The sequence below is a fragment of the Pedococcus sp. P1_H8 genome (assembly GCF_056405175.1).
Genome location: NZ_JBFUCP010000008.1, coordinates 1 through 115343, shown reverse-complemented (window position 1 = coordinate 115343; position 115343 = coordinate 1). Strand labels below are relative to the sequence as shown.

Sequence of the window (115343 nt, the reverse complement as noted above, 5' to 3'; positions counted from 1 at the left end):
CAACAGCCTGGCCGTCGTGCGCAAGCTCGGCTTGCGCGACGAAGGGGTGCGGGCGGCATACCTGCACATCGACGGGGCCTGGCGCGACCACCGGACCTTCGCCGTGACGACCGAGGATCTGGGTGGACAAACCCTGCTCGAGCGATTGCACACCAACCACACCAGTCACATTGGCGACACACCGCCCCACGTCCCCGGTGCGCCCACGCAAGAGACCTAGCCTCGTATCCGTGCAGCCCAGCAGTCTCGTCTTCCTCGTCATCATCGCGGTTTGGGCTGCCTATTTCGTGCAGTACTGGGTCCGTCGCCGCGAGCACCTCGCCACCGCGCGCTCGGTCGACCAGTTCTCCGAGTCGATGCGCGTCCTCGAACGCCGCAGCCCCCTGCCCGCGTCCAACCTCTCGACACCGCAACCGCGGTCGTATGCCGTGACTCCCGCGCGTGCCGCGCGTCCCCAGGTGCTCGTGAAGCGTGCCGAGAACGCCCAGGCCGAGGTGTCGACGCCACGGGAGACCGAGTCGACGGTTCCCCGGAGCAACCCCGCAGTGGCCCGCCGCAACCGGGCCATGATCATGGTGGGCGCCCTGTCGACGGTCGTCGTGGCCGTGCCGCTCGTGGCGCTCTCACTGCTCCCGCTGCTCACCCTCCTCGTGCCCGTGGTCTCCGTCGGTGGTGCCGTTGCCTGGGCACGTGCCGCGGCCCAGGCCGAACGTCGCTCCCGTCTCGCGTCCCGTCCCGCCCGTTCGGAGCGCTCCGAGCGGCTCGTTCAGTCGCGACCGACCGCTTCCGAGGTGACGGCCCAGGCAGCTGCCGAGGTCGAGCCGGTCGCCGAGGTCGAGGCAGTCGTCGACGTCCAGCCAGAGGTCGCCGCGCAGCCGGCCAGGCCGGAGCTGTTCGACTTCCAGGCGGGAGCCGCGGGCGTGGCTGTGCCTGCAGCGGTCACGCCCGAAGCCGTGCAGATCCCTGCGCGTCCACTCGTGGACGAGGACGACATCCCCCTCACCTGGGACCCCGTGCCCGTGCCGCGGCCGACCTACACGATGAAGTCCCGCGTGACCCGTCCCGCCCCGACCTCCGCCGACCTGGTGGGCGACGCGGACACGGAGTACGCGGCATACGAGGAGCTCCCCGAGCGTCGGGTCGCCGGCGCCTGACCCTCGCGTCGTGGGTCTTCGGGGTGCTGCAGGCTTCCCGCGGTCGTCGACCTAGCGGTTGCCCCACACCGCCTGGGCGCCCGAGTCGCCCGTGAGCACCACCAGGGTCCCGGTGCCGATGGCGCTGGCGGCGACGAGCAGCCCCAGCACGACTCGCGGAAGCGTGGCCGTGCCGCGCCGCAGGTAGAGCCACTGGGCGAGCGTCGTCACGGCGAGGGCCACGGCCCAGGGGAGCACCTTGTCGCCGTAGTTCTCGTGATCCTTGAGGAAGGGCGGGTTGCCGAGCTTGGCGGCGAGCTCGTTGCCGGCCCGGGTCGTGATGGGCACGGCAATCGCGCCGATCACCGCGCCGAGGGGGACCAGGAAGGTCAGCTTCCGCTGGGCGGCAGGCCAGGCACTCACGAGCACTGCGGCCGCGGAGGTCAACGGCAGCAGCACGACGACGAGATGCACCAGCAGGACGTGGGCCGGAAGTCCGTTGATCTCCATGACGGAGGAACGTAGCCGAGCTCCCTGGGGTTCACCGGGTGAACCCCAGGCGTCGGTGTTTCGTCCTTTACGGCGAGTCCCCGGTGCGGGGAGGATCGGTCGTGTCGAGTGGCGGGACGTCGACTGGGCGGGAGGAAGCCGGACGTGGCGACGAGCCAGCGGGAAGTGGCCCTGCAGAGTCTCCACGACCGCCATGCCTCGGAGCTCTGGAGGTTTGCGCTGCGGCTGACCCGGGACCCGCAGGTCGCCGAGGACGTCGTGCAGGAGGCGTTGCTGCGGGCCTGGCGCGACCCCGGACTGGGGACCCGCTCCGAACAACAGGCACGAGCCTGGCTGTTCACCGTGGTGCGCAACCTGGTGGTGGACCGCTGGCGCAGTGCGGCGCAGAGACACGAGGTTGCGGGAATCGACTTCGTCGAGCCCGGTGTGGGGGACCGGTCCGGCGAGGTCCTGGACCGCTGGCTGCTGACCGATGCGCTCGGCTCCGTCTCGCGAGAACACCGGCAGGTCATCGCGGCCGCCTACTACGAAGGGAGAACCGTGGCCGAGATCGCGGCCGAGCTGAGGGTGCCGGAGGGGACCGTGAAGTCGCGGCTCCACTACGGACTGCGCAGCCTGCGACTGGTCCTGCAGGAGAAGGGGGTGACCGGCCGATGAGCACCCACGACGACTACGCCGACTGGGACGCGGCCTACGTGCTGGGTGCCCTCGCCGTTGGCGAGCGGCGCGAGTACGAAGAGCATCTCTCGGGGTGTCCGGCGTGCCGTGCCGCGGTGGCCGAGCTGGCCGGCCTGCCGGGGCTGCTCGCGCAGCTGCCGCCGGGTGAGGTCCTCGCCATGGACCTTGGGGGCACGGGCGTCATTGGAGGTGCGGGCGGTGCGGGCGGTGCGGGCGGCGCAGACGGGGAGGGTGACGTCCTCAGCCTCGAGCCCCCAGCCTCGCTGATGCCCGCGCTCCCGACCCGACCGAGCGGGCTGCCACGCAGCACCTGGTTGGCTCCCGTGGCCGCCGCAGCGGCCGCCCTCCTCATCGGAGGCGTCGGCGGGTATGCCGCCTCGAACGCCTGGCGCGACGGCACACCTTCCGGCGGCACCGGTTCGACGACAGGATCGACGCGGCCAGGGGGCGTCGTCGGCGCGGAGCGGTTGGCCTTCACGGCGGTCGAACCGTCCCTGATGACGGCGGTCGTCGACGTCGTGCCCACGGCGAACGGGACCGAGCTGCGCGTGGAGTGCCAGTACGCGCGCCAGACCGGCAGTGTGGGCAGCACGACCGGCACCGGCACTGGGGGCTCGAGCGGGACTGGGGGCTCGAGCGGCACTGGGCACGGGGCCGGTGGCGACTACCGCATCGACTACGCGATCTGGGTCGTGGACCGTGCCGGGCGGGCCACCGAGCTGCGTGACTGGACGGCACGGCCGGACCGGATCATGCATCCGGTCGGGGTGTCGACCCTTCCGGTCGCTCAGATCGCGGCCGTGGAGATCCGCCAGGTCGACACCGGCCACACAGTGATGCGAGCCAGCCTGACCTGAGCTGCCTATGCCGTGCCCCACTGGGGGGCACGGCATAGTGCGGGGCGCACCACCGTTTTCCGTCGCACCCCGTGCTGGTGTTATTGTTTCGTCCGCATCAGGGGCTGTGGCGCAGTTGGTAGCGCGTCTCGTTCGCAATGAGAAGGCCAGGGGTTCGAATCCCCTCAGCTCCACAACGCAGAGAAGGACCCACACACTTTTTCGTGGGTCCTTCTCTGCGTTATCGAACGGAGTGATTCGAGGAGCCGCCGACCCGAGCCGATTCGGCTCGGGTCCCTTCGTGAGTCATCGCGTCCATGTCGGGGGACGCGACGCGACGTCTCGTCGTTACGGGTTGATCGTGCGGCCAGCGTTCGGGCCATCGGCCCACACGTTGCCCGACCACTGGTTGCCCGTGGCCACCCAGTCGGTGCAGACGCCCCAGTAGCCGCAGTCGGGGTAGTACTCGGTGCTGAACTTGTTGTTGAGCACCCGGACGCCCGCGCCCTTACCCGGCCCTGCGTACAGCGAGTACCCGCTGCCCGCGAGCCAGTTGTCCTCGAACAACACCTCATAGGCGCCCACTCGGGCGTCGCCGACCCAGCACAGGGTCGTCTGCGTCAGGTGCAGCTTCAACGTGTTGTGCTTGATGATGACGCCGACCGGGGGGGTCTGCGTGGACAACATCTGGTCACAGTGAGCACCGGACTTGTACACGATGTCGTGCAGGTAGGAGTCGTAGATCTCGCAGTAGTTGTCGAAGTAGAGACCCTGCATGGTTCCCGACAGGTCACAGCGGCGCATCACGTACTGGCCCGCACCCTGGATCCCCACGCAGGCGAGCCCGGCAGTGGGGTGCCCAATGAGCGTGAGGTCTTCCAGACGCGTCCCCGAGGCCCTGACGGACACGGCGTAGAGGCCGGTGGCCTGGATGCGGCAGTTCCGGATCGTCACGTTCGAGTGCAGGACGGTGATGTCGCCCGTGATGTCGAGACCCTCGATGACCTGACCGTTGGCCGTCGTGGCGAAACCTGACCTCGGGGTCAGGGACGTCCTCGGGGTGGTGTGGCCGGTGTTGGCCGCGCTGGGATAACCCACCATCGGGGCCGTCGTCGTCGCAGTCGTCGGAGCCGTAGTCGTAGGCGAAGCCGTCGTAGTGGCCGTCGACGTTGGGGTAGTCGTAGCAGTGGCCGTAGAGGTCGAGGACACCGGCTTCGGCTTCCGCTTCGGTCCGTGCCACAGTCGGGTGCCGTCAAGGGGAAGAGCCCACGCTCCGAAGAGGGCAGCGGCGCCAGCCACGACCGCTCGTCGATCAACGGTCCCGGTGATGACTCGTTCGGTAGCAGGGGTATGTCGCATGCGCATATAAAAACTCCAGCAGTCTGGGCGCGGCCCGATTTGGACCAGCGGCTGTTCGATGGAAGGAGATTGCAAACAACTCCATGCAACAGCTGGGGCCTTGGCCGCAGTGCGCACCCTGCGCGGTGCTATCAGCATCACGGGCCACCGAGTCGACCAGGTCGACTGTGGTGCCCGAGCTCGCTAGCAGTCTGGCCAGCGTCTCCATCGCTCCTCGGCAGAATCGCGAGCGACTCCACCAAAGTGACGCTTGAGACTCCACCAAAGTGACTAGTCCGTTTGGACTAGTCATGGGCGTAAATTTATAGCGGCATCGAGCATGAAGTGCAAGTTCCAGGCGTGGCGCGACCCGCGAGAGCCCCTTGGCCGCGCGGTCGCTCCCCGGTCCCCGTCCATGTGTTGCCCTCGGCGGCCTGGCCGTTCTAAAGTAGAGCAAGATATTCTTTAGAAGGGTTGCCATGACTGCACAGACGCACCTCGCCAGCGGACTCCGTTCGGCTCCTGACCGGTCGGCGCGAAACGAGGTGCAGTCGCCTCGTGCGCGGGAGTTGCACGTCGTCCATGGCCGGCCCGAGATCGACGTCGCCGCCGCGGAGCGCGCGGTCGCCGACCTGCTGACCGCCCTGGGCAAGGACCCCTCCACGGTGCACCTCGCCGACACTCCGCGTCGCGTGGCAGCGTCCTATGCCGAGCTGCTCACCCCCCGCGAGTTCGAGCTCACCACCTTTCCCAACGACGAGGGCTACGACGAGCTGGTGCTGGCCAGGGGCATCCCGATCCAGTCCCTCTGCGAGCACCACATGTTGCCCTTCCACGGGACTGCCACGGTGGGCTACCTGCCGGGCGACCGGATTCTCGGGCTCTCGAAGCTGGCCCGCGTGGTCGAGCTCTTCGCCCGCGACCTGCAGGTCCAGGAGCGGCTCACCAAGCAGGTCGCGGTCTGGTTGCAGGAGCACCTGTCGCCCCGTGGGGTCGGGGTGGTCATCGAGGCGGAGCACCTGTGCATGTCACTTCGTGGGGTCCGAGCCTCCGGCTCACGCACGGTGACCTCGGCCCTGCACGGCCAGCTGCGCGACGACCCCGGATCCCGGCACGAGTTCTTCGCGCTGGCGGGAATCGGTGCCTGAGCAGTTAGGCCACCCGGTGAACTAACTCTTGCTAGCCTTCTCCGGAACGGGGCGCGCAGACCCCGGTCAGGTCAGGAGGGTGTGCGTTGCAGGATGCCGAAGGCCGCACCGACCCCGCCTCGATGCGCCGCGCGAACATGGGGCTGATCCTGCGGCACCTGCGTGACCGAGGCGGCAGGTCGAGGGCCCGACTGGCCGCCGAGACGGGCCTGTCCAAGGCCACGATGTCGACGCTCATCGCCGACCTCGTCGACCGCGGCCTGGTCCTGGAGGGTGAGCCCGACAGGGCCGGTGCCGTGGGCCGCCCGGGACTCACCGTCCGCCTCGACGGACGACGGGTGTGCGGGCTCGGGCTCGAGATCAACGTCGACTACCTCAGCCTGATCGCCGTGGACCTCTCGGGCACCGTCATCCGCGAGTCGACGCGTCCCATCGACGCCGCCCACCTCGCCGCAGGCGACACCATCGCCCGTGCCTGCGAACTCCTCGACGACGCGCTGGCCTCCCTGGGCGCAGCAGGAGTCCAGTGTGTCGGCATCACCGTCGCCGCCCCCGGGTTCATCGACAGCGACGGCGGGCGCGTTCGGCTCGCGCCCAATCTGGGATGGCGTGACGTCGCCCTGGTCGATGACGTCGCACGCATTCTCGGACTGGTGCCTTCGCCGATCTCGGTCCAGCACGACGCCACGCTGGCAGCCGTGGCCGAACACGCCCTGCGCGCGGGCCACGGCGTCACCGACCTGCTGTACATCTCCGGCGACGTGGGTGTCGGCGGAGGCATCATCGCCGGCGGCCGCATCCTGCGAGGCGCCCAGGGCTTTGCCGGCGAGATCGGCCACCTGCCCCTCGACCCGGCCCGACGCCGCTGCGCCTGCGGACGTCGGGGCTGCTGGGAGACCATGGTCGGACTCGCTGCCTTCCTGAGGCTCGCGGCGGACGAGTCGGATGTCGTGCACAACCCCGGGCGGCCCCTCGACGACCGCCTGCGGGAGCTCCGTCGACGTGCCCTGGACGGCGACGCCCGCACCCTGGCCGCGCTGGCGACGATCTCCGAGGGCCTGGGCACAGGCGTGTCGATCCTCGTCGACGTGCTCGACCCCGGTCTGGTCGTCCTCGGCGGCTACTTCGCCTGGTTCGAGGAGCAGCTGGTCGCCCCCGTCGCCGAAGTCGTGGTCCAGCGCCGACTCAACCCCACCGCCGAGGTATGCCGCGTGGTCGGGTCCACGCTCGGCCTCACCTCGGCGGCCCGGGGCGGAGCGCACTACTCGCTCGACGCGGTCTTCCACGATCCGGGCGTGGTCGCACCGTGACAACCGGTCGCACCTTGACAACCGACAGTCCGCTGACGAGATAATTCGAGCACCGAATGAATCGATGAACACGAGGTCCAGCATGGCCGCGATCGCAGGGACGGCTGATCCCTCCGAGCTGCTCCCGGCTGCCTCTGCGGTGGTTGCCGCCGTCGACATCGGTGGCACCCGGATCAAGGCCGCCCTCGTGGACCGCGACTACCGGGTCCTCGTGCAGACGACGGCGCCGACACCCAGTGACATCGGGGCCGATCTCGGGAGCGTGGTCGCCGCCACCGTGAAGGAGCTCCTGGCCGCCCTGCCTGCTGACCGGGCGGTACGCCTCGTGGGGTGCGGCGTGGTCGTGCCCGGTCTGGTGGACGAGGCGCGCGGGATCGGCGTCTACTCCGCCAACCTCGGCTGGCGGGACCTCGACATCCGCGGCGGCGTCGCGTCCCTCCTGCGGTTGCCCGTCGCCGTCGGGCACGACGTGCGGGCGGGCCTGCTGGCCGAGTCGCGACTGGGCGGCGCGCGGGGCCGCCGGCAGGCCCTGTTCATGCCGCTCGGCACCGGCATCGCCGGTGCCCTCCTGCTCGACGGCGCCGTGGTCTCCGGCGACGGCTGGGCGGGCGAGCTGGGCCACGTCGTCGTCGACCCGACGGGTCCCAGGTGTCGCTGTGGCCAGCGAGGCTGCCTCGAGGTGCTGGCCTCCGCCGGCGCCATCGAGCGGACCTACGCCCAGCAGTCTCGGGAGCAGTCCCAGGAGCAGCCTCAGGAGCAGTCGCCCGAGCAGTCCCCGGGACGCCCCGGGGCGCTCTCGGCCGAGGTCATCGCCGCCCGCGCCGCCGCGGGGGAGCCCCTGGCTTCGTCGGTGTGGGCAGCCGCGGTCAGCGCGCTCGGCCGGGCGGTCGTCATGACGGTCACCCTCACCGGCATCGACCTCGTCCTCGTGGGAGGCGGGCTGTCCCAGAGTGGCGAGGTGCTGCTCGCTCCGCTGCGCGAGGACGTCGCTGCCCGCCTCACCTTCCAACGGCCGCCCACCATCGAGCGCGCGGCCCTCGGTGACCGCGCCGGGTCGCTCGGGGCCGCCTGCCTCATCTGGGACGCCCTGTGATCATCACCGTCACCCCCAACGCCGCCCTCGACGTGACCTATGAGGTCGACGCGCTCACGCGGCATACCAGTCACCGCGTGCGGGCCGTCACCGAGCGCGCGGGGGGCAAGGGAGTCAACGTCGCCTCGGTTCTGACCGCCCGCGGCCACGACGTCCTGGTCACCGGGGGCGCCGGCGGGGCCACCGGCGCGCTGATCCGGGCGGACCTGGACGCCCGCGGCCTGCGCCACTCGTTCGCCGCATCCGACGGCGAGGCGCGCCGCACCCTCACCGTGGTCTCGACGTCCGAGGGCGACGCGACCGTGTTCAACGAGCCCGGACCGGAGCAGTCGCCCGAGTCCTGGCGCCGGTTGCTCGACCACGTTGGCGACCTGGTCGCCGAGACCGGTGCGTCCGTCGTGGTGCTGGCCGGCAGCCTGCCGCCGGGCGTCCCGGTCGACGGATATGCGGCCCTCGTGCGCCTGTGTCGCGACGCCGGAACCGCTGTCATCCTGGACGCCGACGGCGAGCCGTTGCGCCGCGCCCTCGCGGCCGGGCCCGACATCGTCAAGCCCAACCGCGTCGAGCTCGCGGAGGCCACCGTGGCCGACGACGTGACCGCGGGCGTCGAGGCGCTGCGCGCCCTGGGTGCCCGCGACGTGGTCGTCTCGGCCGGCCCCGACGGGTTGACCTGGTATGCCGCGGACGGCACCGCGATACATGCCCGGCTGGACGCCCCGCTGGCCGGAAACCCCACCGGAGCCGGCGACGCGGTGGTCGCGGCGCTGGCGGCCGGCCTCGCTGGAGGTCGCCCGCACGACCTGGTCCTGCGCGACGCCGTGGCGTGGTCGAGCGCAGCGGTGCTCCAGCCGGTGGCCGGTGTGGTGGATCCGACGGACGTCTCCCGACTGGAGACGCAGACCCTCGTGGAGGACTCTCGATGACCCTGGTGAACCTCGCCGACGTGCTGAGCGAGGCGTCGACGCGCGCCCGCGGTGTCGGGGCCTTCAACGTGATCCAGGTCGAGCACGCCGAGGCCCTGGTGGGCGCTGCCGAGGAGACCGGCTTGCCCGTGGTGCTACAGATCAGTGAGAACGCCGCGCGCTATCACGGGGCTCTGGCGCCGATCGCCTTGGCCACCAAGGCGATTGCCGAGGCATCGTCGGCCCGGTGCGTGCTGCACCTCGACCACGCCGAGAGCGTGGCGCTGGTCGACGAGGCCATCGGGCTGGGCTTCACGTCGGTGATGTTCGACGGTTCGAAGCTCAACGACGCGAGCAATCGGTCGACGACGCACGAGGTCGTGGTGCGGTGCCACGACGCCGGGGTCTCGGTCGAGGCCGAGCTCGGCGAGATCGGTGGCAAGGACGGCGTGCACGCGCCGGGGGTCCGCACCGACCCGGCCCAGGCCGCAGCCTTCGCCGCTGACACAGGAGTGGATGCCCTGGCGGTCGCGGTGGGTTCGTCCCACGCCATGACGAGCCGCACGGCGACGCTCGACCTCGAGCTGATCGCCCGCATCCGCGCCGCCGTGCCGGTCCCGTTGGTGCTGCACGGTTCCTCGGGTGTCGCGGACGAGTCCCTGGTTGCCGCCGTCGCCCACGGCATGACGAAGGTCAACATCGCGACGCACCTCAACTCCGCGTTCACGGCGGCTGTGCGGGACTATCTCGCCGACAACCCGTCCGTCGTCGACACCCGCCGCTACCTCGGCGCCGGTCGGTCAGCGGTTCACGTCGAGGCGGCGCGGCTGTTGCGCCTGCTCGCCGGGGAGTGACCGGCTGAGTCGCCCGCCCTGTCTGCCAGGCCGATCCACTACACCCAGCTGGGGAACCACATCCGCAGCGACCACTGGCTCTGCGGGATCACCTGCGCGGTGTAGATCGGCCAGAAGAACGCGAAGATCGCCAGCGTCAGCACGCAGTAGGCGCCCACGGCATACAGACCGATCTCCCGACGCCGCCACGAGTCGGTGGGCGTCCCCAGGGCCAAGCCCAGCACGAACACGACCGCGAAGATGATCCACGGCTCGAAGGCCACCGTGTAGAACGAGTAGATGGTGCGCTCCTCGAGCCCGAACCAGGGCAGGTAGCCACCGGCCAGCCCGGCGAGGATGCCGCCCGCACGCCAGTCACGCTTGAACAGCCAGTAGAAGGCCAGCACGAAGATGGCGGCCGCGCCGAGCCACCAGATCGAGACCGTGCCGATCGAGGTGATCGCCTTGGAGCACTGGGCGACCAGGCAGCCGTCCACGCCACGCTTCGGGCCCTCGTAGAAGAACGACGTCGGCCGTCCCTGGATGACCCACGACCACGGGTTGGTCCGGTACGGGTGGTTGTCGTGCAGGTTGACGTGGAACTTGTAGATCTCCTGGTGGTAGCGCCACAGCGAGCGCAAGGCGTCAGGCACCCACGGGGTGTCGTGCGACGGGTGGATCCGACCCCACTGCCGGTCGTAGCCGGTGCTGGACGCGAACCAGCCCACCCACGACGCGAGGTAGGCCGCAGCGGCCGTCGTGCACATGACGAGGGCAGCCCACAGCCCGTCCCGGACGACCATTCCCGAGAACCAGTGCCGCACGCCCACGGCACGACGGGCGCCCATGTCCCACAGGACCGTCATGAGCCCGAAGGCCACGAGGAAGAACAGCCCCGACCACTTCGTCCCCGCGCAGAGGCCCAGGCAGATGCCGGCCACCCAGCGCCACGGGCGGGCCCCGAGCCACGGCCCCAGACCGGAGGCGAGCGCGTGGTTCGACAACCCGGCCGCGCGCTCGGCGAGCAGGGCTCGGGAGCGATCGCGGTCGATCAGCAGTGCGCAGAACGCCGCCAGTGCCCAGAACATCACGATGAGGTCGAGCAGTCCGGTGCGTGACTGGACGAAGTGGTGGCCCTCGAAGGCGACCAGGAACGCCGCGATCGTGCCCAGCATCGTCGACCCGAACATCCGTCGCGCCGCACGCCCGATCATCAGGATCGACAACGTCCCCAGCACGCACACCGAGAATCGCCAGCCGAACGACGACGTCTGCCCGAACAGGTGCTCCCCGGCCGCGATGATCCACTTGCCCACCGGGGGGTGGACGACCAGGTCCCCTTCTGTCCCGAAGACATCCGGCGTGCCGCGCGTGAAGAGCTCGTCCGGCTTCTTGATGGTGCCAGGCACCCGCATCTCGACGCCGTACTCGAGCATCGAGACGCCCTGCTTGACGTAGTAGGTCTCGTCGAAGACCAGCTGGTGCGGACGGGCCAGTGACCAGAACCGCATGCCACCGCCCACGACCGCGAAGAAGAGCGGGCCGAGCCATCCCCACAGGGTGTCCGATGGCCTGTATCCGAGCAGCCGAGATCGCAGCAGCTCGATGCGGGTCATGCGCGCCATCGTATGCACTGGAACTGCGGCGCCCCTGACAGGATGGCGAGGTGACTTCCGACGCGACTTCCCACCCGGGCGTCCTCGTCCTCGCGGCCACCCCGATCGGTGACCCCCGCGACGCAGCCCCGCGTCTCGCGGCGGAGATCGCCACGGCCGACATCGTCGCGGCGGAGGACACGCGCCGGTTGCGCCGGCTGTGCGCCGACCTCGGCATCTCCCCGGCCGGCTCGGTGCTCAGCTACCACGAGCACAACGAGGCCTCGCGCACGCCCGACCTGGTCGAGCGCCTTCGCTCGGGCGCGCGGGTGGTCGTCGTGACCGATGCCGGTATGCCGTCCGTGTCCGATCCCGGGTACCGGCTCGTCGACGCCGCGGTCACCGCCGGGATCCGCGTCACCTGCGTGCCCGGCCCCAGTGCGGTGCTCATGGCGCTCGCCGTCTCGGGCCTGCCCGTGGACCGGTTCTGCTTCGAGGGCTTCCTGCCACGCAAGGCGGGGGAGAAGGCGCGTGGCCTCGCAGCCCTCGCCGACGAACGGCGGACGATGGTCTTCTTCGAGGCTCCGCACCGCATCGACGCGACGCTGGTCGCCATGGCCGAGGCCTTCGGGGCCGATCGTCGGGCAGCCGTCTGCCGCGAGCTCACGAAGACCTACGAGGAGGTCCGTCGCGGGGGCCTGGCCGAGCTGGCGGTCTGGGCGGCCGACGGGGTCCGGGGAGAGATCACCGTCGTGGTGGCGGGGGCGACGCCGACGGTGACGACCGTCGAGGAGGCCCTGCCCGGCAAAACGGGGGCTAGAAGCCCCGTTTTGCCGCGCAACCGCCGTATTGCGAAGGGGTCGTCGCGCACGTGGCGGGGAGAAGCGGGGATCAGCTGAGCCAGGCGAGGTGGTCCTTGAGCAGGGCGTAGCCGACGAAGGCGACGATGTCGAGCAGGGTGTGGGCCACGACGAGGGGGCCGACCCGTCGGGTGCGGGTGTAGACCCAGCCGAACAGCAGCCCCATGGCGAGGTTGCCGACGAAGCCGCCGAACCCCTGGTAGAGGTGGTAGGACCCGCGGATCAGCGCCGAGGTCACCATGACGACGGGCAGCGACCAACCGGCCCGGAGCCATCGCGTGTAGAGGTAGCCGACCATCACGACCTCCTCCAGCACGGCGTTCTGCACAGCGGCGAGGACCAGCACCGGGATGGTCCACCACTGGTCGGCGAGGTTCGCCGCGGCGATCGTGGTGTTGAGCCCGAGCGCGCGCGCCGCGGCGTAGAGGCCGAGTCCCGGCAGTCCCACCGCAGCTGCGAGCAGCGCCCCGCGGAGCAGGTCGCGCCCCGGTTGGCGCAGGTCCGCGCCGATCGCGTGCCGGGCGTCGGGGCGCTCACGGGACAACAGGTGCAGGGCGAGGGCGACGGGCACGAGGGCGAGGACGATGCCCACGAGCTGGTAGGCCAGGTCGAGCCAGGGCCGGTCGGGGGTGACGGAGGAGTTCATCGCCGTCGTCTGCCGGTTGAGCGCGACCGGTTGGGTCAGCTTGTTGACCAGCGACAGCAGTGCCCAGACGCCGCTCGCACCCAGGCTGACCCCCAGCACGAGGACCGTCTCGGAGACGAGGGAGCGGCGCGTGGGGGCTGCGTCGGCGACGGTCATGCGCCCAGTCTGGTGGTGCAGGCTGGGCGAACCCTGACGGTTGGGCTCATGCCAGCGCGGCGCGCCGGTCGCGTCGCTTGCGCCATCGCCGGACCTTGAGCCACAACCAGATGAGCAGCCACGCCAGCAGGACGAGGAACAGGATCACCAGCACCGGGATGAACACGGCCACGAGGCTCAGTCCGATCGATGCCCCGTCCTCCACGGTCGACGCCACCGGCGCCCCGAACCCGAGCGTGCCGGCGTTGATGGCCGGTCTGGCCACGGTCTTCCCGCCGTGCACCAGCCCAGAGGTGATGACGCCCAGGATCACGCCGACCCACGGGTTGTTGGTCATCCAGGACGAGTGGTCCAGACCCTCGGCGGCAGACGTGGCGGCAAAGATCAGACCACCCATGCTCGGCCGGATGAACGTCTGGACCGCGTCGTTGACGGTGTCGATCGCGGGGATCTTGTCGAGCACCACCTCGGTGAGCAGGAGGACCGCACCGATGCCGATGGCCCACCACGACTCGATCCACGCGTACGACTGCGGCAGCGTGATGAAGTCCGTGAACCGGGCGACCAGGGCGACGACGAGGAACGGGATGTAGGCGTTGAGACCCGCTGCCGCGGACAGCCCCATGCCGGTCAGTGCGGCGATCATCGGCCACCTCCTGTGCGGGTGCGGTGCACCTGTGAAAGACATGTCTACTCGACGCCGGTGCGAAATGCGCGGTTCCGTCGCCGTCCCCGACCACGAGAGGCAGGTATGCCGCGCGCGGAGTCCGCGCGCGGCATACCCGGGTGTCGTCCCCCTGACTGCTGGGTGGCTCAGCGGTCGTCCGCCTCCTTGCGCGCCACGATCTGGCCGAGGACGGCGTAGCCGACGAGCAGGTGCGCCGCGCCGACCCACCGCGCCGCGCCCTCGCCGAAGATCCCCATGGTCGGGACGGTGACGACGGCCCAGCTCTCGGCCACGATCGGCCAGAAGCGGGACAGGCCCTGCCAGCGGCCGGCGACGGCGATCCGGACACCGATGAGGAACATGCCGAGCATCGAGATCGGCCAGAACATGTCGAGCGCGAGCGAGGCCGGGTTGTCCAGGTCGGTGAGGCCGAAGAAGTCCGAGGCGGTCGAGGCCATCGCCAGCGCGAGGGCACCGATCTCGATGCGCAGCACCGTGCGGGCCACCTTGCCGGCGCCGATCGCCTTGGTGCGCCACAGCACCCGCACCAGGGCGAGCACGCCAACCTGGAAGAGGAACGAGCTGGCGTTGTGGGCGTACCGGTAGGCGGTGGTTTCGGCGTTGAGGCCGAAGACGACGATCATGCTCGACCACGCGACGGCGCCGACGGTCAGCATCCTGCCGTGCTTGAAGTACGGACGGTCGACGAGCCGCGTCGACGGGTCGGTCGATGGGGTGGTGGCCAGGTCGGACCGGGCCGGGGCGGGCGTCTGGGTGACGGACATCGTGGTTCTCCTTGATCCGGGGTGCCGACTGTTCGGCACTCGTCCGTGGTGGGTCGGCACCCGGTCGGTGCCGTTGCCGAGAACTCTGCGGTGGCCGGTGACCCGCCCGGCAGGGAGCGGTGTCCCCTCTCTAGTCCCGGGAAATGTCCCGCTCGCTCGGGACACCAAACCCGTGACGACGGGACGGCGCCGTTGGCACACTGACGAGGTGACCGCCGTTCCCGCCCTGCGCGCATCCGCGACCGCGGAGTCGGCCGTGCCCGGGCCGGTGTTGCCCGAGCTGGGTCGCCGCCCGCGCGCGGTCCTGGTGCCCGCGGTGCTGGTGCTGGTCCTCGTGGGGATCGTCGTCGGGTGCGTCGTGCTCGATGCGCAGGCCACTGACGCCCAGCGCGCGGTCTACGTGAGCGAACGTGGCGTCGTCAGTGGGCTCATCGGCGCGCTCGTGGGTCTGTGCGGGGCCGTGATCCTGGCCTACCGCAGGTGGCACGTGATCGGGCTCCTGCTGGCGGGCACCGGTGTGTTCTGGGCGGTCGACGGTCTGAGTGAGTCGTATGCCGTGGTCGGCCTGCACGCACAACCCGTCCTCCCGCTGAGCGGGTTCGCCTACTGGTTCTTCGCCGAGGTCGGGTCCTTCCTGCTGGTCGCGCTGCCCCTGTTGCTCGTGCTCTACCCGACCGGGCGCCCGCTCGCCGGTCGCTGGCGGGTGGTCGCCGTCCTGGCCGTCGTCATGTCGGTGACACTGCCCATCGCGCTGCTGCTCGCGCCCGACCGGATCATCTACGGCGAGGAGCTGCCGGCGGAGGTGGTGCGGCTGTTCCCGCAGGTGGCCCTGCCGCTCACCGACTCCGTCGCGACCGGCCTCGTCCATGTCGCCCAGGTGGTGACGATGCTCGCGCTGCCCCTCGCTGCGGCGGTGGTCTTCGCGCGGCACGCCCGCGCCGAGGGCGTCGAGCGGACCCAGCTGCGGTGGCTGCTGTGGGCCGCGATCGTCTGCCTGCTCGCGGGCGGGGTGATGCTGCTGGACCTCGGCGGCCCGCTGGGGCTCGCCGCCCTCGTCACGGCGCTCGCGGTCACGAGTGTCTCGCTCGTCATCGGCGTGGTCAGGCCCCAGACCGGCGACATCGACGCGCTGGTCGGCGGCACCCTGGTCTATGGGGGGATCGCGGCGGGCGTCGTGGCGCTCGACCTCGTCGTGCTCGCCACGGCCAGCCGGCTGCTCGGAGACCGGTTCGAGGAGCGCCAGGTGACGCTGGTCGTCCTCGTCCTGGCCGTCGCGGCCTACGGCCCGCTGCGGAGCTGGCTCACGACGCTGGTGCGCCGCCGGCTCATGGGTCGCCGGGGCGAACGCTACGAAGTGGTCTCGGCGCTGGCCGCGCGCCTCGAGGAGTCCGGCGGCCTCGAACAGCAGCTGCCGGCGCTCGCCTCCACGGTCGCCGAGGCCTTCCGGGTGTCGTACGTGCGCGTGGAGGTCCTCAGCACCGCGGGTCAGGGTCTGTCCGCGACCCACGGCACGGCACCCGGGACGACACGGTCGTTTCCGATCGGGTACCGCGGCCAGCGGATCGGCTCCATCGAGCTGCCCGAGGGCGGGATCCGCGCCATCTTGTCGAGGCGCGACCAGGCCCTGTTGATCGACGTGGTCAGGCAGGCTGCCATCGCCGTGCGGAGCAGCCTGCTGGCGCGGGAGCTCCAGGAGTCCCGTGAGCAGCTCGTGCTCGCGCGCGAGGAGGACCGCCGCCGGATCCGTCGCGACCTGCACGACGGCCTCGGGCCGGTGCTCGGCGGGGTGGCCATGCGACTCGATGCCGCGGGCAACGCCGTCGCGACCGACCCGCAGACGGCGCACCGCCTGGTCGTGCAGTCCCGCGCCGAGATCACCGAGGCGCTCGCTGACGTGCGCCGATTGGTCCACGGGTTGCGGCCACCGGCGCTCGACGACCTCGGCCTGCTCGCCGCGGTGGAGCAACAGGCCGACCGCAGCCGCTCGGCCGGGCTCGAGGTCATCGTGGAGGCGGACGCCGTGGCGGGCCTGCCCGCGGCGGTGGAGGTCGCGGCATACCGGATCGTGTCGGAGGCGCTCACCAACGTGACCCGGCATGCGCGAGCGCGCACGTGCACCGTGTCGCTCGTGACCGGACCGACCGATCTCGAGGTCGAGGTGCGCGACGACGGCCGCGGCATCGCGGCCGACGTCGTCGCGGGGGTGGGTCTGCGATCGTTGCGTGAGCGGGTGGAGGAGCTGGGGGGCCGGTACGAAGTGCTGTGCCCGCCGTGCGGTGGCACGACCGTCCGCGCGTGGTTGCCGACGGGTGGAGGCGCATGAGCGAGGATCGTGACACCAGTGACCGCCCCGTCCGGGTGCTGATCGCCGACGACCACCCGATCTTCCGGGACGGCCTCGCGACGCTCCTCGAACCACACCCCGGCATCGAGGTCGTGGCCCGGGCGGCCGACGGGGCCGAGGCCGTGGCGCTGGCCGCCGAACACCGTCCGGACGTCATCGTCATGGACATCCAGATGCCCCACGTCAACGGCATCGAGGCGACCCGTCAGGTGCTGGCTGCGCAACCGTCGGTCGGCGTCCTCGTCTTCACGATGGGCGAGGACGACGGGACCCTGCTCTCGGCGATGCGGGCCGGAGCGCGTGGCTATCTCGTCAAGGGCGCGGCGCAGGACGAGGTGGTGCGCGCCATCACCGCGGTCGCCGGGGGAGGCGTGGTGTTCGGCGCCTCGCTGGCAGCACGGATCGGTGAGCTGCTGTCGCCGTCGTCGTCGCGCCGGGCCACCGAGTTCCCGATGCTCACCGACCGCGAGCGGGAGGTGCTCGACCTGATCGCCGCAGGGCGCAGCAACGGCCAGATCGCCGCCGAGCTCTACCTCGCGCCCAAGACGGTCCGCAACAACGTCTCGGCGATCCTGTCCAAGCTCCAGGCCACCGATCGCGCGGAGGTCATCATCCGGGCCCGCGACGCCGGAATGGGCCAGCGCGACTGACCGGAATGGGCCAGCGCGACTGACCCGGTGGAGCCCGCGCGACTGACCGGTCGGCGGTCACTCGCGTGCTCGGTGACGACCGCTCACCGATTGACGCGGCGGTATCTCCCCGGATCGGCGCTGCCTCTGGCAGGGTTCCCCAATCCGGATGTAACCGCTTACATCGGGACAATCCACCACACCGAAGGAGTTGTGGACCCATGAAGGGAACGCACAGAATCGCCATCGTGCTGGCGGCATCCGCCACAGTGCTGGGACTGGCACCCGCGACGGCCACCGCAGCCGACTCGCCCGACGACACCAAGGTCGCCGTGATCGCCCACCGTGGCTCGGGTGCCATGGCGCCAGAGAACACCCTGGCCTCGGTCGAGCTCGCCCTCAAGCAGGGCGCGGACTACATCGAGAACGACATCATGCGCACCAGTGACGGCGCGCTGGTGATCATGCACGACCTCACCCTGGCCCGGACCACGAACGTCGAGCAGGTCTTCCCCGACCGCTCGCCCTGGAATGTCTCCACCTTCACCCTTGCGGAGATCAAGCAGCTCGACGCCGGTTCGTGGTTCAGTGCCAAGTACGCCGGCCAGAAGGTGCCGACGCTGCGCGAGTGGGTCGAGGCGGTCGGCTCCCGAGCCGGCATGCTGCTCGAGGCCAAGGACCCGTGGGCCTTCCCGGGCATCGAACGTGACATCGACAAGGAACTGCGCTCGATCCCGGCCTTCACCAAGGCACTCGCTGCCGACCGGGTCATCATGCAGGCCGGTGACGAAGGGTGGCTGCGGGCCTACCACGACCTGGCGCCGGACGTGCCGGTCGGGCTGCTCTACTACACCCGCCCCACGGACGAGCAGCTCGTCGCGGCCAGCACCTGGCTCGACTCGGTGCACCCGGCCCTCGGCAACATCGACCAGGCCATCGTCGTCCGGGCCCACGAGCTCGGCCTGGACATCCACGTGTGGACGGTCAACTTCGGTGGCGACATGAGCCGAGGGATCGCCTGGGGAGTCGACGGCATCATCACCGACTACCCCTCCGTGCTCAGGGAGATCCTCCGCAAGAGCTGACCCGGCCCACACCTGCCGACCCCGCCCCGGTATGCCGCCCACGCGGCATACCGGGGCACGGTGCGCCAGCGCTATGGCGCCGCCGACGCAACAACTTGTTGCTCTCCGGTGGTCACGAGGGCCACTAATCCGGGGTGTTGTGACGATCAGCGGGCAACAAGTCGGGAAGGCGGCGTACCGGCGCGGGCGAGACCGGTTTGGCGACCACCCCTAGGATTCGAGGGTGAGCACCGAGCCTGTCTTCTCATCCTCCTCCGCCTTCCGGGCCTCGCTCCTTCGTCGCTCGTGTCCTCAGGCTGTCGTCGTATGAGAGTCCTGTCTGCTGTCGCCTGGCCGTACGCCAATGGCCCGCGGCACCTCGGCCACGTGGCCGGGTTCGCCGTGCCCTCCGACGTGTTCAGCCGCTACATGCGGATGGCGGGCCACGACGTGCTCATGGTCAGCGGGTCGGACGAGCACGGCACCCCGATCCTCGTCCTCGCCGATCAGCAGGGCGTGACCGCCCGCGAGCTCGTCGACCGCAACCACGCCATCATCGCGGCAGAGCTGGCTGACCTCGGCTGCTCCTACGACCTCTACACGCGCACCACCACCGCCAACCACTACTCGGTCGCGCAGGAGCTCTTCACCCAGGTCTGGAAGAACGGCTACATGGTCGAACAGACGACCAGCGGCGCGATCAGCCCCTCGACCGGCCGCACGCTCCCGGACCGCTACATCGAGGGCACCTGCCCGATCTGCTCCTACCCCGAGGCCCGCGGCGACCAGTGCGACAACTGCGGCAACCAGCTCGAGCCCACCGACCTGATCGACCCGAAGTCCAAGATCAACGGCGAGACGCCCGAGTTCATCGAGACCCAGCACTTCTTCCTCGACCTGCCGGCCCTGGCCGATGCGCTGCGTGAGTGGCTCGAGGGCCGCGAGGCGAGCGGTACGTGGCGGCCGAACGTGATCAAGTTCAGCCTCAACATCCTCGACGACATCCGCCCGCGCGCGATGACCCGCGACATCGACTGGGGCATCCCGGTGCCGCTCGAGGGGTGGCGCGACAACCCGGCCAAGAAGCTGTACGTCTGGTTCGACGCCGTCGTCGGCTACCTGTCCGCGTCCATCGAGTGGGCCCGCCGCCAGGGCGAGCCCGATCGGTGGCGCGAGTGGTGGAACGACAGCGAGGCGCTGTCGTACTACTTCATGGGCAAGGACAACATCACCTTCCACTCCCAGATCTGGCCGGCCGAGCTCCTCGGGTATGCCGGTCGCGGGGCTCGCGGGGGCGAGCCCGGTGAGTTCGGGGTGCTCAACCTGCCGACCGAGGTCGTGTCGAGCGAGTACCTCACGATGGAGGGCAAGCAGTTCTCGACCTCGCGCGGCTACGTCATCTACATCCGCGACGTCCTCGACCGCTACGGCCCGGACGCGATCCGCTACTACATCTGTGCGGCCGGCCCGGAGAACCAGGACGCCAACTTCACCTGGGCCGAGTTCGTGCAGCGCAACAACTCCGAGCTCGTCGCCGGGTGGGGAAACCTCGTCAACCGCACGGCCGCCATGGTCGCCAAGAACTTCGGCGAGATCCCGCAGCCCGGCGCGCTCGAACCCGTCGACGAGACGGTGCGGGCCAAGGTGCTGGCCGCCTTCGACGCCGTGGGTGGCCTGCTGGCCAAGCAGCGGATCAAGGCTGCGGTGGCCGAGGCCATGCGGACCGTCGGCGAGGTGAACAAGTACGTCACCGACACCGAACCCTTCAAGCTCAAGGGCGAGGACCAGCGCGAGCGGCTGGCCACGGTGCTGCACACGCTGACCCAGTGCGTGGCCGACCTCAACCGCATCCTGGCGCCGTTCCTCCCGTCGTCGTCCAACGCGGTGCACGCGGCGTTCGGCGGCGAGGGCACCTTCATGCCGATGCCGGTGTTGGAGGACGTCTCGGGGCTCGACGTCGAGGACGCCGACCGGAGCTACCCGGTGGTGACGGGCGAGTACACCCAGACGCCCCGCTGGGAGTCGGTCCCCGTGCGGATCGGATCCCCTGTGGTCAAGCCCACACCGATCTTCACCAAGCTCGACGAGGCGGTCGTGGACGAGGAGCTGGACCGACTCCGCAAGGATGCGCCGGGCCCTGATGACGGGTCCGACGGCACGGGTGATGGCGACGCCTGACCCGGGTCCGCGCGCCGGCCACAGCAGGGTGCCCGACGCCCCGGACCCGCTCCCGATCCCGGTCGTCGACAACCACACGCACCTCGACATCGCGCGGGACGGCGAGGAGGCTGCCGATGTCGGCGCGGTCATCGCCGCAGCGACGGCCGTCGGTGTCGATCGGCTGGTCCAGATCGGGTGCGACCTGCCCGGGGCCCGGTTCACCGTGGAGATGGTCGACCGCCACCCGGCGATGCTCGGTGGCGTTGCCCTTCACCCCAACGAGGTGCCCAGGCTGGACGAGGCTGGAAGTCTCGACGCGGCATACGCGGAGATCGAGGTGCTGGCCGCGCACCCGAGGGTGCGCGTGATCGGCGAGACGGGACTCGACTACTTCCGCACGGGCCCTGAAGGCGTTGGGGTGCAACAGGATTCGTTCCGTTGGCACATCGACCTGGCCAAACGCACCGGCAAGGCGCTGCAGATCCACGACCGGGACGCCCACGACGACGTCCTGCGCATCCTCGATGAGGAGGGCGCGCCACCCAAGACGGTGATGCACTGCTTCTCCGGCGACATGGCGATGGCCAGGACGTGCGCTGAGCGTGGCTACTACCTCTCGTTCGCCGGGACCGTCACCTTCAAGAACGCCAAGGGCCTGCGCGACGCCCTGTCGGTGACCCCGATCGAGAGGGTCCTGGTCGAGACCGACGCCCCCTACCTGACGCCGGCGCCCTGGCGCGGGGCGCCCAACGCCCCCTACCTCGTGCCGCACACGATCCGCGCCATGGCCGGGGTCCTCGGCGTCGCCGTCCCCACGTTGTGCCAGGCCGTCAGCGACACGTCCGAGGCGGTCTACGGCCCCTGGTGAGCCGGCCTGTTCGGGGCTGGCAAGGCCTGTATCAGGCCGCGCAAATGCCACGTCTGTGACTTGGCCAAATGCTGACGGTACCGTTATCAAAATTTGACCTTTGCCGAAAAGCCGGTCATGGTTGATGACTGTTGGCCGGGGTCGGACCCTCCGGCGACGCGATCAGGGGTTGTTCAAAACCGCCACGACGGCGGCTCAGAGCGACCCCTCATTCTTTGCCCTTGCACCTGGAGGGCGGGACGCGACGCCGAACCGATGCCCGGGGAGTACGAACTCTGGAGCATCGTGATCACCCGTCCCGTTCGTCGCATCGCCCAAGCCGCGGTCGTGACCAGCCTCATCGCTGGCGCCGTCGGCGTCTCGCACTTTGACAAGGCCGTCACCCTCTCGGTGGACGGCAAGGCCTCGACCGTGCACGCCTTCGGCAGCACCGTCGGTGACGTCCTCAAGAAGCAGGACATCGCGATTCGTGAGCACGACGTGGTCGTCCCGGCGCCCGGCACCCAGCTCGCCGACGGCCAGAAGATCGTCGTCCGGTACGGCCGCAAGCTGACCGTCACCATCGACGGTCGCACGCAGGACTACTGGACCACCGCCACCACCGTGGCTGCCGCGCTGCAGGAGCTCGGCATCCGTGCCGACTCGGCCAAGCTGTCGGCCTCCCGCTCGATGTCGCTCGGCCGTCAGGGCCTGGCCCTGTCCGTCACCACGCCCAAGGACGTCGTCGTCCGCGCTGACGGCCAGAACCGCACGGTCACCAGCACCGGCGCCACCGTCGCCGACGTGCTCTCCGAGCTCAACATCACCAAGGACGCGGATGACCGCGTGAACCCGGCCCCCACCACGGCCGTCACCGCTGGTCTCAAGATCGCCGTCCTGCGCGTCTCGGCGACTCAGGTCAAGGCGACCGAGGCCGTCGCGCCCCCTGTCACCAGGAAGAGTGACTCCACGCTCTACCAGGGTCAGACCAAGACGCTCAAGGCCGGCTCCGCTGGCGCCAAGATCGTCACCTACAAGATCGTCAAGGTCGACGGCAAGGTCGAGAGCAAGAAGGCCATCGCCACTCAGATCACCCAGGCGCCCGTCGCGGCCCTGGTCGCCGTGGGCACCAAGGTGCGGGCGAGCACGCCTGCTCCCAGCGCGGGCAACACCTCCGGCGCGGGCATCAACCTGTCCAACGCGGCCATGTGGGACCGCATCGCCCAGTGTGAGTCCGGCGGCAACTGGTCGATCAACACCGGCAACGGCTACTACGGCGGCCTGCAGTTCGACATCCGCACCTGGCTCGGTGCTGGTGGTGGCGACTCTCCACCCGACTTCCGTTGTCGGGTGGAGCGCAACTTTGTCCCTAGACCCGATAAAGGTGCGGCAGGGGGCGGTCGCCTAGAGTCGGCGCCATGGTCGAGCAGAGCGGGTTCCTCGGAGCCGCCCAGATCCGGGAGATCGCCGCCGAGCTGGGTCTGCGCCCGACCAAGCAGTGGGGCCAGAACTTCGTCATCGACGCCAACACCGTCAAGCGGATCGTGCGGCTGGCCGGGGTGACCGCGGCCGACTCCGTGGTCGAGGTGGGCCCGGGCCTCGGTTCGCTCACCCTCGCGCTGCTCCCCGAGGTCGGACACGTCACCGCCGTCGAGGTGGACCCGAACCTCGCCCGGGCGCTGCCGGGCACCGTGAGCCGGCTCGCACCGGCATACGCCGACCGGCTGACGCTGGTGCAGGCGGACGCGATGCAGGTGCGTGAGCTGCCCGACCCCCAACCCACGGCCCTCGTCGCCAACCTGCCCTACAACGTCTCGGTGCCCGTCGTCCTGAACTTCCTCGAAGCCTTCCCGACCCTCGAGCGGGTGCTCGTGATGGTGCAGCTCGAGGTGGCCGAACGGCTCGCCGCCACACCGGGCTCCAAGGCCTACGGCGTCCCGAGTGTCAAAGCCTCCTGGTATGCCGCGGTGCGGCTGGCGGGGACGGTGCCCCGCAGCGTCTTCTGGCCGGTGCCGAACGTCGACTCCGGTCTCGTGGCGCTCGAGCGCCGGCCCGCCCCGACCACCACCGCCACCAAGCGCGACACCTTCACCTGCATCGACGCGGCGTTCGCCCAGCGCCGCAAGACCCTGCGGGCCGCACTGGCGGGGTGGGCCGGCTCGGCGCCCCGTGCGGAGGAGTGCCTGCGCGCGGCCGGCATCGACCACCGGACCAGGGGAGAGCAGCTCGGGATCGACGAGTTCGCAGCGATCGCCGCCGCCCGCTCCGCCCTCCCCGCGCCCTAAGCCCTCCCGGCGCCCTAACGTCTGCTAGCAGAACTTGGCTCTCTCAGCAGAGGTTGCAACATGTGCTGAGAGAGCCAACCTCTGCTGAGCAGGGCGTCCGACCAGGTCCGGCGACCGGCTCAGCGCAGGAGGCAGCCGGCGATCCCGGGGCTGGGGTGCGTGGCCAGCAGCGCGCGGGCCTTGGACCGCGAGATGTTCCACGACAACCAGTCGTCCGTCTTCAGGTCTCCTCCCGGATCGCAGCTGGCGAAGGGGGCCCGCAGGTCGATCAGCGCCGGCGCGGCATCGGTCGAGAGCTCGGCCAGGTAGGCGTAGTCGATCGGCGACTTCGCGTGGGTGCGGGAGAGGTTGTGCTCGGCGATGTAGAGGTCCGGGTTGAGCACGGCGAGCCCGAGCAGGCCCACCGCTCCGAACCGCACGGCCAGCGGCACCAGCCAGCCACGTGCCCCGACCAGTCCCGACGCCATCACCAGCAAGACCACGACGCCGAGCCAGCCCTCGAAGACCGAGACGAGCAGCCGGAGCCGGGTGAAGCCGTAGGCCTCTTCGTAGAGGTGCATCCGGTAGAGCGCCGACACCACCACGACGATCGTCATCACGCAGAGCACGCCGAGCGCCAGGTCGCGGACGCGTCCAGGGATGGCCTTGCGCGCAGCCCAGCCGACGACCGTGAGGGTGAGGATCGTGGCCACGGTCAGCTGGCCGAAGCCTTCGTGGACGTAGTCGGCGTAGGTCAGTCCGGTGGTCCGCTGGAGGTAGTCGTGGCCACCGAACATGGCCGTCGCCTGCGCGACCAGGAAGAGGGCGAAGACGGCGTTGACGGCCATCACCGGCGCGAGCCACTCGAACTGCCGGCGGCTGGGTCGCAGGGGCAGCCGCAGCCGGTCGACGGCTGGGGGAGCAAGGCTCACGTATGCCGCGGCGAGGGTGCCGGCCGCGATGAACACCGCCAGGACGATGCGGGCGGGCAGGTCGTTCCAGGTGATGTCGGGCGTGATGGCGTCGACCCAGGACGCGAACAAGGCGTCAGCCGAGGCGAACAGGGCACCGAAGACGAGCAGCAGGACCACCGAGACGATGGTGGCGCGGGCTGCGGGGATCCAGGCCTGCACGCTGGTCCGGGGCTTCAGCGTGCGGCCCAACCATGGCAGGCCGCGGATGGAGGCAAGGGGAACGGCCGCAGCGGTGCCCAGCAGGGCCAGGACCGAGGACGCCCGCGTCGAGTTCACGGCCACCAGCGCCAACCCGGCCAGCAGGCACAGGATGGTGATCCACGCGGCATCCCTGACGAACAGGGTCGCCACCAGCAGGGCCACGAGGGCCGCGTCGAGGTTGTCGAGCCTGCCCCACCGACGAGCCCCGGGGTGCAGGGCGCGCGCCCCGAGCGCCGTGGCGGCGACAGCGCCGAAGACGAGGGTGGTGCCGATGCCGAGGTTGCGGTCGGGCACCACGATGGCAGCCAGGACCCCGGCAGCCACGGCGCCAGCCACGATGCCGGGTCCCCGCCGGGGGGCGTCGGGCCAGTAGGACGCGAGGCCCTCGTGCGGCGGCGCGGACGGGGGGTTCGGTGCAGGGGCCGGTGGGGTGAGTGTGCTCATGATGGGCTCCTTCGTCGTGATCGGACGGGTCACGTCCGCGGGCAGGGTCACCTCGATGCGGCAGCCGTGGTCGCTGTCGGCGACGGCGATGGTCCCGCCGTGCAGCTGGGCGACCCAGCGGGAGATGGCGAGGCCGAGACCGGTGCCGCTGTTCTGGGCGGCACTGGTCGTGAACCGCTCGAACACCGCGCGCCGGTCGGACGCGGCGATCCCGGGCCCGTCGTCCGCGACGGCAACCAGTACGTCGCCGTCGGCCACCTCGGCGCTCACCCGGACCAGGCCCCCCGCCGGACTGTGGCGGGACGCGTTGTCGAGGAGGTTGGCGAGCAGCTGGTGCACCCGGTCGGGGTCCGCGGGGACAGTGAGGGACTCCGGCCGGACCACCACCGCGTAGCGCAGTCCGTCCACGCGCGCCTGGGCGACAGCCTCCTCGAGCAGGTCGGCGAGCCGCACGTCCTTGAACCGCAACGGCGTCACGCCTTCCTCCACCCGCGAGAGGTCGAGCAGGTCGTTCACCAGGCGGCCCAGACGCTCGGTCTGGGCAAGGGCCCGACGCAGCTCCTCGGGGCTGGGCTGGGACACGCCGTCGACGAGGTTCTCCAGCACCGCCTGCAGTGCCGAGATCGGTGTGCGCAGCTCGTGCGAGACGTTGGCGACGAGGTCGCGCCGGTGCCGGTCGACCATCTCGAGGGTGGCCGACATCCGGTTGAAGGCCCGGGCCAGCTCGCCCACCTCGTCGCCGGACGTGGCGCGCACGCGCTGGGAGTAGTCTCCCTGCGCCATCTGCTGGGCCGCGTGCGTCATCTCGCGCAGCGGCGAGGTCATCCCTCGTGCCAGGAGCTGGGTGATCCCGAGTGCCGCCAGGACCGCGACCGGCACCGTGGCCCACGGCGAGAGGCCCGCGCGGGTGCCCACCACGGCGAGCACCGACGCGACGGTGATGGTGGCCGCCACGAGCAGGCCCAGCTTCACCTTGATGGAGCGGACAGTGTCGAGTGGGCGCAGGTCGTACTTCACGCGCCCACCTCCAGCGCATAGCCGACACCGTGGACAGTGCGCAGGAGGTCGGCCCCGAGCTTGCGGCGCAACGACTTCACGTGGCTGTCGACCGTGCGGGTGCCCGATGCGTCCGCCCAACCCCACACCTCGGCCAGCAGGGCCTCACGGGTGAGGACCGTGCCAGGTCGGGCGGCGAGGCAGGCCAGCAGGTCGAACTCCGTCGGCGTGAGGTGCACCTCGTCCTCCCGGGACCACACCCGCCGCTGGGCGCCGTCGATGCGCAACCCGTTGACCCGCACCGTGGGGGCCGGGGACTCCCTCGCCGCTGCGGCCCGCTCCACCCGTCGCAACAGCGCCCGGATCCGCGCCACCAGCTCACGCATCGAGAACGGCTTGGTCATGTAGTCGTCGGCCCCGATCCCCAGACCGACCAACAGGTCGGTCTCGTCGTCCCGCGCGGTGAGCATCAGCACAGGCACCGGCCGGGCGGCCTGGAGCCGCCGGCATACCTCGTGGCCGTCGAGGCCGGGGAGCATCACGTCGAGCACCACGACCTCCGGGTCCCAGGCCGCGGCGCGGTCCAGGGCGACGAGGCCGTCGTGCACCTGCTCGACGGCGAAACCCTCGGCGGTCAGGCGCGCGGCGATCGCGTCGGCGATGGTGGGTTCGTCCTCGACGACGAGGACGCGGGGCTTGGTGCTCACCTTCTCGAGACTAGGAGAGTGACCCGGTGGGGGAGGGGTAGATGGTGTGAAGGTTCTGTGCAGATGTGCTGGTCCGCGCCGGACCCAGTCACCCCGTTAGGGTGGCGGCCATGACCTCAGCCGCCCTGCCGCCGTCCTCGGTGACGGTGCGCGTCCCGGCAAAGGTCAACCTCGAGCTGCTCGTCGGCCCGCCGCGCGAGGACGGGTACCACCCGCTGTCCACGATCTTCCACGCGGTCAACCTGTTCGACGAGGTGACCGTGATGAGCGCCCCCCGGTGGGGGCTGGCCGTGTCCGGGCCGCAGTCCTTCGGAGTGCCCGTCGACGGCACCAACCTCGCCGCCCGCGCCGCCCAGCGGCTGGCCGAGGTGGCAGGCATCGACGAACCCGTGCACATCACCATCCGCAAGGACATCCCCGTGGCGGGTGGCATGGCCGGCGGCTCGGCGGATGCAGCGGCGACGTTGGTCGCCTGCGACCTGCTGTGGGGGACCGGCCTGTCCCGCCCCGAGCTCGAGGAGATCGCCGCGGGGTTGGGCAGCGACGTGCCCTTCCTGCTCGGCGGGGGCACCGCGATGGGTTCGGGGCGCGGCGAGCGGCTGGCGCCGGTGTTGGCCCGCGGCAGCTACCACTGGGTCTTCGCCCTCAGCGAGGACGGCCTCTCGACCCCGGCCGTGTATGCCGAGTGCGACCGTCTGAGGGGCGACCGCACCGTGCCCGACCCCTCGCCGAGCGCCGAGATGATGACGGCGCTGCGTTCGGGCGATGCCCGCGCGCTGGGTGCCGCCCTGTCGAACGACCTCCAGGCAGCAGCGATCTCGCTCCGGCCGGCCCTGGGTGACGTGCTCGACGCGGGGCTGGAGTTCGGTGCGCTCGGAGGCGTCGTCTCCGGGTCAGGCCCGACGGTCGCCTTCATCGCCGAGTCCAACGAGGCCGCCCTCGACCTCGCGGTCTCCCTGACGGCCTCGGGTGCGGTCCAGGACGTCCGCCGTGCGACCGGTCCGGCGCACGGAGCCCACGTCATCAGCGCTCCACGGCCGGGCTGAGCAGCAGATGGCCAACCTGATCAGCGTCGAGCGCGCCTCCCTCGCCCTCGGCACCGCCCACGTGCTCGACGAGGTCTCTCTCGGGGTGCTCGGCGGCGACCGGATCGGCGTGGTCGGGCGCAACGGTGGGGGCAAGACCACCCTGCTGCGCGTCCTCGCCGGCCACCTCGAGGTGGACTCGGGACGGGTGACCCACGCAGGGGTGTCGCGGGTCGGAGTGCTCGCCCAGGACGACGTCCTCGACCCCGGTCACACCGTCCACGAAGCGGTCCTCGGCGACCTGGCGGAGCACGTGTGGGCCGGTGACCCGCGCATCCGCGACGTCCTCACGGGGCTGCTCGGCGGGATCGGCGCCGAAGCAGTCGGTGGTTTCGACGCGCTCGTGGGGCCCTTGTCCGGTGGGGAGCGCCGGCGCCTCGCGCTGGCTGCGCTGCTGGTGCAGGACCCGACCGTGCTGTTCCTCGACGAGCCGACCAACCACCTCGACGTCGAGGGTGTGGCCTGGCTCGCCGAACACCTGGTGCGGCACCGCGCCCGCCCGGACAACGCAGTCGTGGCGATCACCCACGACCGGTGGTTCCTCGACGAGATCGCCACCACCACCTGGGAGGTCGTGGAGGGCAAGGTCAACGCCTTCGACGGCGGCTACGCGGCCTACGTCCTGGCGAAGGCCGAACGAGAGCGGATGGCGGCGGTGACCGCCGAGCGGCGCGACAACCTGCTCCGCAAGGAGCTCGCCTGGCTTCGCCGCGGTCCGCCGGCGCGCACCACCAAACCGAAGTTCCGCATCGACGCGGCCAACTCCCTCATCGCCGACGAACCACCCGCGCGCGACGACGTCGAGCTGATGCGGTTCGCCACGACCCGGCTGGGCAAGGACGTCGTCGACCTGGTGGACGCGTCGGTGAGCCTCGGTGACCGGCTGCTCCTCGACCGGGTCACCTGGCACCTCGCGCCCGGCGAGCGGGTCGGCATCGTCGGGGTCAACGGGTCCGGCAAGTCGACGTTGCTGCGCGCCATCGCCGGCCAGATCGCGTTGTCCTCGGGCAAGCGCAAGGAGGGGGTGACCGTCCGCCTCGCCTATCTCACCCAGGAGGTGCGCGAGCTCGAGCGGTATGCCGACTGGCGCGTCATCGAGGCGATCGAGGACGTCCGCAAGTACATCCGTCTGGGCCGCAAGGAGGTCAGCGCGTCGCAGCTCGCGCAGCGGCTCGGCTTCACGGGTGGTCGGCAGCAGACGCGGGTCTCGGACCTGTCCGGTGGCGAGCGCCGTCGGCTCCAGCTGACCCGGCTGCTGATGGACGAGCCGAACGTCCTGCTGCTCGACGAACCGACGAACGACCTCGACATCGAGACGCTGACCTCCCTGGAGGACGTCCTCGACGGGTGGGCGGGCACGCTGCTCGTCGTGTCGCACGACCGCTACCTGCTTGAACGTGCCTGCGACAAGCAGATCGCGCTGCTCGGCGACGGCCGGATCCGCGAGCTCCCCGGCGGCGTCGAGCAGTACCTCGAGCTGCGACGGGCCGCCGCCGCGCCGACGCTCCCCGCCGCCGCGCCGACCTCGCCTCCCGCCACGGCCTCGCCGTCCTCGAGTGCGCCCCAGACGATGCGTTCGCCGGCCGACCTGCGGGAGGCCCGCAAGGACATGGCGCGGGTGGAGAAGCAGCTGGCCCGCCTCGGTGAGCGCGAAGAACGGATCCACGCCGAGATGGCACAGTCGGCCACCGACCACGCCAAGGTGCTCACCCTCAACGGCCAGCTGCGCGCGATCGTCGACGAGCGCGAGACGCTCGAGCTCGAGTGGCTGGCCGCGGCGGAGATCGTCGGCTGAGTCGACGCCCGGGCGTAGGGCCCCGAGCTCGGCATGGCGGCCGGTCAGGCCAGCTCTTCGGCCATCCAGTCACACCACTCCAGGGCCGCGCGCCTGGTCCGAACGCCGCCCTCAAGGGTGAGTCGGCTGGCGAACAAGGGATGGCTGCGGTCGCGCGCGTCGGGCTGGCCTTCCAGCCCGGCGAGCTCGGACTCGTAGGCACCCAGTGCGGCCGCGTGCCGGGCACGGGACTGGGCCACCAGGCTCCGCGCCCGGTCTGCGTCGACGGCCCAGATCGACCAGAGCCGCAGCGTCTCGAGGTCCCGGACGGGCTGGGGCTCCAGCTCGCCGGCCACCCAGTGCCTCAGCGCCTCGAGGCCGGCGTGGGTCACGGCATACCGCTTGGTGGGCAGCGGGCCGGCTCCGTCGACCACCTCGTGCTCGACCAGGTGGGCTGCCTCGAGGCGGGCGAGTTCGGGGTAGATCTGGCTGTGGCCGGCGGTCCAGAAGTAGCCCACGGGGCGCTCCATGCGACGCGCCAGGTCATAGCCCGTGAGTGGCGAGCGGGCCAGCAGGCCCAAGATCGCGCAGCCGAGGTTGGAGGGGGTGGACCGAGCACTCCGCATATGTCAATGTTGACATATGCGGCGGACCTGGGCGGGGATGGTGGCCATCGTGGTGCTGGCGGGTTGTGGTGGGGGCGGCTCGGACGGGCCCGCTTCGACACCCACCCGCACGCCGACCCCCTTGCCGATCGTCACCCCGACCTCGATCGAGGACCGCTGCAAGGTCCCCCACGAAGGCGGCGAGCTCATCGAGCTGACCGCCGCGGACGGTAGCGTGATGAGCGGCGCTGTCGAGGGCGACGGTGAGCGTGCCGCCGTGTTCCTGCACCAAACCAGCCCCAGCGGCTTCTGCGGTTGGGTCGCGTATGCCGCGTGGGCAGCGGACCGGGGGGTCAGTGCGGTGCTGCTCGACCTCTGTGGATGGGGCCGGTCGAGGTGCCGCCCAGAGCTGGCCGCGGACCCGATGGCCCAGGTCCGGCTGGCCGTCGACGAGGCGCGTCAGCGCGGCGCCAGGTCGGTGACGGTCGTCGGTGCCTCGCTCGGCGGGGCGACTGCGCTCGCGGTCGGCCAGCAAGCGGGCGCGGACGCGATCGTCGACCTTTCGGGCCCCTTCTCGTATCCCGGGCTGGCCTCCGCAGAGGTCGCAGCGATAGGAGTCAGCGTGCCGCTGCTGGTCGCCATGGCCCCCAACGACACGCAGATGCAACCGACCAAGCTCGAGGCGGCCGTCGGGACCGGGCCCGCCCAGGTCAAGCGCTTCATCAAGCCCGGTGACGGCCACGGCTGGGGCCTGCTCAACGACGGCACCGATGCCGCGCCCGAGTGGACGCCGTTGGCGACGACGGTCCTGCGGTGGGTGCAGGGCAGGTACGACGGGTGAGGAGCTCAGGTCTCGAAGGGTGACAGCAGCCGTCGGAGCATCGCCGCGAGCTCGTCGCGGTCGCCGGAGGAGAGCTCCGCGAGGAGGTCGCGCTCGCGGTCGAGCAGGTCGGCCATGGCGTCGTCGACGGTGCGCTGGCCCGTGGGCGTGAGGCGCACGATGACGCCGCGGCGGTCGGACGGGTCAGGGCTGCGACCGACCAGGCCTCGGCGCTCGAGCCGGTCGACGCGGTTGGTCATCGTGCCGCTCGTGACGAGGGTCTGTCGGATGAGCTGGCCCGGCGACAGCTGATAGGGGTCGCCGGCCCGGCGCAGGGCCGAGAGCACGTCGAACTCCCACCCCTCGAGCTGGTGCCGGGCGAAGGCCTGGACCCGGTCGAGGTCGAGCCGGCGGGCCAGCCGGGAGACGCGGGACAGGATCTGCAGCGGCGCCACGTCGAGGTCTGGCCGCTCGCGCCGCCACGCCTCGACGATGCGGTCGACGTCGTCGGGCGGGGGAGTCGACATGGTGACAACTGTACCTTCCGTCAAGTATCTTGATATCAAGATAACCACTCCAGAGGTCGTCGGGAGGCTGCCGTCATGAGCACCACGTGGGATCCCCAGCAGTACGCCAAGTTCTCCGACCACCGGTCCCGGCCGTTCGGCGACCTGATGGCGCGAGTGGGTGCGAGCGCTCCGCGCCTGGTCGTCGACCTCGGCTGCGGCAACGGCCCCCTGACGCTCTCGCTCGCCGAGCGCTGGCCAGCCGCGCGGATCGTGGGGGTGGACCACTCGCCGCCGATGCTCGAGGCCGCCCGGTCCTCGGATCGCGATGGTCGTGTCGAGTGGGTGGAATCCGATGTGGCCCAATGGGATCCGACCAGTTTGGGCGCAGCTCCAGACGTCATCGTCACGAACGCCACCCTTCAGTGGGTGCCTGGCCACGTGCAGCTCCTGACGCGCTGGGCATCGGCCCTGGCGCCCGACGGATGGCTCGCCATGCAGGTGCCGGGCAACCTCGAAGCGCCATCCCACGCCCTCATGCGCGAGGTGGCGCAGGACCATCCCGCGGCAGACCGTCTGCGACCAGCCCTCGAGCGCCTGGCCGTCGAGGATCCTGCGGTCTACGTCGAACTTCTCGGGAGTGTCGGACTCGAGGTCGATGGGTGGGAGACGACCTACCAGCACATCCTCGATCCCCAAGCGCAGCAGGCCAATCCGGTGCTCGAATGGGTGCGAGGCACGGGGCTCAGACCGGTCCTCGAAGCCCTGGCCGACGAGGACGAGCGCGACGCCTTCCTGGCCGACTACGACGCGCGGCTCCGCGCGGCATACCCCCGGACGCCGATAGGCGTGATCTTCCCGTTCCGGCGCATCTTCGTCGTGGCCCACCGACCCGCAGGCTCAGTCCGGTGACTGTCGTCGGCCTCCATCACGTCCAGATCGCCTGCCCTGACCGCACTCGTCCCGTGCAGTGGCCTCCGCATCTGCATGATGCGACCTACGGTGGTGTATGGCCTCTTACGTGAAATCCGTGACCTTCGATTGTTCCAGCGCGCTCCGGCTTGCAGCGTTCTGGGCCGCAGCCCTCGGGTCCAATGTCGACGAAGACAGTTCTGACGACCGTGCGTGGGTGGAGCCGGCGGGGTGGGGTGGTCCCAACCTGTGGTTTCAGCGCGTCCCTGAAGGCAAGACCGCGAAGAACCGTCAGCACTTCGACCTCCGCGCCATGGGGTCAGTCAGTGCCGAGGTCGAACGACTGGTGGCTCTGGGCGGCTCGGTGATCGGCGGGGACGGCGACCTCGTGGTCATGGCTGATCCTGAGGGCAACGAGTTCTGCGTCGAGTCCTGACACCAGTACCCGCTCACTGGGACCGGTCAGAGCTTGCGGGCGATGGTCAGCCCATCGAAGGCGGTGAGCACGACCGTCTCGACCCGGTCGTCCTCGACCACCAGGTCGTTGAAGGCGCGCAGCGCGTCGAGGTTGTCGCCGGAGGCGGTGTCGTCGGCCACCTCACCACTCCACAGCACGTTGTCGGCCAGCAACAGTCCGCCCGGCCGGACCCGGGGCACCAGCTCGTTCCAGTAGTCCACGTAGCCGCCCTTGTCGGCGTCGATGAAGACCAGGTCGACGGTCGCTGCCGCGGGCAGGGCGCGCAGGGTGTCGAGCGCTGGCGCGATCCGCAGGTCGATGCGATCCGCGACGCCGGCCTCCTGCCAGGCCTGTCTGCCGATCGCGGTCCACTCCTCGCTGATGTCGCAGCAGACCAGGGTGCCCCCGTCGGCCAGTCCGCGGGCGATGCAGAGGCTCGAGTAGCCCGTGAACGTCCCGACCTCGACGGCCGACCGCGCTCCGACGAGACGGGCGAGCATGGTCAGGAGCTGGCCCTGGTCGTCGCCGACCTGCATGCCGGCGGGGCTGCCGAGGGCTTGGGTCCGCTCCTGAAGTCGGCGCACCACGGGGTCGGGCCGCCACGAGCTGTGCGCGGCGGCATAGTCGCGAACGGCGTCTGTGACCAGGAACGAGCGCATGCCGGTCAGGCTAGTCCGGCGAGTCCGCCCAGGTCAGGCAGCGCGGTCAGTCCGCGGTGAGCAGCGACGGCTTCTTTTCGAGACCTGCGAGGCCGTTCCAGGCGAGGTTGACCAGATGAGCCGCGACATCGGCCTTCTTCATCTTGCGCGAGTCCAGCCACCACTGGCCCGTGAGGGCGACCATGCCGACGAGCATCTGGGCATACAGGGGAGCCGTCTTGGGGTCGAGTCTGCGGCGCTTGAACTCGGCGGCAAGGATGTGCTCGACCTGGCTCGCGACGTCCGAGATGAGGCTGGCGAACGACCCCGTCGACTGTCCGGCGGGGCTGTCCCGCACCAGGATCCGGAAGCCGTCGGTGTTGCTCTCGATGTAGTCCAGGAGGGCGCCCGCGGCGCGCTCGAGGGTCTCGCGGCTGTTGAGCTCGGCGCTCAGCGCGCCGGTGATGCCCCCGAGCAGTGCCGCGATCTCGCGGTCGACGACGACGGCGTAGAGCCCCTCCTTGCCGCCGAAGTGCTCGTAGACGACCGGCTTGGACACGCTGGCCTTCGCGGCGATCTCCTCGACCGTCGTGCCCTCGAATCCCTTGTCCGCGAACAGTTTCCGACCGACCTGAATGAGCTGCTCGCGGCGCTGCTTGCCGGTCATGCGGGCGCGGGAGCCAGAGGTGGTGATCTTGTCGTGGGCGTCGGTCACACGGTCCATCATGCCGCCTGCGTAGCGTGGTGGTCGTGAAGGGCAATGCCCGGTATGCCGGGGGCGCGCGGCGGTGGGCGATGTCGGCTGCCGCCGTGGTCGCGTTGCTGCCGCTCGGCGTGGCCCTCGACCACGGGCTCCTGGGGCGTGCCGAGTCCGCCCCCACCCCGGTCGCGTCCCCGCCTGTCGCGTCCCCCTCGTCGCCGGTCCTGCCGGTCCCGCCGGTGGCCACGGCCGTGCCCGGCCTCGACATCCCCACGGCCCCACGGGTGGTCGCCGACCACCTGACCTTCGGTGCCGCGCGCAAGGCCGAGACCGCGGCATACGCCCAGCGCCACTATGGGACCCGCACGTGGCGGCTGGCGCCGACCACGATCGTCCTGCACTACACGGAGAGTGACACCTATGCCTCGGCTCGCTCGCTCTTCGAGGCGGACCTGCCCAACCGCGGTGAGCGCCCGGGAACCTGCGCCCACTACGTCGTCGACCAGGACGGGACCATCCACGAGCTGGTGCCGCCGACCGTGATGTGTCGGCACGCGGTGGGACTCAACCACCTGGCCATCGGCATCGAGTTCGTCCAGTCGTCGAGTGGCCACGACTCCCGGTGGGCGGTGCAACAGGTGCTGCGTCGCAGGGTGCAGGTTGCCGCGGGGGTCGCCCTCGTCGAGGACCTGCAGCGACGGTTCGCAATCTCTGACAGCGATGTCATCGGGCATGCGATGGCCAACGACGCCAAGGGGTTTCGCGACCTCGAGGGCTGGCGCAACGACCACACCGACTGGCAGCAGGCGGAGGTCGACCGGTTCCGGTCGCTCCTGACGACGACGCCCTGACGACAGCCCTCAGGCGGCGAGGCGTCGGGCGTCGATGCGCTTGGCCACCGGCCACCGGACGTCGGTGGCCCAGCCGAATCTCTCGAACGCCCAGATGACCCGCGCCGTTGAGTCGACCTGCCCCTTCTCGACGCCGTGGCGGGCGCAGGTCGGGTCGGCGTGGTGCAGGTTGTGCCAGGACTCGCCCATCGACAGGACGGCCAGCCACCAGACGTTTCCCGACTTGTCGCGGCTCTTGAACGGACGCTCGCCGATGGTGTGGCAGATCGAGTTGATCGACCAGGTGACGTGGTGTAGCAGGGAGACCCGCACCAGGGAGGCCCAGAAGAACGCGGTCAGCGCTCCCTGCCAGCTCATCGACCAGAGTCCGCCCACCACGGCCGGCAGCAGCATCGAGCCGGCGACGATCAGCGGGAAGGCCCGGTCCACCTTCTGCAGGTCCGTGTCGGCCATCAGGTCGGGGGCGTACTTGCTGCGCGGAGTCTGCTCGACGTCGAACAGCCAGCCGGTGTGTGCCCACCACAGGCCCTTGGCCAGTGCCGGGATCGTCTCGCCGTAGCGCCAGGGGCTGTGCGGGTCGCCTTCCCGGTCGGAGAAGGCGTGGTGGCGGCGATGGTCGGCGACCCACCGGACCACCGGCCCCTGGATGGCCATGGAGCCCGCGATCGCGAGGGCGACCTTCAGCCCGCGACTGGCCTTGAACGAGCCATGCGTGAAGTAGCGGTGGAAGCCCACGGTGATGCCGTGCCCCGCGACGGCATACATGACGACGGCGATCACGATGTCGTGCCAGCCGAGGCCCCAGCCCCAGGCGACGGGCACCGCTGCGAGCAGCGCGAGGAACGGGATGCCGATGAACAGCGCCAGCGCGACCTGTTCGCCGCGCGCCTTCCGCTCGGGTGCCACGGCCGGGGTCTGGTCCTGCGTCGGCGCCTGCGTCGGCTCCTGCGTCGGCTGGAGAGCGGGCGCGGTCTGCGCGGAGGTGGTCGGGGGCGTCATCGCAGGGGAACCTTCCTTCGGTTCGTCGCCACGGAGGCATCATCAACTTACGAAACCGTAACCTACGGAAACGTAGGTTGTCACCGTGTCGCGCTGCTGCACCAAGCACGTCGGTCCGGGCGATGCCCAGGTATGCCGCGTGCTTGGCTACCCTTGGCGGGTCCCCGCAGGGGGCGTTCCCCGGTTGGTCTGCTGGTAGGGCCCGCCTGACTTTGAATCAGGACAAGCGACGTAGGTTCGATTCCTACCCGGGGAGCAAGCTGAGCGAAGCGATGCTTGTCCCCGGGTAGGAATCTCGGGAGCGGCATCGCGGCGCCGAGGTACGAGGCGGAGCGAGGACGCGGCTCCTACCCGGGGAGCAAGCTGAGCGAGCGATGCTCGACCGCGCCAACTCGAGCGAACTAGCTCTCGAGCGCGAGGCGGGGCGTTAAGGGAGCATCAAGATTCCTGCGACCGCGTCAAGGACGCGTCAAGAGCCGCAGCCCTCGGGTGACCGCGGTGCTTCAGTCGGGCTGTGACCGAACTGCTACGTGTCCCCAAGCGGCTCTTGGTGGGCCGACCCCTGTTGAGCTCGCAGATGGGCGACACCCTGCTGCCGAAGAAGCTGGCGCTTCCGGTGTTCTGCAGTGACCCGTTGTCGTCCAACGCGTATGCCACTGAGGAGATTCTGCTCGTGCTGAGCCTGGGTGGGCTGACGGTGCTGCACCTCACACCGCTCGTGGCGGCCGGGGTCGTGCTCCTGCTCGTGGTCGTCGTGCTGTCCTACCGGCAGACCTGTCACGCCTATCCAGACGGTGGTGGAGCGTATGCCGTCAGCCGGGCCAACCTGGGGCGCGGCGCCGCGCTCGTGGCAGCCAGCGCCCTGCTGGTCGACTACGTCCTGACGGTGGCGGTGTCGGTCGCGGCAGGCGTGGCCAACATCGTCTCGGCCGTCCCGGCGCTGGCGCCACACGCGCTCACGCTGTCGGTGGGGCTGGTGGCCCTGCTCGCGGTGATCAACCTGCGCGGGATCAAGGAGTCCGGAGCCGCCTTCGCCATCCCCACCTACGGGTTCGTCGCCTCAGTCTTCGTCATGCTCGCCCTCGGGATGTACCGGACTGCAACCGGGGCGCCTCCGGTCGCCGAGTCCGCGCAGCTCGGCATCCACGCCGAAAACCACGTCTCAGGGTTGCTCGTGCTGGCCCTCGCGCTACGAGCCTTCGCCTCGGGGTGCACCGCGCTGACCGGGGTCGAGGCCGTGAGCAACGGGGTGCCCAACTTCAAACGACCCAAGAGCCGCAACGCCGCCGACACCCTGGCGATCATGGGCGTCCTGACCATCGTCATGTTCGTCGGCCTGACCGCAATGGCCCTCATCGCGAAGGTCCACGTCGCGCACGACCCCTCCATGCTGATCGGGGCTCCTGACGGCTACACCCAGAAGACGGTCATCGCGCAGATCGCGGGTGCCATCTTCGGGGGGAGCAGCATCGGCTTCTACGCGGTACAGGCCTTTACTGCAGCCATTCTGGTCCTGGCCGCCAACACCGCCTTCAACGGCTTTCCCATCCTCGCCTCCCTTCTCGGAGAGGACGGCTACCTGCCGCGACAGTTCGCCCGACGGGGGGACCGGCTGGTCTTTTCCAACGGAGTCGTCATCCTGGCCCTGCTCGCGATCGGACTGCTGTGGGCGTTCGACGCGAACACCACCCGCTTGATCCAGCTGTACATCATCGGTGTGTTCGTCTCCTTCACCCTCAGCCAGGCCGGGATGGTGCGGCACTGGCAGCAGCTGCTCGCCAGTCCGGCAGCACGGGACAGGGCAAGCACCAAGCGCAAACTGGTCGTCAACGCGGTCGGCGCAGCCGTGACCGGACTGGTGCTGGTCATCGTGCTCATCACGAAGTTCACCCACGGTGCCTGGCTCGTCGTGGTGGCCATGCCTCTGCTCATCGCCCTGATGACCCTCATCCGCAAGCACTACCGGACCGTGGCCCAAGCTCTTCGGCCAGCCGCTGGTGGGGTACTCCTGCCCGCCCGTATCCACACGCTCGTGCTGGTGTCGACGCTGCACGCTCCCACGCTGCGCGCGTTGGCATTCGCCAGAGCGACCAGGCCCGCGAGCCTCCGGGCGGTGACCGTGCGCACGAGCACCGATGCCACCGAACGACTGTCAGCCCAGTGGATCGAGCGGGACATCCCGGTGGAGCTGACCGTCCTGGACTCGCCGTTCCGTGACATGACGCGCCCGGTCCTCGAGCATGTCCGCGAGCTCCTGCGCGACCATCCCCGCGATGTCGTGTCGGTGTTCATCCCCGAGTACGTGGTCAGCCGGTGGTGGGAACACGTTCTGCACAACCAGAGCGCTCTACGGCTCAAGGCTCGGCTGCTGTTCGAGCCCGGCGTCATGGTCACCTCCGTGCCTTGGCAGCTCTCCGCTGACAATCCGGGCGACAGGCTCGATGGTCCGCACACCGACTCCTCAGGCACGACGGCGGGGGTCGCTTCGGAGGACCTGTCCACCACAGCCGACACCACCCGTGTGTCACGCTGAGCTCATGCAGCGGGCCGCCCTGGGAGCACAGCCCAACGGACAAACAACTCCCGCAACCGTGCCGCCCCCGGGGGTCAACGGGCTGTCACGAGGGCGGCAGCTCACCGGCCTGGGACTGTGCCTTGTCGGCCTACCCCTGCTGACCTGGGTGATGGTGAGTCTCCGGGCGTCGGGGCCTGGTGAGAGCGTGCTGCTGATCTATCTCCTGGCTGTCGTGGTGGTCGCCGTCGTCGGCGGGATGCTGCCGGGGCTGCTCGGGGCAGTCGGCGGTTTCCTCCTGGCCAACTGGTTCCTCACGCCGCCGTTCCACACGTTCACCGTCGGCCAGCCCGGTGCGCTGACCGACCTCGTGGTTTTCGTGCTGGCGGCAGCGCTCGTCAGCGTGACCGTCGAGGTCGGCGCCAGGAACCGCGCCAAGGCGGAGCGAAACCGCATGCAGACCCACCTCGTTGCGAACTTGAGCTCGGCCGAGATGCAAGGCGTGAGCGTGGAGCAAGTCCTCGACCAAGTGCGCCAGCTGTACACCATGAGCACCGTGGTCCTGGCCCCCCACGCAGACCCGCAGCAGCCCGTGGCCGCCGTGGGGCCCCCGGCCGCTGGCTCGCCGGTGCTGTCCATTCCCGCGTCCGACACGTTGAGCCTGCTCGGGTACGGCCGGCCCGTGTTCGCCGAGGACCGGGTCCTCCTGCAGGCCTTGGCCGGGACCGCCGGGCGCGCGTGGGAGACCGCGCGGCTCGCCGAGGAGGCTGCTCGAGCTGAACAGCTCGCGCAGACCGACCGGGTCCGATCCGCCCTCCTCACCGCCGTGGGCCACGACCTTCGGACCCCGCTGGCGGGAATCAAGACCGCTGCGTCCGGACTGCGGCAGCCCGACGTGGCATGGGAGTCCGGCGAGCAGGACGAGCTGCTCGCCACCATCGAGGACGGCGCGGACAGGCTCGCCGCGCTCGTGGACAACCTCCTCGCGATGAGCCGCATCCAGGCAGGCGCACTGTCCGTGGACGCTCATCCAGTGGATGTCGAGGAGATCGCCTCCCGGGCTCTGCTCGCCCACGACACCCAGCGCGTCGCCCTCGCCATCGCCGACGGACTGCCCCCTGTCATGGCCGATGGCGGACTGCTCGAGCGTGTGCTGGCGAACCTCGTGGACAACGCCGTTCGCTACACCCCCGAAGGGCGTCAGGTCACCGTCACCGCGGTCTCGCGCCCCGCGTCGGCCCCCACCGACATCGAGATCCGGGTGGCCGATCACGGTCCCGGCGCCGAACCCACGAACTGGGAGGAGATGTTCCTACCCTTCCAGCGTCTGGGGGACAGCACACCTGGGGGGGTAGGGCTCGGTCTGGCCATCGCACGGGGGTTCACAGAGGCCATGGGCGGAACCGTCCGGCCATCACCGACCCCCGGCGGCGGCCTGACCATGACCATCCTGCTCCCGGCGGCGACGCCGTGACGAAAGTGCTCATCGTCGAGGACGATCTGCGGCTTCGCCGGGCCTTGGCCATCAACCTGCGCGCCCGTCACTACGAGGTCAGGGCTGTCGCCGACGGGACCTCAGCTCTCTCCGCGGCAGCAGCCGACCTGCCCGACATCGTCATCCTCGACCTCGGGCTGCCCGACATCGACGGCGTCGACGTGGTCAGTGGCCTCCGGGGCTGGACAGAGGTGCCCATCATCGTGCTGTCCGCAAGGGACGCCCAAGCAGACAAGGTCGACGCCCTCGACGCTGGCGCCGACGACTACGTCACCAAACCGTTCGGCATGGACGAGCTCCTGGCGCGGTTGCGCGCCAGCCTGCGACGAGCTGCCCCAGCGGAGGACGTGCCGACCCTTGAGGCTGGCGCCTTGATCATCGACCGGCGGGCCAAGCGCGTGACCCGAGCAGGTCAGGAGGTGCGCCTCACGCCGACCGAGTGGCACCTGCTCGAGGTTCTCGTGGGCGAGCCCGGAAAGCTCATCCCTGGGCGCCAGTTGTTGCAGGAGGTGTGGGGTCCCTCCTACGGCGACGAGAGCAATTACCTCCGGGTCTACATGGCGACGCTGCGGCGCAAGCTGGAGGAGAATCCGTCAACTCCGCGCCACCTCATCACCGAACCCGGACTCGGCTACCGGTTCGAGCCCTAGCTCAAGCCGTCGTGCGAGGAGCCTCAGAGGCAGGTCGCCCTAGGCGTCGAAGTCCCAGGCGATGAGCTTGTCGAAAACGCCTCGGTCACCTTCGAGGGCGAGGGTCTCCAGCGGAACGCGGCCGTAGAACATCAGGACGAGATCACTGGCGGTGCCTCGGCAGGAGGCATCCACTGCCAGCGCATCATCGTCGCCGGCGTCGCCGGCCTCGGGTAGCCGGGCGATCCGTGAGCCGTCCGCCGACACCCATTGGCGCCAGGAGCGGCCCTCGGTGGCGTGGTAGTCGACGACGGCGGGCTCGTGCGGCCAGGCGAGCGTCGTGGCGCAGCAGGTCACCAGGAACTCCTCGGCCCCGTCGAGCGCCACCTCGTCCGGGAGCGGCTCCGCGGACTCCGCGGTGAGCTGCGCGTCGTAGGTGTGCATCGCGATCTCCTGGAGCTGGTGCCGGGCGACCGCGCCGCAGGTCTCCGGTGACTGCGAATCGCCCCACCAGGTCCAGCAACCGCGGTCCGGGCCGGCTTCCCGAAGGGCGTTCACGAGCTGCTCGGTCGACGCAGCCATCCAGGCCACCAGGGCATCGCGCTCCGTCGGGGCAGTGGGGGAGTCCTCGGCCGTGGCCTTGCCAGTGGCTCCAGGTCCCGCCGCGACGGTGGCCGCCCAGGCCCGGCGCCCTACGCCCAGGTGCTGCACCAGGTCGAACAGGGTCCACTCGGGGCAGGTCGGCACCTGCACGTCGAGACTGGGCGCGGAGGAGACTGCGGCGCAGAAGGCGGCTGATCGTTCGTCGATGAGCCGGAGCAGGTCTGGGAAGTCCACCGTGTTTTTCACTCGCGCTGTCTATCACCCTGCTCGGGACACGGGACAGCGAATTAATGACCGGCGCGGGCGCACTCAGCCGCGCTGGCCACCGCCGAATGAGGGTTCAGCACCTCGGAGGTCGTAGATCGGCGAGCGTCGCCAGTGGCTGCCTGCGCGTGTCCCATTGATCACGAATGTCATCAACCGATCAGTCCGACTTTGCATGGACTTGACCTTCTCTTGACTATTGCATTACCTCGGACGCCATGCTCGGCGGTGCAGGGGCGACGCAGGGTCCGCCTCGCGAATGAGGGGATCACACCATCATGTTCAGAAAGCTTGCGGCAGTTGCCGCACTCGGGGCCGGCATCCTGCTGGCCGCTGCGGGCTCGGCGTCCGCCTACACGCTGGACGCGTCCGGAGTGGGCTGGGTCGGCAAGGGCGAGGTCCAGAGCGCCTACGGCTGGAACAACAAGGCGATGCAGGACAACGTCGGAGGCGTCACGTTCGTCTATGACAGCGTCTCCACGTACGAGGTGGTCTGCGAGTTCGACACTCCCAGCGGAAACCACCACGTCATCACGAACCACAAGACGACGGGCGTCTTGGCGACCATCGGCAGCGATGCCCGCAACAACAGCAGCGGCAAGCAGGGACCCATGACGGGCTGGTACCTCACCGGGTTCGGTGCGGGGACGTGGAGCGGCCAGGCCGTGCCCGCCGTCGGCGACGGCTGCCCCGGCAACAGTGGCCTCGGAGCCGTCACCTCCGTGACGCAGACCGGCGTGGGCGAGGGCGGCCTGTATGCGGTGTGGAACGGTCAGCGCCGACTCCTGACCCTGACCGTGGCCACCACGACCGTCTGACCAAGGGTGCGCCGGCGGACTCGCCGGACCCTCGCGCCGAGCACCATCCGGAAGGACCCGACTCCAGGTCGGGTCCTTCCTGTTTGGGGGCCAAAGGGAGTCCAGTCCGGTCGGAAGGGCCGGCCCAGTGCGCCGTCCGACGGCCCGACCCTGAGCTCGGCTGAACGCCGACCCCGAGAGCCAGGCCCGACAACCGGGGCCGCGTCAGGGTTGCACCCGATGGGCGGCACGGCCGCCACGGCCCACAGTGGAGGTGTCCGGGAAAGGCCCGGCCACCATCCCGAAGGAAGTGCTCCACCCATGAACGACATCCACTCGAGCTTCGCCCAGCAAGGCCTGGTCCGTCCGCGCGGCGAGCGCGTCCTCGGCGGTGTGGCCTCAGGGCTCGGACGACGCTTCGGCATCGCACCGTGGCCGGCGCGAATCCTCTTCGTGCTGCTGCTCATGGTGATTCCTGGCAGCCAGATCCTCATCTACCCGATCCTGTGGATCCTCATGCCGTCCGAGGCCACGACAGTCCGCCCGTCGTACCAGGGCCCCGGCCCCGCTGCAGCTCCCGCTTCCTGACCCTGCTCGGTTGGGTCCTAGCGGGTGGAGGGCGCGCATCGCGAGATGCCCCCAGGCGCATCTCGCCCGGGGGCATCTCGCGTCGAGGGTGGGGCTAGGTCGTCGTGGACGACGACGGAGTGGTGGACGACGACGACGGAGTCGTCGATGTGGTGGTGGTCGGCGCGCACCGGTAGTCGGACAGGTTGAAGTTGCCCGACCAGGTCACGGGGACGACCGCTGTTGCGTCGGTGACCAGCACTGCGGTTGCGAGCACGTAGTGGGCCGTGCCCCCGGTGATCTTGTCGCGAGCCACGGTGTACGTCCCGCCCGCGACCACCGTGATGGTTGCCGGTGCGGCGGAACCGATCTGGGTGATGACGAAGTGGGCGCCCACCAGCCCGTCAGGGCAGTCGGCGGCGTGGCCGGCAAGGTTGCCGACATGCACGACCTTGGTGTCGACGGCCTGGGCGGTCGACGTGGACAGGAAGCCCAGTCCGACAGCCGTGATGATGGCCAACAGCACCGCCGGTACTCGCCATTTGAAGGAGATTGTTCTCATTACCCTTCCCTTCCTTGCTGTGGGTATTTGGGCCTTCAGTGTTGTGGCCTGCCCAGGACCGGACCTCGCCTACGGGTGTGAGCCCCACCTGCGTCTATTGCATGAGGCGCTCGAGTGGTTTTCGGTCGAGCCGGCCGGCCTCACCCGAATGTCGTAGACCTCGCCCACCAACGGCAGGACGACCGTCCCCGTCATCGATATGAACTAGGTGCTCTCGCGGCCCTATCTCTCGAATTTCCTTGCTGTTAAAGGGAAATGACGACTACCGTCCTAGTCGGACCTCCATGGGTCCGACCTGTCCGAGGGGGACACAATGCGAGTCGCAAACCATCGCTCTTTCGTCCGACCGGTCCGGGTCGCCGTCGTCATGATGTTGGCCGCGGTCGCCACTCTTGCGAGTGGCGCAGGAGGCGGGTTCGCAGCCGCATCGAGCGCGTCCAGCCAGTCGACCGAGCAGAGCCATGCCGCCGACTCGGGTGAGGAACACGCGCACACCGACCTCGCGGGCGTCTCGATGGACGAGCTCGAGCGCGGTTCCAACCCGGCGGTCGGGCTCCGGCCGAAGTCGGGTCCCGCCGCGCGCGAAGCGGCCGCAGCGGTCGCGGCCGGACCCGAGGTGTCCGGCTCGTGGGGGCCGGTGGTCCCCGCAGCGGTGGTGCCGGTCTTCACGGCGCTCCTCCCGAACGGCAAGGTCCTGATGTGGGACTCCGTCGGCGACAACGCAACCGAGTCGTATGCCGACCAGAGCTTCACCCGGGCGGCCGTCTGGGACCCCGCGACCGGCGTCTCGACCCGCATCGACGTCGAGGGGGCAAACATCTTCTGCGCCGGCTTCGTCCAGCTGTCGGATGGGCGCGTCTTCGTGGCCGGGGGAAACAAGGACCAGGCTCTCAACGGCATCCGCCTGACCCACATCTTCGACTGGGAGACCCTGTCCTGGACCCGCGGTCCCGACATGGCCGGTGAGCGGTGGTACCCCTCGGTTGCCGCGCTCATGGACGGACAGGCGCTGGTCGCAGCGGGCGGGCCCACGTTCGCGGAGATACGGGGCGCGGACGGGTCGATCAGGACGTTGTCGGGGATCACCGACCCCTCCAGCCGGGTGTACCCGTTCCTGCAGAGCAGCCAGGACGGACGCGTGCTGCTGTCCGGCACGGCCAACGGCATACGTCGATTGGATGTGACCGGCACAGGGTCCATGGAGGCCGCCGTCGCGCGCGACGGCATTGACCGCAGCTACGGCAGCTATGCCAATTACGAACCCGGCCTGACTCTGGTCTCCGGGGGTGGATCGACCACCGTCAACAGCGTGGCGGTCCCCCACAGCTCCAGTGTCATCGTCGACGTTCGAAGTGGCTCGCTGGTCACGCGCGCAGCGGCACCGATGGCCAACCGCCGTCGTCAGCACAACCTCACGATCCTCGCAGACGGGTCGCTTCTGGCCACCGGTGGACAGTCCGTCACCGGTGATGGACTCATCAGCCTCAGCAACGCCGTGTACGCGGCCGAGCGGTACGTCCCGGCCACTGACTCGTGGAGCACGCTGTCAAGCGCTGCGGTGGTCCGTCAGTACCACTCGACTGCGATGCTGCTCCCTGACGGCAGGGTGATGACCGGTGGTGGCGGGATCTGCGGGTCGTGCCAGACGCAGGGCTACCTGCGCAAGGACATCGAGGTGTTCTCGCCGCCCTACCTGTTTGCCAAGGATGGCAGCGGCGCCCTGGCGACCCGACCCGTGGTCGCGTCGGCGCCGACCCAGATCACCCTGGACCAGCCCTTCCAGGTGACCTCTCCGGACGCTGCCCGCGTCGCCAAGGTCGGCCTGATCCGACTCGGTGCACCGACGCACTCCGAGGACCAGGGCCAGCGGTACCTGCCGCTCTCGTTCACCGTGTCGGGCGACGTCCTGACTCTCGCCGCGCCGATCAACCCGGCCGAGGCGCCGCCCGGCTACTACATGCTGTTCCTGGTCGACACCGACGGCGTGCCCGCCGTGGCTCCGATCCTGTCCGCAGTGGCTCCGGCCGCGGGCAGCTTCCAGGGTGCGGGGATCCGTACCGGCAGCCCTGCAGCCATCATCTACACCGGTCTCAACGGCAGCGGTGTCGCGCAGCAGCTCGAGCCCGGCACCTGGCGCGCCACTCGCGGGAGTCTGGCCCAGGTGGGCAACGACCAGGCCAGCTCCATCGACATCGCCCGGGGCTGGAGCGCCACTGTCTGCGCCGATGACGCCATGACCACCTGCACCACCCTGCTCCCAGGTGCGCCGACGTCCCTGCCTGCCGGCTTCGACAACGCGATCAGCGCCGTCCGCATCCAGCCCTTCAACGGGGAGACCGAGCCGCCGACCGTCGCCGTGACCGCTCCCTCCGCCGGGGCCACCCTGACGGGCTCCGTGACCGTTGCCGCCACGGCGACCGACAACGTCGGGGTGCAGTCCGTGCAGTTCCTCCTCGACGGCGCTGCCCTGGGCGCTGCCGACACCGCGGCTCCGTACGAGACGGTGTGGAACACCACGACGGCTGCCAACGGGCAGCACACCCTCACGGCGACCGCCCGTGACACCGCCGGCAACACCGCCACCGCCGCGAACGTCGCGGTGCAGGTGCAGAACTCAGCGCCACCGCTGACCGGGCTGGTGGGTGCGTGGGGGTTCAACGCAGGCAGTGGTCCGACGGCGGCCGACTCATCCGGCCTCGGGAACAACGGTGTGGTGAACGGAGCCACCTGGACCACCGCCGGACGGTACGGCGGGGGCCTGGTGTTCGACGGCGTCAACGATCGCGTGGACGTGGCGAACACCGCGAGCCTTGCTCTGAGCGGCGGCATGACGCTCGAGGCGTGGGTCAACCCGACGACCACGACGGGCTGGCGCTCGGTCGTCGTCAAGGAGCGGCCGAAGGGACGCGCGTACTCGCTGTACGCCAGCAACGCCGCCAGTCGCCCCAGCTCCTACCTGCGGCTCAAGTCGGATGTCTCCGTTGCCGGACCGGCTGCCCTGCCAGTGGGCGTGTGGAGCCACCTGGCCACCACCTTCGACGGCACCACGCATCGCCTGTACGTCAATGGCACGCAGGTGGCGGCCGCCACCAGCCCGGGCAAGCTGAACCAGTCGGGTCAGCCCCTGAGGTTCGGCGGCAACACGGTCTTCAGCGAGTGGTTCAGCGGCACGCTGGACGACATCCGGATCTACAACAGGGCCCTGACCCCCGCCGAGATCGGCAGCGACCTGACCAGGGCGGTTCCCTGATCGAGAGGTACCGGACCTCCCGCGGCGCGACTCCGAGCCGCGGGAGGGGCCGGGGTGCGGCGGTGGCTGGCCTCCGGGTTGACCGGGCTGGCCTCCGGCTTGATGTGGGGGGAAGAGGCCGCGCCTCACCGGCGGGTAGCATGACCGCGTCCTCAATGCCCGAGCTGATCCTCTGGAGCGCACGCGCGTGAACACCACCACCGGCTCGCCCCGCTGTGCCGCTGTCATCGTCCTCGCCGCAGGTGAGGGCACCCGGATGAAATCCTCGACCCCCAAGGTCCTGCACCGGATCGGGGGCCGGACCCTCGTGGGACACGCGATCGCCGCGGCCCGCGCCGTGACCCCAGAGCACCTGGCCGTCGTGGTCAGGCACGAACGCGCCCTGGTGGCGGCCCACGTCACCGAGGTCGACCCACAGGCCGTGATCGCCGACCAGGACGACGTCATGGGCACCGGGCGCGCCACCGAATGCGCCCTCGACGCCCTGCCCGAAGGCCTCCAGGGCACCGTCCTCGTGACCTATGGCGACGTGCCGCTGCTCGCGGGCGACACCCTGCAGTCGTTGCTCGAGGAGCACGTCGCGACCCAGAGCGCCGTCACCGTCATCACCGCCCACCTCGCTGACCCCACGGGCTACGGCCGCATCCTGCGTGGCGGCGACGGTGGCGTCGAGGGCATCGTCGAGCAGAAGGACGCGACCGACGAGCAGCGGGCCATCACCGAGATCAACTCCGGGATCTATGCCTTCGACGCCGCGGTTCTCGTCGAAGCGCTCGGCAAGGTCGGCACGGACAACGTCCAGGGTGAGAAGTACCTCACGGACGTTCTCGCCATCGCCCGCGAGGCAGGTGGCCGGGTCAGCGCGCACCTCATCGCCGACCTCTGGCAGACCGAGGGCGTCAACGACCGGGTCCAGCTCGCCCGACTCGGCAAGGAGCTGAACCGTCGCACGACCGAGCGCTGGATGCGCGAGGGTGTGACGATCGTCGACCCGGACACCACGTGGATCGACACCGACGTCACCATCGGCCGCGACGCGACCATCCTCCCCGGCACGCAGCTCTTCGGTGCGACGACGATCGGCGAAGGCGCCACCATCGGCCCCGACACGACGTTGACCGACACCGAGGTCGGCCCTTCGGCCGTGGTCAAGCGGACCGAGGCCCTGTTGTCGGTGATTGGCGCGGGGGCGAACGTCGGTCCGTTCTCCTACCTGCGCCCGGGCACCGAGCTCGGCGCGAAGGGCAAGATCGGCGGTTTCGTCGAGACCAAGAACGCCAAGATCGGCGACGGGGCCAAGGTGCCACACCTCACGTATGCCGGTGACGTCACCATCGGTGAGGGCGCCAACATCGGTGCGGGCACCATCGTCGCCAACTACGACGGCGTCGCGAAGCACCACACCACGGTGGGCAGACACAGTTTCGTCGGCTCCGACTCCGTCCTGGTGGCCCCCGTGACGATCGCCGACGGCGCCTACGTCGCGGCCGGGTCAACCGTGACCGCCGACGTGGAGCCGGGCCAGATCGTCGTGGCCCGCGCGCGGCAGCGCAACATCGACGGCTGGGTCGCCAGAGCCCGAGCCGGCACCAAGACCGCCAAGGCGGCCGACGAGGCACTGGCGAAGTCGGCGAGCGGGCCCGGCGCGGCCCCCGGCGCGAGCGCGGCCCACGACGCGAGCGCGGCCCAGGACCCAGCCGCGCGGCATACCGAGAAATCCACGGAAGGGCAGGCCCACGCGTGACCGGCATCACGAAGACCACCGAGAAGAACCTGATGGTCTTCTCCGGGCGAGCCAACCCCGAGCTCGCCGAGGAGGTCGCGAGCATGCTCGGCACCAACCTCGTCCCGACCAGCGCGTACGACTTCGCCAATGGCGAGATCTACGTGCGCTACGAGGAGTCGGTCCGCGGGTCGGACGCGTTCGTCATCCAGAGCCACACCACGCCCATCAACGAGGCGATCATGGAGCAGCTCATCATGATCGACGCCCTCAAGCGGGCCAGCGCCAAGCGGATCACCGTCGTGCTGCCGTTCTACGGCTACGCCCGCCAGGACAAGAAGCACCGGGGCCGCGAACCCATCTCCGCGCGCCTGATGGCCGACCTGTTCAAGACGGCCGGCGCCAACCGACTCATGGCCGTCGACCTGCACACGGCGCAGATCCAGGGCTTCTTCGACGGACCCGTCGACCACCTCATGGCGCTGCCGATCCTGGCGGACCACGTCGCTGAGAAGTACGGCCACGAGAAGCTCGCCGTGGTCTCACCGGACGCCGGCCGGATCAAGGTGGCCGAGCAGTGGTCGCAACGGCTCGGCGGCGCCCCGCTGGCCTTCATCCACAAGACCCGAGACATCAACCGCCCCAACGAAACCGTGGCCAACCGCGTCGTCGGTGAGGTCAAGGGCCGGGTCTGCGTCCTCGTCGACGACATGATCGACACCGGCGGCACCATCACCAAGGCGGCTGACGCCCTGATGGCCGACGGCGCCGCGGGTGTCGTGATCGCCGCGACGCACGCGATCCTGTCCGGCCCGGCCATCGACCGGCTCAAGAACTGCAGTGCCGCCGAGGTCATCGTGACCAACACGCTGCCGATCGACGAGGCGCACGAGTTCGACAAGCTCACCGTGCTCTCGATCGCGCCACTGATCAGTCGCGCGATCCAGGAGGTCTTCGAGGACGGCTCCGTGACGAGCCTGTTCGAAGGTCACGCCTGACCCGCGCGGCTCGTCCCCTAAGTTCTGCTAGCAGACTTTGGCTCGCTCAGCAGAGGTCGCAACGTCTGCTGAGCGAGCCAGGGTGCGCTGAGCTGCCCTCGGGTGCGCTGCGCGAGCCAGGGTGCGCTGCGCGAGCCAGGGTGGACTGAGCTCCTCCCGGGTTGGCTGAGCTCCCCACGGGTGCGTTGAGCAAGGAGCGGTCGTGAGTCAGGCGGAGTGGCGTCGCAGGGCCGCTCGTCTGATCGCCCGCTCGACCTTGGCCCCGATGGCCGAGGGGCTGTCCAGGTCGACCCAACCAACGCGAGCGATCTCCTTGCCGGCGTCCTCGAGGTCGGACTGTCGTGCCTTCTCCTCAGCCAGGGCCCGACGCACCGTTGACGGGTCGGTGCTGACAAACCCGCCTGAGTACTTCGAGAGCCCGTCGAACTCGACGATCGCGTCCGTCCCGTCGACACCGAAGTCGCCGCGTCGAGTCACCCCACAGGCGACGACCGGGACCTGGGGCGTGACGTCATACCCAAGGGTGCGGAGAACGTGAGCCAGGCGGGTTTCTCCGACTGACTCGTGGCGCCCGTCGGCCTGAGCGAGCAGCAGGCGAACCCCCTCGACGTGCGGATGGCCGTGGTGCTGTGCGAGTGCGGACTCCAGCTCTGCCCGAGTGACCTGCTTGGCATGCAGCGCACCGTCGGCGGCAATCAGGCTCTCCATGGGGCTGGGGCCCTCGCGCTCCGAGATCGGAACCAGTCCGACCTGCACCACCGCCATCGCCATCGGAACGGTGCTGAGGCCATCGGGCGACACCATGCTGTCGAGTTCGACCTGGGGATGGAGGACGGCGCCGCGACGATGCCTCGAATGGTCGTCACGAGTGCGGGTCAGGTGCACTGTCTCGAGGTCCGAGCGCCAGAGTCGTCCGCCGTGCAGCACGACCGCCGACTGATGGCTCGCGGTGACCCGTCCCTCAAACGACAGCAGCAGGGCGCACGTGCGCAGCTGATGCAACGCCCTGACGGCGGCGAAGCGATCCGGGTCCTCCCACGGTGCGGGCTCGTCGCCGTCCGGCGCCACGGCATACCAACCGCGCACCAGCCGCAGGAGGCGACCGTCGCGCACGAGCCGCCGCAGCTGGACGGTGCCGATTCCGAGCGACCGCGCGTCGGTGGTGCTGATGACGCCGTGCCGTGCGACGTCCGAGAGGTTCATCGCGCAAGCATGGCAAGAATCCCGCCGACCCAGCTGAGGGCCTGTGGACAAGTCGGCGTAGCGACCAGCCCAGCAGAGGTTCGCTCGCTCAGCAGAGGTTGCAACGTGCGCTGAGAGAGCCAAAGTCTGCTAGCAGAAGTTAGGCGTGTCAGCCGGGGTCAGGGGGTGGTGACGGCCTTGCGGGCTCGGTATGCCGCGACGTTGGCGCGGTTGCCGCACCCTCCGTCGCAGAACCGTTTGGAGCGGTTCTTGGACAGGTCGACGACGACGTCCTGGCAGTCCTCGGCTGCGCAGACCCGGAGTCTGGCGAGCTCGTCCGCCCGGATCACGTCGACCATCGCCATCGCGGCCTCGACCGCCATGCGGGTGGCCAGCGGCGCTTCGGGGGGCGTGGCGTGCAGGTGCCAGGACCACTCGCCGTGCCGCACCAGCTGGGGCAACGCTCCCGCTTCGGCCAGCAGGTCGTTGACGAGCTCGACCGCCTCGCCGGTCTCGGCCGTCCAGAGCGTCCGCAGCCTGGGACGCAGGGCATGGACGCTGGCGAGCTCGGCGTCGTCGTGGGCGTGCGACCCGGTCCACTCCCATGCCTCGACGAAGGCGTCGAGGTCGGCCACGGTGGCGAGGTCCTCGGTGTCGCTGGGCAGGGTCGCCGCCGTGTTGACCAGGGCGGCGGCACCGCGCAGCGCCACCTCCGTGTCATGGGCAAACAGCATCTTGACTCCTGACGATGTGGATCGATACTGTCATGAGTATAAGACGCTTTGCTGGTTACAGGATCTGGTTTGGGACGGAGTGGGGTCATGAGGACACGGTCGACTGGTTTCGGCCTCTGGCTGGCCCTCGCGTCCGCCGCGACCTTCGGCAGCAGTGGGCCGTTCGCCAAGTCGCTGCTGGTGGAGGGCTGGAGCTCCGGCGCCATCGTGCTGCTGCGTGTCGCCGGCGCCACGCTGGTCCTGGCCGTGCCGACGATCCTTGCCCTGCGCGGGCGGTGGTCCCTCGTCCGCGAGAACCTGCCGGCCGTGCTCGTCTACGGTGCGGTCGCCGTGGCCGGCTGCCAGGTTGCCTACTTCTATGCGGTGCAGCGCCTCGATGTCGGGGTCGCCCTCCTGCTGGAGTACCTCGGGGTGGTGCTCGTCGTCCTCTGGGCCTGGCTGCGCACGAGGCGGGCGCCGAGCCCCTTGACCGGGTTGGGCGTCGTCCTGGCGATCCTCGGGCTGGTGCTGGTCCTCGACCTCTCGGGCCAGGCCCGCCCGGACCTCGTCGGGGTCGCGTGGGGTCTGGTGGCCGCCACCGGACTGGCCACCTTCTTCGTCCTCGCTGCCGAAGAGAGCAGCCTGCCGCCGGTGGCCCTCGCGGGTCTGGGGATGGGTGCGGGAGCGGTCGCCCTCGGCGCGCTGGGGGCCGTCGGCGTGATCCCCTTGACCTTCGCCTCGGCTCCGGTCGAGCTGATGGGCCGGGAGGCCCCGTGGTGGGTCGCGATCGGCGAGCTGGCCCTGATCGCCGCCGCCGCGGCATACCTGCTCGGGGTGACGGCAGCCCGGGTGCTGGGCTCCACGGTCGCCTCCTTCGTGGGCCTGACGGAGGTGCTCTTCGCCGTGGTCTTCGCGTGGGTGCTGCTCGACGAGCTCCCGGGCCTGATGCAGCTCGCCGGTGGCGTCTGCATCGTCGCGGGGGTGGTCGCGGTCCGGCTCGGGGAGCTGCGTCGGGACCGCACAGCGAGGGCCACGGCGGCCGTCGACGAGGCGGATTTCCCTCTCCCCGCAGGCGTCGCCTAGACTCTGCGGGTTGCCTCGGCGAGGGACACTGCACGGCTGCCACCACCACAAGCAATAACAGGGGCCGGTCACGTCCGTAATTCGACGCGGTGTGGTCTCCGTGCTGCGCCCCGCGTCGAGGCCCACCGCATCCTCGAGTCCCCCACCGCACAGGAGATTTCCGTGTCTGACAACAAGCTCGTCGCAGAGACGCGCACGCAGTTCGGCAAGGGCGCTGCCCGCAAGATTCGCCGCGACCACAAGATCCCCGCCGTCATGTACGGCCACGGCGCCGAGCCCGTGCACATCACCCTCCCCGGCCACGACACGATGATGGCCCTCAAGGTCGCCAACGCGTTGCTCACGATCGTCATCGACGGTGACGAGCAGCTGGCCCTGGCCAAGGACGTGCAGCGCGACCCGATCAAGCCGGTCATCGAGCACATCGACCTCGTCATCGTCCGCAAGGGCGAGAAGGTCACCGTCGACGTCCCGGTCCACATCGAGGGCGAGGCCGCTCCCGAGACCATCGTGACCCTGGACGCCCAGACCATCCAGCTCGAGGTCGAGGCCACCCACATCCCCGAGAACGTCGTCGTCTCCGTCGAGGGCCTCGAGGCCGGCACGCAGATCAAGGCGTCCGAGCTCCAGCTCCCGGCCGGGTCCACCCTCGTCGTCGACGCGGACACCCTGGTCGTCAACATCACCCAGCAGATCTCGCAGGAGGCGCTGGACGCCGAGATGGCAGAGGCCGAGGCCGAGGCCGGCATCGAGCACGAGGAGGCCGGCGACGCCGAGGCCACCGAGGGCGAAGCCGCCGAGGGTGCCGAGGGCGAGGCCCCCGAGGGCGAGAAGGCCGAGTCCGAGGACGCCTGAGTCCCGCTCACCGTTGTATGCCGGAAGGCCAGGTCCCCTGCGTAGTGTCATGGGGGACCTGGCCTTCCGGCATACTTGCGCCCCGTGAGTGACGACGGCAGTTGGCTCGTGGTGGGCCTGGGCAACCCCGGCCCCAAGTACGCGGGCAACCGGCACAACGTCGGCGCCATGGTGGTCGACGAGCTCGCCTCGCGGGCCGGCGCCAAGCTCACCTCCCACAAGGCGCGGGCGTCCGCTGCCACGGTGCGCATCGGGATGCTGCCCGGCGGGGCGCCCGGGCCGGCCGCCGTCGTCGCCGTCCCCTCGTCCTACATGAACGAGTCGGGTGGACCGGTCAGGGCGCTGATGAGCTTCTTCTCCGTCGAGGTCGACCGACTCCTCGTCGTCCATGACGAGCTCGACATCCCGGCCGGCGACGTCCGGCTCAAGAAGGGCGGGGGAGAGGGCGGCCACAACGGCCTGCGCTCGATCAGCTCGGCCCTCGGCACCAAGGACTACCTGCGCGTCCGGGTCGGGATCGGCCGGCCGCCCGGCCGGATGGACGCAGCCGACTTCGTCCTCCGCGACTTCGGTACCACCGAGCGCAAGGAGCTGCCGTTCCTGCTGGGCGATGCGGCGGATGCTGTCGAGATGGTCGTGACGCACGGTCTGGTCGCGGCCCAGCAGAAGTTCCACAGCCCGGCCTGAAAATGGTCACTGACTAGTCACTGATCATTTTTCGGGCCTCGTCCGCAGCGCCCACGGCGATGGCGTCCATCCCGGGCGGAACGGCGAATGGACGCAGTCGGAACCGTCCGAACCTTGGCGTGGTGATCGCTGCGTAGACGTCTCCGTCACCAGTATGAGGCGGCTACGCACGGTGCTGTAGTTGGCCCGTCCAGAGGGCCCTCGCCTGCTGGGCGTAGGTGACGAAATCCGTTGAGGCCTAACCTATTTCACACGGTACACATGACTCCAATAGGTCTGTTGGAGGTCCGCGTTGCGGGTCTACGGTGCCAACAGAAACGTGGGTAGCGGGGGAGACGGTCATGGGGCAGATGCAGGAGCGGGGCGGCAAGAGATGGGCATGACGGAGTTCGTCGGGGTGAACGGGACTGCTCTGTCCCGGCGCCTTCGCCGAGCCGCCACCTGGTCCGCGCCCGAGACCCCGACCGCGCCCGAGACCCCGACCGCGCCCGAGGCCCGCGAAGCGAAGCGGACGCCGACGGCCGTGCCGGCCCGGACCAAGCGCTCGTCGTGGAACGTGGCCTACCGTCGTCGCGCGATCGTCGGTGATCTCGCCGTCGCCACCGTGGCCGGGATCGTCACTGCCCTGGTCGCCATGCCGGGCACCACGACCCTGGAGCGGCTCCTGGTGGTGCTGGCTCTGCCCGTCCTGTGGATTTCGGCGCTTGCCCTCACCCACGGCTATGAGCGTCGTTTCGCCGGATCGGGTCCCGAGGAGTACCGGGCCGTGACGCGCTCGTCGCTCTACCTCGTCGGTGCGGACGCGTTCCTGTCCTACACCGCCCACGTCGACATCCCTCGGCTCACCAGCCTCGTCGCGGTGACGCTGCTGTTGGTGCTCGGTCTCGTCTCGCGCCAGGCGGTGCGCAGGGATCTCTATCGGCGGCGTTCGGCGGGGAACGAGACCCAGGCGACCGTCATCATCGGGAACGCCAAGTCGGTGCTGCCCATGATTCGTGAGATCCAGCGCGCACCCCAGCAGGGTCTGCGCGTGGTTGCCGCCTGCGTATCGGGACTCGACCTGAGTGGGGACACCCCCTCCGAGGTGGAAGGGGTGCCGGTCTTTGGCTACCCCGAGGAGGCCATGTCGGCCGTGGACCTCTTCGACGCCGACGTGGTGGCCGTGTCCAGTGACCCTGACCTGCACGGGCCGGAGCTGCGCCGGTTGGCCTGGTCCCTGGAGGAGCGTGAGGTCGAGCTGGTTGTGTCGCCCGGGCTGCTCGGCGTCGCCGGTCCGCGTCTGTCGATCCGACCGACGGCCGGTATGCCGTTGCTGCACATCGAGCGCCCGGTCATGTCCGGAGCGCGTCGCCTGGTCAAGTCCGTCGTCGACAAGGCACTCACTGCGCTGCTGATGATCGTCGCCCTGCCGGGCATCGTGGTCATCGCAGTGGCCATCCGGCTCGACTCGCCGGGGCCGGTGCTCTTCCGTCAGAACCGCGTCGGCGCCAGGGGCGAAGAGTTCCAGATGCTGAAGTTCCGGACCATGTGCGTCGAAGCGGAGGCCCAGCTCGTCGAGCTGGAGCGCGACGCGGGCAACGACGTCCTGTTCAAGATGAAGGCCGACCCCAGGGTGACCCGAGTAGGGCGGTTGCTGCGCCGGTTCTCACTGGACGAGCTGCCGCAGCTCGCCAACGTCCTGCGCGGCGAGATGTCCCTCGTGGGCCCGCGGCCCCCGCTCATGCGCGAGGTGGAGGGCTACGAGCCCGACGCCGTGCGCAGGCTCCGGGTCAAGCCCGGGCTGACCGGTCTCTGGCAGGTCAGTGGGCGCAGCGACCTCACGTGGGACGAGTCGTTGCGGCTCGACCTCTGGTACGTCGACAACTGGTGCCTCGCGCTGGACCTGCAGATCCTCTTCCGCACCGCGCGCGCGGTGGTCAAAGGGGCGGGGGCGTACTGACCGCCCGGGCCTACACTCCGTCCGTGAACGCCGCTGAGGATGCAGCCACGTGGGACGGACTGGTCGTCGTCATGGGTGCGTCGTGGTGGGACGGAATCCCCCTGCTCGAGCGCCATCTGGCCGCCGAGCTGACGCGGTATGCGCCGGTGCTCTACGTGAATCCGACCACCTCTGTGCTCAGCCGGTTCCGCAACCGGGAGGCGGCATCCGAAGGTCGCGGGACGGGTCTGCGGATCGTCGCCCCGAGGTTGGCGGTCCTGGACGCCCGCGTGCCCCCGTTGCAGACCAGGCCGGTCGGGCGCGAGCTGGCTCAGGCGGTGCTGCGTCGGCGGCTCCGCTGGGCCGTCCGCAGACTCGGAGCGCCGTCGGTGCATGCCGTGGTCGTGCCGACCCTCGACGACGTGTTCAACACCCTCGGAGAACACGTTCGCGTCTTCTACGCCAAGGACGACTACGCCGCGGGTGCGGCCCTGACCGGCGTGGACGAGAGGTGGATCTCGACGACCGTTCGTCGACGGGCACGTGAGGCCGATGTCGTCGTGGGGGTCAGCCCCGTCCTGCTCGAGATCCTCCGGGAGGCCGGAGCCGGCGATCCCCAGCTCATCCCCAACGGCTGTCTGCCCAGTGCCTTCGCAACCGTCGGCCCCCCCGACCCGGCCGCTCCGTGTGCGGCGTTCGTCGGGCAGCTGTCCGACCGGGTTGACGTCGGCCTCCTCGAAGACGTGGTCGATGCGGGCGTGCGCCTCGTCCTCGTGGGGCCGCTCCAGGACACCGTGACGCCGGGAGCCTTCGCCCGGCTGCTTGCCCACCCTGACGTGGTGTGGACCGGCAGGGTCGGCCACGCGGAGCTGACGGCCCACCTCGAACGCGTGACCACGTGCCTGTTGCCCTATGCGGACACCGCCTTCAACCGTGCGAGCTTCCCCCTCAAGTTGATCGAGTACCTCGCTGCCGGCCGGCGGGTGGTGAGCACCGAGCTGCCGGCGGTGCGCTGGTTGGGGACCCCCCTCGTCGAGGTCGCCCCGCGCGACCAGTTTGCCGCGTGCGTTGCCGAGTCGCTCAGGTCACCGCTCGAGCAGGCTGAGATCGACCTGCGCCGGGCCTTCGCCGCGGGTCACGGCTGGGACAGTCGGGCCAGGTCGCTCGCGACGGCGATCGGTCTGGACCCAGCCGGTCAGCTCACCTGAGTCCGAGCTGCGCCAGTGTGGGCGCAGTACGGTCGCCCTCTGACATGCCGGTGATGGGCAGGGGCCAGGGGATGGACAGGGAGGGGTCGTCGTGGGCGATGGAGACGCTCTCGGACTGGTCGTGCTCCCTGTCGATGCGGTACGACGTGTCGGCCGGATCGCTCAACGCCTGGAAGCCGTGCGCGCACCCGGCGGGAATGTAGATGGACTGTTGGCCGTCGCCGTCCAGTTGGAAGGACTGCCACCGACCGAAGGTCGGTGACGGACGTCGAAGGTCGACGACGACGTCGAAGATGGCCCCCGACGAACAACGCACGAGCTTGGACTCGCCAGCCCCGGAGCGCAGGTGCAGTCCGCGAACCACCCCTCCCGCGGTCCGCGAGAGGCTGTCCTGCCGAAAGGCGTGCGGGTCCAGGCCGACACTGCTGAAGGTCTGCGCGTCGAAGGTCCGGGTGAACATTCCGCGAGCATCCCGGTGTGGCTCAGGGGTGAAGAGGAGCACGCCGTCGAGCGTCGTCTCCATCACTTGCATGATGACCTCCCGCGTTTCAGCGTCGAGTCTAGGACCAAGTCGGGTTCGCGATTCGGGTTTGCCCGAAGTCGCGCGCATCGCGACAGTTCGGCTGCAACCATGAGTTGGGGCTGCAACCATGAGTTGGGGAAGGGGCACCATGCGGGTGTTGGTCACGGGGGATCGGGGCTATATCGGGGCCGTGATGGTTCCTGCGCTGCAGTCAGCCGGGCACCAGGTCGTCGGTCTGGACGCCGAGTGGTACGAGGGCTGCGACTTCGGTGAGGTGCCGGGGGACTACGAGCGCCGCCGCGGCGACATTCGCGACGTCACCGTCGAAGACCTCGTGGGAGTTGACGCCGTCGTCCATCTCGCGGCCATCTCCAACGATCCGATCGGACACCTCAACCCGGCCGCCACCTACTCGGTGAACGGGGACGGAGCGGTGCACGTTGCGGCCGTTGCGAAGCAGGCCGGTGTTCAGCGCTTCCTGTTCTCGTCGTCCTGCTCCCTCTACGGAGCGGCGGGAGACGCGGCGGTGACAGAGGACGCGGAGTTCAACCCGGTGACTCCGTACGGCGAGAGCAAGGTCATCGCCGAGCACGGCATCGCGCTCCTCGCCGACGACAGCTTCAGCCCGACCTACCTGCGCAACGCGACGGCCTACGGGTCCTCGCCCAGGCTCAGGGCCGACATCGTGGTCAACAGCCTGACCGGGACCGCCTTCACCCGGGGAGAGGTCCGGCTCGAGTCCGACGGGTCGCCATGGCGGCCGCTCGTCCACGTCAGGGACATCTGTGCCGCGTTCCTGGCCGTTCTCGCCGCTCCTCGCGAGACGGTTCACAACCAGGCCTTCAACGTCGGTCGCGACGAGGACGTCATGCAGATCCGGGACATCGCCACGCAGGTCGCCGACCACCTTGGCGCGCCGGTCACCTTCGCGGACGGTGCCGGACCTGACTCGCGCAACTACCGGGTGGACTTCACCAAGATCGGTGCGATGCTGCCGACCTTCCAGCCGCAGTGGACCGTCTCGCGCGGCATTGCCGAACTGGCCGAGGACATGCGCGAATTCGGTCTTACCGCAACGCAGTTCGAGGGTTCCCGCTTCGTCCGCCTCGCCCGCATCCAGGAACTCCTGGAGGACGGTCGAATCGATCAGAACCTGCGACTCATGGGGGTCCGGCGATGAGCGCCCGCCTCTGCAGGCTCTGCGGAACCGAGCTCACCCACACGTTCGTGGACCTCGGCATGTCGCCCCCCTGCGAGAGCTACCTGACCGCGCAGCAGGCGGACCAGGGCGAGACGTTCTTTCCCCTCCACGTCCGGATCTGCCACGAGTGCCTGCTCGTCCAGCTCCCGGCGTACATTCCGGCCGAGGACATCTTCAGCCACTACGCGTACTTCTCCAGCTACAGCGACTCGTGGGTGGAGCACGCGCGCCGCTTCGTGGACGCGGCAACGGATCGGCTGGGCCTCGGCCCGGGGTCCTTCGTCGTGGAGGTGGCGAGCAATGACGGCTATCTGTTGCAGCACACCATCGCCCGCGGCATCAGGTCCTTGGGGATCGAGCCTGCGGGGAACGTGGCTGAGGCGGCGCTGGAGAAGGGTGTCCCCACGGAGGTCCTCTTCCTCGGGCGGGAGTCGGGGGAGAAGATCGCCGCCGAGCACGGTCCCGCTGACCTGGTCGTCGCCAACAACGTGTTCGCTCATGTGCCCGACATCGTCGACTTCTCCATGGGGCTGCGCGCGCTCGTCGCCGATGGGGGGCGCGTCTCCATCGAGATCCCGCACCTGCTGCGGCTCATCGAAGGCAATGAGTACGACACGATCTATCACGAGCACTTCTCTTACCTCTCCCTGTTGACGACCCAGCGCGTCCTGGCGGCGGCGGGCCTCGCTGTCGTGGACGTCGAGGAGCTGCCGACCCATGGCGGGAGCCTGAGGACGTGGTCGGCACCCGCCGAGACGGCGCCCGAACCCTCCCCCGAGGTAGGGCGGGTGCTGGCCCTCGAGGCAAGCCATGGACTCGACACCCTGGAGGGGCACGCAGGGTTCGCACGGGCCGTGGCCAACGTGCGCAACGACCTGGTCGAGTTCCTCCTGGGTTGTCAGCGATCGGGCTCCACGGTGGCGGCCTACGGCGCACCCGGGAAGGGCAACACGCTGCTGAACCACTGCGGCGTCCGCGCGGACCTGCTGGAGTTCGCCGTTGACCGGAACCCTTTCAAGCACGGGAAGTTCCTTCCAGGAACGCACATCCCGGTGCTGCCGGTGGACGCGCTGGCGCAGGCCAAACCCGACTACGTGCTCATCCTCCCGTGGAACCTGCGCGCCGAGATCAGTGCGCAGCTGGCCTACGTGAGGGAATGGGGTGGCCGACTTGTCGTACCCCTGCCCACGCTCGAAGTCTTCTGAGTTCGTCACTGCGCGAAGGAGTTGAGTGGCGTGAAGGTGGTTCTCTTCTGCGGCGGACTGGGTATGCGAATGCGGTCCGGCCCGGAGTCCCTGCCCAAGCCGATGATGCCGATCGGCAGCCGGCCCGTCCTCTGGCACATCATGCGGTACTACGCCCACTTCGGGCACACCGAGTTCATCCTGTGCCTGGGCTTCGGCGCCAAGGCCGTCAAGGACTACTTCCTGGACTACCGCGAGACGGAGTCGAACGACTTCGTCCTGTCCAAGGGAGGCGCGAGCATCGAGATGCTCGGCAGTGACATCAGCGACTGGCGAATCACCTTCGTGGACACCGGGATCGACACGGCCATCGGCGAACGCCTGCGTCGCATCCGGCCCTATCTGGAGGACGACGAGGTGTTCCTGGCGAACTATGGAGACGTCCTGTCGGATGCGCCGATGGATCGCATCGTCGAAGAGTTCCTGGGCACGGATGCGGTCGGCTCGCTGCTGGCGGTACGGCCCCAGGACTCGTTCCACGTCGTGCAGATCGCCGACGGGTGTCGCGTGACGGGGTTCGAGCCCGCCGGCGAGATGGCGCTGCGGATCAACGGTGGCTTCTTCGTCCTGCGTCAGGAGATCTTCGACTTCCTCCACGAGGGGGAGGACCTGGTCATGGACGCCTGCGTCCGTGCGGCCGAGGTCGGGAGGCTCCGTGCGGTTCCGTACGACGGCTTCTGGGCGCCGATGGACACGCTCAAGGAGCGCGCCCACCTCGAAGACCTCTATCGATCGGGGGAGTCCCCGTGGGCGCTGTGGCGGGATTCGGTCCGGGTGGGTTCGGCCGTGCCGACCGTCGAGGTGCCGGACATCAGGCTTCGCACGCCGGGCGTCAGCTAGTGGAGGTGCCACGCCTTCGGCTGCCCGAACAACACCTGACCGTGCTGTGCCTGGGGGCTCATCCCGACGACATCGAGATCGGGTGCGGTGGCACGCTCTTGACCCTGGCGGCCAGCCGCGACGTCACCGTGCACAACCTGCTCCTGACCGGCTCAGGTGGCCGTGAGCGCGAGGCGCAGCTCGCTGCCGACCTCTTCGTGCCAGGCAGCACGACCACAGTGCTGGGCCTGACCGACGGCCACCTCCCCGCGCAGTGGCAGTCCGTGAAACAAGCGCTCGAGGACCAGGCCTCGGCTCTGAGCCCGGACCTGATCCTGTGTCCCCGGGCTGACGACGCCCACCAGGACCACCGCCTCATTGCCGAGCTCGTCCCGACCGTGTGGCGCAGCAGTCTCGTCCTCAACTACGAGATCCCCAAGTGGGACGGCGACCTCGGTCAGGTCACGCACTACGTCCCCCTCACCGTCGAGGCGGCGCGGCGCAAGGTGGAGCTGCTGTTCAAGGCCTACCCCTCGCAGCATGACCGGGACTGGTGGGACGAGGAGACCTTCCTGTCGATCATGCGGCTGCGCGGTGTGGAGTGCCGCGAGAGGTATGCCGAGGGGTTCCTGGCCCGCAAGACGGTCCTGCACCTCGGGTAGTCGCCGCCCGCGCACTACCCGGACCTGACCACCAGCACCCAGTCCGACGCGCCTTGCGCATTCCTGCCGGGTGGTTTCAGGGTGAGCCGCTCCAGTGACTGCGGCAGGTCGGCCGTCGTGGACTTGCCGTTGGTCGGGTCATGCCAGCGGGCGCTCAGCGGCTTGCGCAGGTGCGAGAGATCGAGCTGCAGGGCCGAGCCGCGTGGGTCGTAGACGACGGCGACCCTCTGGTCGCAGCTGACCGCTGCCACAGGTGGGTCATCGCCTCCGGTCCCTCCCCGGAGCAGCCCGCCGTCGTCCGGCCGTAGGTTCCACCAGGGGAGGGCAGTGAAGAGACCTGCGAGGTGCTGGACGCCGGCGGTGCCCGGGGACGAGAGCTGCTGCTGCCAGGTACCCGGCGCGGGAAACAGGCCTTCGGCATCGAAGTGCCACATCGGGTTGTTGCCGAAGACCTGGCCGATGCCGCCTGCGAGGACGGTCTCGTAGCCCTGGCGCCGTAGGTCGACCTGGGTCAGGTCGTGCTCGTTCTCGTAGTAGCCCTCGATGAGGAAGAAGGGCCGGTTCGCCTTGGCGTAGGCATCCTGGGCAGCCTTCAGGGGGAACTGGTCGGTGTAGATGTTGTCGACGGTGAACCAGGGGCGGTCCCCCCAGCTGTCCGCCACCGTCGACCCGCGAGCGCCGTTGAACGTCTGCAGCGCCCCGGGGTCGGTCTCCGCGATCCCCTCGGCCACCGCCTCGACGAGGTCCTGGTCCGGCGCGTCGTAGTCACCGCCCTCCACCCAGAGGATGTTGTCGTGGTCGGAGAACCGGGTGCCGACGTACCGCGCATAGTCACGCAGCTTCGAGGCGCCCGTGCGCTTCATCTCCTGGTACCAGCCCTGCTCTGCGCCACCGTAGCCCGTGTAGGACGGGGTCAGCAGCACAAGGAAGCCCAGCTCCCGAGCCAAGGAGACCACGTCCTCGGCGTGGTCGAAGTACGCGTCGTTCGGCCGGGCCATGGTGCTGCCGCCTGCGAACGGGGCCACGCCGGCCTTGTTGGCGGGCGCGTTGCTCGCGAACTCGTGCTCGACGAGGTTCACCAGCACGGTGTTGAACCCACGGGCCTTGCGGGCGGTGAGGTAGCGCCGCGCATCGCCCAGGCTGAGCTGGGCGATCAGCGACCAGGCGGCGTCACCGACCATGAGGAAGGGCGCGCCGTCCGCTCCGACCAGCTGGTGGCGGTGGTCGGGGTCGACTCGCAACGGGAAGGCTGGCGGGGCCGCTGGTCCGCCTGGCGGCGCGGGCTGGTCGGTCCGACAACCCACTGCACCGTCTCTCGCGGCGGTCGTCGTGGTCGTCGTGGTCGTGGTCCCGCTCGAGACCCTCGGCCCCGAGGTCACGCTCGATGACCCCGTGGAGTCGCTCGGGCAGGGCGATGTCGCGGACGCGGCCGGCGGGACACAGGGCCCCGCCGGCGGCGGCTCACCAGAGCAGGCGGTGGCTACCGCCAACGCACCGACCGTGAGGAGCAGGCGGAGCTGGTGCCGCGGCATACCCCGTCGTGGCACGAAGCCTTCAGCCCAGCAGGCCGTAGACGGTGAGCGTGGACACGGTGCTCACGTAGACCCGACCGTTGGCAACCAAGGGGATGGCGTACTTGGCGGCGATGTCCAGGCTGTCGCGCGCGCCGGACTGGTTGCTGTTCCACAGCTCGGTGAAGGTCGAGCCGAGGTTGCGGGCGTCATAGGCGTGCAAGGTGCCGGCGGTGGACGCGCTGGTGCGCTCGACGGCCCACAGGATCCCGGCGGTGTTGCCGTTGGCGGAAACGGCGATGGAGCCACCGGGGAACGCGAAGCTGGTGGACGACTTCATGGTCGGACTGGTGGACAGCAGGCCGTTGGTCATGGAGAAGGCCATCACCTTGTCGGCCACCGGTGAGAAGTAGACGAAGCCGTTCCAGTAGACCGGTGCGCTGAAGTTCCCCGGCTCCGGCGTGCCGTTGGGGAAGATGTTGGGCAGCGACTGGACTATCTGGCTGTCGTTCCCGGCGTGGAAGTGACCCATGTTGTCCCGGTCCACCAGGTAGATGGTCCCGTTCTTGCCGGCCGTCACCAGCTCGTGCGGGTGTGCTCCCGGCTGGTCGGGGAGAAGGGCCACGCCGCCGGCACCGAGGTCATGGTTGCCGTCGTCGAGCTCCTGCTGGTTGTAGGGGGTGAACCAGTCGGCGACCGTCGCGTTCGGCCGCAGTCGCATGATCGTGTCGCCATAGTTGCGGCCGCCCGAGCTGACGTCGAACGTGCCGTCGCCGCTGACGAAGTAGATGTCCCCCGAGGTGTCGGACGCGAGACCGCCGCCGGAGTGCCACACCCCCGCGCCCTCGCCATCGGGAGTGAGGCAGAAGACCAGCGATTGGGCGAGGGTGGCTGCGTCGTAGCCGAGGATCCAGCCGTGGTAGGGCTGGTGGTCCCCATGGCTGGCGAAAGCCATGTACACCACACCGTTTCGCAGCAGCAGGCCCACCCGCTGGTTCTCGTGCAGGGCGTCGAAGGGGAGGACACCGCCGACGGCGCCGTTGCCGGTGCCCGGGACGCTGGCGCTGATCACCACGGGGCTTCCGGCGCGTTCGCTGCCGTCGGCCAGGCTGATCGCGTGCAGCCGCTGGACGTAGCTCGTGGTCTGCCCCGAGACCTCCTTGGTCTTCGCCACGACGTACAGGGTCCTGGTTGCCGCGTCGATGACCGGCGTGCCGGTGATCCCGATCTCGGGCTGGATGTCGCAGCACTCCCCGGTGTCGAGGGCCGGCACCGTCGTGACGCCGGCAGCGGGGTTGATGAAGCTGCGCTTCCACAGTGGCGTGCTCTGCCGGGCGTCGGCGTCGAAGGCGTACACCGAGTCGTGTTCGGTCGCGACGAAGACGACATTGCGTACGCCGACCCCGGTCACGGGGACGTCGGGGACATAGAGCGGCGAGGAGTGGGAGACCCCGTCAGTGGCGAACGTCGTCACCTTGCCGAACGTGGACGGCGTGACTCGTGCGGGGTTGAGGACCGTCTCGTCGAGGTTGGCGCCCGTCCGCTCGACGTTGTTGTGGTGGGTCAGGGTGCCGGCGTAGCTGGTGACGTACACGGTGGCGGGGCTGGCCGTGGTGGCTCCGTCGGTCGCCGAGATCGTGTGTGTCCCCTCGGCCTGTGGTGCCGTGTAGAGACCTGCCCCGGTGATCGTCCCGACCGTGGAGCTGCCACCCACGGTCCCGTCCACCGAGTACGTGACCTGTCCGGTCGCGCCACTCACGGTGAACTGCTGCGTCGCTCCGGGTGTCAGCGTGGCAACCCTGGGCGCAACGCCCACGCCGGTGCTTGCGGTCGCGGTGTTGCTGGGATTGCTGCGGTTGCCGGCTGCGTCGACGGCCACCACACGGTAGGAGTAGCTGGTGAAGGGCGACAATGCGGTGTCGGCATAGGTGGTCGTCGCGGCGGTCGAGACAAAGCTGAAGTCGGTGCAGCCCGTCCCGGCGCAGCGCTCGATCTGGTAGCCGGTCACGCCCACGTTGTCGGTCGAGCCGGTCCAGGCCAGGTTGATCTGGGATCCGCTGGTGGCGGTGGCGGTCAGTGCGGAGGGTGCGGACGGTGGCACGGCGTCCGACGGGGCACCCACCGCGACGGTCATGTCGCCTTGGATCTGCGCACCGGTGCGGGCGACGTTGAAGATCCGCACCTCGTCGATCAGGCCCGAGAAGAACTGCCCGTAGATCGAGTCGCCGCCGATCTGGACGGGATTCGTCGAGGTGGCCATCGCCCCGCTCGCGGGTGCACTTCCGACCTGTGTTCCGTTGAGGAACAAGCGAACTGCGGCCCCGTCATAGGTCAGCGCGAGGTGCGACCAGGTGTTGGCCGGCAACGGCGCAGTGCCCTCGGCCTCCTGGTGGCCTCCCGTGACGATCGTCCCGCCCACGGGGATCCCGCCTCGGGTCGAGCTGGACTCGAGGTAGTAGTTGTCGTCGCCCTTGTACACGACGTCGGCCCATGAGCTGCTGCTGCTCGCGGGATTGACCCACGCCTCGAGGGTCATGCCGGTCGTCAGCCGCAGGTCACTCGCATCTGGGATGGTGACGAAGGCGTTGGAACCGTTGAACGACAAGGCGTTTCCGAATCGGCCGGACGTGGTGCGCGTCGCGCCCGAGATGGTGCCGGTGTGGCCTCGGCCAGAGGCGTCCAGCGCCGACGCCCCCGACGTCTCACCGAATCCGTATGCCGCGACAAGGCTTGTCGTCGCAGCAGGGACGGACGTGGAGGCTTGGTTTGAGACCGGCCCGATGTTGCCGGCGGCATCGAGGGCGCTCACCTGATAGCTGTACGACGTGCTGTTGGTGACCCGGGTGTCCGTGTAGGTCGTGCCGGTCCCGTTCAGCTGGACCAGGTGCGTGAAGTCCTGGCACGCGGTGCCCGAGCACCGGTCGATGCGGTATCCGGTCACCGCGACGTTGTCAGTTGCCGCGCCCCAGTTCAGGGTCGCGGAGGGGGTGGCGTCCGAAGTCACGCTCAACGTGCCCGGTGCGCTGGGCAGCGTCGTGTCAGGCGGGGTTCCGCTGGTGGTTGCCGACGCGATGAGCGAGTAGGCGCCGAGGTTTCCAGCCGCGTCGATGGCCCGGACGCGGTATTCGTACCTGGTGTTGGCCGCCAGTCCGGTGTCGGAGTAGGTGCGGGCGGTGAGCGCCGCGATCTGCGTGAATGGTGAGCAGCCCGTGCCCTGGCAGCGCTCGAGCCGGTAGCCGGTGACGCCGATGTTGTCCGTGGCCGCGTCCCAGGCCAGGTCGACGCCGCTCGAGCCGGTGGCCGTGGCGGTGAGGTTCCCGGGCGCCGTCGGCGGCGTCGTGTCGGGGGTGGTCGTCGTGGCCGACGCGGTCCCGCTGTAGGGCCCGAGATTGCCCGCGGCGTCGATGGCCCGCACGCGGTAGACGTAGGTGGTCCCAGCCGTGAGCAGCGTGTCGGCGAAAGTCGTCGTCGCGGAGCTGCCGACCTCGACGAACGTGCCGCACCCGGATCCAGCGCAGCGCTCGACGCGGTAGCCGGTGACCGCGACGTTGTCCGTCGCCGCGGTCCACGCGAGGTTGACCTGGGTGGAGCCGGCAGCGGTTGCGCCGAGGCCGCTGGGGGCCGTGGGTGGCACCGCGTCCGGAGGCGCCGCGACCGCCGTGTTCATGTCCGACTGCAGCTGCGCGGGGGTCCGCGCGACGTTGTAGATGCGGACCTCGTCGATGGTGCCGGCGAAGTACTGGCCGTAGATGCTGTTGCCACCGATCTGCAGGGGATTCGTCGACGTGGCGATGGCCCCCGTTGCCGCGGTCGAGGCGACCTGCACGGCGTTCAGGTAGAGCCGGACGGCGGTGCCGTCGTACGTCAGGGCCAGGTGCGCCCAGACCGACGTGGCAAGGCTCCCCGAGGCGAAGGCCTCGCGGATGACGCCCGCGGCCTTGACCCCTGCTGCAGGTCGTCCCCCGGGCACGGAACTGCCCTCGAGGTAGTAGTTGTCGTCACCCTTGTAGATGACGTCGCGCCACTTCGTCGAAGTCTGCGCCGGCTTGACCCACGCCTCGAGGGTTGCCGCGCTCGTGAGCCTGAGGTCCGCGGCGTCGGGGACGGTGACCTTGGTGCTCGTGCCGTTGAAGACGAGGGCGCCGCCGAACTTCCCCGCCGTGGTCCGGCTCAGGGTGCCGGTCACAGCCCCCGTGTGTCCGTTGCCGGAGGCGTCGAGCGCAGAGGTGCCACTGGCCTCGTCGAAACCGAACGCCGCCACCAGGGACGGGTCAGCGGCTGCAGCCCCGGGAGCCAGCAGCGCAACAGACGCGGCTGCGGTCGTCATGGAGGTCGCCACCAGCACGGAGATTCGCCGCCGCAGGGGCGCTCGCAGGGGCGCTCGCAGGTGAGTTCGAGGAACCACGATGACCCCCAAGAGGTGAGGCGAACTTGAAGCCGCACTGCCAGCGTATGAGCGCCGATGAGGTCTGCACAGGGCTGCGCGACGAAATACGCGGAGTGCATGAGTCGCGAGTCCGGCAGACGACGGAGTAGCGTTCGCGGCCGGTGCGTAGGCTGGGGAGGTGTCGTCAGGTGACCTGTTGGGGGACCATGTCGTGGCTGTCGTCACCGGCGCCTCGCAGGGCATCGGGAGGGCCGTCTGCCAGCGGCTTGCGGGCCTCGACTACTCCGTGTGGGCCCTCGCCCGTCGGGGCGAGCCGTTGCTCGAGCTGGCGGCTTCCTGCCCCGAGGGCAGCGTGCGCCCGTTCCCGTGTGACATCACCGCCCCGTCGTTCAGCGGTCTCACCGAGGCCCTGGCGCAGGAGCTGCGTCCCGGGTCACTTCGAACGCTGGTGCACTGTGCCGGGATCATGGCGGCAGGGCCCGTGACGACGGCAGGCCTCGACCAGTTCGACGCGGTGATGGCCACGAATGCCCTCGGCCCCCTGCGCCTGACGTCCGAGCTGTTGCCGCTCATGGGCCCCGGGAGCACAGTCGTCTTCGTGAACTCCAGCCAAGGGACCAATGCCGGCGCCGGCGCCGGTGGGTACGCCGCCTCGAAGCACGCCTTGAAGGCGATTGCGGACTCGTTGCGGCACGACCTGGTCGGCTCGGGGATCCGGGTCACGAGCCTCTATCCCGGTCGCACGGCAACACCGATGCAGGAGGCCCTGTACCGTGCTCGCCGCGAGACCTACCAACCGGACATCCTGATCCAGCCGAGCACCATCGCCGAGGTGGTCGCGGGCGTTGTCGGCCTCGCGCCGGAGGCAGAGATCACCGACGTGAGCCTTCGACCCTCGGCGAAGTCGTACTGACATGTCGGAATCGCCTTGCAGGTCATGCGGCTCGCCCGCGACCCTGGTCCTCGACCTCGGACTCGTCCCTGCCTCGGATGACTTTCCGGAGGTGTCTGCCCCCGAACCCGACGACACGCATCCGCTGGAGCTGTTCCGCTGCTCGTCCTGCACCCTCCTCCAGCTCGGGCCGTCTGCGGTGCTCGCGCCGGAGCGACCCACAGCGGTGGACTCGTCCACGGCCCGCGCGCATGCCGCCCGCTCCGTCGCCGCGGTCCTCTCTCAGGAACACATTCCCCCGGGTGCCACCGTCCGGGAGCGAGACTCCGGCCATGGAAGCTCCTGGTTGCCCGACTTCCATCGCGCCGGACTGGTGTCCGCGGACCCGCAGGACGTCGCCCACCTCGTCCTCGACGTGCACTACCTGATGCACGAGGTCGACCTGGACTCCGTGCTCCAGGGCCATGTGGCCTCGCTCGCGCCGGACGGTGTCTTCGTGTGCGAGTTCTTCCACGCACTCCCGATGGTGAGTCGCGGCCTCATCGACACCATCAGGCACGGGCACTACCTGTACCTCAGCCTCACGGCTGCCCTTCCCGCCTTTGAGCGGAACGGCCTCACGGTGACGCACGTCGAGGCGGTCGAGGTCTATGGCGGCAGTCTCCGGGTCACGGCGCGCAGGTCTGGGCCCGGTGTGCGCGTCGATCCCTCCGTCGCGGACATGCTGGAGGTCGAGCGGGACTCAGGCTTGGGTGCGCCCGATGGCGTTGCCGGATTCGCCCGCCGAGGCAGGGAGGCCGCCGCGGCCCTTCGAGAGCGCCTGGAGACCCTGCAGGCGACGGGGCGAACGGTGGCTGGGTACGGCGCGCCTTCCAAGGCATCGGTGCTGCTCACGTTGGCAGGTGTCGACAAAGGGCTGCTGCCCTTCACGGTCGACCTGGCGCCCGCCAAGGCCAACCACCGGATCCCCGGGGTGGGAGTCCCCATCCTGCCCGTCGCCGCGCTCATCGAGCGGCGCCCCGACGAGGTGGTCGTCCTGACCTGGGACATCGCAGAGGAGGTTGCTGCGGGGCTGACCCTCCTGGCAGACGGCACCGGCTGGGACCCGATGCTCTATGTGCCGCTGCCTGAGCCCCGGGAGACCAGGTTGTCGGCCTTCGTCTCGAGATAGTCGATTTCCCCACAGCCTCGCTCGCGGCGTCCTATCGTGATGGGCATGCGGGCAGCACAGCAGGGGAATCAGATGAGCCGCGAGTTGCGCCGGGGGGACCGGGTGCGACTCAAGAGCCTCGACGACATCGCGGCCACCTTGGACGATCAGGGAAGCCTGGACCATCTTCCTTTCATGCGGGAGATGGTCCAGTTCGCAGGCCGAGACCTCGTCGTCGAGGCGCGAGCCGACAAGACGTGCGACACCATCGAGAACACCGGGCCCACGCGGAAGATGACCGACACGGTGCATCTCGCCGGGGCGCGGTGCGACGGCTCCTTCCACGGTGGCTGCCAGGCCTTCTGCCTGCTCTTCTTCAAGGAGGAGTGGCTCGAGCCGGTGCCCGACGGCGAGCAGACGCAGACGGCTTCCCCGGCGCCGGACGGACCGGAGGCGCCCCAGGTCGACGTACCCCCTGAGCTCGAGAGCACATTGGACCGCGCTGCCCACCCGACTTCGGACACCTTTCGCTGCCAGGCGACCGAGCTCCTGCGGTCGTCGACCAAGCTGGTCGGCTACTCGCACTACCTGGACGACCTGCGCACCCGAAACGTCCCGTTGACCACCTTCCTGCACTCGTTGCCCTTCACGCTCGTCAACCGACTGCAGCGGGACGCCGAACGCCTGCCGGCGCGAATGAGGCCCTTCGGCGGGCACCGGTTCCCCCGGGTTCGCGGCAAGGTCCGTGATGCTCAGTTCCCCGCAGTCGAACCACTGGGGCTGCAACCCGGTGACCTGGTCGAGGTGCGCAGCCGCGCCGAGATCGAGGCCACCCTCGACGTCAACCAGCGCAACCGGGGGTTGTGGTTCGACGAGGAGATGCTGACCTACTGCGGCCGCCGGGGGCGCGTGCTCCAGCGGGTCGAACGGCTCATCGACGAGCGGACCGGGAAGATGCTGCGGATCCGCAAGGACTGTGTGATCGTCGAGGGGATGATCGGCTGCGCAGGGGTCTATCACAACCTCTGCCCGCGGGCCGTGATCGCCTTCTGGCGGGAGGCCTGGCTGCGCCGGGTCGACTGAGCCTGGCTACGCCGGGTCGACTGAACGGGCGAGGGGAAACCCACTGACGGTGGTCACGCCCTCCGGCCGGTGACCGCCCGCCGGTACTTGCCGGCATGGACGCGGGCAGAGCGGTAGGACCACGCGCCGAGGAACGAGGCGGTACAGGCCAGTCGGGTCGCCCACGGTTGGTCCATCCCCCACAGGACACGGACACTGCGGCCCACGAGCCGGACACCCGGAAACCGTTCTGCACCAGGCCGATCGGGGCGGTACCACGCGCCCGCGTTGCCGCTGCTGCTGTTGGCGTGGAACCGTCGGAGGAAGAGCGGTTCGGGGACCTCGTGGAACTCCCCATGGGCCGCGAGCTCGTAGAGCAGGGGAACGTCCGCGGAGACGAACGGACGTTGCAGGCCAGTTCGTCTCAACGCCTCGGTGCGGATCACTCCATAGAGCGGGTTGCACAGGTTCCAGTGACTCGCGACTGATCCCACCCGTCGCCAGGGGCTGCGGTGCCTTACATCCAAGTTGTCCTCGTAGGCCTCCAGGACGGTGCCCTCGTCGTCGATGAGAAGGGTCCGGGGGTACGCGAGCACCGCGCCGCTGCCCCGCTGGTCGAGCTCGTCGACGCACCGTGAGAGCAGGGTGGGGGCGAGGAGGTCGTCATAGGCCGCCCAGCGGAACAGCTCGCCCCGCGCAAGGTCGACGACCACGTTGAAGTTCGCCGCGACCCCTCGGTTCTGGGCGTGGGTGACGACGCGGATGCGGGCGTCGCGAGCTGCGTGCTCGTTGCAGATCTCCACCGTCCGGTCCGTCGATGCGTTGTCGCTGATGATCAGCTCGAAGTCCTCGAAGTCCTGGGCGAGGATCGACTCGAGAGCGGCGTCCAGGAAGCGTTCTGCGTTGTAGACGGGCAGGCCGATGGTCACGCGGGGGTCGCTGTGGGTTGGGGCCTCGTCGGCAGCGCCGTGCGTCTGCGTCCCGTCCCCGGGTCCGGGCCTCACCGGAGTCGTCCGCGGATCATCGTGCGGACGTCGTCCCAGGCCTGGGGCCGCAGCCACGACATCAGGCCGAGGTAGGTCGTCGCGCCGACCGTCACGGAGGCCGCGAGGCTCCACGAGTCGCTGGTGGCCATCGCTCCGGCAGCCAGCGCAGCGGCGGCCATGGCCGCGGTCGCGAAGACCGGTGCGGCAAGGCCGCGGAGGTACCAGCGGAACGGCTGGGCCACGAGGCGGAACGCCAGGAAGACCCCGATGGGCCCGAGGAGCAGGGAGGCCAGCCCGTAGGCCCACGCAACGCCGACAAGACCCCAGGGAAGGCCGACAACGTACGAGGAGACGAAGACGACGGACTGGACCACCTGCCAACGGAAGGTCCAGTCGGAACGCCCGATCGCGGTGGTCAGGTGGTACACGAGGGAGGTCACCGCCTGGGCAGCGCCGGCCGGTGCCAGCACCCAGACCAAGGGAGGGAGGTGTTCCCACTTGGAGCCGAAGAACACGTGGGTTGCGGGTTCGGCGACGACGGCGAGGCCAGCCATGGCCGGTAGCAGGATGATTGCGACGCCTGCCGAGGCACGGATGAACATCCGGGCCATGGCGGGCCGGTCCTCCTGCAGCCTCGACAGGCCCGGAAAGAGCACCTGTCCCACGACGCTGGCCACCGAGCTCAGGGGGTAGCTCACAGCCCGCTGGGCGAGCGCGTACGTGCCCAGGTCGACGAGGCCGAGAAAGCGCCCGATGATGAACTTGTCCGCCTGGCCGAGAACGACGAACCACAGGATGTTCGCGCCGAAGAGGTGCATCGAGAAGCGCCAGATCCCGCGGAGCTCCGCGGCGCTGGCCGACAGGCTGGGTCGCCACCGGCTCATTCGCCAGAGGAAGGCGGTGCTCACGAAGGCGCCCACGATGTTGCCGACCACGATCGACCAGACACCCTGACCGGCGAACGCGAGGCCGACGCTGACGGCGGAGGCGACCACGCCGTCCACGACGGCGACCAGGGCCAGCGAGGTGAACCGCATGGCCCGTCGCAGCAGGGCCTGGTGCACCTGTCCCAGCGAGGTGATGACCGTCAGCACGGCCATGGCACGGATGACCGGCGCGGCACTCTGTTGCCCCAGGAGGTCGGCGCTCCACCCTGCGGTGAGGGCAATTCCGGCGCTGAGCACGAGGCCCAGGCCGACATTGAGCCAGAAGACCGAGTCGAGCAGGGCGCGTCCGACCGAGGCCCGCTGGATGACCGCTGGGGCAGTGCCCAGGTCCTTCAGGTGGTCGACCAGGACGACGATCACGCCGGCCAGCGCGACCACGCCGAAGTCCTCAGGGACCAGCAGCCGCGCCAGGACCACGGTGGTACCCAGACGGACCACCTGGGAGACGACCTGCGAGGTCGCTGTCGAGCGGGCGCCACGGGCCATCGCGCCAGACATTCCGCTCGAGCTCCCCGCGTCCCAACGATCCGCCAAATCGTCGCCCTTCCCAGTCGGCAGTCGCATCTCAGCCCATCCCCCGGTGAGGACCCTGAAAGGTGGGCCCACGCTCAGGCTAGAGCCCCATGGCCGCGCAGGTACCGCGATTGACCAGCTCGCCCACGGATCGTGACGAGCCCGGCGTCGTGCACGCGCCGGCTCGTCCTGGCCTGCTGAGGGTCCGCGTGTGGTGATTCCGCGAATCGTGTGTCGTACTTCTCGCCGCTCGCCTAGTGTTCCCATCAGAGGCCCCGCCTCGACGCTGGATCCGAGGGGGTGAGGTGATTGCGGGCTGACGTTGCCGTGCTGTGTGTGACGCACAACTCCCGCGAGGACGTCGTGGACTTCCATGCCGCCGTCCTGGGTTCCACCTCTCGCAGCCTGCGGATCGTCTATGTCGACAGCGGATCGACCGACGACACCCTCGACGTGCTGGGGAGTCTCGTGGCGGACGGAGACATCTGCGACCTGGGCGCCAATCGTGGCTTCGCGGCAGGGATCAACGAGGGGATGCGCCGCCTGGCCGCGGAGGGAGGCGCGCGCGCCGTCGTCGTGGCCAACGCTGATGTGCGGCCTGATCCCGGGTGTCTCGACCTCCTCGTCGACGCGGTCGCTGAGCCGGGCGTGGCCATCGCCTGTCCCCAGCTGCGTGACGAGTTCGGGCACCGGCTGCCCTCCCTGCACCGGCTACCGACCGCCGCATCGGCCTGGGCCGAAGCGGTGGTGGGGGGTCACCTGGCGGAGCGATGGCGACTTCCCAGTGAGGAGATTCGCAGGGACTCGGTCTATGCGACGGGGTGTGACGTGGGCTGGGCGACCGGTGGCCTGATCGCACTGTCGGCCGAGCGCGCCGGCGTCGTGGGGGAGTGGGACGAGTCGCTGTGGATGTACGAGGAGGAGGTCGACTTCGCCCGCCGCGCGTTCGAGGCTGGCTTCCGCACGCGGTACGTCCCGGGGGCGCGTGCCGTCAGACGGGTCGGCACGAACGGCGTCGACCCCTGGCGCCGAGCGCTGATGACGCGGAACCGGGCACGGTTGGCCTGGCGCAGGGGGCCGGGCACCGGGGCCCTGACGGTGGGGGCACTGCTCGTGGGCGAGGGGATCCGCGCCCTCGCCGGCCGCCCCGAGGCAAGGGCAGGGTTCTGGTCGGTGACGCGCCGAGCCTCCGTCCTGCAGGTGATGAGCCGGTACGTGCCGGAGGCCAAGCCGGTCGTGGGCGCCGCCCCAACCGTCTTTGCGAGGCACCGTCGGCCGACGGGGAGCCCCACGTGACCTCCGAGGACCGGAAGGGCGGCGGCCGGCGTCCCCCCGGCATCGTCCTGTTCTCCGCCCAGGACTACTGGTACCACAGCAGGGCACACTCGGACGTCCAGCTGGCGCGAGGTCTGTCCACGCAGCGCCGCGTCCTCCTCGTGAACAGCATCGGCATGAGGATGCCGACTCGATCAGTGACCACCGAGCCGATCCGGCGGGTCGTCCGCAAGCTGGGCAGCCTCCTTCGCGCCGTGCGGCGACCGGAGGCGAACCACCCCCAGCTCTTCGTGATGACGCCCCTGATCGTGCCGTTGTACGGCAGTCCGGTCGGGCGCCGGTTCAATGCCTGGCTGGTCAGGTGGCAGGTGCGGCTGGTTGCCGCCGCACTGCGGCTGGGCCGCCCGGACGTGATCGTCACGATCCCGACCGCCTGGGACGTCGTCCGGGGTATGCCGCGTCGCTCGCTCACGGTGAATCGCTCAGACCGCTTCTCCTCCTTCGTCGAGGCCGACCAGGCCATGATCGCCGGTCTCGAACACGGCATGCTGGCGGCCGCAGACCTTGCGGTCTACGTGAACCACGAGCTCATGAGGGACGAGGAGACCTTGACCCGAGGCCGAGCCAGATTCCTCGGGCACGGCGTGGACCTGGACCGCTTTCGGCTGGGCCTGACACCGTCGCCCGGGCTTCGCGACGTGGACCGGCCGATCGTCGGCTTCTTCGGTGGCCTCGACGACTACGTCGTGGACCTCTCCCTCATTGAGCGGACGGCAGATGCCCTCAGTCATGGAACGCTCGTCCTTGTGGGATTGGCTACGTGCGACGTGTCGCGGCTCCAACAGCATCCCCGGGTCCTGCTGACCGGGCACCGGGACTACGGCGAGATTCCGGGCTGGGGAGCCGGTTTCGATGTCGCGATCATGCCGTGGCTCGACAACGAGTGGATCCGCTACTGCAACCCGATCAAGGTGAAGGAGTACCTCGCCCTGGGCCTTCCCGTCGTCAGCACCACCTATCCGGAGGCCGAGTCGTATGCCGATGTCATGGACATCGCGGCGGATCCCGCGGACTTCGTGGAGCTGGTCCTCGACGCGGTGCGCACCGGGGGTCGGGGGACGCCGGAGACGCGTCGACACTTCGTCTCGGCCGACTCGTGGCTGGAGCGGTCCCTGCAGCTGGACCGCATGATCACTGAGGCGGTCTCCTGATGTGCGGCGTCGTGGGTGTGCTCAACCATGACGGTGGCGCGGTGGATCCGCAGCTGCTGCGTCGGATGGCCCTGGTCCTGCGTCACAGGGGTCCCGACGACGAAGGGTTCTGGACGGCGCCAGGCATCGGACTCGGCCACCGTCGACTGTCCATCATCGATCTCGGCGGCTCGGCGCAACCGATGTCCTCCGTGGACGACCGCTTTCACATCAGCTTCAACGGCGAGATCTTCAACTACGTCGAGCTCCGCAGGTCACTGGACTACCCCTTTCGCACCAGGGGGGACACCGAGGTGGTGCTCGCCCTCTATGCCGCAGAGGGGACCGCGGGCCTGACCCGCCTGCGCGGCCAGTTCGCCTTTGCCATCCATGACCGGCAGGAGAACTCCGTCGTCCTGGTCCGCGACCGACTCGGCGTGCTCCCGATGTACTACCTCAGGGAGGACGACAGGACCCTGTTTGCCTCGGAGGTCAAGGCGCTCCACGCGATCGCGGCGCAGCCTCCCAAACTCGAGGTCGAGGCCGTACGCGAGTTCCTCCTCCGGCGCGCAGTACCGGCGCCCGCGACGTTGTACGCCGGTGTCTCCAAGGTCCCGCCCGGACACGTCCTCCGCATCGAGGCCGGCGGGGCCCTGCACCTGGACCCCTACTGGACGCTCCCCGGGCCCGCTGACGTCGCGAGGCTCTCAGCGCCCCAGGCTGTCGAAGCGGTCGACCGGGCGCTTCGCTCGGCCGTCGAGGACGCGCTCGTGGCGGATGTCCCCGTCGGGTCGTACCTGTCGGGCGGCGTCGACAGCAGCCTCATCGTCGCCCTGGCCAGTCGAGCCCGTGGGTCCTCCGCGCAGACCTCGCCGATGCACACCTACTGCGCGGCCTTCGGGGACCCGAGGCATGACGAGACGCACCATGCCCGGGCGGTGAGCGACCTCTTCGGCACGAACCACCATGAGGTGCCCGTGCGTGCCCGGGACTTCGAGGACCTCTGGCCCAGGTTGACCCGGTCCCGGGACGCCCCGCTGAGCGAGCCCGCCGACGTCGCCGTCTTCCTCCTTGCCGAGCGGGCACGTGAGGACGTGAAGGTGGTGCTGTCGGGTGAGGGGAGCGACGAGCTCTTCGGTGGCTATCCCAAATACCGTTTTGCCCGGGCGACCGCGGCGGCCGGCCTCGTGCCCAACCTCGTGCGTCAGCCCCTTCTGAGCGGATTGCAGCACGCGCTGCCGGCCGGCCAGACGCGCGCGCGGACGGCGCTTCGCGCCCTGAGCGCACCCACCGCGGCCGCACGGATGGCCACGTGGTTCGCGCCCTTCACACTGCCCGAGATCGACGCGCTGATGGGGGAGCCGCCGAGGACGTATGCCAGCCCTCCACCCCACCGCGACGCCGCGGACCTGATGGCCAGGATGGATCTGGCCAGCTGGCTCCCGGACAACCTGCTGGAACGCGGCGACAGGATGACGATGGCCTCCTCGGTCGAGCTGCGCCCGCCCTTTCTCGACCACCGGCTGGTCGAGCTGGCGGTGCGACTGCCCACGCACCTCAAGGTCCGGCGCGGGGAGACGAAGTGGCTCGTCAAGCAGGTCGCGTCCAGGTATCTGCCCCAGACCATCACCGGGCGTCGGAAGATCGGCTTCAAGGTCCCGCTCGACGACTGGCTGCGGGTGGGCCTGCGTGATCTCTCGCGCGAGCTCCTCCTCTCACGCGACAGCCTGGCGGCGCAGCTGTTCGACCAGCGCCAGATCGCGGCGCTCCTCGACAGCCACGAGTCGACCCGGCGCAACGAGGAGAGCCGGATCTGGACCCTGCTCTCACTCGAGCAGTGGTCGAGGACCTGCCTCGCCGGCGACGTCATGGACGACTGCGGGAGCCGCGTTCTCGGACGCGAGTGACCCGCGGGCCGCGGACGGAGAGCTCCCAGCGGCCTCGATGCGGTCGAGGCAGGAGACCAGGCCCAGGACCACGAACGTCAGCCCCGAGATCATCGGAAACGACAGGGCGTCGAAGAAGGCGAGACTGGCCGCCGCCGCGGCCACGCTGGCGGTGAGAGCCTGCGACAGTTCGCGGGTCTGGGGGGAGAGGCTGCGGGAGCGGCACCGCTGGGCCACATAGATCGCCGTGGCGAACGTGGCGATGAGGCAGGCAGTCCCGATCACCCCCGTCTCGATCACGAGGCCGAGGTAGGCGTTGTCCAGGATCCGATAGTCCGGCAGGAACGTGGAGTAGCCGCGTCCGACCCAGGGCGACTCCTTGATGAACGACCACGCGAGGGCATAGCTGCCCGTTCGGGACTTGGTGCTGCCGTCACCACCGATGCCCGTGAACAGGTCGGACAAGGTTCCGAGCATCCCGGGAACCGCGAGGTAGACGAGCACCCCCATGCCGGCCATCACGACGAGAGCACTCCTCTTGGCATGGCGTTCCCACGTGGGAACGACGATGCCCAGGCCCAGCACCATTCCCAGGATCGCCGACCGCGAGATGGAGAGGGGAATGGCAAGACCGAGGCAGACCACCGGCCACCACGCGCGAAACGTGGACCGACCGGCGCGTCGGGCTGTGTACAGGCAGAGCGGCAGCATGACCGTGAGCACCACTCCGAACTCGATCGGGTGGATCGCGGTGCCAGATGGCCGGGAGAAGCCGCCGCGGTCGAGCACGCTGTTGAGCGTGCTGTTCGTCGTGAGTCCGGGGACCTGGATCAGGTCCGTCAGGGGCCGGCCCGTCGCGAACTGGGCCAGGCCGAGGAGGGCGAGGAAGCCGGCACCGGCTGACAGCCGCGACAGGAGCGTCTCGAGGCGCGAGCGGCTGGTGATGCCGTCTCCAGTCACGAGGACCAGGCCGACCCACGCCAGGACAGACAGCATCCCCGCGTTCGCGGCGCGCAGCTCCACACCGTTGATGGGTCTGGCCATTGCCGCGACGAAGCTGAGCAGGAGGGCGGCGCTGAAGAGCAGGACGGTCCGTCGGACGAGTCTGGGTTGGGGAACGAACGAGCCCTGGCGCCAGACCCAGTGCCAGCCCCACCAGAACAGTCCCAGCGTTGCCACGATCTGGGCAGGCGTGCCGGCGCTTCCCAGGGGGCCGACGATCAACCGCGAAGGCAACGCCAGCAACAGGATCAGGTAGGCGGTCAGGTAGGTGACCGCATCCCTGCGAAACGGCTGTACGTCCTCGAGGGGAAACCCACCCATGGTCGGCCCTATCCGGGCCCGTGCATCACCGTGTCAGCGGGCTCGCGAGACAGCGAGGTTGCCGCAGCCGGTGGAGTTGGCTCATCATGCCCGGTCGCTCCGCCATGGCGCGGGGGACGGTTCTCCAGCGGCGGCGTCGGGCGCTGGCGCTTGCGTGCCGCGCGGCGAAGCATTCTCGCGTCGGTCCAGGATGCGCCGGCCACGGTGAAGGCGATGCCGAGCACCCCGACGAGGACCATGATCCGGACCAGTGACTTGATCTGCCTTTCGGCCTTGGGATCCCTGGTGACGAGGGTTGTCGTGATGTAGGAGCCCGAGCGGACGTTGGCCTCGTCCTGAATGCGACGCAGGGTGCGAGGGGCATCGTCCAGGAGCAGGCCCACGCCGCGGAGGGCGGTCTGGTTGGACGAGGCCTCCACGGACACGAGCACGATCGGCGCTGCGGCGTTCGGGTCGAGACCGACCGCGACCTCCCCCTCCAGCCCGCTGGTCTTGAGGACCCTGAGCGACTGAGGGTCGGTCATCGCCCGCGACATCACCTCACCTGCGGCGCTGAGTCCGCCGAGGGTGAGGTAGGGGTTGCCACCGGGGGGCACGACAGTGGCGGGTGGAAGCAACAGGATCTCGGCCGTGGCCACGTACTTTGGCTCGACCACGGCGTTGATCCCACCGAGCGCGAGGCCCGTCAAGGCCATCCCCAGGAGGGCCACATACCAGCGGCGCAGCAGGACCGCGGGCAACTCGGCGATGAACACCCTGGTACTCCCCCTGCCGGTCGCTTCTCACATGGCCACGACGTGGATTCGTCCCTTTGAAGGGTACGCCGGTTGCTCCACCGGCAAGTACGGATCGGGGAATCTCCAACCCATTTCGGCCCCTGCGCCCAGCACGTGTGCCACGATGCCGATGAGGGAGAGTTGTATGACGACGAGTCGGGTGTTGCGGGCCGCGGGGCGCCTCTGGTGGGTGGTTGCCCTGGGGAGCATCCTCACGCTGGCAGCCGCTCGGTTCGTGTGGACTGCCCCGGGCGTCTACTGGGCGCAGGCAGACGTCGTCTTCCTCACGCCTTCGTCGCCCCCAAACAACCCGAATCCCCTCGGATTCGTCTCGTCCAACGTCATCCGGTTTGCGTCCGTCATCCAGCGCGAGGTCGCCGGCGGGCCGGAGTCGGCCTCGGTGGTGTCCCCCAACGTGACGATCAAGGACCAGGGCACGGCTCCCAGAACCACCGTGACGCTGCCCTCGTCAGGGGGTCAGTGGACGGTGAGCTTCGACCGGGCCGTGCTTCGCGTCCAGGTGATCGACCGCACCGAGGAACAGACGGCGCAGCGACTCGGCACCGCCGTGGCGCAGATCCAGCAGCTCGTGGACAAGCGCCAGAGGGAAGCCGGAGTCGGACCCAATGCCTGGATCTCGACGGGCCTGAGCCCCAGTGATCCGCCGATCCGGTACGACGAAGGCGAACGCCGGAGGGCGGTGCTCGCACTGGGCATGCTCGGACTTGGCCTCACCGGCTCCGTCGTGGTCCTGCTCGAGTCACGCCGCCTGCGCGCCGCGAGGCTGTTTCCTGACGACGGAATGGACCGCTCCTTCAGCGGAAAGCCCGTCACGGAGAGCGTCGCCGTGCTTTGATCGTTCCGTCGGCAGGGCCCTGGCCAGTTTCGAGTCGAGCGGGCGATCGTAGGGAGGGAACGTGGACAACGTCGAGGTCGTCGCGCGGCTGCAACAGGACCGTCCGATGTTTCACGTGGGAGGAACGCGGATCTGGAACGCCATGCCGGAGTCCCTCCGCGTGATCGCCGACCTCGTGAGAGGTGGGGACACCACGGTGGAGACGGGCTGTGGTGCGTCGACGGTCGTCTTTGCCAGTCGCGGCTCCACGCACACCGTGATCAGTCCGGATGCGCGCGAGCACCAACTCGTTCACGAGTACTGCGTCTCCATCGGCGTCGACGACAGCGCGGTGAACTACGTGGCATCCTCGTCCGACGTCGTCCTTCCGACGCTCTTCCACGGACGTGAGGTGGACCTGGCGTTCATCGACGGGGCGCATTCCTTTCCCTACCCCGTCATCGACTGGCACTACATCTCCGAGGCGCTGAAGGTGGGTGGTCGGATCCTGGTCGACGACGTCTCCATCCCGGCAGTGGCCCCGGTCTACCGGTTCATGGCGGCCGAGGACCACTGGTCGTTCCAGCGGCTCGTGGATGACCGGGCCGCGCTGTTCGTCCTCGACGCCCTGCCACCGTCGGAGAACTACCATGCGCAGAACTTCAACCTGCGTGCCGACTACTCGTTCACCACCCTGCCGGGCCGCGCGCGCATCCAGGGTGCGGCGATGATCAACTCGGCTCGAGCGGTGATGTCCGAGCGGTACCCACGTCTGCACCAGGCGTGGAAGCGTGGGCAGAGCCTGGCGGGCCACCGTCCGGGGTCCGGGTCCTAGCGGTTCGCTCCCGTGACACCTGAGCTCCGCCACGCGTAGATCAGCCAACCAAGCTCGTAGGGGCGGCACTCCAGGTCGAGGAAGGTGGCCGGGAAGAGGCGGTCGACCGCGGGGAGCGTCAGGCCGGGAAACATCGCCGTTCCCGCTGCGGCGAGCGCCCGGACGAGCTTGCGTCGCTCACGACGGCGGCCGACCTTGCGCCAGACGACCGGTCCCGCTGGGTGGATGAGCTCCGGGAGGACCTCAGGATGCCGGTGCAACCACTGCAGCCCCAGGGCGACCTGGGCACGGTACGAACCCCCGCCCGCGCTCTCCAACTCGAGCAGGGCCATGGGGGCCATGGCGTGCTGGTGCACGCTGTAGACCGGAAAACGCTCCACCACCCTCCCGTTGCGATGGTCGTAGTGCCACCACCACTGCCCACTCGCGCCCTGCACGGAGCAGAGCTGTTCGGCGCACCGACGCGCAGCGTCCAGCGCGACACCGTCGGTCCGGCTCGCATGGAGTCGGGCCAGCGCCAGGATCGGGTAGACCTGGTCGGCGAAGCACCCCACGTGCCGCCGCCACGCCGGCCCGTGGGTGCTCGGCGCGTTCCTTGGAAACAGGCCATCAGCGCCTTGCGCGGACATGAGGGTCTGGCGGGCAGCAGCGACCACTGCGCTCCCATCACCCGCAGGTGCGCTCGCGAGGCCGGCAGTCAGGGCCCAAGCCACCTCCACTGTCTTGTCGAGCGAGCCACGAGCCAGGGCGACCTCGAGTCGCGACAGCAGGTCCGGGCGGGGGACGCCGGCGACCTCTGCGCTGGCCCAGGCAGCCAGGGCGACGCCGCCCAGGTCGGCCGAGGTCAGGGCCCGGTCCGCCGTCCGCAGCGCGAACTCGCCCGCCGAGGTTCCGCCCAGGACCACCCGCTGCCGGGCTTCGGGCAGTCGGTGCAGACCCAGGGCGGCGATGGCGTCGTAGAGCAGATCGACCCCCTCACGACGCAGCTGCGGTCCTGCGGGAGTGGCGACTCCACGCATCGTGTGGCAGAAGCGGCCGCTGACGGGATCAAACATGGAGACGAGGCCCGCCTCGGCGACGGGCAGCAGCTCCCGCACCGTGGCATCGGCTTCCTCGTCGCCGAGGACGACGACCCCGGGATCACCCGCACCCTCAAGATCCGCGCTCATCGCGCCCTTCCCCCGTCGCATCCCTTTCCCTTGGGGTGAGCGTATCCGTGCCGCAGCCCGGCCAGCCGTGAAATCGGTAAGGGCCATTCCACCACCGCAGTCCTGCCGTTCGCCCTACGCTGAGGTTTGTTGCGCCACAGTCGATCGGGGGTTCGGGGTGTCAGCTGGAGAGCGTCTGAAGCGGCTCCTCGTCGAGTCCCCCACGTCCTTGGGCGAGAAGGCCCGCAAGCGCCGGTGGCAGACGACGATGGAGTCGTTTCCCGGGCTGCGGGACATGGATGTCGTCGATCTCGGGGGGACGGTGGATGCCTGGAAGCGTGCGCCTGTGCAGCCCCGGAGCGTGACGGTCCTGAACATCGACGACCCGGGAGCGGCTGACGTCCCGTGGGTGCGCACCGTCGTCGGGGATGCGTGTGACGCCGCTGTGGTGCTCTCTGCCGCCGGCGCTGCAGTGACCTACGACGTGGTCTTCTCCAACGCGGTCCTGGAGCACGTGGGAGGGCATGCGAACCGCCAGCGGTTCGCGGACTCCGTCCTGGCGTTGGCTCCCCGTCACTGGGTCCAGACGCCCTACCGGTACTTCCCGCTCGAACCGCACTGGCTCTTTCCCGGGATGCAGTTCCTGCCCGTCGCTGCCCGCATCAAGATCGCCGAGTCGTGGCCCCTCGTCCACAGCCCGCACCCGGGATTCGAAGCAGCGCGGCGCGAGGTCCTCTGGACCGAGCTGATCTCGGTCGCCGAGATGCGCGCCTACTTCCCCTCCAGCCAACTGCTGCACGAACGCGTGGCAGGGCTGACCAAGTCACTCATCGCAGTGCGCACCTGACTGTCGCTGCGGCCCCGACGGAGCAAGGTCGGTGCCACAGAGAGCTGGTTCAGGACCTAGGGCAGAACCGGGGCACCGGCCTTGGCGCCGTCAGCCCACGTGTTGCCCGACCACGTGTTCCCTGAGCTCTCCCAGTTGGCCGAGATGCCCCAGTACCCCGACTTCGGGAAGTACCGGGTCGAGAACTTGTTGTTCACCACCTTGACTCCGCTGCCCGTCCCGGGACCGCCGTAGACCGGGTAGCCGCCGCCAGCGATGAAGTTGTCGCGCATCACTCCCTGAGACGGGTGTCCTGGCATGCTCACCCAGATGCAGGCGGTCTGGGTCAACTTGTTGAGGATGGTGTTGTGGGCCACCTCCCAACCGGTGAAACCGTCAGCGAGGACGCTGTCGTTGTGGGCGCCCGGAGCGGCCGCGAGGTCGTGCACGTAGGAGTCGTAGAGCTTCGAGTTGTTGCTCAGCCAGACACCGACCGGCGCGCCATAGGCATTGATCCGACGCGCGACGTACTGTCCGCCGTTCTCCGTGGCGATGCTGGCCGAGCCGTCAAAGCTGCCCACCAGCGTGGAGTCCTCGACGAGCGCGTTCTTGCCGCGCACGACCACCGCGTACCAGGAGCCCGTCGTGACCCTCACGTTCCTGAGCACGACGTTGTTGGCCTCGATCGACACCGTCCCCGCGATGTCGAGGTTGCTGAGCACCGTCCCGTCCTTGGTGATCGTCATGCCGCTGACCTTCTTCAGAGTTCCACGAGCACCCGTGTTCGACGCGTTGGGGTAGCCCGTGGGCGGCGAAGCGCTGGTCGCCGCAGCCCTCGTGCTCGTGGCGGGTGCCGGCGGCTTCACCGTCGTGCGCCTCACCGTCGAGGGGGTGCTCGAGCTCGCCCTGCTCGGGGCCGACTTCGACGTGGTGCCGCCAGCCGTGGACGTGCTGCTGGACGTGCTCAGGGCCGAGCTGGGGCTGCCCGTGGTGACCGAACTCCGCCCCGCCCACCCGCTGTTGCTGCCGAGATCGCTCGCAGGACGCGTGGACTTGCCTGCCACGGCTGCGGTGGGGGCCGAGGACGGAGCGCCGGGGGCTGACGGGAGGGTGAAGAGACCGGTGACGAGCGCCAGGACGCCAGCGAGCGTGGACGCTCCGAGTGAGCTCACCAGCCATCGAGGTAGGCGCAGGAGGCGGGTCGGTGTGGCGGGACGCACGCGGGGGCTCTCCCAAGGTAGACGTCGATGTGCCAGATCCCTGCCGTCCGCTGGCTACCCCGACGATAGCGCTGGGATCAACCCAGGGGCAGCCGCCCGTGACGCTAGCAGCCTGCGAATGACTAGGGCAAATGGACTAGTCCCTTCGGCTGTTCGGGACATCGCCCCACCGGGATGCCCGCGAACCCGGCCCACCCGATCTACCATCGGGACGTGCCGCGGGTTCTGCGCTGGGGGAACGAGCTCGACGCTTCCTTGGGGGGTTGGGAGTCTCTGCCTCACCTGTCCCCGGACACCGAGCCTGCGCTCTTCAAGGCGGCCCTGCACGCCGGGACCCACGTGATCGGGCCCTACGTCATCGTTTCGGAGGGGTCCACCGACGCTCCCGCGGCTGCGCTCTTCGGGCGCCTTGAGCGTCAGCGGCTGCGAGTGAAGGTCGGTTTCGCCACGGTGCTCCAACTGCGCGCCACGGTCCTCTGCGTGCCGCAGGACGGCGTCGTCGGCCCCTCGGACGACGTGATGCTGCCCTTGGTGGACGAAGCCCTCGGCGCGCTGGGCCGAGGCGACGCGGATGCGGTCAGGTTCTACGGCGTCCGAGAAGGATCCGTCCTGGAGCGTCGCCTGTCAGCGGTCGAGAGCCGTCCACGGCCGTTGGTGTCGCCCCCGGTTGCCAACTACGACGCTGACGTCTCGTGCACCTTTCCCGCGTTCCTGTCCCGGCGCGGCTCACGGGCCCGCGAGAGCATTCGTCGCAGCCTGCGGAAGTTCGCGAGCGCCGAGGCGGGACTGGTCGTCAGGCGTTCCGGACAGGACGTCGCTGGCGAGGCTCTGCGGACGAGCATCGACCGAATCGCGGCCGTGAGCTACCAGAGCGCCATCGGCGTCGGGTTCGGCCCTTCCCCACTCAGGGACCAGCTCCTCGGTGAGGGCGTGGAGCAGGGCTGGTACCGCGTGTGGCTGGCCGAACGCGCAGGCGTCCCGATCGCCTTCTGGTCGGCGTTCTGCTTCGACAGCACCTGGACGTTGCACGAGACCGGGTTCGACGCCGCCTTCGCCGATCTTGCTCCGGGCGTCGGCCTGCTGGGTACGGTCGTCACCGACGCCTGCGAGGACGCGGACGTGAGCCGCATCGGATTCGGATCCGGCGACGCCCAGTACAAGCGCTACTGGTCCGACTCGGTGTGGATGAGCCGGAACGTCGAGGTGCTCAGGCCGCGACCGAAGTGGATCGCCTTCGCGGCCGCCAACCGTTCCTCCCGCTGGGCCGTGCGGCGGGTGGCGGACACCCTCGGTCAGAAGCGGGTCGAGCGGCTGCGGTCCCACCTCATCGGCAGGCGGGTCCGCAGGACGGCTCGAGGCCGCGGATGACCACCGTTCGGGCGTCTTGCCCACGTATCCGCACCGGACCCGGGGGGCTGCCCATACGCTCGTCGCAGAGTCGGTCGCGGGACCAGGAGGACTGATGCGGAGCATTCTGGTGGTCTACGGGACCCGGCCAGAGGCGATCAAGCTCGCGCCCGTCGTGCAGGCACTGGGGCGCAGCCGCCACCTGCAACCCGTGGTCGCCGTCACGGGACAGCACCGGACGATGCTCGACCAGGTCAACGACCTGTTCGGCATCGTGCCCGACCACGACCTGAACATCCTCCAGCCACGTCAGACGCTGGAGGACATCACCTCGCGCACCCTGACGGGCTTGCGGCCGCTGCTCGAGACGACGATGCCCGCCGCCGTTCTCGTCCAGGGGGACACGACGACCTGCTTTGCAGCCGCGCTCGGGGCCTTCTACCACCAGGTGCCCGTCGTCCATCTCGAGGCGGGGTTGCGGACGGACAACCCGCTCAACCCCTATCCCGAGGAGATCAACCGGCGACTGACCACCCAGCTCACCTCCCTGCACCTGGCTCCGACCCCGACGTCGCGCGCCAACCTGCTCCACGACGGCGTCAAGGCCTCGGCCATCGTCACCACCGGCAACACGGTCATCGATGCCCTGCTCGACGTGGTCGGCCGAGCGGCGCCACTCGCCTGTCCCGACCTGGAACCGCTGCGCCACCGGCGGCTCGTGCTCGTCACCTCGCACCGCCGCGAGTCGTGGGGCGAACCCATGCGCCACTCCGGGCAGGCCATCGCGCGCCTGGCCAGGGCCTTCCCGAACGTCGACTTCCTGCTCCCGGTGCACCTCAACCCCGTGGTGCGCGACGTGCTCCTGCCGATCCTGACCGGCCTGTCCAACGTCACGATCACCGAGCCGCTGGACTACAGCGACTTCGCCACGATGATGAGCTGGGCGGAGGTGGTCCTCACCGACAGCGGGGGAGTCCAGGAGGAGGCGCCGAGCCTGGGCAAGCCCGTGCTGGTCATGCGTGAGACCACCGAGCGCCCCGAAGCCGTCGACGCGGGCACGGTCCGCCTCGTGGGCACCGACGAGGCGACCCTCGTCCGCGAAGTGACCAGGCTGCTCACCGACGCCGAGGCGTACGCGGCCATGGCGCACGCCGTGAACCCCTACGGCGACGGCCGCGCCGCCGCGCGGTGTGTGCAGGCGATGGAGCACTTCTTCGGGTATGCCGAGCGGCCGGCGGACTTCGTGGCCGCACCGGCCGCACCGGCCGTGCCCGCCGCACCGGCCGTCCCGACGACCGGCCGCCCTGACTAGCGCCAGATGCCCCTGGTGTCGTAGAGGACCTTGCCGGCGAGCCAGCTGCGGTTCATCGCGCGGAACTGGTCGTGGTCGACCAGGAGGGCGACGATGTCGGAGGTCTCGACGGCCTTCTCCGCAGGCACCAGCCGCAGGTTCGGCAGCAGCGCCAGACGCGGGGGGAGCGCAGACGTGAACGGTTCCGCCACGAGGATCTCCACGTCGGGCAGGGACCGGGCGATCTCCTCGACGATGTCGACCGCGGGGCTCTCCCGCAGGTCGTCGATGTTGGCCTTGAAGGCCAGGCCAAGGCAGGCGATGGTGGGGTCCCGGAACCGCGAGGCCTTCGAGATCACTTGCGCCGCAACGTGGTGCGGCTTGTGGTCGTTGATCTCACGTGCGGTCCGGATGAGCCTGGAGAGCTCTGGCGCAGCGCCGACGATGAACCAGGGGTCAACGGCGATGCAGTGGCCGCCGACCCCGGGGCCGGGGTTGAGGATGTTCACCCGGGGATGGCGGTTGGCCATCGTGATGACCTCCCAAGCGTCCAGGTGGAGGGACTCGCAGATCAGGGACAGCTCGTTGGCGAAGGCGATGTTGACGTCGCGGTAGGCGTTCTCGGTCAGCTTGGCCATCTCGGCGCTGGACGCATCGGTGAGCAGGATGTCGCCCTGGGCGAAGACGCGGTAGATCGCGGCTGCCTTCTCGGCGCACCGGCGGGTGATTCCTCCCACGACCCTGTCGTTGGTGACCATCTCGATCATGACCCGGCCGGGGAGGACGCGTTCCGGGCAGTGCGCCACATGGATGTCGGCGACACCCTCGGACGCGTGGGGGAGCGTGAGGTCCGGCCGTAGCCCGGCCAGCTGACGACTGATCCCCAGGGTCGTCCCCGGCGGTGACGTCGACTCGAGGATGACCACCTCTCCACCGCGGAGCCGCGGGGCGATCTGGGCCACCGCCCTCTCGATGTAGGAGACGTCGGCCGTGTGGTCGTCGTTGAACGGGGTGGGCACCGCGATGATGAAGGCGTCGGCCTCCGGCGTCTCCATCGTCGCCGTCAGGCGCCCGATGCTGACGGCGCCGCTGACGCCCACCGCGAGGTCCGGCTCGACGAAGGGGAGCTGCCCCCGCGAGACCGCCTCGACCGTGGCGGGGTTGACGTCGACGCCGACGACGTCGATGCCCCTCGTCGCCAGCGCAACGGCCGTCGGCAGGCCGATGTAGCCCAGGCCGATCACGGCCACGCGCCCGGTGAACTCCTCGGTCATGACACGCTCCTGAGGTCGCGGTCGGCAGCCGGCGCCGCGGCATACGGTGCGGTCGGGCGGACCCGCTCCTGGATCGTGAGGGCCAGGAATGCGGTGTTGGTGGTGAGGTAGCGGCGCGCCAGCCGGCGCGGCTCCTGCTTGAGCCGGTAGGCCCATTCCATGCCGGCCCGTTGCCACGCAAGGGGAGCCCGGTCGGTCACGCCGGCCAGCACGTCGAACGAGCCACCGACGCCATGCACGACCGGGACGCCAAGGGTCTGACCGTAGGTCCCGATGAAGATCTCCTTCTTGGGAGAGACCATCCCGAGGAAGAGCATGTCGGCCCCCGACCGCCGGATCGACTCGGCGACCTGCGGCGCCTGCGCATCGGTGAAGTAGCCGTCGCGGCTGCCGACCACCCTGGCCCGCGGATAGCGCTCCTCGACGACGCGCGAGACGCGGGCGACCACCTCCGGACGGGCCCCCAGGAGGTAGACCCTCCGGCCGTCGCGGTCGGCCAGTGCGAGCAGCGCCTCGAACAGGTCGATGCCGGCAACGCGTTCGGGCAGGGGTCGGCCGAGGAGGCGGCTTGCCCACACGACGGACTGCCCGTCGGCGACCATCACCTCGCACTGGAGCAGCGAGCTCCGCAAGAGAGCGTCCGAGCGCAGCCGCACCACCTTGGCCGCGTTGAGGACGCCGATCTGGACCGGCAGCTGGTGGCGGATCGCGGTGTCACAGCGACCCACCACCTCTGCGAGCGTCAGGGCGTCCACGGGCATGCCGAACAGCCGTTGGGTCGCGGCGGCTCGTGCGGGAACCAGCCTCAGTGAGCTCTCCGCGTCGGTCGGGACCAGGCGGTCGGCGCGCGAGGCACCGCACCAGGCATAGAGCAGCCAGCCCAGCTCGTAGGGGCGGCACTCGCGGTCCACGACGGTGGCAGGCATGGCCCGGTCCACGCCGGGCAGGTGCCATCCGGCGCGCACCGACGTGGTCACGGCCGCGAGCTTGCGGGCGGCCTTGGCAGGTTCGCGTCGTCCGACCTTGCGCCAGACCACTGCGAAGTCGTCATCGACCAGCTCGGCAAAGGTCTCGGGGTGCGTCCGCAACCAGTCGAGGCCGCGAAGGACCTCGGCGGTGTGGTCGTCGCCCCCACACTCGGCCAGGTCGAACAACGCCATCGGTGCCATCGCGTGCTGGTGGACGCTGTAGACCGGGAACCGCTCGACGACGGAGCCGTCACGAGCGTCGTAGTGCCACCACCACTGACCTGCGCTGCCCTGGACCGCGCAGATCGCGGCGGCACAGCGGTTGGCCGCACTCATCGCGGCGTGGTCGCCATCGGCCGCCGCGAGCCGTGCCAGCGCCTGGATGGGATAGACCTGATCGGCGAAGCACCCGACGTGGGCCCTCAGGCGACCCAGCGAGCTGGCCGGCAGGGCGTGGGGAAACACTCCCGTCGGCCCCTGGGCCTCCAGGAGGCGGGTCCGCCCGAGTGCGGCGACGGCGGCAGCGTCCCTGACAGCCACGTCGGCGTCGTGGCCCAGTCCGCGGCTGGCCACGGCGGCAGTGACCATCCACGCGACGTCGACCGTCGGAAGCGGCCGGCCGGAGGCCAGCCAGCCGCGCATCCGCCGGAACAGCGTCGCCTCACAGGTTCCGGTGACCTCCGCGGCGGCCCAGGCCGCCAGCGCGACGGCGCCCGGGTCGGTGGCCTTCGTGGCCTGCTGGGCAACCTCGGCCGCCAGGTCGGCTGCGGTCAGACCGGCCAGGACGTCGGTCTGGTCCGACGAGCCGACGCTCGCGAGACCGAGGGCCGAGATGGCGGCATACCGCAGGTTGTGGCCCTCAACGCGGGCCTGCGGACCGTTCGACCCCGGAACGCCACGCAGTGTCTGGACGAACGTGCGCTCCGGTGCGACGAACATCTGGGCGAGCCCACGCAGGCTCAGCGCCGTGAGCCGGTCGATGAAGTCCTGTGCTGCCAGTGAGTTCCGAGCCCCCCTGGACGCGTTGGCTGCTGGCACGCTCGCCTCACCCACTACCCCTCCACACTGTCACTCACGCTCGCGAACTCGGTTGTGGCCCAACGACGTGGTTGCTATCGAGGGTAGGAACGCCGGAGGGCCACGGCAGGCCCCATCGGCATGAGCGCAATCTCATGCGGACGGTGGATGCCGACTACTTCTTTTGTCGGAGTCCGGGGTGAGGAGTCGTGCGCCGACTACCGTTCGACCATGGTCGGCACCCTCGACGGCGACAGCTGGGCGGTGCTCCCGCGACGGCTCGACCGCCGGACTGCGGCCTGGCTGGTGGACGCCGTGGCCCCGGGGTCTCGCCCGGGAACCTGGCTGCCGGGCGAGGGCGCGCCGCACGGCCTCGTGACGGCTGCCCAGATCCACGGAGTCGAAGGGTGGGTGCGACAACGCGCTGCCGATGCCGCCGTCGTCGTCGACGGCATCGACAACGCCGTTCACGCCGCGTTGGGAAGGCACCAGCGCGCTCTCGCGGACCTGGCCGTCGTGCAGCAGGCGCTGGACGGCTCCCGGGTGCCGTTCCTGGTGGTGAAGGGGCCTGCGGTGACCCCTTGGTATGCCGAGCCGGGCCTGCGCTCGTACGTGGACCTGGACGTCGTCGTGGCGCCCCGCGACCTCGCGACCACCCTCGCCGCCCTCGAGGCCCGGGGCTTCGACCTCCTGGACGCGAACTGGCCGTTGCTCAGGAGGTTGGACGTCCACGAGCTCAACTTCCGGACCCCCTCGGGTGGTGCGCTGGACCTCCACTGGTCCCTCGGACCGTCCCCGATGTCGATCGACCGGTCGCCGGCCTTCGACGTGCTCCTGGACCGGTCGGTCGAGCTCACCGTCGGAGGGGCCGGAGTGCGGGGCCTGGGAGCCACGGACGCGATCGTCCACCTCGCGGTCCACGCCGCGGCCTCAGGAGGCCACCGCCTGTCCTGGCTGACGGACCTGCGGGCGGCCCTCGTGGCCACCCGTCCCGAGCCGGGCGAGCTGGGGTCGGTCGCCAGGCAGTGGGGAGCTGTGCCGGCCCTCGACCTCATGCTGCGCAGACTTCGCTGGACGCTCGGCGATGAAGGAGGGAGGCGCCATGAGCAGGATCCGTGGCGCCCCTGGTCGATTGTCGCGACTGCATCGAATGCGCTCTCGCCACCCGAACGAAGCGGAGTGGGCCCGTCGGTGGCGCGGCTCGTCGCCCGGGCCTGCAGGGAGACCACGGCCTCCAGCTTCGGGTCGCTCGGGACGAAGGCGGCCTCCCGGGTCCTGCGAGGGGGGCAGGTGCTCACCCGCGCCCAGCTGCTGGACCCGACCTCCCCGGACTCCGCCCGTCACGCGGTCGGCGGGCCCGACGGCCGCGCAGACTTCGTCAGGTTCGTCCTCAACCAGCGGCGGTGACGGCGCCGTGCTCGAGCAACGTCGCGGCGACGGCGGCCACGGCGTCGGCGGCTTCGTCCTGCGGTCGGTCGTAGGCGCGCGCGACGATCGTCGCGATGTCTGCCAAGGTGGCGGACCCGTCGACGAGGGCGAGGATGTCGGCGGCGGTCCGGTTGAGGGCCAGTGCCTGGCCGGTCGAGTCGTCGAAGAGGGACAGCTCGTCGCCGATCGGCAGCACACTCACCCTGGGGGAGACCATCAGGACGGTGTCGAGTTCCATGTCCAGACCGTAGGGTCCCGTGCGCCATTCGTCCTACGCCCGATGACGTACCCCGGATTCATTCAATTGCCGCTCTCGCCGCCACGCCATCCCGCCTAGCATCGGAGCACTCCAGGATGCACTGAGCATCTGAAGGGCTTCACGATGTAGGGAGGGGGGGCAGTGGACCATAGACGTGAGCCACCCGAGTCGCTCGTCAGCCGCCGGACCACGCTCCGAGTTGGTGTCGCTGGCGCCGCCACCGTCTGGATTGCACCCTTGGTGCAGGTGATTGCCATGGACTCCGCCTCGGCGGCGTCCGGGGCCCCTACCGGGGGCGACCAGGGTGACAACAACAATGACCAGGGCGGCGGCGGCAGGAGAAGGCGCTAGCACGCCGCGATGGACAAGCGTCCGACCAAGCCCTCGGCTTGGCCTTGCAGGGAGGACGAGGGATGAATGCAGGGATGGTGAGTCGACGCACGGCCCTCAGGGGCGCGGCCGGCATGGCCGGCGCCGCGTGGCTGGTGCCTGTCGTGACGGTGGTCTCGATGGACTCGGCTTCCGCCGCCTCCGGTCCGCCACCGTCGAACGGCGGCGGGTCGAGCTCAGGCGGTGCCGCAGCCGACCCGGGGACCGCTGCGGGGTCGGGCGGCACGGCAGCTTCGTCCCTGGCGTTCACCGGCAGCGACGCCGTCGGTGGGGCCGCGATCGGGCTGGCCGCCGTGTCGGCCGGTGCCGCGGCGATCACGGTCGCGGCGCGGATGCGACGGGCCCACTCGGCCGCCACCCAGGCCAACCCCGGCGAACCCGGGCGTCACCGCGCCGAGGGTGGCCCGACGTAGAGCCAGCGGGGCCCGCGCCACCCTCGGGGGACGATGGCGGCGCGCCGGCCCCGCACCAACGACGACGACGTATGCCGGGTGGTGACCACCCGGCATACCTCTCTGTGCGTGCGTGGGGCCGTCGGTGGCGGCGGTTAGAGTGGTGAACACCCCCACACGTCGTCTACCCGCACTTCATTTGCTGTGGGGCCCTTGTGCTGTCCACTCAGCGTGCTGTCCACGCAGCCGCTGTGCCCGGACCCAGCTGTCTCCAGGAGCCTCCTCATGACCCTCGCCCCGCTGCTCGACCTCCTCGGTGCCGATGCCGCCGTGGGTCGGGCCCTCGCGGTCGCCCGCGCGGGCGCCCCAGCCGCCGACCTCGCCGTGACGGCCGGTGCCAGGCCGGCCCTCATCGCCGCGCTGGCTCGTGACAGTGGTCGGCCGATCCTGGCGGTGACGGCGACGACGCGCGAGGCCGAGGACCTCGTCGCGGCGCTCGGGTGCTTCCTCGACCGCGACCGCGTGGCCGAGTTCCCGGCGTGGGAGACCCTCCCCCACGAGCGGCTCAGTCCGCGCAGCGACACCGTCGGCAAGCGGCTCGCCGTGCTGCGCCGGCTCAAGCACCCGGACTCCTCCGATCCGACCTACGGCCCGCTCGACGTGGTCGTGGCCCCGGTGCGGGCCGTGCTGCAACCGGTGTCCCAGGGCCTGGGTGACCTCGCCCCTGTCGCCCTCAAGGCCGGCGACGACGCGCCCCTCGAGGAGGTCGTCGAGCACCTCGCGGCCGCGGCCTACACGCGCACCGACCTCGTGGAGCGGCGCGGGGAGTTCGCTGTCCGGGGTGGCATCCTCGACGTCTTCCCGCCCACCGAGGACCACCCGGTGCGGGTCGAGTTCTGGGGCGACACGGTCGAGGAGATCCGCTGGTTCAAGGTCGCTGACCAGCGCAGCCTCGAGGTCGCCGAGCACGGGCTGTGGGCCCCGCCCTGCCGCGAGGTGCTGCTGACCGAGTCGGTGCGCGCTCGCGCCGCCGCGCTGATGGACCAGCTGCCCGGTGCGGTCGACCTCCTCGCCAAGCTCGCCGAGGGCATCGCCGTCGAGGGCATGGAGTCGCTGGCACCGGCCCTGGTCGACGGCATGGAGAGCGTTCTCGACACGCTGCGCGACGGCACCGTCGTCGTCCTGTGCGACCCCGAACGCGTCCGCACGCGGGCCCACGACCTCGTCGCCACCAGCCAGGAGTTCCTCGAGGCCGGCTGGGCCAACGCCGCCGTCGGCAACACCGTGCCGATCGACCTCCAGGGCATCCTCGGCACCGCGTCGTTCTGGAGCCTCGCCGACCTCCGCGCCCACGCCCACGGCTCCGGTATGCCGTGGTGGGACCTCGGCCCGTTCGTCGCCGACGAGGAGCTCGCCGAGGGTGACTCCGTGGTCGTGAACACCGGTCTGGAGGAGGCTCCGCGCTATCGCGGGAGCACCCCGGAGGCGGTCGCCGACCTTCAGCGCTGGGTCGCCGACGGCTGGCGGGTCGTGGTCGTCACCGAGGGTCCTGGCCTGGCCCGCCGCGTCGCCGAGGTGCTGGCCGACGAGTCGGTCGCCGCCCGCCTCGACGCCGACCTGAGCGACCTCTCCGACGGGGTGGTGCATCTGACCACCGGCAGCGTCGGCAGCGGGTTCCTCTCTCCTGCAAGCAAGTTCGCCCTCATCACCGAGACCGACCTCACGGGCACACCGGGGCAGGGCGGGTCCACCAAGGACATGCGCAAGATGCCCTCGCGCCGGCGCAACCAGGTCGACCCGCTCCAGCTCAAGCCCGGCGACTTCGTGGTCCACGAGCAGCACGGTGTCGGCAAGTTCGTGGAGATGGTGCAGCGCACCATCGGCGCTGCGACCCGCGAGTACCTCCTCATCGAGTACGCCCCCGGCAAGCGCGGCCAACCGGGCGACCGGCTCTTCGTGCCCACCGACCAGCTCGACCAGGTCACCCGCTACGTCGGCGGCGAGATGCCCACGCTCAACAAGATGGGCGGCAGCGACTGGGCCAAGACCAAGGGCCGGGCGCGCAAGTACGTCAAGCAGATCGCGGCCGAGCTCATCCAGCTCTACTCCGCGCGGATGGCCACGAAGGGCCATGCCTTCGCGCCGGACACGCCATGGCAGCGCGAGCTGGAGGACGCGTTCTCCTACGTCGAGACCCCCGACCAGCTCAGCTCGATCGACGAGGTCAAGTCCGACATGGAGCGCACCGTGCCGATGGACCGGCTCATCTGCGGTGACGTGGGCTACGGCAAGACCGAGATCGCCGTGCGCGCCGCGTTCAAGGCGATCCAGGACGGCAAGCAGGTGGCGGTGCTGGTGCCGACCACCCTGCTGGTCCAGCAGCACCTGCAGACCTTCACCGAGCGCTACCAGCAGTTCCCGGTGGTGGTGCGGCCGCTGTCCCGTTTCCAGAGCGACAAGGAGGCCCGCGAGACCATCGCCGGCCTCGCCGACGGCAGCGTCGACCTCGTCATCGGCACGCACCGCTTGCTCGGCGGGACGATCCAGTACAAGGACCTCGGGCTGGTCGTCATCGACGAGGAACAACGCTTCGGCGTCGAGCACAAGGAACAGCTCAAGACCCTGCGGACCGCCGTCGACGTGCTCGCCATGTCGGCCACCCCCATCCCGCGCACCCTCGAGATGGCCGTGACCGGCATCCGCGAGATGTCCACTCTCGCAACGCCTCCCGAGGAGCGGCACCCGGTCCTGACCTATGTCGGCGCCTACGACGAGAAGCAGATCGTCGCCGCGATCCGGCGCGAGCTGCTCCGTGAGGGGCAGGTCTTCCTCGTCCACAACAAGGTGTCGACCATCGAACGCGCCGCCAGTCGGGTCCGTGAGCTCGTCCCCGAGGCCAGGGTCGCGACCGCCCACGGCAAGATGGGCGAGCACAAGCTGGAGCAGGTCGTCCTCGACTTCTGGGACAAGAAGTTCGACGTCCTGGTCTGCACCACGATCGTCGAGACCGGCCTGGACATCTCCAACGCCAACACGCTGATCGTCGAGCGCTCCGACGTCCTCGGCCTCTCCCAGCTGCACCAGCTGCGCGGCCGGGTCGGACGAGGCCGCGAGCGCGCCTACTGCTACTTCCTCTACCCGCCCGAGAAGCCCATGACCGAGACGGCCCACGACCGGCTGCAGACGATGGCCAGCCACACCGACCTCGGCGCCGGCATCCAGATCGCCATGAAGGACCTCGAGATCCGCGGCGCCGGCAACCTGCTCGGCGGCGAGCAGTCCGGCCACATCGCCGGGGTCGGCTTCGACCTCTACGTCCGGCTCGTCGGGGAAGCCGTGGCCGACTTCCGGGGTGACGGTGAGTCGGCGCCCGGCGAGATCAAGATCGAGCTCCCGGTCGATGCCCACCTCCCGCACGAGTACGTCCCGGGGGAGCGGTTGCGCCTCGAGGCCTACAAGAAGCTCGCCAGCGTCCTCGACGAGCAGGCGCTCGCCGACATCGAGGCCGAGCTGGTCGACCGCTACGGCCCGCTGCCCGAGCCGGTGCGCAACCTGATGGAGGTCGCCCGGCTGCGCACCGTGGCCCGGCAGGCGGGGGTCGCGGACATCTCGGTGCAGGGCAACTTCGTCCGGTTCGGGCCGGTCGAGCTCCCCGAGTCGGCGCAGCTGCGGCTGCAGCGGCTCTACCCGAAGTCGCTCGTCAAGGACGCGCTGCATACCATTCTGGTGCCGAAGCCGATGACGGCTCGGGTGGGTGGCCAACCGCTGCGCGACACGGCAGTCTTGCAGTGGGCCAGCGACCTCATCCGGGGCGTGCTGCTGGGCAGCGTCGCCGACGCGGCCCGGGTCGGCGCCGGTCAGGGCGCGGCCTCGGCCCGCTGAGCCAGCTGTACCCAGCCAGCTGTACCCAGAGAAGTTGCACGGCGAGATGACGCTGTACCAAGAGAACGCCGTACGCCACCACACGTTGTACCGAGTGAAGGATGTAGTCCGTGAAGGCATTGAGTGCGCTGCGTGGGTCGATCGTGACGGCAGTGGTCGTGGGGGTGCTGGCCGTGTCCGGCTGCGCCACCGCTGACACCGCCGCGGTCGTCAACGGACACCGGATCAGCGAGCAGGAGGTCCAGGAGGCCACCACGCAGATCAGGAAGGCCTACCCCGACTCGACGCTCAGCACGGCCAGTGCGCTGACCAGCCTCGTGATGGCCTCGTTCATCAACCAGGTCGCCGAGGAGTCCGGCAAGGGCCTGTCCGACTCGGCGGCCAGGGCCGCCATCGTCAACATCGAGGACCCGGTGCCGGCCACCCTCGAGCTCGTGAAGTCGAGCCTGTCGTCCCAGCAGCTGACCAGCGTGGAGCAGGGCAAGGTCGTCGAGCTCGCGTCCAGGGCGAAGGTGACGCTCAACCCGCGCTACGGCACCTTCAACGCCACGAAGGTCCAGTTCGGCACGAGCCAGCCCAACTGGATCAAGGCCGAGCCGGCCGCACCCGCCGCCACCCCGGCGGGCTGAGTCCAGGTGGTGGGTGAGGTGCCGGGTCGGCTGACCCTGCTGGTCGGCAGCCCACGCATCGCAGCCGGCCTCTTCACCCGAGCCGCCTGGCAGGCCCTGGACGCCGCGGACCAGATCCTCGCGCGCGACGACACCGAACCGCTCGCGGACGCCGTGTCCGAGGCCGGTATGCCGGTGCGTCACCTCGGTGACGTCGGCCCGCCCGAGCTGGCCCGCACCCTCATGGATGCCGCTGCACAGGGGGCCGACGTGGTCTGGGTGTCCTCGGCGGACGGCGACCCGGGGCTCACCGACGCGATCGCCTCGGAGGTCTCCCGACTGGGGTCGCCGCCGGAGGTTGAGGTGCTCGTGGCGTCCTGGGACGTCCCCGGCTCGCGGCTGCTCGACCTCGTGGCCGTCATGGACCGGCTCCGGTCACCGGGCGGGTGCCCGTGGGATGCCGAGCAGACCCACGAGTCGCTGGTGAAGTACCTCATCGAGGAGAGCCACGAAGCAGCCGAGGCGATCGAGTCCGGCGACCGTGACCACATCCGCGAAGAGCTCGGGGACGTGCTGCTCCAGGTGGTCTTCCAGGCTCGGGTGGCCCAGGAGCACGACAGCGAGCCCTTCGACGTCGACGACGTGGCCGGCGCGATCATCGAGAAGCTGGTTCGCCGGCACCCCCACGTCTTCGCCGACGGTTCCGCCTCGACCCCCGCGGAGGTGGAGCAGGCGTGGGAGCAGATCAAGGCCGCGGAGCGCGCCCAGAAGGCGCCGCACGGTGGCGGTGAGGATGGGCACCAGGGGCTGCTCCACGGCATACCCAGGTCGTTGCCCAGCCTGCTCGCGGCCGACAAGGTGCTGGCGCGCTGGGAGCGGACGGGTGGCGACCTCGCTGCGGTCGGCGACCCGCAGGGGGACCTCGCGGCCCGGCTGCTCGCCCTCGTGGCCGAGGCGCGATCCCAGGGTGTCTCCGCCGAGGAGGTCCTGCGGCAGGCGCTGCGCGACCTCGGTCAGGACGAGCAGACCGGGCGGAACGGGCGGTCTGGCAGGTAGTTGCGCCACTCCTGCTGGGTGAGGTCGCGCCCCGCCAGCCGACAGGCGGCTGCGATCCACGACCTGTGGTCCAGCTGCCAGGTCAGGACGGAGCCGTTGCTGCCCGCGAAGACGAGCTGGCGGTCGTCCTTCGCGAAGGCGGGGAACCCGTCGTAGTCCACCGTCACCTTCCCGAGGTAGGCGCCCGTCCGACCGTCCCAGTGGCTCAGCCGGTCCTCGTTCACGCTGGCGAAGAGTGACCCGTCGTCGCTGAACTGCGCGAACCAGCCCACCAGCCCCACCTGGGCGGCGCTTGGCGGCGAGATCCAGTGCATCGTGGCTGTGTCGAGGAGCCCGACCCCCGTGGCGCCGGTGTCGACGAGCAGCCGCTTCCCGTCGGGAGACGCGAACACGGCGTCCACGTCGAAGCCGAGGTCAGGCATGGGCCGGACCGTCCCGGAGACGTAGTCGACGATGCGGTCAGGCAGGTAGGCCGTGTGGCGGTCCCCACTGGGTGAGAACACGCCGACTTCCCCCGCCTGGTCCTCATAGACCTGGATCGGGTCTCGCGCAGGCACCAGGGTGCGCGCGTCGAGGACGTGCAGCCGGCCTTTCGTGGTGCCGACGAGGAGGTACTTCCCGTCGAGGCTGAAGAAGGCGATGGCGGCCCCCTCCGTGGACGGGGGAGGTGCCAGTCGGCGTTCGGCGATCAGCTTGCTGGTGGTGCTGTTCCACGTCCGGACGAGTGGGTCCCCGGAGGTGATGTTGAGCGTGGTGCTGTCCGGGTGCCAGGCGATGTCGAGGTACCGGCCCTGCGCCATGCCCCCCGGCACCACGGGACCGAGCTTGCCGGTGGCCACGTCGCGCACCCGGAACTCGGGTTTGAGGGCGACGTAGCCGATCTTCCGACCGTCCGGCGAGATCCTGACCCCCGGATCGACCAGGTCGAGCGGCTCGCCAGGGTGGGACGCGAGGAAGCGTCGGTCGCCGGCCAGGTCCCACGCCTGGACCAGACCGGCGTAGGTCCTCGTGTAGAGCGTCTTTCCGTCCTGGCTGAAGGCGGGGTGGTCCATCTGACCCTCCTGGGTGAGGACCGGCACGGGGTCCTTGCCGCTGAGGTCCCAGACCGTCAGGTGGTCTCCACTCGCAGCCAGCCGGGTGCCGTCGCGGGAGAAGGCCAGTCCGGTCGTCGCGCCCTGTCCCGACAGGTAGGCCTTCGGCGTCAGCGTCGCGGTGTCCACCAGCACCGCCTCGACTCCGGCCCCGATCGCCATCGTCCGGGCATCCGGGCTCTGCACCAGGATGTCGTCGAGGTGGCGGACCCCCAGGTCCTTGGCCGTGAGGGTCCGGCGCGTCCTGCCACTGGGCAGGTCGGTGACGAGCAGGCGCCGTTCACCAGTGCTCACGGAGTACAGCGTTCGACCGTCGGGGCTCACGGTTGGTGCCCGCACCTCGCCCAGCTGCACCATCGCCATCGGTCGTCGGGGCGACCTCAGGTCCCAGACGACGGTGGTGTCGGCCTTGCGACTGTCGAGGTCTCGCATGGCCACAGCGAGCCAGCGGCTGTTGGCACTGAACTCCAGGTTGTCGCGGCTGATCGGGCCGAAGCCCTGGTTGTCGAAGACGAAGTACCTGGGCGGGAAGCCACCCAGCTGCACTGGCGACCTGGCTCCGTCGGCGTCCAGCAGGAGGACCGGCGGCTCGGACCCCTCTTCGACCAGTTCGTTGCGGACCGTCATGGCGTACCTCCGCCCGTCCGGGCTGGCGAAGACGGAGGCGCCCAGCAGCTTCTCCGGGAGCGACGCCGATCGCAGGGTCCTGCCGTCACGCAGCTCGAGGCCTGTGTTCCCGAGCGCAATGGTTGCCACGTGACCTGTTGCCGTGTTGACCCCCAGGCTGACGATCTGCGAGGCGCTGCGCGCGCTGGCGACCAGCGCGGGCGCCCGACCAAGCGTGGCGAGCAGCGAGTTGCGGGTGTCCACCGAGTCATCGAGCGACACGCCCGCGGCGGCGAGCAGCAGGGACCGATCGAGGGCCTCGGACCGCAGCGCCTCGGCGCCGAGACGGCGGGCGTCGGCGGCTCGAGCCTGCTTGGCCGCCGTGGCCGCCTCCTGGTCGGCGCGGTTGGCTGCGGTGAAGGCGAGTGCCCCGGCGACGATCGAGACAGCCAGGAGGGCGGCGACGCCGGCGAGTCCCAGCCGCAGGCGTTGGTTGAGCCGGCGCTCCCGTCGCACCTGTGCCTCCGTGGCCCGCTGCTCCTTCTCGGCCAGCGCGGCGGAGTCGTGCAGGAAGTCACGCTCGGTGTCGGTCAGCGTCGCATCGGCGCGCTCGTGCCACTCCGCGGCGCGCGCCTGCCGCACACCCCTGTACAGCTCGCTGTCGGGGCGGCCCAGGTCGTCCCAGCTGGTCGCCGCGACGGAGAGGTGGCGCATGATCCGCAGCCCGTCGACGTCGTCGTCCAGCCACGACCGCAACCGCGGCCACGCCACCGCCAACGCCTCGTGGGCGATCTCCACCGTGTCCCCGTCGGTGCTGAGCAGGCGGGCGCCGACGAGCCGCTCGATGAGCAGGGTGTGATCCTCGTCGGTGGCCACGGAGCGACGGGGGACCCGCTGGCGGACGGGTTCGCCGACGTCGTCGGGTGCCACGAGCCGCACCATGAGGTCGCGGAGCACCTGCTGCTGGCCGGGGGTGAGATCCCGGAACAGACCTTCGGCGGACTGGGAGATGGCCTCGCGGATCCCGCCGGTCGCCGAGTAGCCGGCCACGGTGAGGGTGTTGCCCTCACGCCGCTTCCAGGTCTGGCGCAGCACGTGGGACAGCAGGGGGAGGGCGCCTGGTTCGCCCTGGACCTCGCGGACGAGCAGGTCGACGAGGCCGGGCTCGAGCCGCAACCCTGCCTGGGCAGCGGGCCCCTCGATGGCCAGCCGCAGGTCTGGCTCGGTCATGGCGCCGAGCAGGTAGAGCCCGGGCTGGATGAGCCGGGCGAACTCCGGGTGGGCGGACAGCTCGCCCAGTCGATCCGCGCGGATCGAGATGACGAGGGCGCCATGCTCCCGGGCCGCTCGGCCAACGAAGTCCGCGAGCTGCTCGAAGAACTCCGCCCGCTCTGACGAGTCCGCGTCGAGGGCGAGGGCCTCCTCGCACTGGTCGACGACGACGACGTCGGTGGGGCGATGGTCCGCGGCCGACAGGGCGTCGGTGGGGTGAGCACCAGGGGCGAACACGGTGACGCGGCGACCGTCCCGTCCGAGTGCTGCTGCGACGCCGGCCCGGGTGAGCGACGACTTGCCGCAGCCCGACGGACCCAGCACGGCCAGCACGCCGGTCTCGTCCAGACGGCGCAGGCACGCGGCGATGTCCGCCTCCCGGCCGAAGAACGCCGGGGCATCGGCCACGTCGTACGCGACCAGGCCGAGATACGGGCAGGCAGTCGCGGCTGGCGGCAGGGCCGATTGCGCGGCCAGCGAGGGGTCCTGGCGCAGGATCGCCTGCTCCAGCTGGGCCAGTTCGGGGCCGGGGTCGAGGCCCAGCTCGTGGACGAGGGTCGCCTTGGCTCGGTGCAGTGTCTGCAGGGCGTCGCCCTGTCGGCCTGCGTGGTACTGCGCGAGGGCCAGCAGGCCCCAGCGCCTTTCGCGAGTCGGCTGCTCGGCCACCATGCGCAGCACGTCGCCCAGGGTTTCCTGGCAGCGGCCGGACCTCAGTGCCGCTTCGGCGTGGAGATCCTCGGCGTCGCGCCAGAGCTCGACGAGCCGCTCGGCCTCGACGCGGCCGGGGCCCCAGTCGGCGAGCTCGACGAGCGGTTCCCCCCGCCACAGCTGCCGTGCCTGTCCGGTTACGTAGAGGGCCCGTTCGGGCTCGCCGTTGGCCAGCAGCTCACGAGCTCGCGCCAGAAGGTGTTCGAAGTGGAGGTGGTCCACCTCGTCCTGGTGCATGACGAGGCGGTAGCCGTTGGGCGAGGTCTGGATCGCCTGGGGGCCGAGGGCCTTGCGGAGCCGGACGATGCAGCCCTGGACGACCTTCTGCCAGGTCTCCGGCAGGTCCTCACCCCAGAGGGTCTCTGCGAGTGCTTCGCTGCTGAGCTCCGATCCCGGCCGGGACGCGAGCGCCTGGAGGACGACGCGGTCGCGCGGGCCGAGGGTCGTCCGTCCGTCGTTGACCTGCAGTGATCCGAGCAGCGCGATGCGCATGCTTCGACAGTGGTCCTCGTCGGAGGGGCCGTCAACACCCCTGACACCCAGTTGACACCGGCGTCACGCAGGGATGAAACCGATTGTCCGACACAACTTTTCGGCGATGTGGTGCGTAGCGGGCAAAGGGGAGGAACTAGTGGGGACGATCAGAGGGAGGGTCGGTCTTGATCACGACGCGCAGACCGGGCGGAACGGGCGGTCTGGCAGGTAGGTGCGCCACTCCTGCTGGGTGAGGTCGCGCCCCGCCAGCCGGCAGGCCGTGGCGCGCCACGACGTGGGATCGAGGGTCCACGTCAGCAGGGACCCGTCGGTTCCGGCAAAGAGGATCGTGCTGTCGTCCCGGGTGAAGGCGGGCTCGCCCTCCACGTCGACGGTCGCCGAGCCCAGGTAGGCGCCGGTCAGAGCGTTCCAATGGCTCAGCTTGCCCTCGTTCACGCTCGCGACAAGGGTGCCGTCATCGCTGAACCGGGTGTAGTAGCCCACCAGGTGCGCCTGTGAGGCGTTGGGCCTGGAGATCCATTTCATGGAGGTGGCGTCGAGCAGGCCGACACCTGCGTCGCCCAGGTCCACGAGCAGGCGACTGCCATCCGGCGAGGGGACCACGAGCTGCACAGGGGCGCCCAGGTCGGGCATCCGTCGCAGGGCCCCACTGACGTAGTCCACGATGAGGCCGTCCTCGGCGTAGGCGCTGTGAAGGTCGCCACTGGGGAAGAACCCTGCCAGCGCCAGTCCCTCCGTCTCGCCCGGCTTCTTCGCGTGCACCTGGATCGGCTCACGCGCCGGTTCCAGGGTGTGGGCGTCAAGGACGTGCAGTCTCCCGGTCGTGGTGCCCACGAGCAGGTACGTGCCATCGACGCTGAAGAAGGCGATGGCGGCGCCTTCGCTGGAGTCAGGACGTCCCAGCCTGTGTTCGGCAAGCAGGCGACCGGAGGCCGCGTCCCACGTGCGCACCACAGGGTCTCCGGTGGTGATGTTCAGGGTCGAGTTGTCGGGGTGCCAGGCGAGGTCGATGTAGCTGCGTTGCTGCATCTCGGGCCTCAGCAACGGACCCAGCGTTGCCGTGGCGACGTCGCGGATCCGGAACATGGGTCCCCCCTCGACGTAGCCCACCTTGTCGAGACCGGGGGAGACCCGCACGACGGGTTGGCCCCAGCCCAAGGACTCACCCGACTGGGAGGCGAGGAACCTCCGGTCTCCCTTGAGGTCCCAGGCCTGGACCAAGCCGGCGAAGGTGGCGGTGTAGAGCGTCTGCCCGTCGTCGCTGAAGGTCGGGCTGTCGACGGAACTGTCCTGGGCGAGGATCTCGTGGGCCTCGTCGCCGGCAAGGGCCCAGACGGTGAGCCGGTCGCCCGATGCTCCTACTCGCGTGCCATCGGGCGAGAAGGCCAGCCCCGTCGTCCAGCCCTGGCCGGACAGGTAGGTGCGCGGCCTGAGCGTGGCGGTGTCGACCAGCACGGCCTCGACCCCGGCGCCGACGGCCAGCAGCCGCCCGTTGGGGCTCTGGACCACCGTCTCGTCGAGCTGGCGGACTCCGAGGTCCTTGGCCTCGATCACGCGTCGCGTCCGGCCGCTCGGGAGGTCGGTCACCACCAACCGTCCACCGCCCGGGTTGGTCGAGTAGAGCGTGCGCCCGTCAGAACTGACATTCGGGAAGAACCCGTCGGCCAGCTCGAGGGTTGCCACGGGTTTGGCAGGCGAACGCAGGTCCCACACGGCGGTGACATCCGGTTTCTCGCCCTGCAGGTGACCGAACGACGCCACGAGCCAGCGGCCGTTGGGGCTGAAGCCCAGGTTCTGGAACACGCGGAACCCGGGTGGCAAGCCGCCGAGCTGGGTCGCGGACCTGGCCCCGGACTTCTCCAGGAGGAGCACGGGAGGCTCGACGCCACTCTTGACCAGGTCTGTCCACATCGACACGGCGTAGCGGGCTCCGTCCGGGCTGGCGACCACCGCGACCCCGAGGATCTTCTCCGGGGTGGAGACCCTGTCCAAGGTCCGGCCGTCGCGCAGCTCGAGTCCCACGTCGTCGGCCGCGACGGTGGCGACCTGCCCGGTGGAGCCGTTGACGTCCATGGCCAGAATCCGACCGTCGACGCGCGCGCTGCCCACCAGCGACCGCCCTCGATCAAGGGTTGCCAGGAGGGCGTTCCGCGTGTCCAGGGAGTCATCGAGGCTGACGCCGGCGGCGGCTAGCAGCAGCGAGCGGTCGAGGTCGTCGGCCCTCAGCGCCTCCGCGCCGAGGCGTCGGGCGTCGGCCACCAGGGCCTGCCGATCGGCTCGGTCGGCGGCGGTCTTGGCGAGGGCCCCGGCGACGATGGCCACGGAGAGGAGTACCGCCACGGCGGCCAGGCCGGCGCGCAGGCGCTGGTTGGAGCGGTGTTCCCGGCGGACCTGCTCCTCGGTGGCCCGTTGTTCGGTCTCGGCGAGGGCGGTCGCTGCGGCCAGGAAGTCCTGCTCCGCGGGAGTGAGGGACGGGTTGGCCCGGTCGCGCCACTCGACTGCCCGCGCCTGCCTGACGCCCCGGTAGAGCTCGCTGTCGGGGCGCCCGAGGTCGTCCCAGCTGGTCGCCGCGACCGAGAGGTGGCGCATGATGCGCAGCCCGTCGACGTCGTCGTCCAGCCACGACCGCAGCCGGGGCCAGGCCATCGCCAAGGCCTCGTGGGCGATCTCGACCGTCTCGCCGTCGGTGCTGAGCAGGCGGGCGCCGACGAGTCGCTCGATGAGCAGGGTGTGGTCGTCGTCGGTGGCGACGGAGCGGCGAGGGACCCGCTGGCGGATGGGTTCGCCGAGGTCGTCGGAGGCGACGAGCCGCACCATGAGGTCGCGCAGGACCCCCTGTTGGCCGGGCGTGAGGTCGCGGAAGAGTCCTTCGGCGGACTGCGAGATCGCCTCGCGGATCCCTCCGGTTGCCGAGTAGCCGGCGACGGTCAGGGTGCCTCCCTCGCGCCTCTTCCAGGTCTGGCGGAGCACGTGGGACAGGAGCGGGAGAGCGGCAGGTTCGCCCTGGACCTCGCGGACGAGCAGGTCGACGAGGCCGGGCTCGAGCCGGAGTCCGGCCTGCGCTGCAGGCCCTTCGATCGCCAGTCGCAGGTCGGGCTCGGTCATGCCGCCGAGCAGGTACAGCCCGCGTTCCACGAGCCGGGCGAACTCGGGGTGGGTGGACAGCTCGCCGAGCCGATCGGCTCGCAGCGAGACGACGAGGACCCCGCGCCCGCGGCTGGCGAAGGCGACGAGCTGGTCGAAGAACTCCGTGCGCTCGGTGGAGAGGGGGTCGAGGGCGAGAGCCTCCTCGCACTGGTCGACCACGAGGACGTCGGTCGCGCGCGGGTTCGTGGCGGAGAGTGAGTCGGTCGGGTGCGCGCCCGGCGCGAAGACCCTGACCCGACGGCCGTCGCGCTCCAACGCGGCCGCCACGCCGGCCCGGGCCAGTGATGACTTGCCGCATCCAGACGGCCCGACCACCGCCAGGACGTGGCCCTCGTCCAGGCGCCGCAGGCAGGCGGCGATGTCGGCTTCGCGGCCGAAGAACGCCGGGGCGTCGGCGATGTCGTAGGCGACCAGTCCGAGGTAGGGGCACGCGGCACTGGTCGGCGGGAGGACAGTCTGGGCGGCGAGGGAAGGGTCCTGGCGCAGGATCGCCTGCTCCAGCTGCGCCAGCTCGGGCCCGGGGTCGAGCCCGAGCTCGGTGACGAGGGTCAGCTTGGCCCGGTGCAGCGTCTGGAGGGCGTCGCCCTGCCGTCCGGCCTGGTACTGCGCGAGCGCCAGCAGACCCCAGCGCCTTTCGCGCGTCGGCTGCTCGGCCACCATGCGCAGGGCGTCGCCGAGGACTTCCTGGTAGCGGCCGGACCTCAGACCGGCTTCGGCGTGGAGGTCCTCGGCGTCACGCCAGAGCTCGACGAGCCGCTCAGCCTCGACCCTGCCGGGGCCCCAGTCGGCGAGGTCGACGAGCGGCTCGCCGCGCCAGAGCTCCCTGGCCTGTCCGGTCACGTAGAGGGCCCGCTCGGGCTCGCCGTTCGCCAGCAGCTCGCGAGCTCTCGTCAGGAGGTGCTCGAAGTGGAGGTGGTCCATTTCGTCCTGGTGCAGGTCCAGGCGGTAGCCATGGGGGGAGGTCTGGATCGCCTCGGGGCCGAGGGCCTTGCGCAGCCGGACGATGCAGCCCTGGACGACCTTTTGCCAGGTCTCGGGCAGGTCCGCACCCCAGAGCGTCTCCGCGAGGGCCTCCGCACTGAGTTCCGTGCCGGGTCGGGTGGCCAGGGCCTGCAGGATGACGCGGTCGCGCGGACCGAGAGTCGTCTGACCGTCGTTGACCTGCAAGGATCCGAGGAGCGCGATGCGCATGCCCTGACAGTGATCCTCCCCGGAGACGGCGTCAACAGGCCTGACACCGGGTTGACACCGGCGCCGCACGAGGGCGACACCGAAGGGGAATCACGGGAGGTTTGCCAGCGGCCAGCGCTCGCCGGTGCCGCTGTCGATGAGGGCGGCACCCACTGCCCTGCCCTCGAGCGGCAGGACGTCGAAGGCACGGACCGTCGCCGTCGGCAGCAGTTCCTGGCTGGTTCCCGTGGTGAGGCTGCAGTGCGGGATCCACCGCCCCGGCCAGTAGTGCCAGTGCAGGTCTGCACCGGTGTCGGCGACGGCCGAGACCACGGCCTCCTGGCGGGACAGCAGCGCCAGCGTGGCCGGCGTCAGCAGGGCGCCTCGCCCGCGGGTGAACAGCCCTACGGCGTCGAACCGCACGTCCAGTGCCGGGCCTCCTGTCAGCTCTTCCATGGCCGCAGCCACCGCCTCGACGTCAAAGGTGCGAAGCACGGCATACGACAGATGTGGCACGTGGCGTCGGTGGGTGTGGCTCAGCAAGGTGCCGATCCCGGCTTCCTCCAGGGCCCCCCACAGCCGGCGGATCGCCCGGTCGGTGTCGGGGTCGAAGAGGAGGCAGACAGCGAGCGCCACACCGGCATTCTGCTTGGTCAGGAGGGGCAGACAGGAACGAAGGCGCGGTCAGGGAGGTAGTTGTGCCACTCCTGCCCGGTGAGGGGCCGACCTGCCAGTCGGCAGGCGGCAGCCACCCAGGAGCGCGGGTCGAGGTCCCAGCTGCGGACGGAGCCGTCGGTTCCGGCAAAGAGGAGCCGCGTGTTGTCCTCCGAGAAGGCGGGGACGCCTGCCCACGAAACCGTCGCGGTGCCGAGGCGGGCGCCCGTCCGTCCGTCCCAGTAGCTCAGGCGCGCCTCGTTGACGCTGGCGACGAGGGAACCATCCTCGCTCCACGACGTGTAGTAGCCCATGAGCCCGGCCTGGGCGGCACTGGGCCGCGAGATCCAGTGCATGGTGCTGGCGTCGAGCAACCCGACGCCAGTGGGGCCGGTCCCGACGATCAGGCGCTTCCCGTCGGGTGAGGGGTACAGGTCCACCACCGGGAAGCCGAGGTCCGGCATCAGACGGACCGTCCCGGCGACATAGTCCACGATCGCATCGGAGAGGTATGCCGTGCGGCCGTCCCCGCTCGGGACAAAGTTCGCGACATCGTGCGCCTCGGGCTCACCTTCGGCCGTCTTGTACACCTGGATCGGTTCACGAGTGGGGACGAGGGTGCGGGCGTCGAGGACGTGCAGCCGCCCGGCGGTGCTGCCGACGAGCAGGTGCAAGCCGTCGAGGCTGAAGAAGGCGATCGCGGCTGCCTCGGTGGACGGAGGCGGGGCAAGCCGTCGTTCGGCGCGCTGGCGGCCGGTCGTGCTGTCAAACGTCCGCACCCACGGGTCGCCGGACGTCATGTTGAGCGTGGTGCTGTCGGGGTGCCAGGCGATGTCTTGGTAACCCCCCTGCTTCATCGTGGCTGGGGCAACCACCGGACCGAGCTTGCCGGTGGCGACGTCCCGCACGCGGAACTTGGGTCCGTTGGCCACGTAGGCAACCTTCCGTCGGTCCGGGGAGAACCGCCCGCCATAGTCTGGCCAGTCCAGGTACTCACCCGGCCGTGCGGCGAGGAAGCGGCGGTCGCCAGCAATGTCCCATGCCTGGACCAGGCCGCCGATGGTCTTGGTGTAGAGCGTCTTCCCCTCGCGGCTGAACCCCGGGTCGTCGGCGTCACCGGCCTGGGCGAGCACCTCCACCGGCTCGTCCCCGCTGAGGTCCCACACCATCAGGCGGTCGCCGCTCGCCGCCAGGTGGGTGCCGTCCGGCGAGAAGGCCAGGGCCTGGGTCGCGCCCTGCCCGGACAGGTGGGCTCGCGGCTTCAGCGTCGCGGTGTCCACCAAGACGACCTCGACCCCGGCACCGACCGCCAGGGTCCGGCCGTCCGGGCTCTGCGCCAGCACGTCGTCCAGCTGCCCGACGTCAAGGTCGGCGGGAACCAGGGCTCGGCGCGCGGCCCCGCTGGGGAGGTTGGTGACCAGCAGGCGTCCCTTTCCACCCGGCACGAGGTCCAGGCCGTAGGCGCCCGAGTACAACGTGCGTCCGTCCGGGCTGATGGTTGCCGCGCTGCCCACCCACCCGAGCTCGAGCCGAGCCACCGGCCGGCTTGGGGACTCGAGGTCCCAGACGAAGGTGAGGGTCTTCCCGTCCTCCGGCATGCGGACCAAGGACACGGCGAAGTAGCGACTCGTGGGGGAGTACCCGAGGTACCAGCGGCGGGGGAAGCCCATGTCGAGGACCTGGTACCGAGCCGGGATGCCTCCCAGCTGGACCCTGGACCGGGCGCCGTTCTGGTCCAGCAGGAGGACGGGGGGCTCCTGCCCGTTCTCGACCAGGTCGCCCGAGATCGTCACCGCGTAGCCCCGTCCGTCCGGCCGGGCGACGACCGACCCGCCGACGAGCTTCTCAGGCGCGGGGAGGCGGCGGAGGGTCGCTCCGTCATAGAGCTCGAGTCCGACGCCGTCAGCGGCCATGACCGCCACCTGGTCCGTGGAGGGGTTGGTCGCCAGGTGGAAGATCCTGCCTGCACTTCGCGCGCTCCCGATGAGAGCGGGGGCGCGGTCAAGGGTGGCAAGCAGGTTGGTGCGCGTGTCCACGGAGTTGTCCAGCGAGACCCCTGCGGCGGCGAGCAACAGGGACTTGTCGAGGTCGTCGGATCGCAGCGCCTCTGCACCGAGGCGTCGGGCATCGGCCGCCAACGCCTGTTGGTCTGCTCGGTCCTTGGCGGTCAGCGCCACGGCCCCGGCCACGATGGAGACGGCGAGCAGCGCTGCGACGGCCGCGAGGCCGAGGCGGAGCCGCTGGTTCAGCCGGCGCTCCCGTCGCACCTGCGCCTCGGTGGCCCGTTGTTCCTTCTCCGCCAACGCCGCCGAGGCGTGCAGGAAGTCGCGTTCGGGTTCGGTGAGGGTGGCACTCGTCCGCTGGTGCCACTCGGCGGCGCGCGCCTGACGGACGCCGCGGTACAGCTCGCTGTCGGGGCGCCCGAGCTCGTCCCAGCTCTCGGCCGCAACGGTGAGGTGGCGCAGGGTGCGCAACCCGTCGACGTCCTCGTCGAGCCATGACCGCAGGCGCGGCCAGGCCACCGCGAGCGACTCGTGGGCGATCTCCACGGTGTCACCGTCAGTGGCCAGCAGCCGAGCTCCGACCAGCTGCTCGACCAGCTTGAGTTGTTCCGCGTCCCCCGTGACCGACCGACGAGGGACCCGGGTGCGCACCGGGTCACCGCCCTCGTCCGGTGTGACCAGCCTCAGCATCAGGTCGCGGAGCATCGCCTGGCGCTCGGGGTCCAGTGCGCGGAACACTCCCTCGGCGGACTGGGCCACCGCCTCGCGAACGCCACCTGTCGCGGCATACCCCTCGACCGTGAGGGTGCCGCCCTCGCGCTGGCGCCACGTCTGGCGGAGCACGTGGGACAGGAGGGGGAGGGCCGAGGGCTCTCCGGCCACCTCGCGCACGAGCAGGTCCACGAGCCCGGGCTCGAGCCGCAGACCGGCCTGGGCACCCGGGCCCTCGATCGCCCGTCGCAGGTCGGGCTCGCTCATCGGGCCCAAGAGGTAGAGGCCGCCCTCGACGAGCCGCGCGAAGTCGGGGTGGGGAGCCAGCTCGCCGAGCCGGTCCGCGCGCAGCGTGACCACCAGTGGGTGGCGCTGGGCGAACTCCACCAGCGCCGCGAAGAACTCGGACCGCTCCGCGGAGGCCTCGACGCCGAGGGCCTCCTCGCACTGGTCCACCACGAGCACCGTGCCCGCACGGATGGGGACGCCGCTCAGGGCGTTCAGCGGACGACTGCCAGGGGTGAGCACGTGGACGGTTCGGCCGTCGCGTTCCAGGGCGGCTGCGACGCCGGCCCGGGCGAGGGACGACTTGCCCGAACCCGAGGGCCCCACGACCGCGAGCACCCTGGCCTGGTCGAGGCGGCGCAGGCACGCCGCGGTCACCTCCTCCCGTCCGAAGAAGGCCCCGGCGTCAGCCACGTCGTAGGCCACCAGCCCGAGGTAGGGGCACTCCGACGTCGCGCCGTCGATGGCGGCCGCGACGGCGAGCGACGGGTCCTGGTTGAGGATGGCCCGCTCGAGCGCGACGAGGTCGTCCCCGGGGTCCAGGCCGAGCTCGTCGACCAGCACCCGGCGGGCCTGGTGCAGGGTCTGCAGGGCGTCGCCCTGGCGGCCACCTTGGTACTGCGCCAGCGCGAGCAGGCCCCACCGGCGCTCGCGCATCGGCTCCTCATGGACGAGGCGCAGCGCTGGGGCGATGGCCTCGCGGTGGTGGCCGGCCAGCACCTGCGCCTCGGTGAGCAGGTCCTCGGCGTCGTGGCGCAGCTCGACCAGCCGCTCGGCCTCCGCCCGCCCGGGCGCCCAGTCGACCAGCTCGGAGAAGGGCTCGCCTCGCCAGAGCTCGAGCGCCTCACGCAGCAGGTATGCCGCGCGGTCGGGTTCGCCGGCGGCCGTCAGCTGGCGTGCCCGGTCCAGGAGGTGTTCGAAGCGCAGGTGGTCGAGGTGGTCGCGGTGGACCTGGAGCCGGTAGCCCTGGGTCGAGGTCTCGATGGTGTCGGCGCCCAGTGCCTTGCGCAGGCGGACGACGCAGCCCTGGACGATCTTGGTCCACGAGGTCGGCGGGTGGTCGGCCCACAGCGCCTCGGCGAGGATGTCGGCACTCACCGGTCGGTCGTGGCGAACGGCGAGCGCCTGCAGCACGACGCGGTCTCGCAACCCGAGGGCGGACTCCGCTCCGTCGAGCTCCAGCGGGCCGAGGACGCCGATTCCCATGCTCAGCAGACCTTCTGGCGCTCGCGGTCGGGGAGGAAGGTGCGCCACTCCTGCGCAGTCAGGTCCCGGGCCACGATGCGGCACGCGGCCTTGACCGCCTCGTCGGGCCTCGAGTCCCATGCCGAGACGGCGCCGCTCGTAGAGGCAACGAGGATGTCGGTCCTCGCGTTGTCGAACCCGGCGGCGAAGGCATCCGTGCGGACCGAGCCGAGCAGCTGGGGAACGCGTGCCCGCCAGAGCGAGACCCCACCCTCTCCCGCCGTGAGGAACTGTTCCCCATCGCGGGAGAATGCGATGACGTCGCCGGTGGAGATCTGGGAGCCGGAGAACCTGCCGGTTGTGACCAAGGTCTGTGGATCCAGCACCGAGACCTTGGCGCTGTTGTCGCGTTCGACGTCGTAGCCGCCCACGACGATGGTCCTCCCGTCCGCGGACCACGCCATCGATCGGACGATGAAGCCGACGTCGACTCTCCGTGGGACCGATCCTTCGGTGAGGTCGACCAGGTTCACCCGCCCGCCCACCCAGGCGATCGCCCGGCTTCCATCGTGGTTGCCCGCGATGTACACCACCGGCACCTCGGGCTTGACCAGAACGGGACCCCTGACCGGCTTCATCGACGCCAGATCGATGGTGTGGACCCAGCCCCGGTGGGTCCCGAGCAGCAGTCGGGTGCTGTCGCCGCTGAATGCCACGCTGTCGAGGGTTCCGTAGCGATCGGGCGCCCGATACCGGCCGGCGACGCGACCGGTCTCGCGGTCCCACAGGTCGACCCACTGGTCGTCCTGCACGCTGGCCACCATCCGGCTGTCGGGTCGCCACGCCATGTCGGAGAAGTAGGCGTTGGAGTGCCGCAGTGGCGGCTGGGGCTTGCGCAGTCCTGTCTTGACGTCGAGGAGCTGGACCGCGTACAACTCGTCACCAGCGGCGACCATGTTCGCCACCGTCCGACCGTCGGGGGACACTCGCGCGGCGACGATGCCCGCAGGGCCTTGCTGCGGCTGGACCCCGAGCGAGCGCACGAACTTTCGGTCGCCGACCAGGTCCCACGCCAGCAGGCGGTCGCCCCTGGTGGTGTAGGCCGTCTGCGCGTCCGGACTGAACCCCACGTCACCGGCCCCGGCCCCGGCAAACCTGGCGACCTCCGCCGTGGGATCGGCCAGGCGACGGACGACCAAGGTGTCGTCGAAGGTGTAGCCGAAGATGTCGCCACGAGGCGAGAACTGGATTGGACCGATCCGGCCGGCCTCGTCGATCACGGACCGCTCAGCCAGGCTCTTGGGGTCGAGCAGCGCCACCTGCTGGCCCCTGTTCACCAGCAGCGTCGATCCGTCGGGGCTGAGGGCGATCGTGCTCGCGCCCGCGACAGCAGCCGTCCCGAACTCCCGACCCGTGTGCCCGTCCACCGAGTGGACCAGGTCGTCGTTTCCTGCGGTTGAGAAGACCTTGGTGCCGTCATCACTGATGGCGACGAAGTCGGCGATGAACGGCGTCGTGAAAGCCGCCACGGGGTGGGTGAGGTCGCCCGTCGCCCACACCCTGAAATGGGTGTTCTCGTCGAGCTGGATGGCGTGGATGAAGCCGGCGACCAGCCAGCGTCCGTCGCTGCTGAAGGCAAACGACGCGTGGACGACTCGTCCCTTGGGCACCCCGCCCGGCTGGGTGGCGGCAAGCTTGGCCGTCGCCGGATCGAGGATGCGCAGGGGAACCGGATCCACCCGCCGCTCTCCGGTGAGCATGAAGGGGTTGACGGACGCCGCCAGCTGCGTGCCGTTGGGGTTGAAGCGAACCGACCGCACCGGGATGTCGTGGTTGCGTGCGATCTCACGGCCCGCCGTGGCGTCGAAGATGCTCACCCCGAGGAAGTTTCCACCGACCGCGACTGCCTTGCCGTCCTGTCGCACCGAGAGGTAGTTCGGCGAGGTCATCTGGGCGACCCCGATGAGCTGGGGTGCACGGTCGAGCACGGCGGAGAGATTGTTCCTCGTGTCGGTCGAGCCGTCGAGACGGACGCCGGCCACCGCGAGCAGGATGGCCAGGTCGAGATCGGGTGCGCGCAGGGCCTCGGCTTCGAGCCGTCGAGCGTCGGCCACCAGCGACTGCTGGTCGGCCCGGTCCGCAGCCGTCTTCGCCACCGCCCCGGCGACGATCGCCACCGCGAGGAGGACCGCGACCGCGGCGAGCCCGGCACGAAGTCGTTGGTTGGAGCGTCGCTCCCTGCGGACCTGCTCCTCAGTGGCGCGCTGTTCCGTCTCGGCCAGCTCAGCCGAGGCGTCGAGGAAGGCCCGCTCCGCTGGGGTCAGCTCAGGGTCGTGGCCGCGTCGCCACTCCGCTGCCCTGGCCTGCCGGACCCCCCGGTAGAGCTCGCTGTCGGGTCGTCCCAGCCCGTCCCAGCTCTCGGCGGCGACCGTGAGGTGTCGCAGGATCCGCAACCCGTCGACGTCGTCGTCCAGCCACGACCGCAGCCGCGGCCACGCGACCGCCAGGGACTCGTGGGCGATCTCGACCGTGTCCCCGTCACTGCTGAGCAGCCGGGCGCCCACCAGGGCCTCGACGACGGCCGTGTGTTCGTCGTCCGAGGTGACCGTGCGTCGCGCCACCCTGGTTCGGACCGGTTCGCCGGCGTCGTCGGAAGACACCAGCCGCACCATCAGGTCGCGCAACATGCCTTGCTGGCTCACGGTCAGCTCGCCGTAGAGCCGCTCCGCGGACTGGGCGACGGCTTCGCGCACGCCTCCTGTCGCGGCATACCCCTGCACGGTGAGGGTGCTGCCCTCGCGGCGCCGCCACGTCTGGCGCAGCACGTGCGACAGCAGGGGCAACGCCCCTGGCGACCCTTCGGCCTCGCGCACGAGCAGGTCCACCAGCCCTGGTTCGAGCCGCAGCCCCGCCTGCGCTGCCGGACCCTCGATCGCGCTGCGCAGCTCGGCTGGACCCATGCCGCCGAGCAGGTACAGCCCCTTCTCAGCCAGGTGGGCGAACTCGGGGTGGGCGGCGAGCTCGCCGAGGCGGTCAGCCCGCAGCGAGAGGACGAGCCGCCCGCGTCCGGCGAAGCCCACCAGCCCTGCGAAGAACGCCTCCCGCTCGGGCGAGGTCTCGCCAAGTGCCAGGGCCTCCTCACACTGGTCGACGACGAACACCGCGCCTGCCCCGGGCGGTGCCTGGGCCAGCACCTCCTCCGGGTGGGCTCCGGGGGTGACGATCTGCACCGCGTGGCCGTCGCGCACCAGCGCCGCGGCCACCCCGGCCCTGATCAGCGAGGACTTGCCACACCCGGACGGCCCGACCACGGCCAGGACGCCCACCTCGTCGAGCCGTTGCAGGCACGCCGTCACGTCCGCTTCGCGGCCGAAGTATGC

At 70.1% G+C, this 115343-nt stretch carries 90 protein-coding genes and 2 tRNA genes (1 of these 92 running past the window's edge); 58 read left to right on the top strand and 34 right to left on the bottom strand.

Going from position 1 to position 115343, the window contains the following annotated elements:
• Both AC1DYG_RS13365 and AC1DYG_RS13360 read left to right on the top strand, forming a co-directional pair.
• A protein-coding gene (locus AC1DYG_RS13365) for a GNAT family N-acetyltransferase (RefSeq protein ID WP_477640360.1) crosses the window boundary here: on the top strand, positions 1–220 show its end. Its footprint begins 443 nt before the window's first position; 220 of the gene's 663 nt are visible here — the last part of the coding sequence; the start codon falls outside the window, past its left edge; the stop codon is at positions 218–220.
• Positions 221–230: 10 nt separating this feature from the next.
• Positions 231–1154, top strand: a complete 924-nt coding sequence (locus AC1DYG_RS13360) for a hypothetical protein (protein ID WP_477640359.1) — start codon at positions 231–233, stop codon at positions 1152–1154.
• A 51-nt stretch (positions 1155–1205) separates the two neighbouring features.
• On the opposite strand, the gene AC1DYG_RS13355 is transcribed toward AC1DYG_RS13360, so the two are convergent.
• Positions 1206–1643, bottom strand: a complete 438-nt coding sequence (locus tag AC1DYG_RS13355; RefSeq protein WP_477640358.1) for a DUF2231 domain-containing protein — start codon at positions 1641–1643, stop codon at positions 1206–1208.
• Positions 1644–1787: 144 nt separating this feature from the next.
• Between AC1DYG_RS13355 and AC1DYG_RS13350 the strand changes: the two genes are divergently transcribed.
• The 3 genes from AC1DYG_RS13350 (at position 1788) to AC1DYG_RS13340 (ending at position 3351) form a co-directional block, all read left to right on the top strand.
• Entirely contained in the window at positions 1788–2300 is a 513-nt protein-coding gene (locus AC1DYG_RS13350) for a sigma-70 family RNA polymerase sigma factor (RefSeq protein WP_477640357.1), read from the top strand.
• Positions 2297–3178: an anti-sigma factor family protein gene (locus AC1DYG_RS13345; RefSeq protein ID WP_477640356.1), complete on the top strand. Its 882-nt coding sequence runs from the start codon at positions 2297–2299 to the stop codon at positions 3176–3178. Before AC1DYG_RS13350 ends, AC1DYG_RS13345 begins: the two co-directional genes overlap by 4 nt.
• 100 nt (positions 3179–3278) lie before the next feature.
• A tRNA-Ala gene (locus AC1DYG_RS13340) sits at positions 3279–3351 on the top strand.
• A gap of 154 nt (positions 3352–3505) precedes the next feature.
• Here the strand turns inward: AC1DYG_RS13340 and AC1DYG_RS13335 are convergent.
• A complete protein-coding gene (locus AC1DYG_RS13335; RefSeq protein WP_477640355.1) occupies positions 3506–4258 on the bottom strand; it encodes a hypothetical protein in 753 nt (250 codons plus the stop codon).
• Between the two features lie 716 nt (positions 4259–4974).
• Between AC1DYG_RS13335 and folE the strand changes: the two genes are divergently transcribed.
• The 5 genes from folE to AC1DYG_RS13310 all read left to right on the top strand — a co-directional run bounded on the left by folE (position 4975) and on the right by AC1DYG_RS13310 (position 9802).
• Positions 4975–5643: a GTP cyclohydrolase I FolE gene (gene folE, locus AC1DYG_RS13330; RefSeq protein ID WP_477640354.1), complete on the top strand. Its 669-nt coding sequence runs from the start codon at positions 4975–4977 to the stop codon at positions 5641–5643.
• Positions 5644–5729: 86 nt separating this feature from the next.
• Positions 5730–6953 (top strand): ROK family transcriptional regulator, encoded by a 1224-nt coding sequence (locus tag AC1DYG_RS13325; RefSeq protein ID WP_477640353.1) that lies wholly within the window; start codon positions 5730–5732, stop codon positions 6951–6953.
• Positions 6954–7035: 82 nt separating this feature from the next.
• The gene (locus AC1DYG_RS13320) at positions 7036–8046 is read left to right on the top strand and encodes an ROK family protein (protein WP_477640352.1); all 1011 of its coding nucleotides are present in this window, start codon (positions 7036–7038) and stop codon (positions 8044–8046) included.
• Positions 8043–8969 (top strand): 1-phosphofructokinase family hexose kinase, encoded by a 927-nt coding sequence (locus tag AC1DYG_RS13315; protein WP_477640351.1) that lies wholly within the window; start codon positions 8043–8045, stop codon positions 8967–8969. The genes AC1DYG_RS13320 and AC1DYG_RS13315 overlap by 4 nt, the downstream gene beginning before the upstream one ends.
• Positions 8966–9802: a class II fructose-bisphosphate aldolase gene (locus AC1DYG_RS13310; protein WP_477640350.1), complete on the top strand. Its 837-nt coding sequence runs from the start codon at positions 8966–8968 to the stop codon at positions 9800–9802. The genes AC1DYG_RS13315 and AC1DYG_RS13310 overlap by 4 nt, the downstream gene beginning before the upstream one ends.
• Before the next feature lie 38 nt (positions 9803–9840).
• Here AC1DYG_RS13310 and AC1DYG_RS13305 read toward each other — a convergent pair whose 3' ends face one another.
• Complete coding sequence (locus AC1DYG_RS13305) at positions 9841–11397, bottom strand: dolichyl-phosphate-mannose--protein mannosyltransferase (RefSeq protein WP_477640349.1); 1557 nt, start codon at positions 11395–11397, stop codon at positions 9841–9843.
• Between the two features lie 50 nt (positions 11398–11447).
• Between AC1DYG_RS13305 and rsmI the strand changes: the two genes are divergently transcribed.
• The gene (gene rsmI, locus AC1DYG_RS13300) at positions 11448–12275 is read left to right on the top strand and encodes a 16S rRNA (cytidine(1402)-2'-O)-methyltransferase (RefSeq protein WP_477640348.1); all 828 of its coding nucleotides are present in this window, start codon (positions 11448–11450) and stop codon (positions 12273–12275) included.
• On the opposite strand, the gene AC1DYG_RS13295 is transcribed toward rsmI, so the two are convergent.
• The 3 genes from AC1DYG_RS13295 to AC1DYG_RS13285 form a co-directional block, all read right to left on the bottom strand.
• Complete coding sequence (locus AC1DYG_RS13295; protein ID WP_477640347.1) at positions 12268–13038, bottom strand: CPBP family intramembrane glutamic endopeptidase; 771 nt, start codon at positions 13036–13038, stop codon at positions 12268–12270. The two genes, rsmI and AC1DYG_RS13295, sit on opposite strands and share 8 nt — an antisense overlap.
• A gap of 46 nt (positions 13039–13084) precedes the next feature.
• Complete coding sequence (locus tag AC1DYG_RS13290) at positions 13085–13684, bottom strand: DUF4126 domain-containing protein (protein WP_477616208.1); 600 nt, start codon at positions 13682–13684, stop codon at positions 13085–13087.
• Positions 13685–13851: 167 nt separating this feature from the next.
• Entirely contained in the window at positions 13852–14490 is a 639-nt protein-coding gene (locus AC1DYG_RS13285) for a hypothetical protein (RefSeq protein ID WP_477640346.1), read from the bottom strand.
• 208 nt (positions 14491–14698) lie between these two features.
• On the opposite strand from AC1DYG_RS13285, the gene AC1DYG_RS13280 reads away from it, so the two are divergent.
• The 7 genes from AC1DYG_RS13280 to rsmA all read left to right on the top strand — a co-directional run bounded on the left by AC1DYG_RS13280 (position 14699) and on the right by rsmA (position 23819).
• A complete protein-coding gene (locus AC1DYG_RS13280) occupies positions 14699–16813 on the top strand; it encodes a sensor histidine kinase (protein ID WP_477640345.1) in 2115 nt (704 codons plus the stop codon).
• Positions 16810–17484, top strand: a complete 675-nt coding sequence (locus tag AC1DYG_RS13275; protein WP_477640344.1) for a response regulator — start codon at positions 16810–16812, stop codon at positions 17482–17484. Before AC1DYG_RS13280 ends, AC1DYG_RS13275 begins: the two co-directional genes overlap by 4 nt.
• Positions 17485–17684: 200 nt before the next feature.
• Positions 17685–18548: a glycerophosphodiester phosphodiesterase gene (locus tag AC1DYG_RS13270; protein ID WP_477640343.1), complete on the top strand. Its 864-nt coding sequence runs from the start codon at positions 17685–17687 to the stop codon at positions 18546–18548.
• 306 nt (positions 18549–18854) lie between these two features.
• Entirely contained in the window at positions 18855–20705 is a 1851-nt protein-coding gene (gene metG / locus AC1DYG_RS13265) for a methionine--tRNA ligase (RefSeq protein WP_477640342.1), read from the top strand.
• The gene (locus tag AC1DYG_RS13260) at positions 20692–21555 is read left to right on the top strand and encodes a TatD family hydrolase (protein WP_477640493.1); all 864 of its coding nucleotides are present in this window, start codon (positions 20692–20694) and stop codon (positions 21553–21555) included. Before metG ends, AC1DYG_RS13260 begins: the two co-directional genes overlap by 14 nt.
• Before the next feature lie 255 nt (positions 21556–21810).
• A complete protein-coding gene (locus tag AC1DYG_RS13255; RefSeq protein WP_477640341.1) occupies positions 21811–23097 on the top strand; it encodes a ubiquitin-like domain-containing protein in 1287 nt (428 codons plus the stop codon).
• On the top strand, positions 22989–23819 hold the full coding sequence (gene rsmA, locus AC1DYG_RS13250; RefSeq protein ID WP_477640492.1) for a 16S rRNA (adenine(1518)-N(6)/adenine(1519)-N(6))-dimethyltransferase RsmA: 831 nt from the start codon (positions 22989–22991) through the stop codon (positions 23817–23819). The genes AC1DYG_RS13255 and rsmA overlap by 109 nt, the downstream gene beginning before the upstream one ends.
• Before the next feature lie 119 nt (positions 23820–23938).
• Here the strand turns inward: rsmA and AC1DYG_RS13245 are convergent, their stop codons facing one another.
• A complete protein-coding gene (locus tag AC1DYG_RS13245) occupies positions 23939–26434 on the bottom strand; it encodes a DUF4153 domain-containing protein (protein WP_477640340.1) in 2496 nt (831 codons plus the stop codon).
• Complete coding sequence (locus AC1DYG_RS13240; protein WP_477640339.1) at positions 26431–27120, bottom strand: response regulator transcription factor; 690 nt, start codon at positions 27118–27120, stop codon at positions 26431–26433. The genes AC1DYG_RS13245 and AC1DYG_RS13240 overlap by 4 nt, the downstream gene beginning before the upstream one ends.
• Positions 27121–27230: 110 nt before the next feature.
• On the opposite strand from AC1DYG_RS13240, the gene AC1DYG_RS13235 reads away from it, so the two are divergent.
• Positions 27231–28166, top strand: coding sequence for a 4-(cytidine 5'-diphospho)-2-C-methyl-D-erythritol kinase (locus AC1DYG_RS13235; protein ID WP_477640338.1), 936 nt, complete (start codon positions 27231–27233; stop codon positions 28164–28166).
• Positions 28167–28173: 7 nt separating this feature from the next.
• Positions 28174–30000, top strand: a complete 1827-nt coding sequence (locus tag AC1DYG_RS13230; RefSeq protein WP_477640337.1) for an ABC-F family ATP-binding cassette domain-containing protein — start codon at positions 28174–28176, stop codon at positions 29998–30000.
• Between the two features lie 44 nt (positions 30001–30044).
• Here the strand turns inward: AC1DYG_RS13230 and AC1DYG_RS13225 are convergent, their stop codons facing one another.
• Positions 30045–30605, bottom strand: a complete 561-nt coding sequence (locus AC1DYG_RS13225) for a PadR family transcriptional regulator (RefSeq protein ID WP_477640336.1) — start codon at positions 30603–30605, stop codon at positions 30045–30047.
• 121 nt (positions 30606–30726) lie between these two features.
• On the opposite strand from AC1DYG_RS13225, the gene AC1DYG_RS13220 reads away from it, so the two are divergent.
• A complete protein-coding gene (locus AC1DYG_RS13220; RefSeq protein WP_477640335.1) occupies positions 30727–31425 on the top strand; it encodes an alpha/beta hydrolase in 699 nt (232 codons plus the stop codon).
• A 5-nt stretch (positions 31426–31430) separates the two neighbouring features.
• Here AC1DYG_RS13220 and AC1DYG_RS13215 read toward each other — a convergent pair whose 3' ends face one another.
• Positions 31431–31931 carry a MarR family winged helix-turn-helix transcriptional regulator gene (locus tag AC1DYG_RS13215; RefSeq protein ID WP_477640334.1) on the bottom strand — a complete coding sequence of 167 codons (501 nt, stop codon included), beginning with the start codon at positions 31929–31931 and terminating at the stop codon, positions 31431–31433.
• Positions 31932–32006: 75 nt separating this feature from the next.
• On the opposite strand from AC1DYG_RS13215, the gene AC1DYG_RS13210 reads away from it, so the two are divergent.
• The gene (locus tag AC1DYG_RS13210) at positions 32007–32822 is read left to right on the top strand and encodes a methyltransferase domain-containing protein (RefSeq protein ID WP_477640333.1); all 816 of its coding nucleotides are present in this window, start codon (positions 32007–32009) and stop codon (positions 32820–32822) included.
• Positions 32823–32919: 97 nt separating this feature from the next.
• The gene (locus AC1DYG_RS13205; protein WP_477640332.1) at positions 32920–33258 is read left to right on the top strand and encodes a VOC family protein; all 339 of its coding nucleotides are present in this window, start codon (positions 32920–32922) and stop codon (positions 33256–33258) included.
• Between the two features lie 26 nt (positions 33259–33284).
• On the opposite strand, the gene AC1DYG_RS13200 is transcribed toward AC1DYG_RS13205, so the two are convergent.
• Positions 33285–33938 carry an O-methyltransferase gene (locus AC1DYG_RS13200; RefSeq protein ID WP_477640331.1) on the bottom strand — a complete coding sequence of 218 codons (654 nt, stop codon included), beginning with the start codon at positions 33936–33938 and terminating at the stop codon, positions 33285–33287.
• Between the two features lie 46 nt (positions 33939–33984).
• Positions 33985–34584 carry a TetR/AcrR family transcriptional regulator gene (locus tag AC1DYG_RS13195; protein ID WP_477640491.1) on the bottom strand — a complete coding sequence of 200 codons (600 nt, stop codon included), beginning with the start codon at positions 34582–34584 and terminating at the stop codon, positions 33985–33987.
• An 83-nt stretch (positions 34585–34667) separates the two neighbouring features.
• On the opposite strand from AC1DYG_RS13195, the gene AC1DYG_RS13190 reads away from it, so the two are divergent.
• Positions 34668–35468: a peptidoglycan recognition protein family protein gene (locus AC1DYG_RS13190; RefSeq protein ID WP_477640330.1), complete on the top strand. Its 801-nt coding sequence runs from the start codon at positions 34668–34670 to the stop codon at positions 35466–35468.
• A 9-nt stretch (positions 35469–35477) separates the two neighbouring features.
• Here AC1DYG_RS13190 and AC1DYG_RS13185 read toward each other — a convergent pair whose 3' ends face one another.
• Positions 35478–36467, bottom strand: a complete 990-nt coding sequence (locus AC1DYG_RS13185) for an acyl-CoA desaturase (protein WP_477640329.1) — start codon at positions 36465–36467, stop codon at positions 35478–35480.
• Positions 36468–36644: 177 nt separating this feature from the next.
• Here AC1DYG_RS13185 and AC1DYG_RS13180 point away from each other — a divergent pair.
• The 4 genes from AC1DYG_RS13180 to AC1DYG_RS13165 all read left to right on the top strand — a co-directional run bounded on the left by AC1DYG_RS13180 (position 36645) and on the right by AC1DYG_RS13165 (position 41124).
• A tRNA-Gln gene (locus tag AC1DYG_RS13180) sits at positions 36645–36723 on the top strand.
• Positions 36724–36981: 258 nt separating this feature from the next.
• The gene (locus AC1DYG_RS13175; RefSeq protein WP_477640328.1) at positions 36982–39000 is read left to right on the top strand and encodes an APC family permease; all 2019 of its coding nucleotides are present in this window, start codon (positions 36982–36984) and stop codon (positions 38998–39000) included.
• 4 nt (positions 39001–39004) lie between these two features.
• The gene (locus AC1DYG_RS13170; protein WP_477640327.1) at positions 39005–40453 is read left to right on the top strand and encodes a sensor histidine kinase; all 1449 of its coding nucleotides are present in this window, start codon (positions 39005–39007) and stop codon (positions 40451–40453) included.
• Positions 40450–41124, top strand: coding sequence for a response regulator (locus tag AC1DYG_RS13165; protein WP_477640326.1), 675 nt, complete (start codon positions 40450–40452; stop codon positions 41122–41124). Before AC1DYG_RS13170 ends, AC1DYG_RS13165 begins: the two co-directional genes overlap by 4 nt.
• A gap of 39 nt (positions 41125–41163) precedes the next feature.
• Here AC1DYG_RS13165 and AC1DYG_RS13160 read toward each other — a convergent pair whose 3' ends face one another.
• On the bottom strand, positions 41164–41952 hold the full coding sequence (locus AC1DYG_RS13160) for a maleylpyruvate isomerase N-terminal domain-containing protein (RefSeq protein ID WP_477640325.1): 789 nt from the start codon (positions 41950–41952) through the stop codon (positions 41164–41166).
• Positions 41953–42248: 296 nt separating this feature from the next.
• Here AC1DYG_RS13160 and AC1DYG_RS13155 point away from each other — a divergent pair, with 296 nt between their 5' ends.
• Complete coding sequence (locus AC1DYG_RS13155; RefSeq protein ID WP_477640324.1) at positions 42249–42788, top strand: hypothetical protein; 540 nt, start codon at positions 42249–42251, stop codon at positions 42786–42788.
• 300 nt (positions 42789–43088) lie between these two features.
• Complete coding sequence (locus AC1DYG_RS13150) at positions 43089–43355, top strand: PspC domain-containing protein (RefSeq protein ID WP_477640323.1); 267 nt, start codon at positions 43089–43091, stop codon at positions 43353–43355.
• Between the two features lie 94 nt (positions 43356–43449).
• Here the strand turns inward: AC1DYG_RS13150 and AC1DYG_RS13145 are convergent, their stop codons facing one another.
• Positions 43450–43896 carry a hypothetical protein gene (locus AC1DYG_RS13145; RefSeq protein WP_477640322.1) on the bottom strand — a complete coding sequence of 149 codons (447 nt, stop codon included), beginning with the start codon at positions 43894–43896 and terminating at the stop codon, positions 43450–43452.
• 313 nt (positions 43897–44209) lie between these two features.
• Here AC1DYG_RS13145 and AC1DYG_RS13140 point away from each other — a divergent pair, with 313 nt between their 5' ends.
• From AC1DYG_RS13140 to AC1DYG_RS13130, 3 genes are all read left to right on the top strand, one after another.
• Entirely contained in the window at positions 44210–47146 is a 2937-nt protein-coding gene (locus AC1DYG_RS13140; protein WP_477640321.1) for a LamG-like jellyroll fold domain-containing protein, read from the top strand.
• 187 nt (positions 47147–47333) lie between these two features.
• Complete coding sequence (gene glmU / locus AC1DYG_RS13135; protein WP_477640320.1) at positions 47334–48890, top strand: bifunctional UDP-N-acetylglucosamine diphosphorylase/glucosamine-1-phosphate N-acetyltransferase GlmU; 1557 nt, start codon at positions 47334–47336, stop codon at positions 48888–48890.
• Entirely contained in the window at positions 48887–49867 is a 981-nt protein-coding gene (locus tag AC1DYG_RS13130; protein ID WP_477640319.1) for a ribose-phosphate diphosphokinase, read from the top strand. Before glmU ends, AC1DYG_RS13130 begins: the two co-directional genes overlap by 4 nt.
• 207 nt (positions 49868–50074) lie before the next feature.
• On the opposite strand, the gene AC1DYG_RS13125 is transcribed toward AC1DYG_RS13130, so the two are convergent.
• Both AC1DYG_RS13125 and AC1DYG_RS13120 read right to left on the bottom strand, forming a co-directional pair.
• A complete protein-coding gene (locus AC1DYG_RS13125) occupies positions 50075–51070 on the bottom strand; it encodes a type IV toxin-antitoxin system AbiEi family antitoxin domain-containing protein (RefSeq protein ID WP_477640318.1) in 996 nt (331 codons plus the stop codon).
• Between the two features lie 158 nt (positions 51071–51228).
• Positions 51229–51783, bottom strand: coding sequence for a CGNR zinc finger domain-containing protein (locus AC1DYG_RS13120; protein WP_477640317.1), 555 nt, complete (start codon positions 51781–51783; stop codon positions 51229–51231).
• Positions 51784–51870: 87 nt separating this feature from the next.
• Here AC1DYG_RS13120 and AC1DYG_RS13115 point away from each other — a divergent pair, with 87 nt between their 5' ends.
• The 5 genes from AC1DYG_RS13115 (at position 51871) to AC1DYG_RS13095 (ending at position 57513) form a co-directional block, all read left to right on the top strand.
• Positions 51871–52845 (top strand): EamA family transporter, encoded by a 975-nt coding sequence (locus AC1DYG_RS13115; protein ID WP_477640316.1) that lies wholly within the window; start codon positions 51871–51873, stop codon positions 52843–52845.
• Positions 52846–53007: 162 nt separating this feature from the next.
• Complete coding sequence (locus AC1DYG_RS13110) at positions 53008–53700, top strand: 50S ribosomal protein L25/general stress protein Ctc (RefSeq protein ID WP_477640315.1); 693 nt, start codon at positions 53008–53010, stop codon at positions 53698–53700.
• 84 nt (positions 53701–53784) lie between these two features.
• Complete coding sequence (gene pth / locus AC1DYG_RS13105) at positions 53785–54387, top strand: aminoacyl-tRNA hydrolase (RefSeq protein ID WP_477640314.1); 603 nt, start codon at positions 53785–53787, stop codon at positions 54385–54387.
• 379 nt (positions 54388–54766) lie between these two features.
• Positions 54767–56326: a sugar transferase gene (locus tag AC1DYG_RS13100; RefSeq protein ID WP_477640313.1), complete on the top strand. Its 1560-nt coding sequence runs from the start codon at positions 54767–54769 to the stop codon at positions 56324–56326.
• A 23-nt stretch (positions 56327–56349) separates the two neighbouring features.
• A complete protein-coding gene (locus tag AC1DYG_RS13095) occupies positions 56350–57513 on the top strand; it encodes a glycosyltransferase (protein WP_477640312.1) in 1164 nt (387 codons plus the stop codon).
• Here the strand turns inward: AC1DYG_RS13095 and AC1DYG_RS13090 are convergent.
• Positions 57506–58036 (bottom strand): dTDP-4-dehydrorhamnose 3,5-epimerase family protein, encoded by a 531-nt coding sequence (locus AC1DYG_RS13090; RefSeq protein WP_477640311.1) that lies wholly within the window; start codon positions 58034–58036, stop codon positions 57506–57508. The two genes, AC1DYG_RS13095 and AC1DYG_RS13090, sit on opposite strands and share 8 nt — an antisense overlap.
• Positions 58037–58163: 127 nt before the next feature.
• On the opposite strand from AC1DYG_RS13090, the gene AC1DYG_RS13085 reads away from it, so the two are divergent.
• From AC1DYG_RS13085 to AC1DYG_RS13070, 4 genes are read left to right on the top strand one after another with little or no spacing between them, the layout of a single operon-like run.
• A complete protein-coding gene (locus tag AC1DYG_RS13085) occupies positions 58164–59216 on the top strand; it encodes an NAD-dependent epimerase/dehydratase family protein (RefSeq protein WP_477640310.1) in 1053 nt (350 codons plus the stop codon).
• Positions 59213–60442: a methyltransferase domain-containing protein gene (locus AC1DYG_RS13080; RefSeq protein ID WP_477640309.1), complete on the top strand. Its 1230-nt coding sequence runs from the start codon at positions 59213–59215 to the stop codon at positions 60440–60442. Before AC1DYG_RS13085 ends, AC1DYG_RS13080 begins: the two co-directional genes overlap by 4 nt.
• Before the next feature lie 30 nt (positions 60443–60472).
• A complete protein-coding gene (locus tag AC1DYG_RS13075) occupies positions 60473–61321 on the top strand; it encodes a sugar phosphate nucleotidyltransferase (RefSeq protein WP_477640308.1) in 849 nt (282 codons plus the stop codon).
• A 5-nt stretch (positions 61322–61326) separates the two neighbouring features.
• Positions 61327–61962: a PIG-L deacetylase family protein gene (locus tag AC1DYG_RS13070; RefSeq protein WP_477640307.1), complete on the top strand. Its 636-nt coding sequence runs from the start codon at positions 61327–61329 to the stop codon at positions 61960–61962.
• Positions 61963–61976: 14 nt separating this feature from the next.
• Here AC1DYG_RS13070 and AC1DYG_RS13065 read toward each other — a convergent pair whose 3' ends face one another.
• The gene (locus AC1DYG_RS13065) at positions 61977–63203 is read right to left on the bottom strand and encodes a glycoside hydrolase family 140 protein (RefSeq protein ID WP_477640306.1); all 1227 of its coding nucleotides are present in this window, start codon (positions 63201–63203) and stop codon (positions 61977–61979) included.
• 313 nt (positions 63204–63516) lie between these two features.
• Complete coding sequence (locus tag AC1DYG_RS13060) at positions 63517–67800, bottom strand: LamG-like jellyroll fold domain-containing protein (protein ID WP_477640305.1); 4284 nt, start codon at positions 67798–67800, stop codon at positions 63517–63519.
• A 238-nt stretch (positions 67801–68038) separates the two neighbouring features.
• Here AC1DYG_RS13060 and AC1DYG_RS13055 point away from each other — a divergent pair, with 238 nt between their 5' ends.
• The 3 genes from AC1DYG_RS13055 (at position 68039) to AC1DYG_RS13045 (ending at position 70985) form a co-directional block, all read left to right on the top strand.
• Positions 68039–68773 carry an SDR family NAD(P)-dependent oxidoreductase gene (locus AC1DYG_RS13055; protein WP_477640304.1) on the top strand — a complete coding sequence of 245 codons (735 nt, stop codon included), beginning with the start codon at positions 68039–68041 and terminating at the stop codon, positions 68771–68773.
• 1 nt (position 68774) lies between these two features.
• Entirely contained in the window at positions 68775–69923 is a 1149-nt protein-coding gene (locus AC1DYG_RS13050) for a methyltransferase C-terminal domain-containing protein (RefSeq protein WP_477640303.1), read from the top strand.
• Positions 69924–69995: 72 nt separating this feature from the next.
• The gene (locus tag AC1DYG_RS13045; protein WP_477640302.1) at positions 69996–70985 is read left to right on the top strand and encodes a hypothetical protein; all 990 of its coding nucleotides are present in this window, start codon (positions 69996–69998) and stop codon (positions 70983–70985) included.
• Positions 70986–71038: 53 nt separating this feature from the next.
• On the opposite strand, the gene AC1DYG_RS13040 is transcribed toward AC1DYG_RS13045, so the two are convergent.
• Entirely contained in the window at positions 71039–71893 is an 855-nt protein-coding gene (locus AC1DYG_RS13040) for a glycosyltransferase family 2 protein (RefSeq protein WP_477640301.1), read from the bottom strand.
• 71 nt (positions 71894–71964) lie between these two features.
• Positions 71965–73395, bottom strand: coding sequence for a lipopolysaccharide biosynthesis protein (locus AC1DYG_RS13035; protein ID WP_477640300.1), 1431 nt, complete (start codon positions 73393–73395; stop codon positions 71965–71967).
• A gap of 351 nt (positions 73396–73746) precedes the next feature.
• Between AC1DYG_RS13035 and AC1DYG_RS13030 the strand changes: the two genes are divergently transcribed.
• Genes AC1DYG_RS13030 through asnB form a run of 3 tightly spaced genes read left to right on the top strand, consistent with a single transcriptional unit; the run spans position 73747 to position 77782 of the window.
• The gene (locus tag AC1DYG_RS13030; RefSeq protein ID WP_477640299.1) at positions 73747–74706 is read left to right on the top strand and encodes a glycosyltransferase family 2 protein; all 960 of its coding nucleotides are present in this window, start codon (positions 73747–73749) and stop codon (positions 74704–74706) included.
• The gene (locus tag AC1DYG_RS13025) at positions 74703–75896 is read left to right on the top strand and encodes a glycosyltransferase (RefSeq protein ID WP_477640298.1); all 1194 of its coding nucleotides are present in this window, start codon (positions 74703–74705) and stop codon (positions 75894–75896) included. Before AC1DYG_RS13030 ends, AC1DYG_RS13025 begins: the two co-directional genes overlap by 4 nt.
• Positions 75896–77782 carry an asparagine synthase (glutamine-hydrolyzing) gene (gene asnB / locus AC1DYG_RS13020; RefSeq protein WP_477640297.1) on the top strand — a complete coding sequence of 629 codons (1887 nt, stop codon included), beginning with the start codon at positions 75896–75898 and terminating at the stop codon, positions 77780–77782. Before AC1DYG_RS13025 ends, asnB begins: the two co-directional genes overlap by 1 nt.
• Here the strand turns inward: asnB and AC1DYG_RS13015 are convergent.
• Positions 77702–79084, bottom strand: coding sequence for an O-antigen ligase family protein (locus AC1DYG_RS13015; RefSeq protein WP_477640296.1), 1383 nt, complete (start codon positions 79082–79084; stop codon positions 77702–77704). The two genes, asnB and AC1DYG_RS13015, sit on opposite strands and share 81 nt — an antisense overlap.
• An 8-nt stretch (positions 79085–79092) precedes the next feature.
• Positions 79093–79839: a YveK family protein gene (locus AC1DYG_RS13010; protein WP_477640295.1), complete on the bottom strand. Its 747-nt coding sequence runs from the start codon at positions 79837–79839 to the stop codon at positions 79093–79095.
• Between the two features lie 166 nt (positions 79840–80005).
• Between AC1DYG_RS13010 and AC1DYG_RS13005 the strand changes: the two genes are divergently transcribed.
• Together AC1DYG_RS13005 and AC1DYG_RS13000 are read left to right on the top strand one after the other, a co-directional pair.
• Complete coding sequence (locus AC1DYG_RS13005; RefSeq protein WP_477640294.1) at positions 80006–80716, top strand: hypothetical protein; 711 nt, start codon at positions 80006–80008, stop codon at positions 80714–80716.
• A gap of 61 nt (positions 80717–80777) precedes the next feature.
• Complete coding sequence (locus tag AC1DYG_RS13000; RefSeq protein ID WP_477640293.1) at positions 80778–81530, top strand: class I SAM-dependent methyltransferase; 753 nt, start codon at positions 80778–80780, stop codon at positions 81528–81530.
• On the opposite strand, the gene AC1DYG_RS12995 is transcribed toward AC1DYG_RS13000, so the two are convergent.
• Positions 81527–82699 carry a hypothetical protein gene (locus AC1DYG_RS12995; RefSeq protein ID WP_477640292.1) on the bottom strand — a complete coding sequence of 391 codons (1173 nt, stop codon included), beginning with the start codon at positions 82697–82699 and terminating at the stop codon, positions 81527–81529. The two genes, AC1DYG_RS13000 and AC1DYG_RS12995, sit on opposite strands and share 4 nt — an antisense overlap.
• A 157-nt stretch (positions 82700–82856) precedes the next feature.
• On the opposite strand from AC1DYG_RS12995, the gene AC1DYG_RS12990 reads away from it, so the two are divergent.
• Complete coding sequence (locus AC1DYG_RS12990; protein WP_477640291.1) at positions 82857–83525, top strand: single stranded DNA-binding domain-containing protein; 669 nt, start codon at positions 82857–82859, stop codon at positions 83523–83525.
• Between the two features lie 56 nt (positions 83526–83581).
• Here AC1DYG_RS12990 and AC1DYG_RS12985 read toward each other — a convergent pair whose 3' ends face one another.
• A complete protein-coding gene (locus AC1DYG_RS12985; protein ID WP_477640290.1) occupies positions 83582–84676 on the bottom strand; it encodes a hypothetical protein in 1095 nt (364 codons plus the stop codon).
• 261 nt (positions 84677–84937) lie between these two features.
• On the opposite strand from AC1DYG_RS12985, the gene AC1DYG_RS12980 reads away from it, so the two are divergent.
• Positions 84938–86092, top strand: a complete 1155-nt coding sequence (locus AC1DYG_RS12980) for a GNAT family N-acetyltransferase (protein ID WP_477640289.1) — start codon at positions 84938–84940, stop codon at positions 86090–86092.
• Positions 86093–86186: 94 nt separating this feature from the next.
• Positions 86187–87383, top strand: a complete 1197-nt coding sequence (gene wecB / locus AC1DYG_RS12975; RefSeq protein WP_477640288.1) for a non-hydrolyzing UDP-N-acetylglucosamine 2-epimerase — start codon at positions 86187–86189, stop codon at positions 87381–87383.
• Here the strand turns inward: wecB and wecC are convergent.
• Both wecC and AC1DYG_RS12965 read right to left on the bottom strand, forming a co-directional pair.
• Positions 87380–88636, bottom strand: coding sequence for a UDP-N-acetyl-D-mannosamine dehydrogenase (gene wecC / locus AC1DYG_RS12970; RefSeq protein ID WP_477640287.1), 1257 nt, complete (start codon positions 88634–88636; stop codon positions 87380–87382). The genes wecB and wecC overlap by 4 nt on opposite strands.
• A complete protein-coding gene (locus AC1DYG_RS12965; protein WP_477640286.1) occupies positions 88633–90642 on the bottom strand; it encodes a WecB/TagA/CpsF family glycosyltransferase in 2010 nt (669 codons plus the stop codon). Before AC1DYG_RS12965 ends, wecC begins: the two co-directional genes overlap by 4 nt.
• Positions 90643–90852: 210 nt before the next feature.
• Here AC1DYG_RS12965 and AC1DYG_RS12960 point away from each other — a divergent pair, with 210 nt between their 5' ends.
• Complete coding sequence (locus AC1DYG_RS12960) at positions 90853–92028, top strand: nucleotidyltransferase family protein (protein ID WP_477640285.1); 1176 nt, start codon at positions 90853–90855, stop codon at positions 92026–92028.
• Here the strand turns inward: AC1DYG_RS12960 and AC1DYG_RS12955 are convergent.
• Entirely contained in the window at positions 92012–92287 is a 276-nt protein-coding gene (locus AC1DYG_RS12955) for a PqqD family protein (protein ID WP_477640284.1), read from the bottom strand. The genes AC1DYG_RS12960 and AC1DYG_RS12955 overlap by 17 nt on opposite strands.
• Positions 92288–92733: 446 nt before the next feature.
• On the opposite strand from AC1DYG_RS12955, the gene AC1DYG_RS12950 reads away from it, so the two are divergent.
• The 4 genes from AC1DYG_RS12950 (at position 92734) to AC1DYG_RS12935 (ending at position 98636) form a co-directional block, all read left to right on the top strand.
• On the top strand, positions 92734–93111 hold the full coding sequence (locus tag AC1DYG_RS12950) for a hypothetical protein (protein ID WP_477640283.1): 378 nt from the start codon (positions 92734–92736) through the stop codon (positions 93109–93111).
• Positions 93112–93375: 264 nt separating this feature from the next.
• Positions 93376–96972 (top strand): transcription-repair coupling factor, encoded by a 3597-nt coding sequence (mfd, locus tag AC1DYG_RS12945; RefSeq protein WP_477640282.1) that lies wholly within the window; start codon positions 93376–93378, stop codon positions 96970–96972.
• Between the two features lie 110 nt (positions 96973–97082).
• Positions 97083–97601: a SurA N-terminal domain-containing protein gene (locus tag AC1DYG_RS12940; protein WP_477640281.1), complete on the top strand. Its 519-nt coding sequence runs from the start codon at positions 97083–97085 to the stop codon at positions 97599–97601.
• 9 nt (positions 97602–97610) lie between these two features.
• A complete protein-coding gene (locus AC1DYG_RS12935) occupies positions 97611–98636 on the top strand; it encodes a MazG family protein (RefSeq protein ID WP_477640280.1) in 1026 nt (341 codons plus the stop codon).
• Here AC1DYG_RS12935 and AC1DYG_RS12930 read toward each other — a convergent pair.
• From AC1DYG_RS12930 to AC1DYG_RS12910, 5 genes are all read right to left on the bottom strand, one after another.
• Positions 98594–102805: an nSTAND1 domain-containing NTPase gene (locus AC1DYG_RS12930; RefSeq protein WP_477640279.1), complete on the bottom strand. Its 4212-nt coding sequence runs from the start codon at positions 102803–102805 to the stop codon at positions 98594–98596. The two genes, AC1DYG_RS12935 and AC1DYG_RS12930, sit on opposite strands and share 43 nt — an antisense overlap.
• Positions 102806–102976: 171 nt before the next feature.
• On the bottom strand, positions 102977–107146 hold the full coding sequence (locus AC1DYG_RS12925; RefSeq protein ID WP_477640278.1) for an nSTAND1 domain-containing NTPase: 4170 nt from the start codon (positions 107144–107146) through the stop codon (positions 102977–102979).
• Positions 107147–107236: 90 nt separating this feature from the next.
• The gene (locus AC1DYG_RS12920; protein ID WP_477640277.1) at positions 107237–107761 is read right to left on the bottom strand and encodes a 2'-5' RNA ligase family protein; all 525 of its coding nucleotides are present in this window, start codon (positions 107759–107761) and stop codon (positions 107237–107239) included.
• A gap of 17 nt (positions 107762–107778) precedes the next feature.
• Positions 107779–111984, bottom strand: a complete 4206-nt coding sequence (locus AC1DYG_RS12915; RefSeq protein ID WP_477640276.1) for an nSTAND1 domain-containing NTPase — start codon at positions 111982–111984, stop codon at positions 107779–107781.
• A gap of 2 nt (positions 111985–111986) precedes the next feature.
• Positions 111987–115343: nSTAND1 domain-containing NTPase (locus AC1DYG_RS12910; RefSeq protein WP_477640275.1), on the bottom strand; the 3357-nt coding region annotated here is incomplete at its 5' end.

Bases quoted from the DNA above. Each gene is read 5' to 3' on its own strand.
- AC1DYG_RS13270 (WP_477640343.1), top strand. From the start codon at position 17,685: ATGAAGGGAACGCACAGAATCGCCATCGTGCTGGCGGCATCCGCCACA.
- AC1DYG_RS13230 (WP_477640337.1), top strand. From the start codon at position 28,174: ATGGCCAACCTGATCAGCGTCGAGCGCGCCTCCCTCGCCCTCGGCACC.
- AC1DYG_RS13335 (WP_477640355.1), bottom strand. From the start codon at position 4,258: ATGGTGGGTTATCCCAGCGCGGCCAACACCGGCCACACCACCCCGAGG.
- AC1DYG_RS13005 (WP_477640294.1), top strand. From the start codon at position 80,006: ATGACGACGAGTCGGGTGTTGCGGGCCGCGGGGCGCCTCTGGTGGGTG.
- AC1DYG_RS13170 (WP_477640327.1), top strand. From the start codon at position 39,005: ATGCAGCGGGCCGCCCTGGGAGCACAGCCCAACGGACAAACAACTCCC.
- AC1DYG_RS13310 (WP_477640350.1), top strand. From the start codon at position 8,966: ATGACCCTGGTGAACCTCGCCGACGTGCTGAGCGAGGCGTCGACGCGC.
- wecC (WP_477640287.1), bottom strand. From the start codon at position 88,636: ATGACCGAGGAGTTCACCGGGCGCGTGGCCGTGATCGGCCTGGGCTAC.
- AC1DYG_RS13235 (WP_477640338.1), top strand. From the start codon at position 27,231: ATGACCTCAGCCGCCCTGCCGCCGTCCTCGGTGACGGTGCGCGTCCCG.
- AC1DYG_RS13305 (WP_477640349.1), bottom strand. From the start codon at position 11,397: ATGACCCGCATCGAGCTGCTGCGATCTCGGCTGCTCGGATACAGGCCA.
- AC1DYG_RS13100 (WP_477640313.1), top strand. From the start codon at position 54,767: ATGACGGAGTTCGTCGGGGTGAACGGGACTGCTCTGTCCCGGCGCCTT.
- AC1DYG_RS13035 (WP_477640300.1), bottom strand. From the start codon at position 73,395: ATGTCTGGCGCGATGGCCCGTGGCGCCCGCTCGACAGCGACCTCGCAG.
- AC1DYG_RS12925 (WP_477640278.1), bottom strand. From the start codon at position 107,146: ATGCGCATCGCGCTCCTCGGATCCTTGCAGGTCAACGACGGTCAGACG.
- asnB (WP_477640297.1), top strand. From the start codon at position 75,896: ATGTGCGGCGTCGTGGGTGTGCTCAACCATGACGGTGGCGCGGTGGAT.
- AC1DYG_RS13015 (WP_477640296.1), bottom strand. From the start codon at position 79,084: ATGGGTGGGTTTCCCCTCGAGGACGTACAGCCGTTTCGCAGGGATGCG.
- AC1DYG_RS13060 (WP_477640305.1), bottom strand. From the start codon at position 67,800: ATGACGACCGCAGCCGCGTCTGTTGCGCTGCTGGCTCCCGGGGCTGCA.
- AC1DYG_RS13090 (WP_477640311.1), bottom strand. From the start codon at position 58,036: ATGGAGACGACGCTCGACGGCGTGCTCCTCTTCACCCCTGAGCCACAC.
- AC1DYG_RS13255 (WP_477640341.1), top strand. From the start codon at position 21,811: ATGCCCGGGGAGTACGAACTCTGGAGCATCGTGATCACCCGTCCCGTT.
- AC1DYG_RS13215 (WP_477640334.1), bottom strand. From the start codon at position 31,931: ATGTCGACTCCCCCGCCCGACGACGTCGACCGCATCGTCGAGGCGTGG.
- AC1DYG_RS13345 (WP_477640356.1), top strand. From the start codon at position 2,297: ATGAGCACCCACGACGACTACGCCGACTGGGACGCGGCCTACGTGCTG.
- AC1DYG_RS13125 (WP_477640318.1), bottom strand. From the start codon at position 51,070: ATGAACCTCTCGGACGTCGCACGGCACGGCGTCATCAGCACCACCGAC.
- AC1DYG_RS13200 (WP_477640331.1), bottom strand. From the start codon at position 33,938: ATGCGCTCGTTCCTGGTCACAGACGCCGTTCGCGACTATGCCGCCGCG.
- folE (WP_477640354.1), top strand. From the start codon at position 4,975: ATGACTGCACAGACGCACCTCGCCAGCGGACTCCGTTCGGCTCCTGAC.
- metG (WP_477640342.1), top strand. From the start codon at position 18,855: ATGAGAGTCCTGTCTGCTGTCGCCTGGCCGTACGCCAATGGCCCGCGG.
- AC1DYG_RS13150 (WP_477640323.1), top strand. From the start codon at position 43,089: ATGAACGACATCCACTCGAGCTTCGCCCAGCAAGGCCTGGTCCGTCCG.
- AC1DYG_RS13225 (WP_477640336.1), bottom strand. From the start codon at position 30,605: ATGCGGAGTGCTCGGTCCACCCCCTCCAACCTCGGCTGCGCGATCTTG.
- AC1DYG_RS12960 (WP_477640285.1), top strand. From the start codon at position 90,853: ATGGTCGGCACCCTCGACGGCGACAGCTGGGCGGTGCTCCCGCGACGG.
- AC1DYG_RS12930 (WP_477640279.1), bottom strand. From the start codon at position 102,805: ATGCGCATCGCGCTGCTCGGATCACTGCAGGTCAACGACGGACGGACG.
- AC1DYG_RS13290 (WP_477616208.1), bottom strand. From the start codon at position 13,684: ATGATCGCCGCACTGACCGGCATGGGGCTGTCCGCGGCAGCGGGTCTC.
- AC1DYG_RS13050 (WP_477640303.1), top strand. From the start codon at position 68,775: ATGTCGGAATCGCCTTGCAGGTCATGCGGCTCGCCCGCGACCCTGGTC.
- AC1DYG_RS13260 (WP_477640493.1), top strand. From the start codon at position 20,692: ATGGCGACGCCTGACCCGGGTCCGCGCGCCGGCCACAGCAGGGTGCCC.
- AC1DYG_RS12955 (WP_477640284.1), bottom strand. From the start codon at position 92,287: ATGGAACTCGACACCGTCCTGATGGTCTCCCCCAGGGTGAGTGTGCTG.
- AC1DYG_RS13140 (WP_477640321.1), top strand. From the start codon at position 44,210: ATGCGAGTCGCAAACCATCGCTCTTTCGTCCGACCGGTCCGGGTCGCC.
- AC1DYG_RS13085 (WP_477640310.1), top strand. From the start codon at position 58,164: ATGAGTTGGGGAAGGGGCACCATGCGGGTGTTGGTCACGGGGGATCGG.
- AC1DYG_RS13320 (WP_477640352.1), top strand. From the start codon at position 7,036: ATGGCCGCGATCGCAGGGACGGCTGATCCCTCCGAGCTGCTCCCGGCT.
- AC1DYG_RS13285 (WP_477640346.1), bottom strand. From the start codon at position 14,490: ATGTCCGTCACCCAGACGCCCGCCCCGGCCCGGTCCGACCTGGCCACC.
- AC1DYG_RS13355 (WP_477640358.1), bottom strand. From the start codon at position 1,643: ATGGAGATCAACGGACTTCCGGCCCACGTCCTGCTGGTGCATCTCGTC.
- AC1DYG_RS12915 (WP_477640276.1), bottom strand. From the start codon at position 111,984: ATGGGAATCGGCGTCCTCGGCCCGCTGGAGCTCGACGGAGCGGAGTCC.
- AC1DYG_RS12950 (WP_477640283.1), top strand. From the start codon at position 92,734: ATGGTGAGTCGACGCACGGCCCTCAGGGGCGCGGCCGGCATGGCCGGC.
- AC1DYG_RS13080 (WP_477640309.1), top strand. From the start codon at position 59,213: ATGAGCGCCCGCCTCTGCAGGCTCTGCGGAACCGAGCTCACCCACACG.
- AC1DYG_RS13115 (WP_477640316.1), top strand. From the start codon at position 51,871: ATGAGGACACGGTCGACTGGTTTCGGCCTCTGGCTGGCCCTCGCGTCC.
- AC1DYG_RS13120 (WP_477640317.1), bottom strand. From the start codon at position 51,783: ATGCTGTTTGCCCATGACACGGAGGTGGCGCTGCGCGGTGCCGCCGCC.
- AC1DYG_RS13295 (WP_477640347.1), bottom strand. From the start codon at position 13,038: ATGACCGTCGCCGACGCAGCCCCCACGCGCCGCTCCCTCGTCTCCGAG.
- AC1DYG_RS12995 (WP_477640292.1), bottom strand. From the start codon at position 82,699: ATGAGCGCGGATCTTGAGGGTGCGGGTGATCCCGGGGTCGTCGTCCTC.
- AC1DYG_RS13205 (WP_477640332.1), top strand. From the start codon at position 32,920: ATGGCCTCTTACGTGAAATCCGTGACCTTCGATTGTTCCAGCGCGCTC.
- wecB (WP_477640288.1), top strand. From the start codon at position 86,187: ATGCGGAGCATTCTGGTGGTCTACGGGACCCGGCCAGAGGCGATCAAG.
- AC1DYG_RS13145 (WP_477640322.1), bottom strand. From the start codon at position 43,896: ATGAGAACAATCTCCTTCAAATGGCGAGTACCGGCGGTGCTGTTGGCC.
- AC1DYG_RS13185 (WP_477640329.1), bottom strand. From the start codon at position 36,467: ATGACGCCCCCGACCACCTCCGCGCAGACCGCGCCCGCTCTCCAGCCG.
- AC1DYG_RS13155 (WP_477640324.1), top strand. From the start codon at position 42,249: ATGTTCAGAAAGCTTGCGGCAGTTGCCGCACTCGGGGCCGGCATCCTG.
- AC1DYG_RS13195 (WP_477640491.1), bottom strand. From the start codon at position 34,584: ATGACCGGCAAGCAGCGCCGCGAGCAGCTCATTCAGGTCGGTCGGAAA.
- AC1DYG_RS13275 (WP_477640344.1), top strand. From the start codon at position 16,810: ATGAGCGAGGATCGTGACACCAGTGACCGCCCCGTCCGGGTGCTGATC.
- mfd (WP_477640282.1), top strand. From the start codon at position 93,376: ATGACCCTCGCCCCGCTGCTCGACCTCCTCGGTGCCGATGCCGCCGTG.
- AC1DYG_RS13045 (WP_477640302.1), top strand. From the start codon at position 69,996: ATGAGCCGCGAGTTGCGCCGGGGGGACCGGGTGCGACTCAAGAGCCTC.
- AC1DYG_RS13210 (WP_477640333.1), top strand. From the start codon at position 32,007: ATGAGCACCACGTGGGATCCCCAGCAGTACGCCAAGTTCTCCGACCAC.